The organism is Pedococcus sp. P2_D9 (genome assembly GCF_056404275.1).
This window is the reverse complement of record NZ_JBFUEI010000006.1, coordinates 1-115,343: the sequence shown is the minus strand read 5'-3', so window position 1 is coordinate 115,343 and position 115,343 is coordinate 1. Positions and strand designations below refer to the sequence as shown.

Here is a 115,343-nt window from a genome sequence, read left to right as displayed (position 1 = left end):
CACGCTCGCCCCGGACGACGCCCCACCCGGTGCACCGACCCCCTCGCTGTCACCAGCCACAGCGAGTTCAGGGAGCTGACATGCCGGCCCCGCTGGTCGCAGCCGCCGCGCAGATGGCCCGCAAGGTCGTCTTGCGTCGCCTCATCCGCCTAGGGCTCATTGTCCTGCCCGTGGCCATGGTCGGCGCCCTCGCGACGGGCCTGATCGTCCTGCTGCTGTTCACCACCGGAGATAGCGACTCAGGCACGGCCCAGGTCGCCGGGAACTGCTCCACCGCCACCACAGCCTTCGCTGCGACCTCAGGCGCCAACGCCCAGGACCTGAGCGGGGAGCAGCTCGCCAACGCCCAGACCATCGTCGCGGTTGGCCGCCAGCTCAACGTGCCCGCCTACGGCTGGGTCATCGCCGTCGCAACCGCCCTGCAGGAGTCCAGCCTCACCAACCTCGACCACGGTCACCTCGACAGCCTCGGCCTCTTCCAGCAACGCGCCGGCTGGGGCTCAGACGCCGACCGGCTCAACCCCGAGACCGCCGCCAGGATGTTCTATGAAGGCGGCAAGGGCGGCCAGAAGGGGCTGGTCCAGATCCACGGTTTCGAGGCCATGCCACTCACGAGCGCGGCCCAGGCAGTGCAGGCCAGTGCGTTCCCCGACGCCTACGCCCGATGGGAACCCCTCGCGCAACAGATCGTCGCCAACCCGACCGTGCTGTCCGCCACCTGCTACACCACTGCCGACTACACCGGCGACGGCACCCAAGGCTCCAACGCAGTCGCCTCAGCCCTGCAGTTCCTCGGCACTCCCTACAGCTGGGGCGGTGGAGGCATCGGCGGGCCAGGGAACGGATTCGGACCGGGCAGCGCAACGGTCGGTTTCGACTGCTCCTCCCTGGTCCAATACGCCTACCACCAGGCCACCGGAAGGACACTCCCCCGGGTCACCGACGCCCAGGCCGCTGCCCTGCCCCACGTTCCTCCCGGATCGCAGCTTCGGGCAGGCGACCTGCTGTTCTTCCACTCCCCCGGCGACCCGCCCGGCAGCTACCACCACGTCGGCATCTACGACGGGCAAGGCGGGATGGTCCACGCACCGCGCACCGGCAAGACGGTCGAGGTCGTCCACGACGTACTCAAGAATCGCTACTACTCGTCCCAACTCGCCCTAGTCGCCCGCCCTGACGGCGCAACGGACGACGTTGATTCAGGATCCCAGCAATGACCGGCGCAGAGTTCGACGATCTCGCTGAGGCCGAAATGACCGATCGTGACGACTCTGTGGGGCGCCTCAACGACCACTTCCCAGCACTTCTGATTCGCCGCGCCCTCGGCCTCAACGAGCCCCTCACAGGGCGACGGGCTCGGTTCCTGATGACCAGCTATACCCATGACGGCAACTGGCTTGCCCACGGCTGGAAAGACAGTCTGCGGATCGTCTCGGAAGTGGTCCCCAAGGTCAGAGGCGTAGACGAGCCCGCCGTCTGGGTCCAAGAGGAGCGGGACTACTACGGCGACTGCGAGAGCACCAATCGCTTCGCCGTCGGGCGTTCACGCGTTTGGGTCGAGCAATATGTCTCCTCCACCACTCCGGCCGAAGACCCGGGTTCGGTCGTCTGGTTGGACAACCTCAACAGAGACCCCAATACGCCAGAGCTCCGAACCCTTCACTCAGTGCAAGGACACCCCGACCCCGTGGGCGCCCGCGTCGTCGTTGCAGGGGACAGCGTCGAAACCGATCTACGAGCGGTCAGCCCCGTCCGCATGACCAACGACGGCGACCTCGCCATCACCGTCATGGCCGAGCGCGACTGGTACCGATGGGCACGCGACTACCCGGCCGAACCTCACCCAAGCCTGCGTTGGGAACTTGCCTCCAAGGTCTGGGTCGAGTAGCCCGTGAGTACGTCCCTCCAGCAGAACGAGATGGGCAAAGCCTCCCCGATCGGTGCCCTTCTTCGTCCCCGCACCCTCTGACCGTCCCGAGAACGCACAGACAGACTCGTGGTTCGACGGCGTCAGAGCGGGCTTCAGTCCCCCGGTTGATGCCGCTTGCCGGGTGGACGGGGTGTGCACTCACGCATCGACGACCGTGCCGGCCCGCAACGGATTCAGGGCTGGGTGACGGATCAATGCCTCGATACCGTGGACGAAGGCGATGGCAGCGACGCCGATGATGGGCGCGCGGATGCCGGAGAGCCCGATCGGCTCACCGTCTCCGTAGTCCAAGGTGACATGCTCTGCGGCAAGATCGACCTGGAGCCCAACGACGCCGTTCCACCAAAGGGAGGTCCAACGTCCGTCGGGCAGCCGACAGAGAAGTCTCTGGTCGCTGACCACGACGCGAGCCGGGCGGGGCGCGCCCCAGCGTCCCGAGAACTGGCTTCGCACCCACGCATCTGTTGACCGATAGACGGTCTCATTTGGCCTCAGAACGATTCCAGCCGCGAGCTCGTCGAAGGCACGTAAGGGCGAGCCGCGGCCCAGCTCGATCGCCAGAGATCGCGCGTCGTCGTAGGCCGCGGTTCGTTCTCGGGCCAGCTGCGCCGAGGCAGCGGCCCTGCTCCGTGGGCTCACATCTGCACCCCTTCCTCCGTAACGCCCTGCTCAACAGAGTGCCCCAGGGTGCCGACATTCGCCCGTTCAGCGCGCGTCATGGCGAGCGCCCTCCCGACGGCGGCTTGAGCCAGGCACCTCTGCGTCTCCTGCTCAACGGATGGGGCTTCGGTCGTTCCGAGGACGGAGCGGTCGGTGATCCCCCAGCGCTCCCGATAGGCAGCCACGGTGGTCAGCCTCAGCATCCACTCTTCGCGACGCACGGGGTCAGCGGGGCGCCGGCCTAGCTGCGCCGCCCAGGGCTGGCCGTTCTCGACAGCAGCTTCCGCGGCGGCTCGGGCTCGCTCCTCGATGAGACGAGCTCGGTCATCGAGACCGTCCTGCAGATCCGACTGGGCCGTGAAGACCGGCTTCGGAAAGAGACCAGCAATCCGCTCCAAGTTCACCTGGCGCGAGCGATCAGCGCTCTTGATCCAGCGGTCCACCCGCCCATGGAGCACGGCTGTCGGGTCATCGGCTGTGGCTAGTGACCTGCCCTTCACAAGGGCCGGCAGTCCGTGTTCGACATCCAGGCCCAGTGAATCCGCCTCGCGCAGTGCGGCAAGCAGCGGGCCGTACGCCTGGGACTCCGTGACTTCTCCGACCATTTCACGATCTCCGAGGCTGTCTCGGAGGAGGTCGTCGTACCGCTCGCGCTGCGCGAGACCGACGATCGTGTCGTACTCGGCCCACAGGCGGTTGATGGAGTACTGCTCGGCCCACTCCGCTGCCATGGCCTCGGTGGCCGACAGGTCGGCTCCACGCGTCTGGAGGACCGTTCGGAGCACGTCACCGGCGTCGCGTTCCATCGGAATGCCGTGCTGGGTATCCATGTCGGGGTCGTACATCGTGTCGACGTAGAGCCTGTTGGACTCGCGTCCCCGGGTGGCAGACACGTACAGGACCTCTCGCTGTGTCGTCACCGATATGAACGCATGAGCGGTGTCGACGGTCCTGCCCTGCGCTCGGTGAGCCGTGGTCGCGTACCCCAACTCGAGGTGCTCCCGCGCGTAATCGGCGGGCAGGACGACCTGCCGGCCACCCGGCATACCCATCCCGGTGGTGCGCGCAACGGTCACCGCACCGTCGGTGGCGACGGCCACCACGACCCACTGGTCGCCGTTCTTGACCCACCCCCGGCCACACGAGAGGCGCCTGTTGTTCTCCCTAGTGACCACGAGGTCTCCAACAGCGATGTGTGCGCTGCTGCTCGTCGGTATGCCGTTTCGCGCGACCCGACCTGCGGCTATGAGAACTGCTCGCGCCCGTTCGTTCAGTGCCGCGACGGTCTCCTTGTCCGAGGCGATCATCAGTGAGCGGTGACCAGCCGCGACGTCCTCGCGCCAGGCGGCATACATCAGATCGAGCATCGACTCGCGGTCGCCGCCCTCGACACGGTCCCGGGACTGATAGTCGTCCACGGCCTCCAACCGTCCGATCCTCAGGTTCACTGAGGCCGTCTTCTCCCAGTGGTTGACGAACCTGCGAACGTCGGTGAGTTCGGGCACGACGTCACGGTCGCGGGCGAGCAGGTGGAATGCTCCGCCTGCCTCGACAGGACTGAGCTGCGCCCAGTCTCCGACGAGAACGACTTTCCCCCCGGCGTTCTGCGCCGACTCCGTGAGCGTGTCCAGACCGAAGGTGCCTGCGAGGGATGCCTCGTCTACGATCACGAGCTGGCCTGGATGTAGCCGCCACTGCTCCACCTCGGCCGTGAGTTCGTCGATACGCCTGCGCAGGACCGCGGTGCGCATCGACGGTCCCTGACGGTGTGCCTCGGCCCGGAGACGGTCGATCTCGGCAAGCCGTTCCGCCTCGCGCGCGTGCTCGGTGAGCCACTTGCTTGTGTTCTCCGTGGGGATCCCACACTCCTGGGACAGGACCTTCGCGGCCGCCGCGGAGGGGGCAAGACCGATCACGGAGCCAGCGCCGAATGCCTTCTCCCACACGGTCCGCAGTCCGGACATGCTGGTGGACTTGCCGGTGCCCGCAGGTCCCACGAGGAGGTCGAGGGGGCGGCCAGACGTCGCGATCTGTTCGACCGCGCGAGCCTGGTCTGCGGATAGCGGATGCGCCCGGCCAGGCAAGTTAGCATCGGCCACATCGGCGACTTCTCGTATGCCGGTGCGTGGTCCATCGGCGCGCCGGCTCGCCTCCAGAAGTCTCGCCTCCGCCTCCAGCAGAGCCTGCGTCGTGTAGACCCCGTGCCCGCGAGCGCGAAAGCGTGAAGTCCCATCCGATCTGGTGAAGGGTGTTGGCGTGTGCGCCAGATCCGGGGCGCTGAGAGACAGCGACTCGTTCAATGCGAGGCCCACGGTGCGCTCGACTACGGCCATCCGGTCGTTGGGGCTGGCGAATCGAACGCCGTGTAGCTGCCGCAGAACTTCGGCGAAGACGTTGGCCTGGGAGAAGGTCGCCCGCTTGGTCGCGACTGTGTCGACGGCGATGGAGGCAACCTCGGCGAGCATCTCGTTGGTGAGGTCGTCGCCGCGCAGGAGTGGCAGGTCGTTCCTCTCCCCCAAGCTGCTGACCCACGGGACTGGCTCGTCCTCGAGGACGCTCTGGGCCCTTGTGCGCCAAGCCCTGACGAGTTCGGCCAAGGGTTTGACGTGCTTGTCCGGCCGGGTCTCCAAGGTGGCGCGTTGGCGGAGCCGCAGCATCTCCCGACTGCTGGGTCCGCGCCCGTGGGCCTCCACGAAGGCAGGGATGAGCTTGTCGGTGGCGGTTTCGATGGCCGACGAACGCCTAGAGAACTCCCTTTGCAGGGCTTCAGGCACGCCAGCCACCTCGTACTTGGGGACCGACGAATGGGCTCGGCGGGTGGGGTCCCATCCCCAGCCCACGGCCTCGGTCAGCAGATCGGAGAGGACGCCGTTGTACAACTCGGAGAGCCCAACGGCGGAGCGGAACAGTGCTCGGGAGTCGAGCGTCCGCCAGGTCCCGTCCCCGCCCTGCACCCGGTTCATCACGACGACGTGCGTGTGCAGCTGCGGGTCGCCGGCCCGGGAGTCCCAATGGTCGAAGGCCGCGCCGACGATCCCGCGGATGTCCTCCTGGACGACGCCGTTCTTCCCCGACCGGGAGCTGAAGACGCTCCGCTCGGCATAGGCCACGACGTAGGCAAGGGCCTTCTGATGCGCGTCGTAGATGACGCCCTGTGTCCCGGCGTCCGCGAGAGCCCACGCGACGCTCACGCTCTTGGGTGCGCTGAAGGTGAGGTCGAATCCTGCGACTGCGCGGAACATTCTTGTCTCCGCGATGCGCTCGTCGCGCTTGATGCTGAGGACCGCCTCCTCGCGCAACTTGCCGCTGAGCCCCCTGACCTCGCGGGCGATCCTGGCGGCCACGCGATCGCTGTACGAGGCGGCCGGTCGTCGCGGCGGACGGCCGAGCTGCTCGCCGGTCAGGGGATCCTGCAACATGCCGAGCATCCGGAAGAGGTGCTCTTCCGTCACCTGGCTGCCTGGCCTGACCCCGTTGCCACCGTCTAGGCCCGCGAGTCCGTCGCCGATGAACCGCCCGGGCGGAGTGCCGGACTCCGCGTAGTACCGAGTCAGAGCGGACGCCTGCTGGGCGGCGCCGTCGCTCTGCGCCACCGAGCTCATCAGGTACTTGTAGCCACTGCCGAGCGTCATCCGGCGGATCGACATCGTCATGTGAGCGGTCCATTCCGTCGTCTCAATGCGCACTGTTTGCGGGGGTTCAGCCGTACCGACTACCGCCGTCGCGATACACGGCGGGACGTGAACGGGCCTCGGATGCCAGAGGTGTGCTGATGGAAAGGCGGTGATGCGGCGGGAGGAAGCGGAGGGTCGCGTGGCGGACGGCTCGCTGAGTCGTCCAGTGACGGGCGGCCTGGAAACGGGGATGGCTCAGGCCCGACGGTTTGGGGGCGGGCGTGTACCGGAGGAGGGGTAGGCGACGCATCAGGTGAGACCAGTAGAAACCAAGGAGCAATGTCATGACCCGTGCCGGCCGGAGTCCGCTGGACGAACGAGCTCGCCACCGACTTCGTGAGGCGCAGCAGAAGGAGAGCCAGGCCGTAGCCGCGGTCCATGCCRCCGACGCAGCCAAGTTGGCTGTGCACGCGAAGCTGGATGCGCTCGTTCGCCAGCATCAGGCCCGAATCGAAATGGCTGAGGAGCGGCTTCGTCTTGCCAAGGCCGAGCTGGTGTCCGTATCAGGCGTCGAACGGGCAGCCGCCCTCCTGGACGAGCCGGCGAAGGCGCTTCGGGCAGCCGTCCGTGCCGCCAACGTGACGCACGCACCCGAGCCGGCCACGCGGCACACGGAATCGCCGTCCTAGCGCGAAGTTGTCCACAACCAAGCGGCTTCCGGTGGTTCTTTGTCCTCTTTTGGCTATATTTCAAGGGCGTGTCCTCAGAGACTTCGAAGGGTCGCAGCATGGCAAGCGGGGCGGTGGGAGAACGGATCGCGGCGTACCGGCGTCGTCGCGGCCTCAGTCAGGCCGCGTTGGCGGGCCTGGTCGGGCGGTCAGAGTCCTGGCTGTCGCAGGTCGAACGCGGTGTGCGTTCGGTCGACCGTTTGTCGGTTCTCCTGGACCTGGCGCGTGTGCTGCACGTTGATATGGAGTCGCTCTCGGGCCGTCCGTGGCAGGTCCAGCCGAACGGCGGGGCCTTCGGCGCCGGCCTGGCCGAACTGCGCACCTGCATGACGCGCTACGACCACATGCTCGGCGACTCGACGCCCGCGGTCCTGACTCTTGCTCAGCTGCAGGCTCAGGTGGTGGGGGTCCATCGCAGCTACCAGGCCGCGCACTACGAGCAGGTGGTCAGTGAGTTGCCCGCACTGCTCGGGCAAGCCGAGCGGCTGCGTCTAGAACTGGCGCAGACTCCGGAGGAACGCGAAGGCCACCTGATCTACGTGTCGGCGTATGCGGCGGCGGCAAAGTTGGTCACCAAGCTGGGAGCTGGTGATCTCGCGCTCCTCGCCGCCGACCGCGCCGCAACTGCTGCTTACACCGCTCAGTCCGACGTGGCATCGGGGATGGCGGCCTACCAGGTGGCGTGCGCCGTGCTGCGAGCGGAGCAGCCGCAGGACGCCGAACACCTGGCCGTCGGCATGGCTGAGCGGCTGGAACGCACAGCGCGATCCGACTCCCCCGTCATCGTCTCCTTGTGCGGCGCACTTTGGCTGATCGCCGCGGTCATCGCCGCGCGGCAGACCGAACAGTGGACCGCATGGGAACGGCTCGAGCGCGCGCAGCGAATGGCCGACATGTTGGGTGAAGACGGCAATCACGCCTGGACAGCGTTCGGCCCGACCAACGTTGCGATTCACCGGGTTTCGGTCGCGGCCGAGTTGGGCGATCCGGGCGAGGCGCTGCGCGCAGCCGCAACCGTCGACACAGAGCGGCTTCCATCCGGCCTGGCGAGCCGGCGCGCCCAGGTGCAGCTGGACCTGGCTTGGGCACAGGCTCAACGCAAGCGCGATGCCGAAGCGACCCTGCATCTGCTGGATGCCGAGCGGGTGGCGCCAGAGGTCATCCGGCACAACGTCATCGCCCAGGAGCTGGTCCGGGAGATGCTCGCGCGAGGAAAGAAGGCGCAGACACGATCGCTGACTGACCTCGCCACGCGGGCCGGTCTGCTCCACTAGGGATGTGTCTACCTGCCTGCTCGTCGTCACCGGCGCCCCCTTGGCGAGCCGCTGCTCCGATATTGCCGAGGCCCTGAGCGAGGCCGGCTGGCAGATCGAGGTGGTCACCACCCCGTCCGCCGGCGCTTGGGTCGACGAAGCGACCGTCTCGCACCTCAACTCGGCCCTTGGTCATGGCGAGACGAGTTCGGCCGAGCCCGACGTGGTCGTCGTCGCGCCGGCGACGTTCAACACGGTGGCCAAACTGGCGGCCGGTATTGCTGATACGTACGCGCACAGCCGATTGTGCGAGGCACTCGGACAGCGGATCCCGATGGTGCTTGTGCCCATGATCAACAACAAGCTCTGGGGCCACCCAGCTCTCTCCGGGCATCTGGACAGGTTGTGCGAGGCGGGCGTCGCTTTGGTGGACTGCCAGTCCGGCGGACCTGAACCAAGGGCCGTCAGCTCTGGCACGGGCGACGAAGTTGTCGAGCGCTTTGATCCATCTTGGATCGTGGCTCGTCTTCTCAGCCTGACCAGCGGCACGTAGAGGCGCGGCCCGGCCGCGAGGCGTGCGCCGCGCTGTGAGTGGACGTTGGAGGAGTACTGCACTGCGGGCATTGGCGGCGGTGTGACGCACCTTTCCAGCGGAGAAGGACGTCGAGCCCGAGCCCTGCGGTTCGGGCGAGATCGTCCCTCGCTGCTCAATGCGTGACAGGCCAGCTGTCCGGCTGGTGTTCGCGAACGGTCAGTGGGCCGTGACCAGAGTTGAGGAGCTGAGGTCGGCGGGGGAGGGCAGCTGCCTGAATCCCTTGGCGATCAACCAGATCGGAAGGAACACCAACTCGAACAGCCCGCCGGGGACGACGAGGAGCATTCCGACTCCCGCGCCCATGTCGAGGACGCCGAACAGGTCGAGAGGGACTCCGATCGTCAGCGAGGCGTAGCCCACCAGACCGAGCAGGGCGATGGGTCGCGGGACCAGTCGCCCGACGAAGAGCAGGTTGCAGAGGACGATGCCGCCGATGCCGGTCGGCACGTAGACCCACAGGAGGTGGTTCGGGACGACCTGCGATGCAGCCAGAAGGTAGACGCCGCAGGCTGCTGAGACGAGGCACTCGACAACCCTGAGGATTGGGTACCAGACGGCGAGGGTTGGGTTCACCTGCTTCAGCACTGGGTACATCAGCAGGCCGATCCCGACAACGGCGAAGCCTGAAACACCCATCAGGGCGACGCCGGCCGTCATTGGCGCGCGATCGGGATCGCCGTCGACGAACGCCTGGATCAAAGACGTGCCGAACATCGCGGTGACCATCTGAACGACGAACAGGATCCCGACGGCTCTCGCGACTCCTTGCCTGGACTGCGGAGCAGTCGTGTTGGAAGTCGGGGTTCTCGTGGTGCTCATGGCGTGACCTTCCGATTGCGTCAGGAGCGGGTCCGAGAACTCGTTTCTAACGGTGTTAGATTGGAGTTGGGACGCTACTCTAACGGCGTTAGATTGTCGAGGGCCGGGTGTGCCGGCAGGTTTATGGAATGGTCACCAGGAGAGGCAGGACCCGTGGGACGCAGGCCGACCGACGTCGCCAACAAGGCGCCGCTCAACCTGGGACGGGCGCTGCAGGTCGCGCTGGCCGTCGCCGACGACGACGGCTTGGAAGCGGTCACGATGCGCCGGCTGGCCGGCGAGCTGGGCGTCGAGGCGGCCTCTCTGTACCACTACGTCAAGAGCAAGAACCAGATCTTGGACGGGTTGGTAGAGCTCGTTGCCGCCGAGATCGAGCGCCCCATGCCGTCCACGGACTGGCGGGCTGCGATCAGCGAGCGGGCCCACCACACCCGAGCAGGCCTACGCCGCCACCCCTGGGCGGTGAGCTTGATGGCGTCAAGGACCAGCCCAGGGCCAGCCACTCTCGGGCTCCTGGAGACGGGGATCCGGTGCTTCCGCGAGGGTGGTTATTCGGTCCTCCAGGCGGCCCACGCAATCTCGGTGGTCGACAGCTACGTACACGGCTTCGTGCTCCAAGAGGTCAACCTGCCCTTCCGGGACGAGTCGGAACTGGCTGCCATGACTGGAGCCATCATGGAGACGTTTCCTGCCTCCGAGTTCCCGTACCTGTTCGAGCTGACCGTCGAGCACGTCCTCAAGCCGGGCTACGACTACGGCAAGGAGTTCGACTCCGGCCTCAAGGTCGTACTTGACGGTGTCGCAGCGTTGCTCGTCCAGCCGTAGGCGGCCCCGCCTCGGTCATTTCTCGACCGCTTGCGGAGCGAGGACCATCGGGCTCGTGGTGGATGCGGCTGCCTCTGGCACTGTCCAGAGCAACCTGAGAGCGTCAGTGCCGCTCGCGTGTCGCCCGTATGGTCAGCGTCATGCAGCGATACGTGGCGTTCCTCCGGGGTATTGCGCCCAGCGGCAAGAACATGACGAACGACAAGCTGTGCGGGGCCTTCCTGGCGCTCGGGTTGAAGGATGTCCGGTCGGTCCTGGCAAGCGGCAACATCACTTTTCGCGCGGGCTCGACGGACGTGCCGACACTCGAACAACGAGTCGAGGATGCGCTCAGGGACCTCCTCGGCGTCAGGAGCTGCACGATCATCCGCGCCCACGCAGAGATGCGCTCACTGGTGCAGAGCGACCCCTTCCCGGGCTTGACCCACGAAAGCCGCACCTACCTCACGGCCACGTTTCTCAAAGCCGCTGCCGCCCTTCCCACCGCCCTGCCTTCGGACCCAGATCGGCCCACAAGCGTCGCCAGATATGACCCCGCAGCCCGAGCCGTTCTAGCAGTCACCGACAACAGCGATCCCAGAGAAGGGTCAGGCCTCATGAGGTGGCTGGAGAAGACCTACAGCAAGGACATCACCACACGGAGCTGGCTCACGGTCCAGCGAGTCCTCACCAAACTCGAGGACTGACTCACCGACCCATCGGCGGCGGCGTGACGCGCCTCTTGGGCCGGACCTGGCCGGGCCAGCTGGGGACGCCTCGGACCCGGACTGCCTGGCAGTCCGGGTCCCAGGACGGCGGTGCGTACTCTGGCACCTCGCTCGGGTTCGGTCATCGCGTCCTGTGCGGTTCAGGCGTGCGCAGGTGCCCTGACTTCGTTGACCACTTCGAACACCGACTCCTGCGGAGGTTCGGTGAACCCACCGGGGATTCCTTGCTGCATGCGTGGCATCAGGGTCGAGTCGCGGAAGGTCTCCCAGCTTTCCTTAGTGTCGTGCACGGCCACGATGGTCCACCCGTCTGCGGACGGGCCGGCCGCGTGGTACACCTGCCCAGCCGGCAGGCTTCCGTCGGCCGGGTGCACCGCCGCGATCGATGCCTCGTACTGATCCTTCGTGCCGCCCTTGAACTGGTGAACGACGCCATAACTCATGCGGCTGCCCTCGCTTCCTCGGGTCCGCCCCGGCCCAGACAGGGGCGGCCCGGGACAGTCTCGGCGGGGCCTCTTCGACGCTACGCGCCAGCCGAGGGCCTGTCGATGGACAAACCGGCCCCGGCGTTTCCACTTCCTACCGTTGCCCGAGTCGGGGACCTAGCCCGCCGGTCGCCGGCTATCTCGAGAGCCGTCCTCAAGGCGGCGGAGTGACGCACCGCAGGCTGACGCAGATCTGACGGTGAGGTGGCGGCATTGCATGGGCCAGACTGTTGCTCCGGCAACTCGACCAAACCAACCTTGACATGTCCCAGCAGACGCCCCGAGAACAGCGGGCGCGGGGATGCCGGGTGGGCGCGAGGAATGTTGACTAGAGTCTTCGCGGGGAACTGGAACGGCCAAGCCGAGCGGAAGCAGGGGCGATCTGATGGGCGAGACCCACGGCAACGACCAAGACATCGAATCCGAGGACGACCAATCCTCCACCGAAAGCCTTGATCCAGTCGCTGATGGCGAATGCCCTGACCCCGCCGGTAACGGCGACGTCGCGATCGAAGACCAAGCTTCAGGGCTGCCGTGGAAGAGGATTGCCGTTGCGGCCGGGGGCGTGGCTCTTACCGTCGCCGGCACGGTCGTCGCCACCCTCGCCGCAACTCATAAGACTGCCCGCCACGAGAATGCAGCTGCTTACGCGCACGGACTGGTCGCCGCCGTGGAGGCGATCCGGAACGGCTACGACCCGTTCGAGGACTAGGGCGGGTCGTCCGGCTTGCAGGTCCAGATCATGACAGCGCACCGGCTGGCTACGGTGTGATCGATCTTGGCTGGCTTGCGCTCCCGGGCCTGAACCGTCAAAGGGGAACCATGTTGCGGCGTCGCCCTTTAGGCGCCGCACTAACAGCCCGCTCGAAGGCCCTGAACCTGTCGTGACTCTCCCGTGTCGTTCGAGCTCTCGTCGATGCCGGGGTGGACCATTGAGTTATGTCGAGTCAACGGGTCCGATGCCTGTTCTGCTATCTCAAGACACAGGATGCCATTGAGGCGAGCTATGAACATCTCCTGTCGCGTCCCGTCGCGGACGCGTTCGGCATCGACCGCGATGCACCGGTGGCGAGGATGAACTCTGACCTGTCCGACTTGCGGTGGTCACAGTTGAACGGCATCAAACGCAAGTGCGTCTGCACCAGCTGCAACAACGGATGGATGAATCAACTTGAGCACGACATGGGTTTGGTCGCCGAGTGGATTCACGGCCCGGCCGACGAGGCGTTGGGGGCCAAGCGTGACCTCGTGCTGCGCAGGTGGGCGCTGAAGTCGCACTTCCTGTTGCACTTCATCGACGGGAACGCTGGCAACTTCATGGAGGACCCAACAGGTGCCGTCGTACCTCCATTCACTGCGGCTCGGAGGATGTACGAGGGTGATCATGAGTTCGTAAGGACCGAGTGTGGTGTTGGTGTGAGCTTGTCGAACGGCAGTGTTGATTTCGCGTGGTCCTTCGGGCACCCCACTATCCAGAACCCGCCATCGGCCGGTATCCCGAACTTCACACCGGTCTCGATCTTGACCCTCGGACGACTCCGATTGTGGGTTGTCACTCCGCAACTTCATTCACCTGAATCGGTTGCCGCCCCCTCTGGTGTAGTTGCGAGTACGTCAGCGCTGCGGCCCTCGCAGCTCGCGGTCACTGAGGGTCTGCCCAGTCCAGACGCGATGACAGTGCGCTACCCGGCCGCGTAGCCCGAGCCTTTGGGAGACCGCCCAGTCTGCGGTGAAAGGCGAGGTCAGTCTGGGCGAGCAGACGCGGCGGTAAGACTGTGAGGATCGCCAAGGCAGCCTGATGGTGCTGGGCTGTGGTTGGTGACCGCGAGTGTGACCCCCGGAATGACTGGCCTTTGTGCCTTGCTGCGACCTGTCCGCTCGTGGTCACCGGCCCGGCCCGGTTGGAGGAGCTGGCCTGATCAGGAGCTTGACCACCTGGCGTTAGCGGCGCCGGATGTGTCTCATCACAGTCCTGCCGAGCCTCCATCCCGGACCGGAACCACGTCCCGTCCGGCGAAGGAGAGAACGCATGAACAGTCTGACCGATCTGCGCGAGGTGGTCGATGTCGTGATCGGCGTCGACACCCATGTCAATACCCACTCCGCGGCCGTGGTCGATGCTGCGACTGGTGGTGTCCTGGACGAGATCACTGTCGAGGCGACAGCCCAGGGCTATGCCGAGTTGGTGGAGTTCGCCAACAACCACCCGATGCTGCGGGCCTGGGCCATTGAAGGGACCGGTGGTCACGGCGCCGGCTTGAGTCGTCACCTGCTGGAGTCATCGGAGATCGTCATCGAGTTGGATCGTCCGAAGCGGGCTGCGCGTCGCAACGGCGCGAAGTCCGATCCGCTCGATGCGATCCGCGCTGCGCGTGAGGCGATGGCTCGACCGCGGTTGGGAACACCTCGCGCCGGGGGCGAACGCCAAGCACTGTCAGTGCTTTTGGCTGCTCGCCGCTCCGCGATCAATGCCTCCACCGAGGCCCAGCAGCAGGTCTTCGGCTTGGTCATCGCAGCACCCGAACCCACCCGCGTCAGGTTCCGTGGCCAGAAGCTTGCCGCGATGCTCATCACCGCCGTGAACCTGCGGGTGCACGCTTCATGGGACACCGAGACGACCAGCACCGTGGTGGCGCTGCGGACCTTGGCTCGTCGCGCGCACGCGATGCTGAAAGAGGCACGGGAGCTGCAGAAGGCGATCGTGGCCATCATCCGCGCCTGGCGGCCCGACCTGCTCGAGGAGTTCGGCGTCGGACCGATCGTGGCCGCGACGGTGTTGTGCGCCTGGCCCCACCCCGGCCGTATCCACTCCGAGGCGGCGTTCGCGATGCTCGCCGGCGTGGCACCGATCCCGGCGAACAGTGGCCAAGTCACGACCCTTATCGGCTCAACCGTTACGGCGACCGCCAGCTCAACAACGCACTGCACACCGTGGTCCAGAGCCGGATCCAGTACCAGCCAGCCACCCGCGATTACGTCGCCCGCCGTACTGCCGAAGGAAAGACCGGCCGCGAGATCAAACGCTGCCTGGCTCGCTACGTCGCCCGCGGCCTCTATCGCCTCCTTGAAAACCAGGCCACAGCTGCTTGACGAAGCATAGGAGCGTCGCGCCGGCTGGACAGCGGCACGCGCCGGTTTGACCGTGCTCAGTCCGCCGGTCCGGGCAGAGCCAAACCTGCGCTTCTGCGAGTGGTTCAATCACGCCATGGCGGATCTTGGTCTGTCCTAGAGTGCTTGCGTGGCAATCTTCCAGGAACTGTCGGGCCAAGGACGCGTGGTCGGTGGACATCTCTCAAGTGGCACGGTCGTTGCAGGCGGAGCTAGCCCGTTCTCTAAGAACAACGACCTCTCCATTCAGCACGCCTCCAACCCATTCAAGCGTCACAGGATCAACGCCGAGACAGTCACCGAGTGGGAGGAGCTAGCCAAAAAGGAGGGCGTGGCCGGGGCTGTGGGTCGCGCAGCGGCCACTGCGGCGATCCCGGGAAGGGTCGGCAAGGCCGTCGGGGCCGGTCTCGGGGCGGCGGTGAACTCTGGGCACACGGTGCGTGTCACTTGGGCGGCCGACGGCAGGCAGTCGATCATCGAGCTGCCCGAGAAGCAATTCATGGTCTTCTCCGTCCTGCTGAAGGACCGCCAGATAGCCACTGACTTGGCGGAGAACGTAGAGGGGGGAGTTCCGTCCGCCCGGCCAGCTGCGAGCGAGAGAATCGCGGACTTGGCCCTCTCGGTCATCTCAAGAGGTAGGCAGGATGCGCCAGCAGCCAAGGCGCTGCCTACTCAGGACGTCACCGAGCAAATCGCGAAACTGGCAGCCCTTCACGCGCAAGGGATCCTCACCGATGCGGAGTTCTCGGACAAGAAGGCAGAGCTCCTCCAGCGCCTCTAGCACGGGGCTCGCCCCTCTTCGGGTTGGCGGCCACCGTTAGAAGTGAGGCGCTCCACGAGGTTGCCCCGACGTAGACCGTCGCTTACGCCGTGTTGTGGGCGAGGCCGTCAGCGTGATGCGTACTGACTCCCGAGGGGCCAAACGCGCTGCGGTAGCGGCGGAAGGACGCAGGTCAACCCTCGCGGAACAGACGTTGTAACCGTGACGCATTCGCTCGTAGGGCAGCAAGTTGTCACGATTTGGCACTTCACCTGACACGCGACTCCGCCTCCTCCTACGGTGTCGCTTCCGGCCAAATCACTAGGAGGAACACACCCGTGGGCATCATCCGCAAGAGCCTGTCTGTCAGCACGCTTGGACTCGTCGACTTCCGCTCCGACAAGGAGCGGACCGCCGCCTACACGAAGGCGACAAAGAAGGAAGCGAAGAAGCAGACCAAGTTGATGAAGCAGGCCCTGAAGGAGAAGTAGGGCCTTCACCGGCACCTGAGCGGGCAAAACTAGGAAAATGCACCTGCCTGCAGAAGTCAGAACCCCGAGCGGACCGATCCGCCGGGGTTCTGGCTTGCGTACTCGGGCACTTGTAATCGGACACCCGACTCGCGGTATGACGCACCGCACGGATCGCGGCATGAGTGTGCGGCGGGATCGGGACACGCTTGAGAACCGGCTCCGCCCGGACGGATGTTTCGCTCAAACCCGTTCGACGCGGTCGGCCTGTGGTCCTCGATCGCTCTGTCGCACCTGGTACCGGACCCGATCGCCCTGGTACAGCACCTCGGCGCCTCTGAGGACCGACACGTGCACGAACAGGTCCGCGCCACCCGCGTCGGGCGTGATGAACCCGAACCCCCGCTCCGCGTCGTAGCGCGCGACCACTCCCTCGCCGCCGCGCGCCGGGATGTCGGATGCCTCCCGGTGTCCCGACCGGGCGCGGGTCGTCGACGTCGCGGGTGCGCCCCGCGGTGTCGAGTTGTGCGCGAGGCGCACGTCGCGGGCCTGGGGACCCTTCTCGCTCACGACGATGTCGTACGTCACCCGGTCCCCCTCGCCCAGCCCGAGAAGCCCGTCGGCCAGCTCACGGACGTGGACGAAGACATCGGGGCCGCTCGACTCGGGGGTGATGAACCCGAAGCCCTTGTCGCCGTCGTACCAGGACACGGTGCCGTCCGCCCCGTCGGATGCCACGGCCTGCTGGGCGGCCTGGCCTCCCAAGGGGAGCAGATGGTCAGCCTGCGGTCCCTTCTCCCCGTCGACGACGAGGAACGCCACCCGCTGCCCCTCCGAGACCACGCCGCCGCCCACGATGGCCGAACTGTGCACGAAGATCTCGGCACCACCGCCGTCGGGCGTGATGAAGCCGTACCCCTTGGCAGGCTCGTACCAGGACACGGTGCCGAGCACGCCCAGCGGTGTATCGGCGGCCCGGTCGGCGATGACCCGGACGCGGCGTGCCTGAGGGCCGCGGTCCCCCTCGCCGATCTCGAACTCGACCACCTGCCCCTCCCGGAGCAGCTTCATCGCGTCGTCGCTGACGATCTCGGACGCATGGACGTACAGGTCATCTACCTCCTGCCCGAGGGCGATGAAGCCGAACCCCCGATCGGCATCGAACCAGCGGACGGTTCCCTCGGTCACGTCTGACTCCTTGTCGAAGCTACGGTCGGTGTTCCCCCAGTGTCCCCGACGGGACTGCGACCAGCGCTCGGCGCCAGACGGTGCTCGTACCGTCGTGGCAAGTGCCCGACGGCGACATCCACGGCACCCGGCGCCGCGCCGACCGCGGCAGATGAGGAAACTCACTGGCTGGCACTTGCCAAGGATCGTCACTGCAGGATCTTCAGATGCCAGCCCGCGGCCTCAAAGGCTCGCTCCAGGCTGCCAAAGACGTCGTCCTGTCGCCATGGCGCTTCGTCAGGGAAACTGGAACTGAAGGCCATGACCGAAGTGCCGCGTCCGGGCGACCATTCGGCGTCGATGACCAAGGTTCCAAGGTGATCCGCGTATTCGATACGGTCGCGCCGCAGTCTGATCGAATAACCGGCTGAAGAATCGACGCGGTCAATCAGTCAATACTTCTTGAACTGCTCGGCAGGCACCTGCGCATCCTTGCGGGATCGGGCAAACGACGCCACTCCCCAGAAACGTGGCACGGACCCCGCTCGTGCAACGTCCGCTCATCGGTGCGCGAGTGCATATCCCGTCGCTCGCTCGCGGCTACTAGAGACTTCCCTGCAGGATCGGTGTCTGGCCAGACTCGGTCCAGGTGTCCGGCGGGAGGCTCTCCTCGCGGCTGCCCACCTGTGGTTTGAGGTGTGGCTCTCTTTCGGTCTGCAGTCCGTCGGGCACCGTGACGAGGCGCGGCTCGAAAGGGGACTGCCCAGCTCGTAGTAGCACTGCCCACCTCGCCGTCCCTATCGGTGCGAGGAAGCGGGAGAAGGCAATGACGAAGGTGATCATCGGGGTCGATCCCCACAAGCTGTCGGCGACGATCGAGGTCGTCGACCGGCACGAGAAGCTGCTCGGCTCGGGCCGGTTCAGCACCGACCAGGCCGGCTACAGCGCGATGCGGACGTACGTCAAGACCTGGCCGGAGCGGGTCTGGGCGATCGAGGGAAGCAACGGCACCGGCCGCCCGCTGGCCCAGCGACTCCTCGAGGCCGGCGAGCATGTCGTGGACGTGCCTGCCAAGCTCTCCGCCCGAGCCAGGTTGTTCGACACCTGCCACAACCGCAAGACCGACGCCCGCGACGCCCACTCCATCGCGATCGTCGCGGTCCGCACCAAGACCCTTCGCGTGCTGCGCCGCGACGGTGAGCTCGAGGCGCTGCCGATGCTGTGTGACCGCCGCGAAGAGCTCACCCGACTGCGGGTGCAAACCGTGAACAGGCTCCAGCGACTGCTCGCCGAGCTCGTTCCGGGCCAGGCGAAGAAGGACCTGACCGCGTTGCAGGCCAAGGCAATCCTCGCATCGGTGCGCCCTCGCGACATCGCCGGGAAGACCCGCCGACGGATCGCAGCCGAGGAACTCGCGGACCTGGTCGCCGTCGAGTCGAAGATGAAGAAGGCCACCGCCGAGCTCAAGGTCCTGGTCAAGGCCCGCGGCTCCGGCCTAATGGACCTGCCCGGTGTCGGACCCGTCGTGGCCGCCCGGACCCTGGCCGACGTCGGAGACATCGCCCGGTTCGCCGACCGCAACCGGTTCGCCTCCTGGACCGGCACCGCACCCCTGGACGCCTCCTCCGGCGAGCAGAACCGGCACCGCCTCTCCCGGGCCGGGAACCGGCGGATGAACCACATGATCCACATCGCCGCGATCAGCCAGATCCGCCTCGACACCGACGGCCGGGCCTACTACCGGCGCAAGCGAACTGACGGCAAGAGCAAACCCGAAGCGTTGCGCTGCCTCAAGCGCAGGATCTCCGACGCCCTGTATCGACAGCTCGTCGCCGACGCCGAACAAGCCCAGATCGCACACGCGCCGGAACCGGTCGGCACGGGTCCGGGAGGGCACTGCGGGGCGTCTCAAGAATCCAGCGCGGTCGACCTGCCCCCGCATATCGACACTTCGGATCAGCCACTTCCCGGACCCGCGAAAACGACGCTACAACCGCCCCGGCCCACACGGAAGCCCTCCCGCCGCAAAGACCGCATCAGGCACCGCTTGACAACAAAGGGGAGCCGAAAAGACACGGCTTCCGCCGTGTGTTCGCAGACTCGTCAGCGATGACTCCGGCTTCCACTGAACCCTTGATTCCTCCTTCATGCTGCTCCAGTTGACTCTGCAGTTGGCTGCCAACTGGGGCGGCCGATCCTGCCGAAGTCCTGGTGGCGATGCGCTCCACCAAACTGTGTCCGTGTGACGTTGTTCCGCCTGAACGACCCCATCGCATCTCCCGAACCTTCACCTTTGCCCGGCGAATGGACGGCACGGCCACGAACACGGGGTCCTCAGGGAGCCCAGCGGAAGAGCCCCCCCAAGAGGGCCATCGGCAGATACCGTTGGGCCATGCCTAGCGGGGCCGAGTTGCGGGCGGTGACGTGCAGAGGGTGCGGAATCGAATTCCGAAGCCATAGACGGAATGTTGTTTACTGCTGCGATATCTGCGGTCTGATGAGCGCTGCCCTGCGGAGCAGCGAACCATATTGCTTCTCGTGCAGTTCCAGGATTCAGGCCTTTCACTCGGACTCCCGGACAGCGCTCACCCCAGAGCAGTACTGGGAGGTGCACAGTCAGTTCGAGCCGACGCATCGAGTTTGCCTGCGCGCAGCGCTGGATCGCGAGGTAGGAGAGGCACGGCAGGGCTGTCGATGCAAGGCCTGCCGACGGGACCGTGGGGAGCTCCTCGACCTGAACCACGCACCATCACGAACCAGTCGCAACGCCAAGAAGCGTTCTGCGTCCTCGACGTACCTTCGCAACCGGATCCTCATCCTCGAGAGGGACGCCTGGGTCTGCCAGATCTGCCGACTGCCCCTAGATAGGGACGCGTCTGTCGTGGATGACCTCTATCCCCAGGTGGACCACATCCTGCCCGTCTCGCTCGGCGGCAACGACGAGCTGAGCAACCTGAGGGCAGCACATCGATGGTGTAATTGGGTGCTCGGAGACAGCATGGCGGACCGGAGCGTTAGGGCGGCCGCACACGCGCGTTTCGCCACGCGCTTTCCCGCTCATGTCATAGAGAATCTGGATCACCGCTAGCTTGCTGATGGTCCCGTGGGTGTACCACCTCGCCGACTCTGCCAACATCGGTCAGCGGAACAACAACTTGCTCTCGCTGCCGCGCTTCTAGCTGGAGACCCGCGGGCGGCGGAAAGACCCGCTCCGCCTGTCTCCCCGTGCGCCGACGGCTGAGTGTTTACATCCAGAGACTGATCGACTGAGAGGGCATGTCTGAGGACTCTGACGAACGGATCGAGTCCGCATTTGTCTATAGGTCCGCGTGCCCTGCTTCGGTCCTTCGGTGGCTACATCGGCGCGAGAGTCACGCGAAGGATGGTCTCACTCATCCGTTCGGGCGACCCAACGCGATGCCTATGCGCCATGCGTCCAGTTGATGTCATCGTCTTGGAGTCATCGCACGGATGACCTGGCATGGCTCCTGGGGTGCGTTCAGGCCGGCGGACTCGCGCTAAACGGGAGGCAATGTGTCGCTTCAAGACGACTCGAAGGTAGCCGAGCAATTGATGTCGCCGCATCTGCCGCGGCTGCGCTTTGACATCCAGGCTCGGCGCGTCAGGGGGGATCGAACACCCACCGGTATCGAGGTGCCGAGGTCATTTCCGCGAGCATGCCTTCAACTCACGTACTGGGAACTTCCCGTTGTCTTCGGGGACGTTAGCCAGCCAGAACTTACTTTCCGCCCCAGTCAGACCTTCGCGACGGATGGCCGGGCCTCGAGGTCTGCTTGGTCAGCGACCCCCGCGAACTCCTCCCGGGCGCTGCGGCTCGTCGATGTCGTGGTCAATTCCGAGCGAAACACCTATCACGTTGATTCGGGGTGCTCAGATTTGGACGAGGATTCGGAACCGATAGGCCGTCGCTGGCTCGCCCGCTGCGATGACGCGCACCGGAGCTCACTCGCGCCGTGCAGCACATGTGCCGCCAGTCTGGCCCACACCGTGGAACGAGTGCTGGGTCCGGTGGATCAGAACCAGCGTCGACGGCTGCCGGGCATGCGGCGTAGCCCGTCGGTATTGACCAACGAGCCTGTGGCCGTCGAGGGCGACTTCGATGAGGTTCACACTGACAAGGACCCGGTCCGCTTCGGAGCACCGACCAGACCTGACGACCCACGTTTCACGGTCCACAACTCAGTTGACTGGGGAACCGCCTCATACTCGGTGAACTCGGAAGAGTTCCTCTCTGAGACGACCGACGACGACCATGATTGGCGCGACGCCGCCTCTAGGCACTTGGACTGACACCGAAACCTGCTGTGGTGGGACGCGCCTGAGCAGACAGGCGGCGGAATGCCGCACCCTGCTCGGTTCACGGTTACCGGGCTGCGTCGTATGCCTTGAGAACATCCGCACTGATCCGGCCGCGGTCGCTCACCTGATGCCCATTGTTCTTGGCCCATTCACGCACGCCCGCAAGGTCAGTGCGTGACTTTGCTCGAGACGAAGAGCGAACGGCCTTGCCACGACGGCTCCCCCGACCCTGCTCGGTCGCCTTGGCGATGTAGGGCTTGAGCGCCTTCTCAAGGGCGGCGCGGTTCTTCGCGCCGAGGTCGATGACCCAGCTCCTGCCGTTGAGGCTGAATGACACCTCTTTCGCGTTGGTCGAACCGTCGAGGTCATCAGTGATTGTTACGGTCGTCTGCTTCGCCATGGAGAGAATGATCGCGCCTATGGGTTGGGAATGCTAATCATCCATCGCATTTCCCCGCTGCCGCGTCCGCGTTGTCGTAAGTGATTCGGGACGCCACCCACACGTCCGCCCCGCAATGGGAGTGTTCGTCGCGTAGCTGTCGCCGCCGGCATCCGATCGTCGAGGACTCTCCCGGTCATGGCCGCGCCGAGCCGTAAGGCGGCGGACACACCGGCCGGACGCCGGCTTGAGCGTGCAGTCCGACTGGATCGAACGCATCAATGTTGGGGGTGCGCGCTCCCGCGTGGAGGTCATCAGTCAACCACCCGACGGCGGAGCCGGGGTCCGGCCCTCACAGCAGGAGCCTCTCGCGGCGTGAGGTACTTGCGATTTTCACAATCGTGAGCGACGATGACCACGTGGCGATAACGGATGTCGAGATCGGGGCTCGACTGAAGGCGCTCCTTGAGGTCAACGCTATGGATCAGCGAGGGCTTGCGGAGAGAATTGGTCTGAGCCCATCGGCTATGAGCCGAGTCATCAGTGGCGAGCGGACCCTGAAGGCCCGTGAGGTTGCTTTGATCGCGGAGCAGTTGAACGTACCCGTCGCCTCAATCGTTGAGGGCGCGCTGCCGCCATCTCCGGTGGCGGTCGCTGCCCGGCAGAGTCACACGGACACCCAATCGGTGGGCGAGGCACTGGCGAGAGCAGCGTTCTTTGTCGAGTTGGCCGAGCTCGCTGAGTCCACGCAATCGCCCGAATTCGACTGGCTCGAACTGCCTACAACTGGTATGGCGTGGCAGCAGGGCCACTATGTCGCGGAACAAGTTCTGGACCATCTGCACCTGGATGATTCGCCCCTTCCAGCCGCGATGCATGATCTCGCAGGACTGATCGAGTCAGCCGTTGGCGTGCAAGTGGCGCTCGAACCGTTGGGAAACGGCATGGACGGTATGAGCGTGTCCTGCGCCCGCTTAAAACTCGCGATGGTGAGCACCACGACGGCCCCTGCTAGGCAGCGCTGGACCCTGGCGCACGAGCTAGCGCACTTGGTTCTGGGCGACACCCAGGACTTGCTCGTCGATCGCAACGTTTGGGGGCACCGGTCCCCCCAGGAGTCCCGAGCAAATGCGTTCGCTGCTGCCTTTCTTATGCCCTCAGAACTGGTGAAGCGGGAGTGGGGCTCCGCGGTACGACCCTCCCAAGATCTCGTGAGCCGGCTCTTGGACACCTTTCATATCAGTTTGGATGCTCTTGCATTTCGCGTGCATAACCTCGGCTTGGTCAACGCGGCGGGCCGCGACTCCATCCGAAGTATGTACCCGATAGTGAGCCTGCTTCGGAATCAAGGGAATCGACAGTCAGAGGGTTCGTGGCTGCCGGGACAACTCACAACGGATGTGATCGACGCATATGCAGGCGGTCGGATCGGTGTCCGATGGTTGGCCAATCTCGTGCGCCTCGATCCGGACGAGTTGCTGCGACGGCTTTCGGCGAACGACGAAGAAGCCCAGGCTCTTGAGGCAGCGGAGGACGAGGTCTTGGTCTGATGGGTACCGCCCCCGCCGTTGTGTTCGACACCGCCACCCTGCGCAATTTTGCGGCCATTGGACGGTTGGACATTCTTGAGGTGCGGTACGGCTCGCGCGCGACTTGGGGCGAGTCGGTATACGCGGAGGTCGAGGTTGCTGAAGGCTATGAGCCTGGCTTGTTAGGACTTCGAGGCCAAGCATGGATCGGCCCCCCGCTTGAGCTGTTCTCAGCCGCATGCCTTCGAGACGTCGATCGCATCCAGCGCGCCCTGAGTGGCCCCGGAGAGGTCCCGACGAAGAACCTCGGCGAAGCCGAGAGCATCCACCTCATCGCTCATGAGCTCGACGGAAACGGCGTGCTCGCTGTGGACGATAACGCCGCCCGCGACCTGGCCGAGCACCGCAACATCAAGACGCTACGAACCCACGAGATACTCCAAGAGTGCTTCGCCATGGATGACCTGCGCTGCCCGGAGCCCTTTGAAATCGCAGCGGCGATGTTCGATGCAGGACGGCACAACGTCCACGTGCCAGCCGACCACACAGGTATCTGCTGAACGGAATGGACGCAAGGCAACTCACGACCATCCTGCAAAGTCATACGGACGGGTTCACGCCCACCGGCAGGCGCGTCATCATCAACGACTCTCAGGCCTGATCCGGATCTCACACGTGCTCCACCGTCGGCCGTGTTGAGAGGCGCGGCCAAGTCGCATTGAATCTGCAAGCTCCCCGACTCACGCTGAATGACGTGCTTGAACGGACTCGGCCACGACCCGTGATGCTCCACGTCAACCGAGGCGTGTTGAGGGAACAGCAGCGCTCAGCCTTGGACTCAGGGCACAGCCGAGCGTGATGATCGGACGGTGCCATCGTCCGGTGGAACCGTGACTTCCGAAGGCTCGCTGCACGGCCCCGAAGGAACTGTGACGACGGTAACCCCGCTCTTGTCGGCCGACCGAGCGATGACTGATATGCCGGAGGGGCTCCTCGCCGCCTCTGCGCATTCCGCACCGATCCGGGTGTCCCAAACGTCGTCGGTTGATGTCAGGTGCAGCACAGCAGAAACTGGCTTGGGCGGGGTGGCGTCTGGGGCCGTTCCATCAGACTTGGGGTTGGCGGCCCATGAGAAAGCCACAAGGGCGAGGGCCGCGACGAGGGAGAGGAGCATTACGACATTGCGGGCTTGAGTCGCTCGACGTTGGGTCAGCAAGTGGCTCCTGAGATACGCGGCGCCCTGGGCTCCCGTCCTGAAGCTGTCCATCTGCGTCTTACGCAGCGTCCGCAGTTCCCTAGCCTGTTTGATCTTGTTCTCTATGGCCGCGCGTTCCTTCTCGGTCGCCGTCACGGAGCTGACTGCGAGTTCGTCTATGTCCTTCCCGAGCTTGTAGTAGCTTCCGCGCGACTCATCGAGGGCTTGGAGTAGTGCAGGTAACCCCCCTGACCCACGGTGGTAGCTGGAGTCTCTTTCAACATTGGCCAACACTTGCTTGTCCAACTTCTTCCTACTTTTCTCCAACGAACTGAGGACGGTCAGGTTGTTGCTCCTGCCTGGCATCTGCGCCCAGGTCAATAGCCCAATCGCTAGGAGCGCACAGACGAGAGCGACGCCAATGCTGACTACGCCCGTGGAGAGCCGGACTCTGTTCTCCTCCCAAGTGAGTTCACCGATCGAGCTCAGCTGACTGCCAGCGACGGCTGTTGTGGCGACTGCGGCAAGGGCGGTCGTCATCCACAGGAGCGGCTTTACGAGCGAGGCGTTTCGCTCAAGAAAGGGATCGACTAGGGGGACCGTGGGGGCTGCCGGTGACGGCTTCTCCGGCGGGGCCGTCTCTGTCTGTGCTCTCCAAGCACCGAAGAAAGCGGCGAGAGCGCGGCGTAGGCGGATCACCAAAGCCGCCGCTAGTGCTCAGTAACGCGAATGCTGACCGACTGAACGTGAGGGGCGACGATGACCTCCAGCTCGTCAGGTCGGAGTCCGCCCTCCTCCAGGATCACATAGACCTTGGCGGCGGCGGGCGCCTTGCGGAGCATGTCCCGCACCGAGGAGGCCGTGACGTCAGACTTGACGTGGAGGGTAAAGATTGGTGGCCAGTCGTCGTCTGGATTGATCCGCTCGAGGGACGTTTCCGTCATCTGAGCCTCCCTGTCTCACGATCTGCCAATCGAACAAGACGCACGGGATCGCGTTCCCTTGGCACAGTACAACTCGCACGGCACGACGCAAGACCTACGCCCATAGGCATGTGCGGACATTCTCGAGCCGATAGGCGGCGGAAAGACTGGACCCCTACGACGAGCGCAAATTGGCCGCGCGAGGTGGCTGGCCCCGGGCCGCTACTGCTCCGCCCGAGGACGCAAATGGCCTACGGGCATCTCCGTCAGGACGGGGAGGTGTTGACCATCGACGATGGCCTCCTCGAAGAGGACGACTCGGGGAGAGGCCGGTGGTGTCACCCCATCCGGAAAAGTGATCGAGAGGGTCGAGAGGGCAATCGCAGTTGCTCCCTCAGGCCGAACGGTGCTTACGGCAGTGAAGTGCATCAATTCTTCCTCCGGCTCGCGGTATAGCGTGGCGCGACCCACGAGCGCCGTTCGCTGTTCCGAAGTCTGACCCGGCCACTCGTTCCGGGGCACCTGCCCAGGCTCGACGAGGATGTCGATCTCGAGCTGCTGACCTTCGACCGGAGGAGGGATCAGGACGGTGTCAATCTCGGGGCCACTGAAACCGTCCGGCAAAACGAGGCCCCGATGCGGAATGACCACTGTTGCCAAGCGCAGCATCCCTGTCTCCTCGATGGGATCTGGGATTTCCCACTGCGCGATGACGCGACCGGCACCGGTCGCGCTGGAGTCCTCAACCTTGTAGTGGCAGCGGCCGTCCTTATGGAACGAGATATGCGCCCGATTGCCGCCCGCCTCACGATTGAACACATAAAGCTCGGCACCACGCGTGAAACGGATGTACCAGGTGCTCGACACCTGCTCGCGCGTGTGGTCGTCGCCAGCGGCAAACTTCAAGGTGCCCTGAGTCAAACCGGTGACGAGGCGTTCTGGCATGCCCTCATGATGTCGGCAGATTGCGCCGGCAGGCGGCGGTTAGCCGCACCGCACTCCGGGCGGCGGAACGAACGTCATGCCCCGGTATATCCAGATGTGCTTGGTTGTGGTCCGGTTGTCCGGGAGGACATGCCCCGGTTGCGCGTGGAGCTGCCGCTTGATGCGTGCTCGGGGGGGTCTGCGGTTTGGTGTGAGGGCGTCATGTAGGAAAGGGTCTGGGGCGCTCTTGCTGGGTCCGGTCCGAGCGGGCCGGGTGCGCGCGGAGCTCGGCCTGAGCCCAGCCGGTTGGAGAGGGTCCGCACGCGGCGAGGACTCGGCCGTCCGCTCCGCTTGGCGCCGCCAGGCGGCTCAGTTGGTCTGCTCAGACGCGCGGGGGAACTGCTCTGCCAGGTATTCCTGAATCGTGCGGCGGTGCTCCGGGTCCAGGGAGCCTGTTGTGGAGACGAAGGCGGTGAGGCTGCTCTGACGCAGGATGTGGAGTCCGCGCACCTCGATGTTTGCGACCCCTAGCGGGAGAAGTCCGTCGACGAAGCAGATGGCGCCTGTGACTGGCACGTTGTCGAGTCCAGCGTTGTTGAGGACGGTGCGGACGGCATTGACCCGTCTGGCAGTTGCGTTTGCTGCGGTGGTCATGACCCGGCCGCTGACGATCAGGTCTGGTGCGGTGTCGGTTCTGTCGTCCTTAGTGCGAAGCTCGATGGGGGCATTCTTGTGGTGTTTGACGTCGATGACGTACACGCCCGATGCGCTGACGGCCAGGTAGTCGACCCGACCACGTTGGCCCGGCACACGGCGGTGGTGGAGGGTGAGGACGCCGTGAACCGCTGCGGCGCGCAGGACTTCGCCGACGGCGGCGACAGGTGCGCTCGTTCTCCTGAGTTGGCTCTGGTGGGCACGGAAGGCGCGCACGGTCAGGATGCGGGTGAAGAGACCGGCGCGGCCGCGGCTTCCAGTGGGCTGGCTTCGCTCCGTGGCCTCGCGTAGGGAACGTCGCGTTGGCAGCGGCGTCTGTTCTACCGACGCGGTGTCCGTCGAGCTGCTCCAGTTACGCACGGGTGAGGTCTGGGCTGGAGTACTCGGCTTCGCGGCTTCGGGGTTTGCAGGCGTGCGCCCGACCGGAGACCCGCCACCTTTCGCGGCATGCGGCGATGGAGGGGTGACCGAGAGTTGTTTCAACGCGGCCAACGTAGCGGCGACAGTCGACACGTTCGTCGTCCATGGGGTCGCGCGCGGGTCGGGGTCGGAGGGAACGGTTTCGACGACGGATCTATGGGACTCCTCGACTCGGTGTTTGCCGCGGGTCTGCCTGAGCGGGAGGCCGGACGGGCTGACCACGAGCCCTGAGTCGGTCATCGCGTCGAGTTGTGTTCTAGCAGCCATGTCCGGCCGCCCAGGCTCCGGTGTCATCCGCGCCCGCCCCCTCCACGTCGTTTCGTGCCATATTTGGCCGAATCTGGGTGAGTACGTGTCGTTACGGTGCGAGAGTCGGGTGTTTCGTGGACTGGATAGGTAAGGATTTCGGCGGATTGTGTCAGGAGTTTTCCCGAAGGCTCACGTAACCTCCGGGACGGGCCATATCATGCCGCCGGGTCATCCTCGCGAAGTCCCACCGGGGGTTTCGGACTGCGCTGAGCGGACAGCCACGCCGCCCTCTGGGTGGTACGCCCCACACAGCACACCGTGGGACCCGGTCTCATCGACCTTCATCATGTCGTCGGCGCTGCCTGACCGCCCCCCCAATCCAGGCAGCAAGCACAGGGCAGATCGGTGAGATCGCAAAGAAGGTGTGACTACGCGTTTTGATGGGTCTCAGCGGCCGAGCGCCCGCATAGCGTGGCAAGGTCCAGCCACCTTGCTGGCACTGCCGCCACTTCTTCACCTTCTCCTGAAGGGAGCGCGCGGGAACCGCAGGGGGTGCAGGGGAGATCGCCTCACAGTCGGTCGGGCAAGGTCCCGCTGTGAGGCGATCGCGTACCCGGGGGGATGGTCAGCAGGTCAGCGCGTACCAAAGGGACCGGCAAGCCGTCTACAGCAGGCGACGGAGACCCGTCCGCCCGAACAGCCGATAGTCGATCCTCCAGGGCCTGTTTAGTGTTTGAACTCCCCCAGCAAGAACAACTGAATACGAATTTCACTCCCGGAACACCGAGCAAAGCTCAGCCTGCACATCCTCACACGGCCAGTTCGGACCCAGGAGACGAACGCTGACAGCAGGCCCTGCCAATGCCCCCCCTTTGGCAGAGCCTGCTGTCCACGTGCCGGAGGCTTCACCGGCCGATCTGCCCGCCCGGTACGCCGAGGTCGGGGTGCAACTGGTCTACGTGGAAATGCTGCCGGGCGCCAAGGTCGAGGGCTGCGCCATGTTCGTCGACGGCTACCCCGTCATCGGACTTTGCGGTCGAGGGAAGCGCTTGGACAAGGTCCTCTTCACTCTGCTCCACGAAATTGCCCACCTTCATCTCGGGAACCTCGAAGAAGGGATCTTCACATCTCAGCGGCGTCCATCACTCTCAATGGCCTCACGAGTCAACGTAAGGCCTAAATAGACCTCATGCTGCGCCCGCGTGGCTGTGACAGGTTTGTTTGGCCCCACGGTGACGGCTAGTTCTGGCCCCACTGGCGGCTCGCCGGGGTGGTTGTGATGGTTTGAACTGGCCCCACCCAGCCTTGACGCAAGCCATGCGGTGTCTAAGTGTCAGCACGCGTTAGCCTCCGTCCGGCTAGCCCCCGGAACGGTCAGCATGCCACGGTTTCGACGGATTTGCCCTGAGTTCGCAGGGCAGGAGCGCTCTGAAGGGCCGGGTGAGGCGCAGCGACATTGCCTGCACCGCGGGCCGCCGGCGACGCTTTGAGCGGAGCGGTCACCCCACCATGACGGACACAATCACGACGGCGAGCACCAGTAGCGCGAACAACGCCAGGGCGACGTCTCGCACCTTCGAGGCAGCCGGCGAGGCCTTCCAGCGGTGCCAGTGACGGCGCCTTGATGCTCTGCTCATCAGTTCCGATCCTCACACACCACGCTCCATGGCGCTCCCGGGGCCCCCAGTCCTGGGACAAACGAAAAGCGCCTCACCCTCCTCGACAGGATGGTGGCGTCACGCGGTCAATGTCCCTGGCGCAGGGATTTACGGCGAGGCTGGAGGCAAGGGGTGACCGGCCCGTGCCGCGTTCGCCACTACGAGGGCGCCGCGGCGTCGCCCACGGATGGAGGTGTCACGACCGAGAGCTGAGGATGCAGACCCAGAGCCAGGTCGACCTCTGGCTCTGTCAGGGCTCGGTCCACGCCACCTGCCGCGAGCACCAGGTCGGAGAGAAGGTCAATCTCCTGCGCGAGGGCGTCGTCGTTGAGCTCTCCTGCGGGAGGGGTGGAGGTCATGGGCGCACCACTTTCGCGGACGGAACAGTTACCGGGAAAACGAGCCCTGCGTGCCCTCGTTCCGCCTGTCGGCGACAAATCAGCCGAACGGATGATGCTGCTGCTGACTCGCTCATTGCGGCACCCCCGGCTGACGAATTCCAGCGGGAATGGCCATTGCACCCTCTCCCGGACATCGCAGAGTCTCGCGTGGAAGCGCCAGAGCTGAGTTCGGGCCCGTGAACAGGTGCGCTCGTCAAGTGCGTGGGGCCCGTTGAAGTCGTTCTCGCGGCGAATCGACTACAGCCAGGTGTGGATACGGACGGTGGTGCCGGCCTTACCGGAGCGGACCTGAACCAGGTCGCACAGCTGGTTGGCCATCCACAGTCCGCGGCCGTGCTCGTCCGCGGGCAGCGGCTGACGGCGTCCGACCAGCGGGTCGGCGATGCGACCACCTCCGCGCACCTCGCAGACCAACGAGCGGTCCTGTTCCCAGATGCGTAGCTCATTAGCTCCGCGACCGTGCCTGACACTGTTCATGGCCACCTCGTGGACGCCCAGGACAAGGTCGGCGGTCCGCGCGACGGTCAGGCCCGCAGAGACTGCGTGCGCTCTGACGTCGGCGCGGACCGCGGCGTAGTCGTCGCCATCGAAGGCGCGGTGGGAGACCACGACCTGGACCTGCGGCAGGTCGGTCTTGAACATCTTCCCCAGATGGTGGGCTCCGCCATAGGTGGTGCTGCCGCGGTGCGTCTCGACGTCTACGACCACGGGGTGGGAGCGGTGCGCCTCCGCGACCACGTCCTGCGGCAGCGTCGCGGTGTCGTACGGGCACATCAGCCACAGCGGGGTGTCCGCCTCGACGGCCATGTTGAGCAGCGCCTCGTGCATCTGGCACTCGGCGAGCTCGGCGAGGCGGCGGCCATGCCAGATCGGCTCGCCTATGCCGCGCACCGGTTGCCCACGGTGGTCGTCAGTGAATCGTCGCCACGCCGGGATGATTCGTGCCGGGTTCGCACCGAGCTGAGTCATGTCGACGAACTCGACCCCGGCTCCTTCAGCGTCCAGCGCGTCGCGCAGCACCGCGATGCGGGCCGGTGTGACCGCGACCATCACGGCCTGTTCGGCCGCCAGACCCTCCCTGATGAACGGGACGGTCCCGGCCACGAACTGCGCGTCGCCGTCCCAGAAGAACGCTTCGTGCCGGTACCCATCATGGGTGCCCCGAAGGTTCCCCGGTCGAGATTCGACAGCCGCATCCCGCACCCCGGTGCCCTCGGTGGCTCCTCGCTTTGACGTAGCCGCTCCCTCCGGAGGGGCCGCCGCCCCACACGGTCAACCTTGCGAAACGTCCTGAGGCGAGGCTACGCCTGAATCGCCTTCTGACCCGGTTGGCTGCGCGACAGTGCAGGTCACGGCCCAGAGCCACCTGGGCGTACGGGCCCGTCCGAACTCAGTCCTTGTGTCGGTAATACCCCGTTTGCGTCGGTTCACGGCTACTGTGCGAAGCATCGTGAAGCAGGCCCGGGGTTCGGTGGACGACGTGGCCGGGGGTTCTGGTGCGAGGGGACAGCTAATGAGCGGATTGACCGAGGCTATCCAGGCAAGGAAGCTGGCCCGTCGCCAACTGAGCGTGGCGGACGTGGCGGCCCACCTGGAGCATCGCCTGTACGCCCTGCCGCCCACCCCGGATGCGATCAGGCGCGGCTGCGCCAATGCCGTCCGCGACGGTTTCGCAGCGGTCATCTGCCGTCCCGAACGCGTAGCCGAGGCAGCCAGAAACCTCGACGGTACCGGTGTCCCGGTGGTCACCGCGGTCGGCTGGAACCTTCCGGACTCGGCGGCCCTCGACACGCCAACCATGCTCGAAGAGGCCAATGCGCTCGCCGCACAAGGAGCCAGCGAGGTCGCGCTCGTGGCCACCCAGGCACGGATGGAGGGCGGCGGAGTCGCGTTCACCCGCCAGACCGCCGCACTGGTGGCGGCCATGACGCAGCGCGACGTCCGGGTGCGGGTCATCCTCGATACCGAACAGCTCGCGCCGGAACACATCACGCTGGCATGCCGGCAGGCGAGCGAGGTCGGGGTGTCGATGGTGCAAGGCGGATCCTGGCGCGGACAGCGAACCGGCTTCTCCCAGGTCGAAATGATGCGCGATGCCCTCGGCCCGGACGTCCTGCTGAAGTGGACGCAGCCCGTCCGGTCCCTGGAGACCATGCTTGTGTGCATCGCCGAGGGTGTCGGGCGCTTCAACGGTGATGTCGACCGGATCATGGCATCGGCGCAGTACAGCGCCCGACTGGGCCCGCTGACCGTGCCGTTGCCCGGAACGGACTACTGAGCGGGACGACTGCCGTACCGGCGCAGTCTCGCCAATGCAAGACCGCGCCCGACGGCAACAACCTACGCGCCGGTCGAGCGCCACCTGGATGGTCGCTCTGTGGTTCGGAATCAGCACGGCGCGAATCGGATCGAGGGAGTCACCGCTAACCGACTAGGTCTGTGACCTACTCAGCCGCGTCTTTGTGGGCGGTAGGCAGCAGCTCGGGGACGCGCCAAAGGTGGGCCAAGGGACGCGCTCACTCATGCGCAGGTCCGGCCTCTGCGCCCCCATCCCCCTGGGCGAGCCGATCCCGCGGCCCGCTTGGGCCAAGTCGCCGCCAGGAAGCCACCCGCACTTTTGTGCGGGTAGTACTCCATTGCGTAGCAAGGCGTCTCCCCCGCCGCAGGCTGTCCAAACAGCCAGCAGGGAGGAGGAGCGATGCCGAAGGATCCCAAGCAATTCATTGCGACCTTGGCCGAAATCCTTGAGACGGACGCCAACAGACTGAGCGCGATGAGCCTTCAGGACCTCGACGCGCTCTGCCACCGCCGACGGGGACGCCCCGTCGAGCGCGTTGTCCGGCAGGCAGAGTCAGCGATCCAGCGTGGACAGAAGGTCGGACACCGGAACGTCGAGGACTCGGGAGACGGTCGCCAAGTCCTGGACCGTCCATCGCGTCCGCCCCCGGAGCCGCATTGAGAGGGAGGGCTGCGTGATCCCAAGAGCCTTCGCCAACGCTTCCTGCTTGACATCACGACGGGCCATCCACGCTCTGACCTCTCGGGACACCAGCAGTGTCAGCTCTTCGACCTCATCTCTGGCCACCCGCCAAGGATAGGGGGTCAAGGGCAGACAGAGGCTCTATCCCAGAGCCCAGCGCTTCGCCTCAGTTATCCACAATGTCATATCCAAACTCTAGCCTTGCGTAATAGTTTCACTCACTATCTCAGTGTTTTAATCTCTAGATGGAGGGGTTATGAGATCCACGAATGCAACCGACAACGCCGCCACAGCTCTCCAGCGAGCACTCGAGGCCACACCACCATTGCGGTGGCCCAGTTCCGAACGCGACAGCCTCTGGCTGGTCGTCCAGGATTCAATCTGCACACGCGGTCGTGCAGTCGCCTGCCCCATGGGATCACTGACCCCGCAGGAGGTTGGGGGCGAGGACGCCCGTCAGGACGAACTCCTGGCTGCCATGTCCTGGCTCGGTGAGCACGAACGCGAAGCACGCGAGTTGGACAAGGTCGAGCTCTTCCGCATGCTTCGCGGTGTCGCTGTTCGCGGCAAGCACGGGTCAGCAAGAAGGGCACAAGAGGATGCCCTGCACGGGATGACTGGCGTCGTCGCCGGCGAGCCCGTCAACTTCGTTGATAGCGAGGTCGCGTGATGATGACTTTCGAAGCCTGGTGCCGGCACCAGGACATCTGGGATCCCTTGGACCCGAGCCATATTCAGGCCGCGTTTGAAGTGCTCGTGTCACGCATCGACGCGGCCAAAGCCGCCGGAGCGGCGGATCCCATGTTGACGGTTTCGACGAGCAAGGCCGGCCCCAACTCGCGGGCCGTAACCCACACGATGCTCGAGGCGCTGGGCTACTCCCCCGCCCAGCGGCGGATCGTGCACAGGCTCATGGCCGGATCGACGTCGGGGTGGCGGGGCCTTCTCCTGCTATTCGCGACGGACTCTGCCTTGACTTCAGGGGAACGGCGCTACGTGTTGCGGCAGGCACGGCAGTTGGCCGCGCTGCGTCAGACCGTGGCGGCTGGTGAATGAGGGACGGCGGCAGGCGACCACCGGCCGATCGTGTATCCGATCTCGGCTAGTCCGACCATGACCTTCTCCCCACTCTTGGTGGCCGTTGCAACCGTCACGTCACTGATGGGCGCCACCGGCGGCATCGCCCTCGTCAGCGTCAGCAGCGAGATCCCGCCGCAGCGCGGCACCCTGGCCGGGTCACTCTGCTCAACCACAGGGACCATCACGGGACTCTCAGCCGCCTCCGCAGCCAACGCGCGAGTGGTGGCCGCAACAGCCGCTGCCCGAGGCGGTCATGACGCCGCCGTCATAGCCGTCATGTCGGGGCTCGCGGAGTCGGGCCTGCGGGTACTGGCCAACCCCCACGTTCCGGAGGGTGCGGCATACGCACATGACGGAGTGGGATCAGACCATGACTCCCTCGGGATCTTCCAGCAACGTCGATCATGGGGTCGGGCGAGCCAGCGGATGGACCCGACCGCGTCAACCAACCTCTTCCTCGATCGTCTCCTCGCACAGCGCAATTGGCAGCGCCGCCTCCCGTGGGAGGTCGCGCAGGCGGTCCAGGTGTCAGCCTTCGCCGACGGCTCGAACTATCGCTCTCAGCTCCCCCTCGCACGGCGCATAGCCGACCAGGTCGAGATCGACGCGCGGCGCGAGAACTGTGGCGGCTCCGTTACTGGCTCCCCCGCCGCGGGCAGCCTCGGACGACATGGCCTCCCGAAGGACTACGCGATTCCCGCTGAGACATCGGCCGCCGCCGCTGCGGCTGTCGCCTTCGCCCTCACGGAGCTTGGAAAGCCGTACGTGTACGGCGCGAACGGGCCTGCGGCATACGACTGCTCAAGTCTCATGGTCGCCGCGTGGGCTTCCGGTGGTCGACGCCTGACGCGCACGACATACACGCAGATGCACGAGGGTACCCCGGTCACAGAGGGCCGGCTCGCCCCTGGGGACCTTGTCCTCATCCCCGGCTCCGACGGAACCATCAGCGCGCCGGGCCACGTGGGTATGTACATCGGCCACGGATTGGTGGTTCAGGCGCCGAAGACCGGCGATGTCGTGAAGGTCGTGACGTACGCGTCCCTGACGCGTGGCGGCGTCTCCGCGCTGCGGCACATTGCCTGATCGGGACGAGCCGTCTCCCGCAACTCATGGTGTACCCGCCCAGCGGTTACCACTTCGGCAGAGAACTACCACTTCGGTCACGACAGCGAAGGACAACCATGTTCCCTTACATCGACATCAAGCCGAACCGCTCAGGGCTGCCGGGCATTGCCGCCCTCGAGAACATCGTGGGCGCGCTCCTGACCTTCGGGCTCGTGGCTTCCGTCGCAGGGATCGCGATCTCCGCGATCGCCTGGGCCATCGGAGCCCACTCGGGCAACCCCCACGTCGCAGGCAAGGGCAAATCAGGCGTTCTCGTCGCGCTCGCCGCTTCCTTCCTCGTCGGCGGTGCCACCTTCCTCGTGAACTTCTTCAACGCACAGGGCAGCCAGCTGTCATGACTCCTCGGCTCCCGATCCACCGCTACCGCTTCGTCGCGATAGTTGGACTGTTCGCCACCGCAGCCCTGCTTGCGTGCGCGGGTCTATTCATTGCGGACGGCTCGACGCCACGGCCACCGTCGGACGTGGGGGTTCAGCCAGCGCCGCGCACTGCTATGCAGAACCGTGCGACTCCCTCGGCTGCGCCCCGTGCGGAGTCCGACCTGGACATCGCGCTGGCGCGGATTGCCTCAGTAGTCCCTCTCACCGGCGCCACATCGTCCGACTATCCTCCTGTCTCCGACACTGCCAAGCGGCAGCCGGACCTGTACGCCGCTGAGTTCGTGCAGCGGCTGTTGACCCAGGACTACCGACGGCCCCGGGTCGAGTTTCTTCGTTGGATCCAGTCCGAGACGGCCACCACGAGCGAGCCCCTTGTCGTCGGACTTGTGCCTCCGGCGCTCCGGTCGCGGCTCGGGGTTGCATCGGTTCAGGACGACGTCAACGGCCCGGCACCCATTCCATCCTCGGACAGCTGGGGGTCGCTAGCCCAGAGGGGCGCGAGCTCGACCGCCTCGATCGTCAAGGTGTCGGAGCCCTACGAGTGGAGCATGGCGGTGGCCAACGGCGAGATCACCGATCCCGGCATCACGGCCCGTCAGGTCGACGCGGACGTCACCGTGAACAACGGAGCCGGACAGACCGCGACGTACAGCGTGAGCGTCCTGCTCAACCTCGAGGGTCCCCCGAGCCGCGCCGGGTACGGCCTCGTCGCGTTGGTCAACTACACGTCCACTCGGGTGGGCTGAAATGAGCTGCACCGGCCCGAACGCCCTCAACCCCGCCTGTCGGGTCAGGGACCTCGCAGAGCAAGCGAGCAACGACGCCTTCGCCAACATTGCCGCCTGGTTCAGCAAGGCAGCGAATGAGGCGACGAACTGGCTCTGGAAGGAGATCGACACCGCGACAACGGTCAACCTCGACTCCGCGCACCTCAGGACCGACCTCATGGCCACGTCGGCGATCGCCGTTGTCCTCAGCCTCGGACTCTTCCTCATCCAGATCATCACATCGGTGCTCCGCCGCGAGCCCGGTGGGCTCGGCCGCGCGCTGCATGGCCTCTTCATCTCACTGGTGGCTTCGGCCTTCGCCCTCACGGCGACCCGCGTTCTTCTGGCCGCAGTTGACTCCCTCAGCGACGGCGTCGTTCGTTACGCCATGGACACCAACGCTTCTGGCCTCGGGGCTCGGCTCGCGATTGCCAACCTGGCCAGCATCAACAACCCGGCCCTCGTCCTCCTGTTCTCTCTCGTCGTGCTTGCTGCGGTCGTCGTTGTCTGGGGCGCGATGATGGTCCGAAAGATGATGATCATCATCGCGGCCGTGCTCACACCCTTGGCCTTCTCTGGGGCGACCGCCGACATCACTCGCGGCTGGGTGCGCAAGTGGGTCGAGTTCATGGCGGCCATGATCGCCTCCAAGCTGCTGCTCGTCGTCATTCTGATGATCGGGGTGTCTGTCACCGAGGGAGCCGGCCTTGCCTCGCACTCCGGCGCGGGGCAGGAACTGACGCAGGTAGCGACCGGTGCCCTGATCCTCCTCATGGGTGGCTTCGCTCCCTGGGTGGCGATCAAGATGTTCCACTTCGCCGGCGACAGCCTGCACTCCGCTCACGCGGTCGCCGCACAGGCACCCAGTGGCGCCCGCGTAGCCCTTGCCGCCCCTCAAAAGGTCAACAAGTTGCACACCCAGGCGCACCATACGGCCGGCAAGTTCCAGCGATCTCCCACCGCCTCCAATGGATCGCAGGGAGGTGGCGCCCTGACCGAGAAGGGGCGGCCTCCTGGGTCACAGAGCGCGAACGCCAGGCAGAACGCCCAGCTCGTCAAGGGGGCGACGACTGCGACGGGTRCAGCCAACCCTGTGGTCTTGACCGCAGCGGTAGCGACCGGCGCAGCGATGGGGGCGAAGAGCGCCACCAACAAGGCAGTCGACAGCGTCCAGAAGGCCTCCCCGAGCGAGCCAACCCAGTGGCCGGACCGGCCCAAGCCTCAGTGACCGCCGAGTTCAGGAGAAATCGTGACTGACATTGCTTCCTCACCAACGAGATCCGTGCGCTTTGGGCGCCTCCCCTCCCGAGGGCTCTTCCTCGGCTTCTCAGGCATCCGAGTCTTCTGCATCGCCGGCAGCGCGCTCGTATTCGTCCCTTCGCTGCTGATCGGCGGGTTCCTCGGAGTTCTGTCCACCGCCACCGTTTGGGCGACCGTGCTCGGGGCGGCCTTCGTTCCGTGGGCAGGTCGGCCTGCCGCCGAGACGGCGCCCACCGCAGCGCACTACCTGGCCCGTCGCGTCGAGCGACAGACGACGTATGCCGCGCGGCCGGGAGCGCCCCGCCCGGCCGGAACGCTTGCCCTCCCAGGCGATGCAGCTGCCCTGCGCTGGTTGGAGGACCCGGGTACCGGGGCAGTGATGGTGCATGACCCGCACGAGCGCACCCTGACTGCGGTCGCTCAGGTGACCCATCCGGCATACGTCCTCCTCTCCCCGGACGAGCAAGCTCATCGGGTCCACGGCTGGGGCCGCGCCCTCGGCGGGTTGGCGTCCTCCGGATCATGCGCGCGGATCCAGATTCTCGAGACAACTCGGCCGGACAGCGGCAAGGGCATGTGCGACTGGTGGGAAAGCCACCGAAGCCATGGCGGCTCCCGTTGGGCTGCCGCTCAGTACGACGAACTGATGGCGAGAAAGGCGCCGGCCGCGTCAACGCACCGCACCCTCGTCGCATTCTCGTTGGACATGAAGCGAGCCGGCAAAGCAGTGAGGGATGCTGGCCGGGGCGTCAGAGGGGCCGCTGCCGTGCTCGCCCAGGACATGAACGCATTCGACTCGAGCCTTCGGGCAGCGGAGCTGCGGCTTGCCGGGTGGCTGGGTCCCTCGGAACTGGCGGGAGTGCTTCGCAGCGCGTACGACCCCTCAGGTTGGGACGCCGTCGCGGGCACGGAAGTCGGAAGGAATCCGTCGACGGCGGGGCCAATTGCGGTCGAGGAGCACTGGGACCACCTTCGCCACGACACCGGGTTCTCGACCGTGCTCTGGATCAGCGAGTGGCCGCGCATCGACGTGCCTCCGCATTTCCTTCACGCCCTGGTCTTTGCTCCCGGAGTTCGCAAGACGATCTCGATCACGGCGACCCCGCTGTCGACCGCTGCTGCCCTGCGCGACATCCGCAAGGCAAAGGTCGAGTACGCCACCGACTCGGCCCAGAAGGCGCGTATCGGCTTCATCGAGGACCTTGCCGATGCACAAGAGCTCGCCGATGTGAACGAACGCGAAAGGGCCCTGATCAGCGGCCACGCCGACATGAAATTCACCGGACTGATCGCAGTCACCGCACCAACCAAGGACGAACTCGATGTCGCCGTCAGCCAGGTGCAGCGAGCCGCAACCCAAGCACTGTGCGAGACCCGACTCCTCGTTGGACAACAGGCTCGAGCGTTCGCGACGGCTGCCCTACCCCTCGCACGAAAGGTCCACTGAAATGTCCAGCCGACACCGCGTCCACGCAGCGACCTTTTTCACCCCGCCCCGCCATTCGAGGCGCGAGAGGCGTATCCAGTCTCGCAAAGCACGCGAGATGGAAAAGCAGGCAAGGCGACGCGGTCGTGCGCGCTCCCAAGGATCGCGACGTGGAAAGGACAGGACGAGCGCCGAGATCCTCGGCCAGAACGGTGAGACTTTGTCCGAGTCATTGCGATCGCACAAGCACCTCAAGCTGCCCGCGCACCGGGCTACGTCTGAGGTCCTCGCGGGCGCCTATCCCTTCCTCGCCGAAGGCGGCCTCGGCAGTGAGGGCACGTTCGTGGGACAGGACGCCTGGTCTGGCGGTGGCTTCTGCTTCGACCCTTGGGTGCTCTACCAGGAGGGGACACTCACCAACCCCAACTGCCTCCTGGCCGGGGTCGTCGGTCGCGGCAAGTCCATGCTGGCCAAGTCCCTGGCAACGCGTTCGATCGCCACCGGCCGCAAGGTCTACGTGCCGGGCGACCCCAAGGGCGAATGGACAGTGGTCGCGCAGGCCGTGGGCGGTGTTGCCATTCAGCTCGGCAACGGCACCGGCAACCGCCTCAACCCTCTGGACGAAGGGCCTCGCCCCTCGGGCGTGGGAGACGCGGGATGGCGCGCTCTCGTGGCCACTCGTCGTCGGGCTCTTCTCGGCGCGCTTGTCGAGTCCGCTCTTAACAGACCGATGGTGGCCGTCGAGCACACCGCTTTGGACCACGCACTGAGAACGGTCGTCGATGGCACCAACGCCCCCACCCTGCCCGCGGTGGTGGAGGCGCTCTTTGACCCAACGCAGGGAGAGGCGGGCGCGACAGTTGAGCAGCTCCTCACCGACGGTCGCGACATCGGGCATGCCCTGCGTCGGCTTGTCTCCGGCGACCTGGCTGGGCTGTTCGACGGTGAGTCGACCGTCCGCTTCGACCCGAGCCTGCCGATGGTGACTCTTGACCTCTCGCGAATCTCCGGCTCCGACCAGCTCATTGCCATGGTGATGGCCTGCGCGTCCGCATGGATGGAAGCCGCCCTGTCTGACCCTCTCGGTGGCCAGCGCTGGGTCATCTACGACGAAGCCTGGCGCCTGATCAGGCAGCCCGCGCTGCTGAGCCGGATGCAGTCGCAGTGGAAGCTGTCACGAGGCCTCGGTATCGCCAACCTCATGATCATCCACCGACTGTCCGATCTCGAGGCGGTCGGCAGCGAGGACTCCGAGTCGCGAGCCCTGGCCCGCGGCCTGCTCGCCGACTGCTCGACAAAGATCATCTACCAGCAGGAGACCTCGGAGGCGCCGCGGACAGCATCGGTCCTTGGCCTCTCGGTGACAGAGCGCAACGAACTGCCCGAACTTCAACGAGGGGAAGGACTTTGGCGAGTGGGCCAGAGGGCCTTCATAATTCGTCACCTGGTCTCGGACGGCGAATTGGAACTCTTCGATACAAGTTCTCGGATGGGGCAACCCATGCCTRCTCCGGGACGTCGGTGACCACCCATGTCCACTACCTCTTCACGTCGTGCGACCCTCGGAAACTCCGACAGGCTCCTCGCCCTAGCGACCCTCAGCGTGGGTGCGCTTGTCGTGGTCCTGTGGCTTGGCGCTGCCCTCAGTGCCATAGTCCGGCGCCGTCAGCCACCTCCGCTCAGTCTCGAAGCGGTCATCCGGGTGGTGGGCTCGGCAGCCGGCCATCCGTCGGCCGCCTGGGGTGACGTCGTCGGCCCTACGGGGCTGTATTGGGCGTGCGTGGGGCTAGTCCTCGCCGTCCTTGCCGTCATGCTCGCGGCGATCTGGCGGCTCTTACACACCAACGCCGACGGCAAAGAGGATCCAAGGCACGCCGAGGGCCTGGCGTCTCGAGCTGAGACGGACACGGTCGCCGGGCGTCGCGCTCTCAAGGCCCGCGCGGGACAGTTGCGGCCCGGCCTGACTGCGCCCCGCATCGAAGACCTGGGGCATGCCCTAGGGGAAGCGCGTGGGGTGACATGCTTTGCCACTGTTGAGGATTCGATCGTGGTCCTCGGCCCTCCGCGATCGGGTAAGGGACTGCACCTGGTCATCAACGCGATCCTCGATGCGCCCGGAGGGGTCATCACCACCTCGACCCGTCCAGACAACCTCACGGCTTGCCTCGAGGCCAGGGCAAAGGTGGGACCCGTGGCCGTTTTCGATCCCCAGGGACTTGCGCCCGGGATCGACTCGGCGACGCGGTGGTCCCCGGTACGTGGCTGTGAGGATCCGCACGTGGCCATGGTGAGAGCGAAGGCGCTGACATCCGGTGCGGCCTCTGGCACCACGGACGCGAACTTCTGGCAGGCGTCGGCGGAGCAGGCCGTGCGGTGTCTCCTTCATGCGGCGGCGTTGGCTCGGCTGGGGGCGGCAGATCTCTGCCGCTGGTCCCTCTCTGCGCTTCAGGCCCACGAGGCGGTCATGATCCTGGCGTCGGATCCCCGTGCGGCCACCTCTTGGCACCAGGCACTGGAGTCGATCGTGACCGCGGACCAGCGACAGCGAGACTCCGTATGGGCCATGGTGTCGATCGCGTTCTCGTCACTCGCGGACCCTCGGGTGCTCAACGCGCTCACCCCAGGCCCGGGCGAGCACTTCGACCCGGAAGTCTTCCTGCGTAGGCGTGGCACCGTCTTCCTGGTCGGCACATCGACGGGTGCGTCCGCGACGGCTGGGATCGTGGGGGCCTTCGTCGAGGATGTGGCCGAGGTCGCAAGAAGAATGGCAGCACGCTCCCCAGGAGCGCGGATCGACCCGCCTCTGTCCATGATCCTGGACGAGGCGGCAAACTACCCCTTGCCGTCGCTGACCTCGCTGATGTCCGAAGGTGGAGGCACCGGCGTCTCCACCACTGTCGTCCTGCAGTCCCTCGCCCAGGCCCGCGCGGTCTGGGGAGAGCACGAGGCCTCGGCGATCTGGGACGCCGCCATTCTGAAGGTCATCCTCGGTGGCGGCTCCAACGCGAGAGATCTTGATGACCTCTCCCGTCTGATCGGCCAACGGGACGAACGGCAGTTCAGCGAGTCCACGGGAACAGATGGGCGCAGGTCGCGGAGCTCGTCGACGCGAAAGGTGCCAATCCTCGACTCCTCTCAACTCAGGATGCTGCCATTCGGCACGGCTGTCCTCATCTACCGATCAGCGAGGCCGATCGTGTTGAGCATGCGGCCTTGGAACCAGCGAGCCGATGCCACGGACCTCCAGGCCGCGCGCCGGCGACTCGAGACGTTGATCCAGCGTGCCAGCAGATCCGACTGAGCAGGGCCCAGGCCCAGTTCATTGGCCATCGCTGCTCCCCGATGTCGCGCCGTCTGCTTGGGCGGAGCTTCGCGCGTGGGTGGAGGCTTTGGCGGGCCGCTACGACTTCGACACCAGGACGATCCCCCCGTGCTGGTACCGCCACAACTCGATTGTCGAAACCCTGTCCGCACTGCACGACTTCGAGCGGATCTCCTTTGACCCCAACGCGTCACCAACCGGATCGCTGGACTTTGTACGTGCCGTTAGAGAGGCCGAGCACCGACTCGTCGAGTTGAGCGCCAAGACACAGTGCTCGATCCACGAGCACCGGACGCCGCCCACCCAGGCGTTGGTCGTGAATGACGAGGCCTGGTCGGCGTTCGTCGACGCTGACACCAGAAGGCGCTGGACGATCCTGTCCGGCGAACTGGATCCCGGCGACGGTGACGGCGCTGACTCTGTACCGGTGGACCCGTAGCCGGATCACAGCGCGGGACGGGCCCGCGCGGCCGCGAAAGGCAACTCGGTGATGAGTCTGCATCCCAGCCACCCCAACACAGTTCCGCCTTCGTGGGCGGCCGCCACCCTCAACGCTCGGGCGGCAGTGGAGATCCTTCTTCACCTCGCTGTGCGTGCACACCAGAACGTCGATCGCGCTGACGACGTCGACTACTGGTACCGCCTCGGCCAGAGGAACGCCTACCTGCAGTCCGCTGCCCAATTGACCTGCCTGAACCACGGCACTGCCGTCTTGGAGGTGTCCGACCGCCTCGGGCGCGCCCTCGAGGAGGGGTGCGTCGAGGTCCCGAAGCTCGCTCAGTTGGCATCGACAGACGTACCCCACCGCTTGAGCCAGATGGCTCCTGAGCTCGACTGGCTCGGCGCCCACGCCTTCAAGGCCTTGTATGCCGCGACCCCGGGGACCGATCACGACTACGGCATGCGGTGGGGGCCAGGAAGCGACCAGCGCATCTCGCACCGCAGGATCGAGGAGGCGCCAACGGGCGCCCTCTACGCCTACGACGCAACATGGGACGAGTACGCGCTCATCGGGCTCGACGTCCCCACGGCCGCTGTCGAGTCTGCCTTCCGCAGGGCCCTGGACTCGGACATCCACATGTCCGCCGCCGAGTTCGCCCGGCTGGTCACCCTGCAGATTGGTCCGTCGGCGGACGCGCCCGGCGCTGGCCCGGAGCTGTGAGCACCACGGCCAGGTGGGACCTCGACGCGATGCGTCGCTCCCACCCAATCGAGCAGGTCGTTGCGGACAGCGGAGTTGAACTCCGTCGACAGGGTGCGGGCTTCATTGGATGTTGTCCCTTCCACGAGGACAGCCGACCCTCCCTGTCCGTCGGCGGGGTCTCCGACCGATTCCACTGCTTCGGCTGCGGAGCCCATGGCGACGTAATCGACTTCGTCCAACAGCTGCACGGCATCTCCTTCGTGCAGGCGGTCGAACGACTGGAAGGACGGTCACCAGCATCGCCGACCGCTGCGACTGCTCACCGGGCAGCGTCCGGATCAACGCGACCTGCCTTCGTAACGGGGACAGCCCGAGCTCACGCAGTGAATCGGATGGCGTGGGAGTACTTCACCGCTCCTGCCCGCGAGGCCCGAGCCACGCATTACCTGGGCACGCGCGGCATCGAGGTACGCGCGCTCGCCCGTCGAGCTGGCGAGCCAGTTGCTGGCCACACGGGGAACCGCTGGACGGGACTCACGACATACCTCGTCGCCCGGGGAGTCTCGATCGCCGAGCTCGAGGAACTCGACCTCGCCCGCCCCACCAGATCCGGCGGCCACATCGACACCTACCGCGACCGACTGGTTGTGCCGGTGCGGTCGCAGGGGACGCGCATCGATGGGTTCATCGGGCGCGACACGACGGGCCGAGCCGAGATTCCCAAGTACCTCAACCCTCGCCGTACGCCGATCTTTGACAAGGGCGCGGCGCTTTACACGCCGTTGAGCCGCCCCCTGTCCGCTGACGCGACGGTCGTCATCGTGGAGGGACCACTGGATGCGCTGGCAGTCGCCGCGGCGGCGGCCGCCCGACATACCCACTTGTTTGCTCCCTGCACGGCCAGCGGGGTGACCGTGTCCGCGTCGCAAGCAGAGTCCGTGATCGCGTTGCACCCATCTCCCCCTGTCATCGCCCTTGACGGGGACCGTGCAGGGCGCGAGGGAACGGATCGCTGGCTCAGGGCCCTGTGCCTCGACGCCGGGAGACCTGCGCTGACGGTGAAGCTGCCCGAGGGGATCGACCCTGCGGACTGGCTCTCAGAACACGGCACCGCCGGGCTCGTCGCATTCGATCCACGAACCGACCGCCGCAGCGATCCTGATGAGGTGTGTCCGCGGGTCCCCGCTCGAGACCTGGTGAGGCTGTTCCTCGAAGGCGACCCGCGTGCCCCTCGGGAAGCGATCAAGATCCTTGCTGCGATTGGTAAGGATCTCACTGGTCACGACTTGCATGACTTCGTGACTCAGGCATCGCACGAGATGACCGTCCGGGGCTGGAATCACGAAGCCACGTTTGGACCGGTCCTCGAGGGCTTCATCAGTAGCGCTCGTCTGCGCGGCCCAACGACGCGGCTCACGGCCGTCCCGGACATGAGGCCGCCGCAGTTGTCCCCAGATCTCTGAGTTGACGGCGCGATGGAGACCTCGCGGGTCGATGGTCGAAGTCCCAGTCACATTCTCGGCACACCTGACGAAGAAGGAGTTCGCATGCCCAGTCGCATCGAATCAGACCACGTTGACGCGCAACCCGTATCGGTTGTCATCGCGCGTGCCTGTGTCCACATAGACGTGGCGGCCGGCCAGTTGGAACGGCGAGCCGGCGGCCACGTGTTCTCGCCCTGGCTCCCGTTGGCTGGCCAGCTGCACCTCATCAGGGGATGCCTCGACCCTTCGATTCGCGCCGCCGCGGAACCAGACGACCTAGACGTAGCTGAGCACCTCGACACGGCCCTCGCCCTCCTCGACACGGTCGACCTGGCTCAGGTTCCCGATGTCCTTGAGTGGATCGGCGACCTGAAAGCCTTTCGCGCCGGGATCGCATCGAAGGACGCGGCGCGATGACCGTCACGACGCTCCCTGATCTCATCGCCCGTGCCGAGTCCCTGGCCCGGGGCCTCCGTTTCTCCGACCAACCCACGACCACCGAGCAATGGACCACATTCGAGGCCACCACTCATCGGCTGATGCGTGAACTGGCCAATCCCTTACTGGTTGGCCGCCGACTCAGCGACAGAACCGCCTGGCGCCCACGCGAGATAGCGCGCAACCTCCCGAGAGCGCCACAGTTCGCCGCGCCCGAGACCAGGTACACGGTGAGGGAGGCGGCCACACAGCTCGGAGTCGGGGTCGACACCGTGCTAGGGCGTCTGCACCGATCGGAGCTCCCTGGGGTCCTCGACACGGGCGCATACGTGATCAGGGCCGCGGACCTCTTCGACGCGGCGAAAGTCGTGCCCGCCAATGCGACAAGTACCCACCCGCTGGATCGCCTGAGCACCATGTTGGGAGCCACCGCGGACCTGATCACCCTGCACCGGCAACGCCAGAGTTTCGGCGTGCAAGACGATCCTCTGGGCACGGACGCGCAGCTCAGCCCTGTCATGGCCAGGCTCCTGACCGTCACGGTGGTGGCAGCTCGTGACTCTGTGTCGCGCCTTCCGATTGCGACCGCGGACCAGGCCCTCGAGCTGGCCAAGTACGCCGAGCGCTCCTTGGACCAGCTGAGCCAGCGAGTCGAGAGCGACAGTCTCAGCCGCGTCGCGAGTTTCATCGCCGGGCCGACGCGCCCCGGCCTCAACGACGAGCTACAGTCTGCCCTTCGCTCGTGGGCTGAATGCGCGCGCGCCGAGGTCCGGCGCGGCATCCCCAGCGCAGACTCGCTTCGAGCCATCGCCAATCAGAGCCTGCACATCTACGCCGTGTCCGCGAGGATGCTTGGCTCCAATCAGGCGGGGACGGTCGAGCATCACAATGCCCAGGACTGCCTCCGGGAGGCTGCCGTTAGCCAGCGTGGGCTCCAAGAGCAGTGGGGCAACGTGACAACAGCCGTGAAGCCCGGACGGGAGTTCGCTTCAGCCACCCGGAATGTCCACGGCGTCTTGGAGGTGCTCGACGAGAGGTTGGTCGACGCAGGGTCCGAGTGCGACCTCACAGCCGGTAAGCGGATTGCCGGCTGCAACGAGCTGGCCAATACATTGGGCGAGATTGCCGACATCACGCACGAAGCACGACATCTCCCTGATTCGCTCACGAGATCGGAGCTTCTCTACGCCCCCGCCAGGATCCTGCCCAGCGCGGCGCACCGACTTCAGGCAAGACAGCTGGGCCGGTTCGTTCCCGTGGTCGCGCAGGAGGTCGAAGGTCTGAGGTCGGCTGCCCACGAGGCCGCAGAGGCGGCGGCCACGGCTGTCCGCACCGTCACTCCCGAGTTGCAGATGCAGCCTCGATGGACGAGCGCTCCCGCGGTGACGACCTCCCTCGGTCTTGCCCCTGAGCTGTAGGGCGCGGCGTCGACGGTCGTGCCCATTCCATCCAGATGGTGTATCGACTCCGCGGTAGACGGAGTGACAGGGAAGCGACAAGGGCGTCTACAAGACGAACCTCGTGACACTCACATGGAGAACAGCATGATGGACCTGGAGCAGCTACCAGCACTCATCTCGGTACCCAAGGCTGCCAACATCCTCGGCCTCAGCAGAGCCAGCGCATACCGCTTCGCTGCAGCAGGTGACCTACCGACCCGTCACCTGGGTGGAAGAGTCTTCGTGGTCACTCACAAGCTTCGGGATTTCATCGACGGTGTGGAACCTTCAGGCACGGGCGGGTGAGGTGATGGACAAGTTGCTGACGGTCGAACAGGCCGCGGACATCTTGGGAACCGGCGTGCGGTTCCCACGCCGACTGATCGCCGAGCGTCGAATCCGATTTGTTCGCGTGGGAAGGCACGTCCGCATCCCAGAACGGGAACTCGAGGCGTTCGTGGACGCGGGCACAGTCAACGCCGTCACCTCGGGCGTCGGCGTTCACTGATGCCTCGTCGCCGATTCGGCCTGATCCGGCGACTGCCCTCCGGAAGGTTCCAAGCGTCGTACATCGAGCCTGACGGCAGGCGTCATACAGCACCAGAGACCTACAGGACCGAGGCCGATGCCGCGCGCTACCTCGACCGCATTGAGCGCGAGATCAAGCGCGGGCACTGGATGGCGGACGAAGGGCTGGGTCGGCGAACCCTTCGCGAATGCTGCGAGGCCTACCTGGAGGAGAACCCGCGAGTTGGTCTGCGGTGGGCGGAGACGTGCCGCCGCAACATGCGCCTCCACATGGCCGAGCTCCTGGACATGCCCATCATCACCATCACCCCTCCAGCCGTACGGGCCTGGCATGCAAAAGCGTTGCGCGGGAATGGAGGGAGAACGTCCATCAGCCAGTCCTACCGGCTCATGAGGTCGGTCCTGAACGTTGCGGTTCAGGACGGCGCGATCCTGCGGAACCCCTGTCAGATCGCTGGTGCCGGAGCCCAGCGAAGCCCCGAGAGGAAGATCGCCACGCCGGCCCAGATCGCTCAGCTCGTCGAGGAGACCACACCACGTTTCCGGGCCGCCGTGGTGCTCGCGGCCTGGTGCGGCCTGCGACGTGGCGAGATCTGCGCACTGCGCACCGAAGACGTCGACCTACACGCGGGCGTCGTCCGCGTGCGACGGAACTACGTCGAGCTGCTCGAGCAGCCAACACGATTCGAGAAGGACCCCAAGAGCGACGCCGGCAAGCGGACAGTCACCATCCCCCCGCACGTCGTGCCCATACTGGAGCATCACGCCACGGAGTTCGCCGGAACCGAGTTCTTCTTCGTAGATCGTTACGGGACAAGGGTGCGAGGCAACGCTGTGTATCAGGCATATGTTCGCGCACGAACGAAGGTCGGGGTCGACATCTCATTCCACGACCTCCGGCATACAGGACAGAGTCTCGCGGCCGCTACTGGCGCCAGCCTCGTAGACCTGAAGAAGCGTCTTGGCCACTCATCCACTGCCGCAGCCCAGCGATACATGCACGCGGTGGAGGGCAGGGACGCGCAGATCGCCAAGGCACTCTCCGATATGGCCCTGGACGGAGACGCGACGAAGCTCCCCAAGAGCTTCTGAAGTGCACGATGGTGCACGAGATGTTGCACGCCAATCCAAAGCCCATCGCTGACCTGCGCGTCTGCTTGCGTCTGAAGATCGGAAGGTCGACCGTGTAAAGCTCTGCAGCTGCGCAGGCGGCGAGGCCGTCTCGCCCGGCGGAACTGCACTTGTAGGACTTCGGTCAATACGCCGGGATTGCCACAGGGTCATGGCGGTGCGCGAGGGTCCTGTTGGCAGGGTGCTGACCTGCAGAAACGTCGCGTTGGCATTGTTGGTGGGGTTGATCACCCTGGGTAGAACGTGGCGTGTTGCGGGCTATTTGCGGTCCGCAAGCATTACCGATGGCCCATCATCACGCCTGCCTCTGATCATGTCGATCACAGGACCACCGTAGGCTGAGCCGTTGTCCAACCCGGCGAAGGCATCGCCTCGCGCCCCTCCATTGCCGTGGGAATCAAGCGACTCCAGGACATTGATCGACCACCATTCAGCAAACGACCGACAGCACTCCCAAGGCGGCGCGATCGGGTCGACGCCCGTCGGCGATTCGCCGCACCAGCAGCCGCGACGTCACCCCATACACCGAAGACATGCTGTCTGGCGTGATGCCCTTCGTGCCAGGGATCCCGTGGCCACCCATGTCAGTAGGTCACGCGGGATTCCGTCGCAGACCCCTTCATGCCGGTGCCACCCAGCGACGGATCTGGTTCCCGTCAGCATCGAGCACAGGCGGGGCGAGATGCGTGCGGCGGGTGATCTCGTTGCCGCCGGTACCGAAGAACCGCAGCGGCGGCCCGGCCAGCGTGATCGGCCCGAGGGTCTCGTGATCAACCTCGACGAGCAGTCCCTGGCTCCTGACCTGCTCCCACTCGTAGACCTCGTCGATGGACCGCACCCGGCCGGCCGGGATCCCGACATCGTCGAGTCGCTGCAGAAGGTCGGCAGCCTTCCACGAGGAGAACGCCTCCTCGAGAGTCTGAACGAGAGCCCCGTGGTTCGCAACGCGCTGCGGGTTGGTCTCGAAGCGCAGGTCATGCGCATCCAGGTCGAAGGCTGAGCGAAAGGTCCGCCATAGCCCCTCGCTGCCGACGGCGATCTGCACGAATCCGTCCATGCAGTGGAACAGCCCGTAGGGCGCAATCGAAGGATGGTGGTTGCCCTGGGCCCGGCCGACCTCACCGGCGATGGTCCACCGGGTGGACTGGAACGCATGCACACCGACCGTTGCCGCGAGCAGGGAGGTCCGGACGACCTGGCCCTCGCCGGTCGCCTCCCGTTGGAGCAACGCGGACACCACGCCGTACGCGCCGTACATCCCGGCGAGTAGGTCGCTGATCGGGGTGCCAACTTTCTGCGGATCCTCCGGCCCCGAGCCGGTGATGGACATCAGACCGGCTTCGCCCTGCGCGATCTGGTCGTAGCCGGCGCGCCCGCCTTCCGGTCCGTCGTGGCCGAATCCGGTGATCGACAGGATCACCAGTCGGGGGTTAAGCCTGTGCAGGGTCTCGAAGCCCAGGTTCAGCCGGTCGAGGACCCCGGTGCGGAAATTCTCGACCAGTACGTCGGCTCGGCGTACCAGCTCAAGCAGCACCTCTCGGTCGTCGACCGCCTTGAGGTCCAGAGTCACCGACTCCTTGTTGCGGTTCACGGAGAGGAAGTACGTCGACTCCGCCGCTGCCGGACCCGCACTCGGGTCGACGAACGGCGGACCCCATACCCGGGTGTCATCCCCGCGCAATGGTGCCTCGATCTTGATGACCCTGGCGCCGAGGTCTCCGAGCATCATCGTCGCGTGCGGCCCGGCGAGTGCGCGCGAGAGATCGACAACAAGAGTGCCCGCCAGCGGGCCGGCGTGGCTGGCCATCAGCCGTCTCCCACAGCCGGTCCGGTCGCTGGCTCCGTTACTGCGAGCCCCGGTGCCCTCCTCCCGGTCTGCGTTGCCTGCTCGATCGCATACGCCAGCTGCAGCACACCGAAGTCGTCGCCGGGGCGGCCGACGATCTGCAGGCCGACCGGGAGGCCATCCTCGGTGAAGGCGAACGGCACTGACGCCGCAGGCAGCCCCGTAGCCGAGATGAAGTAGCTGCTCCGCATCCAGTCGAGGTAGGTCTCGGACCGAACGCCCGCCACTTCGGCGGGGTACGGAGACTCCACATCGAAGGGCGGCACCTGCGACACGAGCGTCACGAGGAAATCGTGCTCCGTCAGGAACTCGCGCATGTACTGGTAGAGCGCGGTCCGCTTTCGCTGGGCCCTAACCAGGTCCGCGGCCGTCAGGTCGAAGCCGGCCCGGACGTTCCACGCCGCGCTGCTTCCGAAGGCGTCTGGCTGTGATCGGTACAGGTCACCGAGCGTGAGTGCGTAGTACCAGGCCCGCCAGGTCCGGAACACGTCCTCCGCGTCGGCCAGCTCAGGATCACGCTCCACCACCCGCGCACCCAGCGCAGCCAGCACTTCCCCTGCGGGTGCCATCGCGCGACGGACCCGCTCATCAACGGGCAGCTGACCGAGGTCGAAGCTGAAGGCCACGACCGACGTCGAGAAATCACGGTCGAGCGGCTTCTCGAACTGCTGAGGAGGTACGGCGTGCGACAGGGGCGACCGCTGGTCGGGCCCGGCCAGGACCTGCATCTGCAGCGCGACGTCACCAACCGTTCGCGCCATCGGCCCAGCCACGGCGAGGGTGAACATCGGGTCGGCGGAGGGCCAGATGGGCACCCGTCCGACCGAGGGGCGCAGCCCGACCACGTTGCAGAAGCTGGCCGGGTTGCGCAGAGAGCCTCCCATGTCCGTCCCGTCGGCGATCGGCACCATGCCCGATGCGAGGGCAGCCGCCGCGCCGCCGCTGCTGCCGCCTGCGGTCTTCGTTGGGTCGAAGGGGTTGCGGGTGGCTCCGAAGATCCGGTTGAACGTCTGGGACCCGGTTCCCCACTCAGGAGTGTTCGTCTTCCCTAAGGTCACCGCACCAGCACCGACCATCCGCTCGACGACGATGGAGTCCACAGTGGGCACGAAGTCGGCCCGCACCGGAGAACCGTAAGTCGTACGGATGCCCTTGGTCTCGGTCAGGTCCTTGTGGGCCACGGGCAACCCGTGGAGCGGCCCGAGCTGCCGGCCGGACGCTATGGCTGTATCGGCTCTCGCCGCAAGCCGCATAGCGTGCTCCTCGGACAGGGTCACGATTGCGTTGACCGTCGGGTTGACCCGGTCGATTTGCTCGAGGTGCTCCGTCAGGAGCTCTCGGGCGGACAGCTCGCGGCGGACCATCAGCGCCACCAGCTCGGTGGCCGGCCGGAAGCAGAGCTCCTGGTCGGACATCAGGGTCCTTCCCAGCGGTATCCGGACGGCTCGGGGCCGAGGTCGACAATCGCCGCGACGGGTCCGTCGCCAGCCGGTCCCTGCCCCTCCTGGTTTCGACTCACATGGTATGGATTCCGGGTCGCCCCAAAGACGGTGTTACTGGTGTGCGAGCCTGCGGCACACTCTGGAACCACCGCCCTTCCAACGACGATGCCGCCGGCACGACGCGCACGTTGGACCACGAGTTCGTCGAACTCAGGCACTCTGTCGAGCGGGAGCCAAGAGCCGTGCGAGGTTCTCACGACAGCAGTGTCGTGGGTGTCCTTCACCACCAAGGGCAGACCGTGCAGCAGACCGAGGCCGTCACCGCGGGCCCAACGGTCGTCGGCGCCGCACGCCTCTGCCATCGCCCGCTTGCCTCTTGACGGGTCAATTGCGTTGACGAATGGATCGGTTTGCTGGACGCATGCCAGATGCCCGGCAACGAGTTCGCGGCCGGACAGCCCCCCATTACCCAGGAGGCTTCGTTGTTCGGTGGCGGACAGCCACCACAGTTCATCGTCCATCTGCTGCCGCTCTCTTCGGGTCCCGACGCTGGCTCCACGTGGAGCCAGCGTCGGGAATGGACTCAGACCCTCATCCTCAGGAGTTGGGCGCCTGGTAGCCGGTCGGGTCGCCCGATCCGAGGTCGACGATCGCGGCCACCGGGCCGCCGCCGTCGGGGCCCTGGTGGGCGGCGGACACCGACACGAACACGGCGGGGTCGCCGGTGACCGACGCGGCGACCCCGCCGACGGTCGCCTTGATCTGGCGGTGCCAGTGCACGTCCGAGTCGTCGAGCATCGCGTTGCGTCGCCCGCGGACTGCGCCGTCCTGGCTGACCTCGCACTTGAGGAACACGTTGACCAGCCGGCCCTGGATGTCGCCGGTGTGGGGCCGGTCGGGCAGGTCGAGGCCGGCGTCCTTGATCGCCGACCAGATGCCGTCGGCGTGGAGGGCGTCGCGCATGACCGAGTGGCCGATGCGGTAGCGGCCACCGATGCCCTTGGTGTTGCCGACCACCACCACCTGGGCCTGGTCGAGCTCGACACCCGAGGAGCAGGACGCCACGGCGGAGAACAGCGAACGGTTGTTCATCACGTCCTCGTTGGTGGGCATCTCGATCTCCCCGAGCGCCACGGCGACGCCGAGCCCGGTCGTGCCGTTGGACAGGTCCATCGACTCGTGGGTGTGGTGCGTCCAGACCGACTGACCGCGCGACTCCGCGTCGCGGATGGTGTGGATCGTCAGCAGCGGCGTCTTGGTCTGCACGTAGTGCACGTCCGCGGGGTCGGTGATCCCGGCCCGCTCCATCGCGACCTTCACGGCGTCGGCGACCTTGCTGATCATCCCCGTGTAGCCGATCTCCTCGGGCAGGATCGCCTCGCTCATCGCGAACCCGACCGTCAGCCGTGGCTCGTCGGACTGCTCCGCCTGCTCGGCCGGCACGGTCGCGAAGATGGTCGCGTGCGGGCTGATGATCCCGTCGGTGCCACCGGACCACACGATCGGGACCTGCTTCACCTGGTCGGCCGGGGCGCCCTTGGCGACCAGCACCTCCCGGAACGCACGGTCGGCGATGATGCGCGTGTAGTCGTTGACGCCGCCGTTGCCCTCGGTCTTGCCGATGATGGCGATGACCCGACTGGCGTCCATCACCCCGTCGTCGATGAGCTTGGCCAGCTGACTCGCGTCGGACACGTTGTGGATCGGGACCTTGCGGACCTCAATGGGCTCGGGCATGTGTGTTCCTTTCATTCGTGCGGACTGCCGGGGCTGAAGCCCCGAGCGCTTGATCAGGACGGCGGCGTGGGCAACGAGCGCGGCGACGAGGTCCGGGCAACCCTTTGGGCGTCCCGCTGCGCGAACGGCGTGGCGCAACAGTCGCCCCAAGCTGTTCCATCCCCGACGGCGGCGATCACAACCTTCATGAAGGACCTTGGCTGACGACGTGCTCCAGCGCCGCGGCGGTGGGAACGCCGCCAAGGCGCCTGTACTTGTCTAGTCGAGCCTGCAGCCGAGTGGCCGGGTTCTCAAGGGTGAGCTCCGCGAGTTCATGCTGGATGACCTGCGACATCCGCCGGCAGAAGTCCTGGGGCTCGTCCGCGGCGTCAGGATGCTCCGCGACGATCCGGTCAACGATGCCAGCGTCGAGCAGGTCGAGCGAGCGCACTCGCTGGCTAGCAGCGAGCTCGGGGGCATGGCTTGTGTCGCGGTAGAGGATCGCCGAGGCGCCCTCGGGCGGAAGCGGCGAGAGCCACGAGTGCTGCGCAGCGATGACACGATCGGCGGGCATCATCGCCAGCGCACCACCGCCGGTGCCCTGACCGAGTAGGACGCACACGGTGGGCGCGTCGAGGGTGACCAGCTCGGCCAGGCAACGGGCAATCTCACCAGCGAGGCCGCCCTCCTCCGCCTCCTTGGACAGGGCAGCGCCAGCTGTGTCAATCACCGACACCAGCGGCAACTTGAGCTCGTGGGCGAGTTTCATACCGCGGCGGGCAACACGGAGTCCTTTGGGCGACAGCGGCTCGTCGAGGGTCTGCCGGTCGCGATCCTGGCCGAGGACGATGCACGGCTCGCCGCCGAATCTCGCCAGCGCCATGAGCAAACCCGGGTCGTACTCACCTTGACCCGTCCCGTGCAGTGGAAGGACGTCAGTGGCGCCGAGCCGCAGCAGGGCACGGACACCGGGCCGATCCTCGCGGCGTGACCGCGTGATCGACTCCCAGGCCGAGATGTCCGCGAGCGGCTCCTTCGGAACCTCGGGCACATCGGCCGGTTCCTTGGGCCGCCCGGACAGCACGGCCAGCGCGCGGTCGGCGACCTCAGCCAGTGCCTCGGCCGGCAGGATTGCGTCGATCAGCCCGTGCTCGAAGAGGTTCTCTGCGGTCTGGACACCCTCCGGGAAAGGGTGGCCGTACAGGGCCTCATAGACCCGAGCGCCCAGAAACCCGACCATCGCGCCGGGTTCCGCCACCGTGACATGCCCCAGTGACCCCCAGGACGCGAACACCCCGCCCGTCGTGGGATGCCGCAGGTACACCAGGTACGGCATACCTGCTTCCTTGAACGCCGCGCAAGCGGCGCTGATCTTCACCATGGCCACGAACGCCGGAGTGCCCTCCTGCATTCGCGTTCCACCCGAAGCCGGGGCCGCGAACAGCGGCAGTCTCTCGACCCTGGCACGGTCGAACGCAGCCACGACGCGCTCAGCGGCGGTGGCGCCGATCGATCCGGCGAGGAACCGGAACTCTCCGGCGACCACTGCGACCCGCTGCCCTCGGATTCGTCCCTCGCCGGTCACGATCGCCTCATCGGCACCCGATCGTTCCCGAGCGACGGCGAGCTCCGCGGCATACGCACTCCCCGCTGGGGCAACGTCCAGTGGAGGATCGTCCCAGCACACCCAGCTACCTTCGTCCAACGCCGTATCGAGCAGTTGGATTGCGCCGAGTCGACGTTTTCGTTCGTCAGTCATCTCCTGGGCTCCTCTGAAATCGCGCCAGACAGCCATGGGTCCCTCCTGTGGCTCCAGCGCACGCAAACGCGCAAAAGGCGCCAGCCCACTGGGTCACCATCCCGGCCGCTCATGCTGCTGACTTTCCCCAGCGGATCCAGTCCTCGAGTTGGTCGAGGCGCCCATCGCGGCCATCGACACCAACGGTGAACCAGGTTGCTCCCGCGGCAAGGAGTCGTGGGCCGATCTCCTCGGGGGACGCCTTTGCGACATCGCGGTTTGGGTGGTTCCGACCGACGGACACCCCCAACTGAACCTCTTCGGGCGAACGATCCGCCCGGTCTACCATTTCAGCGAGAATCCGGCCCTTCTGCTCCAGCTCCTCGGGACTACTGAAGGAATGCCAGATGTCGGCGTGTGCGGCTGCGAGCGGGAGTATGCCGCGCACGTTGCCACCGCCGACAAGGATCGGGGGCCGGCGTAGAGGGCCCGGGTTCAGCTTGTCGAGCCTCTTCCGAACGCGCAGTAGCGCTTCTTCCAGCCCCGACGTGCGCGTTGCCGCGGTGCCGAAGGGGTATCCGTAGTCCGAGAAATCTCGCTCGAACCACCCGGCCCCCAGTCCCAAGATCGTTCGACCACCGCTGATGTGGTCGACCGTCCTGGCGATGTCTGCGAGTAGGTCCGGGTTGCGGTATGCCGCACAGGTCACGAGGGAGCCGAGTTCCACCCTGCTCGTGCATTCAGCCCAGGCGGCCAGCAGGCTCCAGCATTCGAAGTGTCCACCGTCCGGATCAGGATCGGATGGCAGGGGCGGCGAGAAGTGGTCCCAGACGAAGACAGCATCGGCGCCGAGCTCCTCTGCCTCTACGGCAAGCCGGCGAAGGCTTCCATAGGACGCATGTTGGGGCATGACCTGGAGGGCCACTTTGACCTGGGTCATTCGACAGTCTTGCCCTCGAGGGAATTGGCCGTCTCCCTGAATGCCTCGAAGGCAGGCTTGGCCACGATCTGGCCATCGGCCTGCACTCGGCGTAGCCCCGTCCACAACCACGGGTCGGGGTGGCTTGGCTCGAGGGGTTCGGTGTCCAGACTGGTCCAGCTGTGGTAGTACGCACCAAAGAGATTCAGCTCCTCCCGGTGCTCTGCGGCCGCGAGCAGCGCCTCTCTCACGTTGGCCGCCTGACCCCTCTCGTCGGACATGTTGGGCAGCGGAGCGATGCGCGACTGGCCAAGGGCCGATGAGAAACTGAACTGGCTGAGGGCGATCGGCAAGTCGCCGTCGCCATGCGCAGCCATGACCTCCCGATTGAGCCGCACGGCGCGAATGAGTCCGTCGGCGTCCTTCGGGAACGGGTGGATGGCTGCAACGTCGAAGGAGCCCCGAAGGCCTGCCTTGTATAGGTTGTCCAGGAAGTCGCCGCTCTCCGCGGATATGGGCCCGAGACCAGCCCCCATCACCACTGCATCCGGATCCGCTCTCTTGACTGCGGAGTATGAGGAGTGGGCCATCGCGATGAAGTGGTCGACGTCGAAGGGTTGGGGGAAGAAGGCGGGCCGGTCGGGCTCCTGCAGCGGCTGCCAGATGCGAATGGGGTTGACCGGCAAGTCGGGCCGCTCCATCCAGAAGGTGCCGCCGGGGCCGTATCGCTCCACCAGGTCGCCCATGAAGTTGCCCATGTCCGTGGGATCCTGCGGGACCCCACCCTGCACGGTGAGCGGGAACCGCGGCGTCTCTCCTGGACGCATGCCGCCGGTTGCCCAGCCTGGGGCACCAAAGACGTTTCCCACGATGTTGAAGCCGAGTCGCGCAGCCGCGGACATCAACACATCGGTCTTGATGAAGTCGGACACGAGGTGCATGTGGCCGGGGTAGCGCGGAGCGAACCAGAACTGAATCTGCTGCCACAGGAAGGTGACACGGAGTGTCTCCACACCCGCGTCTTTCATAATCGCAAGCTCGCGCTCCATCACCGCCTGGTTGTTGACCGTGTAGCGGTCGGTGTGTGCACCAAGAAACCCAAAAGGCACGGCACGCTCAGACATCACGCTTCCTCTTCTCCATCGTGGGCTCTGGAACCCGTTGATCCGAGCCGGCAGTCGGCCGCCAAGGTAAGGACGCTTTCGACCAGCGACTGACAGCGCGTCAGGGCGTCTATCTGCGCCTCCGTCCACTCGCGGGGCGAGTCCATCAAGTGCACAGAGATCGTTCCTACGAAGTGCCCCCCTACGACCACGGGGGAGAGCATCTGAGCGAAGACCCGGTGCACCTGGATCAAGTCCGGTGGCGGGGGCACGGGGGCGACGCGTGTGTCGTTCTGCACCAAGACGCTCCGCGATTCCTCCAGGTAGGTGTACGTGGGGAATGCTCGGGGGTCCACCTGCACTCCTGAGCCCATGGATGGGACATCCGCGTCCGACCGATGCTCGGCAAGCAAGTACGCAGAGCCGTCCACCCCGATGACTCTCAGGGTGGTTCTCGACGCCTGCGTCGCCTCAAGAAGGTTCCCCATCAAGCCATCGAAAAGGACCATGTCAGATCCGAACTGAGGCAACACTTGTGGTCTCTGGTTGTCTCGTCGCAAAGGCCTCGTGGTTCGCCAACCACCAGGTGGCGACATCGTGCTTTCGCGCAAACCAGACGTCACCCTTCCCCAAGCAGTGCTCGATGAACTCTCGCACCACGGAGGCACGTGAGGGCTGCCCGACCAGGCGTGGGTGAAGTCCGACCGTCATCATCTTCGGCTGGGTCTCCCCCTCCCGCCACAGCTCGTCGAATGCCCGAATGCAGTAGTCGCCGAAGGAGCTCGGAGAGGAAAAGCCACCGCCGGGGTGGAACTTGGAATCGTTAGTGGTGAACGAGTATGGGAGGACGAGGTGCTGCTTCTCCTTGACGTTGACGAAGTACGGGAGGTCGTCAGCGAAGGAGTCGCTGTCATACAGGAAGCCGCCCTCCTCCACCAGCAGTTCGCGCGTACTCAGTGACGGCGGACACTTGCTGTACCAGCCAACAGGCCGACTGCCGCAGGTCTCGGCGATTGACTCCACCGCCCAGTCAATGTGGTCGCGCTCTATATCGCGCGACAGCTGGCTGACCATCTCCCAACGCCACCCATGAGCGCACACGTCGTGGCCCGCCTCTTGGATGTACGCTCCCACCTCCCGATTCGCCTCGAACGCCTGTGCGCAGCCGTGGAAGGTGACAGGGAGTCCGTACTCGTCGAACATCCTTTGAAGCCGCCAGATCCCGGCTCGACTGCCGTATTCGAAGATCGACTCGTTTCCGAGGTCCCGAAAGGCAGGTTGCGGGTACGCGAACTCCTGGGGCGGCTCGTTGGTGCCATCGCCGGCGAAGTACGAGCGTTCAGCCCCTGACTCGTAGTTCACGACGAAAACCACAGCCACGCGTGCGTCATTGGGCCACCTGACCGTGGGTGCGACGCGTCCGTAACCGACGAAGTCCCGTGTCGGGTCGGGCGAAAACTGTGGTCTCACGGCATGGCCTCTCCGCCGGTTCTATCGAAAACGGGAACGTTCCCAATCAGAGAAAACACCAACGCGACCCGTATGTCAATACGCCTCTGCCGTGCGAGCAGGTCGCGAGGGGGTCGGGCGCGGATGTGGACCGCCTCGTGCGGGAGTCGTCCCCCGCTTACGTCTGCTGACGACCAGGTGGGGCGGTCGACGCCCTCACGAGAAGTCTTGCCGCGCTTCGCAATGCCACCGCGTCAGAACGAGTGCCACTGAGAATCTGTTTGAGGAGCGCGTCCATCGCGACATTGCCAAGCCCCGCTGGGTCGACATCGACCACAGTGATCGGGGGGTGCCAATACGGGAACCAGACCGTGTCTTCGAAGCCAATGACGCTGAGCTGCTCGGGAATGGCGATTCCGCGCTCGGAGAGCGCTGGGAGCAGTCCAAAGAGGGCCTCGTGGTTGGCGACGAGAAGTGCCGACGCTCGCGTCCGCATTGCCAGGAGCCTGCCCGCAGCCTCGGCACCGAACTCGGGTTCGAACGGGCCCTTCAGGATGATCGACGACTGCAGTTCTATGGATCGTTCGGCCAGTGCCGACTTGTATCCATCGAGTCTCTCGCGCCCTGAAGCGACAGTAGTGACTCCGCCAACAAACGCCACGGATGTGTGCCCTAGGTCCAGGAGGTATCTTGTGGCCTCATACGCCCCATGGAAGTTGTCGGGAACCACGGCGGGTGCATCTGTGCCGCGTGGCCTTCGAATCAGATTCACGATGGGGAGCCCAGCGGCGTGGTAGGCGTTGACGTTCGAGACGTTCTCCGACGTACTCATGAGAATCAGGCCATCCACGCGGTTGTCGACAAGAGCATCAACAACCAACTTCTCCTTGGCGGGATCTCCACCGGTCACGCCCAGAAGGACTTGATACCCCTCCTCCTGCGCGCGCGCCTGAACGACTTCGGTGATCGTGTGGATGCTTGCGTTGACGAGGTTGGTGACAACGAGGCCGATGAGCTTGGACTGGCCACCTCGGAGGCCACTGGCCATCCGATTGATGCGATAGTTCAGGCTTTCTGCGGCCCTCAGGACGCGGTGTCTAGTCGCCTCACTGACGCCGGGATCGCCCGCCAACGCACGCGCGGCGGTCGACTTAGACACCCCAGCCGCCCGGGCAACATCGATGACTGTCGCTGCCACGCTTCGATCGTCCCTCCCTGTTACAACCTTGACAGGAGATCTGCCACATCCGACTATAGCCTTTACTGGGATCGTTCCCACGCTTTCTTAGCGACGGCACTGCGGTACGAGATTGAGGACGGTTTGCTGTGGTCGATGTCATACGCCCCAACGAGGACGGTCAGGTCGCCGATCTACACGGACGCGAGGCGTTCTGGATGGGCGGTCGCCTGATGGTCGTACGCCTATCCAGCGCTGAGACGGACGAGCGCCTAGCCGTCTTTGAGTCGACCTTTGTCGAGGGCCACGGACCGCCTGTCGTTGCCTGGAAGCGCGAGGAGAACATCTACTACGTCAGCCACGGTCAGTTCACCTTTCAAGTGGGATCGGACGAGCGCGTCCTGGTGCCGGGCGACACGCTGTACGTCCCGCGAAACACGCCACACACCTATCGGGTGGACCAAGGGCCTGCACGGTTCATTCAGACGGTGCTCCCTGGCTGGGGCTGGGAGAGCTATGTGCGAGCCATCGCGGTGCCCACCAGCGTTCCGACACTTCCCCCCGATGATTTGGGACTGGTCCCCATGGATGTTATCCGGCGAATCTCAGCAGCCTGCGGCCTCGACCAGGTCGGGCCGCGCATGCCCGGCGCCACCCGACACGGCGACGAGCTGCAATCCACTCACTGAGTGGCCTGTTGCCGCGTCGATCAGCGGTCCCTCGTCAGCTGTCCTCGACGGCCACCACGAGCCGGGGCCAACACACCGGCATCAGGAGCAGCCACACTGCTAGGCCTACGACTCCAGAAAGCAGGAAGCCAAAGCTCGTGCCGAATGCTTGACTCACTGTCCCGCTCACGAGCGCGCCGATGGGAAGAACTGATATCGCCACAGAGACCAGGCCCATCGCCGCTGAGTGTCGTTCAGCGGGCGTATGGCGGAGCACGAGTGCCGCTTGGGTCGCAGCAAAGGCGCTTCCCCCCAGACCTCCCACGGCCAACGCTGAGAATGCAAGCCAGTAGGTGGTCACCTGCGACACCGTGATACTTCCGAGGAGCGCGAGAGGGACCCCGCCCAAGAAGAGGGCGGCCAAGCGAGGGCCTCGCAGCATCGAGATCACGGAGTTGCCGATGAGCATTCCCAGTCCAGCGGCGGAGGCCAAGATGCCGACCTGCCATGGCTCGTTAGTGAACTGCCTGCTCAACAGGGGGACCAAACCCTGCAAAGGCAGGTAGAAGAGGTTGAAGATGACGGTCACCGCGAGGATCGCGGCCAACGCCGAGAACCGGTGCTGCGAGTTAGACGGGTGCGAGACCTCGGTGTGATGCGAGCCTTGGCCTACTGGAACCCATGGCGCTATCCGACTGACCCGCATCGTCAGGTGTGCGGACGAGGCGTAGCCCAGACCGAGGGCCAAGAACGCAAGACGAGGACCGCCCCAGGTCATGATGAAGCCCATGCAGAACGGTCCCAAGAGCACCGCCGCGGAAAAGAGCAGCGCATCTAGTCCCAGAGCCCTCGCCGCCACGTGCGAACCCGCTCTTGAATACAGCTCAGGGCGATAGAGGGTCATCTTCGCAAGCTGGCCGATCCCCGCAGCCGCTCCCGCAACATAGACGAACTCAACGGGAGCCCCAAGTCCAAGCGCGACACCGAGCAGGGCTAGGACCACCCCGAGAATGGAAGTCAGACGGACCAACACCCTGATTCGCGCACCAGGCAGGACAACGAACCGGCGCGCTGCCAATCCTCCGGCAATCAAGGGCACGGCAGACGCGAGGGCGATCAGTTGCACCTCAAGGGCGCCGGCACCGCTCGCGGCGAGGGTCTCGGCTCCGGCGAAGAGCGAGCCCCAGATCGCGAAGTTTCCTCCGAAGGCGCCCAGGATGAACAGGGTCAGGCCGGGACGCCCACGGACTCTTGGGCGTGGCTCAGCGAGTGTGCGGTCCATGACACGGGCCTTTGGTGAAGGTCAAGGCTGCGACGTGACCTCTGCCGACCCGATCGGGGAGCGACGGCGAGCGACCGCCGGATCAGGGATTGGAGCGGCAGCGAGCAATGCCTTCGTGTACGGCGCAGATGGCGATTCGAATATCTCGGCCCTTGAGCCCTCCTCGACCACGACACCGTGCTCCAGGATGGTCACTCGCTCGCACAGGTGCCGGACAACAGCGAGGTCGTGCGCGACGAAGAGGATTGTCAGGCCGAGCTCCTTCTGCATGTCTTGCATCAGGTTGACGACCTGTGCCTGGACGGAGACGTCCAGGGCGGACACCGGCTCGTCGCACACGAGCAACCTCGGTTGGACCGCGATGGCCCGAGCGATCGCCAACCGCTGCCTCTGCCCGCCTGAGAACGAGTGAGGGTGACGGTTGAGGTGATCCCCAGAGAGGCCCACCAGCTCCAGTGCACGAGTCACCTTGTCGCGGCGTGCCATTCGTGACTTGTCCAGGCCGTGGATGACAAGGCCCTCCCCCACGATCTCCTCGACCGACATGCGTGGGTTCAGGCTCGAGTACGGGTCCTGGAAGATCAGCTGCACCTCTCGCTGGAACCGCCTGCGATCACTTCTCCCAGCATTAAGGACGTCGATCCCGTCGTAGGTGATCGAGCCGCTGTCAGGGGTCTCAAGCCCCATGAGGCATCGGATCAGGGTCGTCTTCCCAGAGCCGGACTCGCCCACGAGCCCGACCACTCGCCGCTCGTCGACCGCCAACGAAACGTTGTCGAGTGCCTTCACCGGCTCGCGTCCACGACGCTTGAACTCCTTGCTGAGCCCGGTGATCTCCAGGAGGCTAGGCGATGACATCGTTCGACTCCTTGGGGATTTCGGCGAGGTGACAGGCGACCTGGACCTGGGCTCGAGTCGAAATTTGGAGGATCGGAATCGAGTTCACACAGATCCCCTCACGCATTGGACACCGAGGGTGGAAGGCACACCCCGACGGTCGGGCAGCCGGACTCACAGGGGATCCGGGCACGGTCTCGAGGCGTTCCACATCACGGTCGATGCGAGGTACTGCCTTGAGCAGGCCGGCTGTGTAGGGATGCAAGGGCAGGGCGTAGAGGGCTTTGACGGGTTGCTCTTCCACCTTTCGTCCGGCGTACATGACCGCAACGCGGTCAGCAAATCCGGCGACGAGTCCTAGGTCGTGGGTGATCAGGATCACCGAGAGCCCACGGTCCCGCGCGACCGTGTCGATCAGGGTGAGGACCTTCTCCTGGACCCGCACGTCCAGGGCGGTGGTCGGCTCGTCAGCGATGAGCAGCGTGGGGTCGGCGATAAGGGCCATGGCCAACGCGACCCGCTGTCGCATGCCGCCGGAGAACTCGTGCGGATAGGCCTGAAGCCGCTCGTGGGCTTTGGGGACGCCGAGCTCGTCCAAGATCTGTGCAGAGCGACGCATGGCCTCCCGCTTCGCGACGCCACGGATGCGGAGCGGTTCGGAAACCTGGTTTCCGATCGTCATGACGGGGTTCAGCGAACGCAAGGGATCCTGGAAGACGGTGGCGATCCTTGCGCCGCGATAGGCCCGCATCTGCTTCTCCGAGAGGTCGAGTAGCTCGACACCCTCGAAACGGATGGAGCCTGTGAGACGCATATGGGGGTTCAACCTCAGCAGGGCCTGCGCCGTCACCGTCTTACCCGAGCCCGACTCACCTACGATCGCGACCCGCTCACCTGGGTAGATCGTGAGGTCGAACTGCTCAACCAGCGTCAGCGGATCATCCGAGGGGAGGACGACCGAGAGGTCACTGACCTCGAGCGTGGGCTGCCGCTTCATACTCTCGGAAGGGCTGACGGAACGGATCTCCTGACTCACGGTCATTTCCTTCCGCCCCTCAGGGCTGGATCCATTCTTGCCTGGAGGATGTCTCCGAAGAGTCCCATGGCCACCACACACAGCGTGATGGCGATACCTGGAGCCAGGGATGCCCACCACGCCGTCACGATGTAGCCGCGCCCGTCGGAAGCCATCGCGCCCCATTCTGCGCTGGGCGGCTGAGCGCCAACCCCGATGAACGACATCCCCGCGAGCAGCAACGTCACCCCACCGATGTCAAAGGCGGTGTGCACAACCACGACGTCGAGAGAGTTGGGCAGCACATGCTTCACCATGAGCCGGAACTTGGAGGCGCCCATGGTGCGGGCAGCCTCGACGTAGGACTCAGTCATGGTCTGGCGAATGACCCCTCTGGCCAAGCGAGCAAAGCCGGGCCACATCGCAAGCACGAGCGCGATAATCGCTGACCGCAAGCTCGGGCCGAGGGCCACGGATATGCCCAATCCAAAAACCAACAGGGGCAACGACAAGGCAATGTCGCAAACTCGCATCAGGATGTCGTCCGCCCACTTCCCGCTGACCGCGGCGATTGCCGCGATCGCCACGCCCACAAACGACGCCAAAAGGGCGATCGCCGTGGCCGACAACAGAGTTCCACGCGCACCGACTAGGAGTCTGCTGAGTATGTCGCGGCCTGAAGCGTCAGTTCCTAGCCAGTAGCCCGCGCGAGGTGAAAGGAACCTCGCGTCGAGATCCGTGCGGTATGGGTCGTGCGGGGCCAGCATCGGGCCGAAGACGCAGGCGATCAGGATGACGGTCATGATCGCGTAGACGAAGTAGTCGAGCCATGGGGCGCGACTTCTCCGCCGACGGACTACGGCTCCCAGACGGGTACCCGCCGTTGCTGTGAGGCTCACTCAAGCCACCTTCGCTCGTACTCGGGGATCGATTGCCAGCTGGAGCAGGTCCACCAGGAAGTTGACTACGACCACGAACAGGCCGATGAGGAAGACGGAGCCCAGTACTGCGAATGAGTCCTTCTGGACGACTGCGCTGGTGAGGTAAGAACCGACACCTGGTCTGGCAAAGATCTGCTCCACCAAGACGGTTGCACCGAACATCCAGCCGACCTGCAACCCGAGCATCGTGACGGTCGGTATGGCGGCGTTTCGGAGGCCGTGTCTCAGGACTACACGTGTTCTCGAGCCACCCTTCGCCCGGGCCACCAGGATGTGTTCTCGTTCGAGCTCACCTATCAGCGACGCGCGAAGGGTCCGGATGAGGGTCGCTGCGAACGGACCCACCACCACTGCTGCGGGGAGCAACAGATGGAGCGCCGCGTCGCCGAATGCTGCGAAATTTCCCCAGATCAGGGTGTCGATGAGGAGGAAACCCGTTCGGCGAGGTACCTCGTAGTCCACCGAGATCTGGCCGGTGACAGGAAGGATCTGGTATTTCGCCCCCAGCAACCACTGCAGGACAAAGCCCAGCCAGAAGATCGGCATTCCACCGATCACGACGGCGCAAACCCTCGCAAGCTTGTCACCCCAACGGTCCCGGAAGGATGCGGCGAGAACCCCGACCGGGACGGAGACAAGGACGTTGATCATCATGGCCACGGCGATCAGCTCGATGGTCGCCGGCAGTTGAAGCGCAAGATCGGAGGAGACAGGGCTGAACGTCGTGATGGACGAACCTAGGTCGCCATGGACAAGGCGTCCCAAGAAGGCGAAGTACTGCTCGAGAGTCGACTGATCCAGTCCGAGCCGCTGCCTCACTTGCTCCACCACCGCGGGGCTGGCGTCCAGCCCCGCGGCGACGTGAGCTTCGTCTCCTGGGATCGCCTTGATCATCAGGAAGACGATGGTGGCTAGACCCCAGATGCTCAGCGCCATCAGGGAGAGTCGTCTCACCAGATATCTAGCCATGGGTCACTGACTCTCCTACTTGGCGACGCGCAGGGCCAGGGGGTCGAACAGCTGTCGAACGGGGTCGTAGCCCGTCCCCGCGATGTCCTTGCGCACCACGAACGGCCTCTCGGCATTGGCAACCCAGATCGACGCATAGTCATCGTGGACGAGCTTCTGCACCTGCTTGTACTGCTCGCACCGGTTGTTCTCGTCGGGGTTGGTGATCGCTGCGGTGAGCAACTTGTCGACTTCCGGGTTGGAATACTGGGATCGGTTCGTGCCCTTGCCGACGAACTTGCTGTGGTAGCCCGTGTTGAGCAGCACCCCAACGTCTGGGTAGCGTGCCGAGTCGTAGGCCAAGGAAAGCGCCGGAGTGGTTTTGGTGCTCTTCAGGAGGGCCGTGTAGTTCGGGAAGGTGGTGGCCTGAAGTTTGACGTCCACCCCGATGTCCCGCCAGTTCGACTGGAACAGGGTGGCAATCTGCGTGAACTCGACCTGGTTGGGCTGGTAGAGCATCGTGAGCGACAGTTTCTTACCGTCGCCGTAGCCCGCGTCCTTGAGCAGCCCCTTGGCCTTCTGGGCATCCTGGGATGCCGGTGGGAGGTCGGCGACGCACTTCATGACTGAGGGGACAGGTCCGCTGGCGACCTTGCCCTTGCCTTCCAGGTTCTTGTCAATGTGAGCCTGCGAGTTGACTGCGAGGGCCAGTGCCTGACGAACCCGGACGTCCTTGGTCGGGCCCTCCTGCGTGTTGAAGTTGAGAACCGATTCGATGCCGGCGGGCTGGTTGCGGATGTCGAACTTGGGGTCGTTCTTGAAGGTGGCGACGTCCGGTGCCTCCATGTGCCCGACCAGGTCGAGCGTCCCTGCCCGCAGGGCGTCTCGCATGCTCGCGCTCTGGGTGATGTTCTGGAGAGTGAACTGCTGAGGGCGCTCCTTAACCAGGTCCCAGTAGTCGGGCCACTGCTTCAGCTTGATGTTCTGGCCCTGCGTGTAGCCCTCCAGGGTGTACGCGCCGCTGCCCGCTTCATTACTGGCGAGCCATGCTTGCCCGCCATCACTGCCCTCATGCTGCTTGACGAGGGCTGAGTTCACGACGTAGACCTTGCTCAAGGCACCGAGCAGAAGAGTGCTGGGCGTCGACAGGGTGATGGTGACGTGCGTGTCATCATCCGCCGTGGCAGAGCCGTAGTCGCCGATAAGACCCCCAACCCCGGTTCCACCCTTCTTGAGCCGGTCCAGGGTGTACACGACGTCCTTGGCCGTGAGCGCAGTGCCATCATGGAACTTGATGTCGGACCGAAGCGTGAGCTTGATGGTCTTCAGATCTGCGCTCTGTTCCCATTCGGTAGCCACGCGCGGCGCAAGAGTCGCCTTCGAGTCGTAGGTGAGTACCGGGTCGTAGAGCAAGTTGCCCGGAATGTCATTCTGCAGTGTGTTCGCGAGGGTCGGGTCGAGCGTGTTCAGCAGCGTTGCGGCTGCAATCCTTGTTGGTCGCGTACTCGTCGTCGAGCTCCCCCCTCCTGCGCACCCCGTCAGCCCAACGGCCACTGCGAGGGGGATGGCAACGGCGGATGCTCGGCCTAGCTGACTGTTCTTCAACATCATGGAACCCTTCCAGGTCCGTGGAGGTTGCGAGCGGCGATGGGAGCCCGCCCACAGTGCACCGTGGGATGGTCGCGGGTTGTGCAGACGGGTGCCCTTGCTGAGAGCCAGGTCTTCGGCCTTCATGTGCGCCTCCGTCTGCGACGAACGTTGCGGCAATGCTCTTGTGGAGCAGCCGCTGCTTGGATGATCCTTGGGAACGATCCCAACCTTCGTGTCCTCATCATGAAGGCGTGCCAGAAGCCTGTCAATGGCTTCACAGGCGGAGATTTGAGTTGAACATCGGTCCACCAAGCACCGGGTCGACCGATGTTCATACGCCCATGGGCGCTTCCAACCGGGGGAACGTTCCCGGTGCCGACGACGAGCGCCAGATCCAGGATCGAGAGGTGCGGCGAGGGGAAGGACACAGCGGTTCGCCCCAGCCGGCTGGAACCACTCGAGCCGCTGGATTGGCGAGCCGGACGCACCCCGGTTGTGGGCCCCCGCCGGAAGCCACCCTGCTTCGCTGCTGAACCTGTGCAGGCTTAAGCAGCAGCGAGTGGTCAGCCTCTCCGTCGCCAGGGCTGCACCCCGGCGGTGTCACCATGGCGACGAAGATGGTCGCCGCGGTATCCCTACCATCAGCGGGGCAGCCTTCCGGAGTTACAGACCGCCTTCGACGTGACCCGCGCTCATCCCCGACGAGGTCACAGCGGTTCAGTCGGCCGGCATGCATCCAAGATCGACCGAGAATGAGACGGGCAATCTGGTGCATGGAATCCACAAGTGCGCATGTGTCACACCGGGCGCAAGCCTAACAGTCAAATAGCAAGACACCCTGTCCATCCTGCGACGTTAGCGCAGGTCAGACAGGGTGTCAGAGAGTGGGACTTAGGTGATTCGAACCCCTGGTCTTCTCATTGCGAAGGCTGCCAAAGGTCCGCCTACCACGTCGCCCTGCAGATCGAGCAGCAACCGGTCCCTCAGCACTCAATCACGTTGACCGCCAAGCCTCCCCGGGCGGTCTCCTTGTACTTGTCCTTCATGTCGGCACCGGTTTCGCGCATCGTCTTGACGACCTTGTCCAAGGACACGATGTGACCTCCGTCGCCTCGCAGTGCCGTCCGCGCTGCCGTGACGGCCTTCACCGACGCGACCGCGTTGCGTTCGATGCACGGGATCTGCACCAGGCCCCCCACAGGGTCACAGGTGAGGCCGAGGTTGTGCTCCATCCCGATCTCGGCGGCGTTCTCGACCTGTGCCGGTGTGCCACCAAGAACTGCGGCAAAGGCTCCGGCGGCCATGGAACAGGCGGAGCCGACCTCTCCTTGGCACCCGACCTCCGCTCCCGAGATCGAGGCGTTCTCCTTGAAGATGACGCCGATGGCTGCCGCCGTCAGAAGGAAGGTGACGACTCCGTCGTCGTCGGCACCTGGCACGAAGCGGGTGTAGTAGTGCAGGACGGCCGGGATGATGCCCGCAGCGCCGTTGGTGGGTGCGGTGACGACGCGCCCTCCGCCGGCGTTCTCCTCGTTGACGGCCAAGGCGTACAGCGTGAGCCAGTCCATGCCCCGGAGGGGGTCGTCAGCTGCATCCTCGGCGGCCAGCTGTGCGGCTAGTCCGGGGGCGCGTCGCGGGACCTTGAGACCACCCGGCAGCGTGCCGTCCGTAGCGGTGATGCCATTACGGACGCACTCCTGCATGACATCCCAGAGTCGCAAGAGGTCCGCGCGGACCTGCTCCTCTGAGCGCCATGCCCGCTCGTTGGCCATCATGATCTGGGCGATGGACAACCCTGTGTCCGCGCACCTAGTGAGAAGTTCATCGCCGGTACTGAAGGGATGGTCCACGACGGTGGACTCCGCGACAACCGCCAGTCCGGTGGCCCCTTCAGAGACGACGAAGCCGCCACCGACCGAGTAGTAGGTGCGGTCGCTAACCACCGTCCCAACTCCGTCGTAGGCGGTTAGCGTCATGCCATTGGGGTGAAACGGCAGGGCCTTTCGGCGATGCAGGACGAGGTCGTCGTCCTCGTCGAAGTCAACCGCGTGGATGCCGAGCAGGGTCACACGGCGCGCCGTACGGATCTCTTCGAGGAGACCATCCACCTTCCGCGGGTCGCACGTCTCCGGACGGTGACCTGACAACCCCAGGAGGACAGCCTTGGCAGACCCATGACCATGTCCCGTGGCGCCCAGCGACCCGAAAAGCTGAGTTTGGACCCGAGCCACCTCTGCAAGCCGGCCACTCGCCTGCAGCGCGTCGGCGAACAGGGCTGCGGCACGCATGGGCCCGACGGTGTGCGAGCTGGATGGACCGATTCCTACTGAGAACAGGTCGAAGGCGCTCAGTGCCATTCGACCTCACCGCGCTTCGGTGTGCACAGCCCCCAAGACAAGCCTAGGCGGTGCTCTGTGCGGCGCCGTTTCATGACCGGGAAGACAGGGCCGGGTATAGGGGAAGCGCGGCCGCGAGCGCGTTAACTCGGTCGCGCAGCTGCCGCACCTGGTCCTCTGCCAGTTCGGACTGCAGCCCGGCAACGATGATGTCGGCCACCTCGACAAATTCCGCCGGTCCGAACCCGCGTGTCGCCAGGGCGGCAGTGCCGATCCGGAGCCCGGATGTCACCATCGGTGGACGAGGGTCGTTGGGGACAGCGTTGCGGTTGACCGTGATCCCCACCGAGTGCAGCCGGTCCTCTGCCTGCTGGCCGTCGAGGGCGGACTCGACCAGATCGATGAGGACGAGATGGACGTCGGTGCCACCGGTCAGCAACTTGATTCCCGCAGACCGCGCATCCTCTTCTCTAAGACGGTCGGCGAGGATGCGGGCTCCATCCACGGTCCGCTCCTGTCGCTCCCGGAACTCGGGCCCCGCGGCGATGAGGAACGAGACGGCTTTCGCAGCGATTACATGCTCGAGCGGTCCACCTTGGAGCCCTGGGAAGACGGCGCTGTTGATCTTCTTGGCGATCGCGGGGTCGTCGGTGAGGATGACTCCGCCGCGGGGACCGCCCAGCGTTTTGTGGGTGGTCGACGTGGTCACGTGGGCGTGCGGCACAGGGTTGGGATGCAGCCCCGCGGCAACCAGTCCAGCGAAGTGCGCCATGTCGACGAAGAGCAAGGCACCGACCTCGTCCGCAATTTCCCGGAACCGGGCGAAGTCCAAATGACGCGGGTAGGCAGACCAGCCGGCGATGATGAGCTTCGGCCTGTGTTCCGCCGCGAGCTTCGCGACTTCTTCCATATCGACGAGGCCATCCGTTCCGACGTGGTACGGCACGACCGCGAAGGTCTTTCCGCTGTAGTTCAGGCGCATCCCATGGGTCAGGTGCCCGCCGTGAGCAAGGTCGAGTCCCAGGATCGTGTCGCCATGCTCGAGGAGGGCGAAGAACACCGCCATGTTGGCCTGCGCCCCGGAGTGTGGCTGGACGTTGGCGAACTGGGCGCCAAAGAGCGCCTTGAGTCTCTCGATGGCCAGTCGCTCGACCACGTCGACGTGTTCACAGCCTCCGTAGTAGCGCCGCCCTGGGTAACCCTCCGCGTACTTGTTCGTTGCCGTGGAGCCCTGGGCCTGCATGACCGCCACGGGTGCGAAATTCTCGGAGGCGATCATTTCCAGGGTGGTCTCCTGCCGGTCGCGCTCGGCGTCCAGGGCCGCGGCGACCTCGGGGTCGACCTGAGCCAGGTCCTGGTTGAGAAGGTTGGAAGCCATGATGTCCTCAGCCCTGCGCGATGAGCTCGTCGTATGCGGACGAGTCGAGCAGGTCCGGGGTTCCGCTGACGCGCACCTTGAGAATCCAGCCCTGATCGAAGGGGTCGTTGTTGAGCAGCCCCGGATCGTCGCCGACAGCGGCATTGACCTCGAGCACCTCGCCATCCACCGGCGCGTACAACTCACTGACGGACTTCGTCGACTCGATCTCGCCGCATGAGTCGCCGGCGGTCAGCATGGCCCCGACCACCGGTAGGTCGACGTAGACGATGTCGCCCAGGGCCTCGGCGGCGAACTCGGTGATACCGACGGTGGCGACATGTCCGTCGATGCGGAGCCACTCATGCTGGTCGGTGTACTTCAGGTCGGTCGGATTGGCCATGTCGATGTCCTTTACTCGGGTTGGGCTCAGCGGGGGCGGCTGTAGAAGGGCAAGGGCACGACCGTCGCCTCGACAGTCGACCCGCGGACGTCGACGTGCACCGGCGTCCCCGGCTCGGCGAAGGCCGTGTCGACGTACGCCATCGCGATGGGGTGGCCCAGGGTCGGCGAGGGCGCCCCACTAGTGACCCAGCCGATCGGTTCGTTCTTCTCGGGGTCCACGACGACCGAGCTCGCCCGCGGGGTGCGCCGACCTGCGGATGGAGGCCCACACGAACCTGCGTGACCGGGAACCCCGCCTTGGCCTCCAACGCCTGACGCCCCACGAAGTCGCCGGCCTTGTCGAAACGAACCACGCGTCCAAGGCCCGCCTCGAACGGGCTGAGCTCCCCCGTGAGCTCGTTGCCGTAGAGGGGCATAGCGGCCTCGAGCCGCAGCGAGTCACGGCACGCCAGTCCGGCCGGACGCACGCCGACATCGTGGCCACGATCGGCGAGCTCGGTCCAGATGCCCCCCGCGTCCCCAGGATGGCAGAAGATCTCGAAGCCGTCCTCGCCCGTGTAACCCGTCCGTGCCAGGCGTGCCGGTCGACCAGCGACCTGCCCCTTGGCGATGGCGTAGTAGCGCAACGCCTCCAGGTCGACGTCGGTGACCGGTTGGAGCACGGCGGCCGAGACGGGTCCCTGAATCGCGATCAGGGCCCAGTCGTCACGCGAGTCATGGACTTCCGCGTCGAAACCGATCGCCCGGCCCTTCAGGGCGTCGAGCACGACCTCGGAGTTGGCCGCATTGGCGACGACCATGTACCGCGAATCCTCCAGCCGGTAGACGATCAGATCGTCCAGGATCCCGCCGTCGGGACGGCAGATCATCGTGTACCGGGCCTTGGTCACAGCGAGTGCGCCGATGTCCCCCACTAGGGCGTAGTCCAGGAACGCGGCGGCCTCGGGTCCGGTGACCTCGATCTCACCCATGTGGGACAGGTCGAACAGGCCCGCCGCCTGGCGCACGGCGTGGTGCTCGGCCAGCTCACTGTCATACCGCAGCGGCATGCGCCAGCCTGCGAAGTCGATGAAGTGCGCGCCGGCCTCGGCGTGCAGATGCTTCAGGGCCGTGGGCTTCGACATGGTGTCCTCCATGGGGGTACGGGGCTCGAGCACGGTCACGACGAGAACACCTCCGGCGGTGGGCAGGAGCAAACCAAGTTGCGATCGCCATGGCTCCCGTCGATCCGTCGCACCGGGGGCCAGTACTTGTCCTCGGACGTTCCAGAGGGGAAGACAGCGGCTTCTCGGCTGTACGACCTGTCCCACTCCCCCACGACCGACGCTGCAGTGTGCGGAGCAGCGCGCAACGGACTGTCCTCCACAGCGAGCTCCCCGTTCGCGATCGCCTCGATCTCGGCCCGGATCGAAATCATCGCGTCGATGAAGCGGTCCACCTCGCCGAGGTCCTCGGACTCGGTCGGCTCGACCATCAACGTGCCCGCGACGGGGAACGACATGGTTGGTGCGTGGAAGCCGTAGTCCACCAGTCGCTTTGCGACGTCGTCGACGGTGACGCCGGTGGCGCGCGTGAGGGCTCGCAGGTCGAGGATGCACTCGTGGGCAACCAGGCCGTGGTTGCCGGTGAACAGCGTCGGGTAGTGCGGCACCAGCCGACGCGCAATGTAGTTCGCTGCCAGGACAGCCACCTTGGTCGCCTGCGTGAGCCCCTCGGCCCCCATCAGCCGAACGTAGGCCCAGCTGATAGGCAGGATGCCCGCGGAGCCGAAGGGCGCAGCGCTGACCGGGCCGATGCCCCTGCGTCTGGTGGGGTCGGGGTGCATCGGGTGGCTCGGCAGGAAGGGCACCAGGTGGGCCGCGACTGCCACGGGACCCACACCTGGGCCGCCGCCGCCGTGAGGGATGCAGAACGTCTTGTGCAGGTTGAGATGCGAGACGTCACCACCGAACTGGCCCGGAGCTGCCAGCCCGAGCAGGGCGTTGAGGTTTGCTCCGTCCACGTACACCTGACCGCCGTGTTGATGCACGACGTCGCACAGCTCGGTGATGCCGTCCTCGTACACGCCGTGGGTCGAGGGGTAGGTGACCATCACCGCTGCGAGACGGTCACCGTGCTCTTGGCACTTGGCGCGGACGTCCTCGAGGTCGATCGTGCCGTCCTCGTTCCCGCCTACGACGACCACCCGCATGCCTGCCATGACCGCGGAGGCGGCGTTCGTGCCGTGGGCCGACGATGGGATTAGGCATACGTCGCGCTGGGTCTCACCGTTGGCGCGATGGTAGGCGCGAATGGCCAGGAGTCCGGCCAGCTCGCCTTGGCTTCCCGCATTCGGCTGGATCGAGACCTTTGCGTAACCGGTGAGCTCTGCGAGCCAGTTCTCGAGTTGCTCGACGAGGCTGGCATATCCCGCCGCCGCGTCTGCTGGAACGAACGGGTGGAGGTCGGCGATTCCGGGAAAGGAGATCGGTTCCATCTCGGTTGTGGCGTTGAGCTTCATGGTGCACGACCCGAGAGGGATCATGCCGCGGTCCAGTGCGTAGTCCTTGTCAGACAGCGACCGCAAGTAACGCAGCATCTTCGTCTCGGAGTGGTGGCTGCGGAACACCGGATGGGTCAGGATCTCTCCTGCACGTCGCAGCGAGGCAGGAAGACGGTCTCCGCCTTCGATCGTGGGTGACCACGCCGCGTCGAACGCGGCGAGGATCGCTGTGATGTGCTCCGTAGTGGCGCTCTCCCCGACCGAGACCGCAACGTGGTCGTCGTCGACATGGCGAAGGTGGATGTCGGCCTTCGCCGCAGCCGTCACAACCTCGGCGCCACGGCCGGGTACTTCAAGAAGAACGGTGTCGAAGAAAGTCTGGTGCACCACGCTTACGCCGGCAGCCGACAGGCTGTCGGCTAGAAACGCCGCGTGCGTGTGGATGCGGTTGGCGATCCGGCGTAAGCCTTCCGGGCCGTGGTAGACCGCGTACATCGAGGCGACAACCGCGAGAAGCACCTGGGCGGTGCAGATGTTGGAAGTCGCCTTCTCCCGACGGATGTGTTGTTCACGGGTCTGCAGGGCCAGTCGGTACGCGGGTCGACCTGTGGCGTCGACGCTGACCCCGACGAGCCGCCCTGGCAGGCTCCGCTCCAGCCCATCGCGGACGCTGATGAAACCTGCGTGCGGACCGCCGTAGCCCAGCGGCACACCGAAACGCTGGGACGAACCAACGACGATGTCGGCGCCCCACTCCCCCGGCGGCGCGAGCACGGTCAGGGCCAGGAGATCGGCAGCTACAGACACCAAGGTGCCGCAGGTGCGCGCCTCGTGCACGAGGCTGCGGTGGTCGGCCACGACGCCGGAGGCGCCCGGGTACTGCACGACCAGCCCAAACGCGTCGTCGCGGGGCAGACCCGTGCTGAGGTCGGCGACGACCACCTCGATCCCGATGGCCTCGCACCGCGTTCGTAGGACCGCCACGCTCTGCGGCAGCACGTCAGCGTCCACCAGCACGACGTCAGACTTTCCCTTGGCGGCGCGACGCATGACGGTGACTGCCTCAGCGACCGCCGTCGCCTCGTCGAGGAGGGACGCGTTGGCCGTCGGCAGGCCGGCCAGGTCCGCAACCATCGTCTGGAAGTTCAGCAGTGCCTCGAGCCGACCTTGCGAGATCTCCGGCTGGTAGGGCGTGTACGCCGTGTACCAGGCCGGGCTCTCCAGCACGCGTCGACGGATTACCCCGGGGGTCACCGTCGCGTAGTACCCCAGCCCGATCATCGACTCTCCGGGGGTGTTGGCCGCGGCAAGCGCGCGCAGCTCAGCCAGCACCTGGGCTTCAGTCGCCGCAGGAGGCAGTGAAAGATCGTTGAGACTACGCACGCCCTGCGGGATGGCTGCGTCGACCAGCGACTCAAGGGAATCGAAGCCGAGTTCAGCCAGCATGACATCCAGCTCGCCGGACGTGAATCCGATATGGCGGGCGACGAAGTCGCTCAGGTGTTGGGTCATCGAGAGGCTCCCGGGTTTGACCGTGCGATGGCACGGCGGGTCTGGTGGCCTCCCCGCTCTGTCATTGGACCTGAGAGCTTCGCCGCGCGCGCGACTTGCACCGTGGGTGCGGGTCTCGGGACCCGCTTTCCAGAGTTCGCCTCACCAGAACGGTCTGTGGGCCTGAGAGATTCGTGGGAAGACTTGCTCCTTCGGCGCCGGGCACATAGGCCCTGGCTCTCCCGCCCTGGTTCAAACGGCGAAATATGAAGTTGTCTCTTCGGGATCCTTTCCGTATTCGATCGGCACGTCAAGGGCCGGTCCAAGAACTGACCAACGACTGTTGCGGCGAAAGGCTGAGCTGTAGAAAGGTCGTCGTCGCGCCGACGCAATGCAATGACGACATACGAGCCAATGTCCTTAGTTGCACTGCAAGGACGGCCTTGCGAGTGACCCATCACTTCATTCCAGATACCAGGACTCCCCGAACGTAGTATCTCTGAAGCCACAAGAAGATGATCAGCAAGGGAATTGTGGAGATGGACGCGGCCGCGAACAGCTCTCCGAACATGGGGAAGTTCGCCACGGTTCGGAACTTGCTGATAGCTACCTGGACTACCTGCTTCGATGGATCTTGCATGATGACAAGGGGCCAGATGAAACTGTTCCACGCCCACATGAACTCGATCAGCGCCAGGGTCACCAGTGCCGACCCCACGTTGGGCAAGGAGATATGCCAGAACGTCTGGAACCGGGATGCCCCGTCGACTAGGGCCGCCTCGTCGAGCTCGCGAGGAATCTCCAGAAACGCCTGCCGCATGAGAAACACCCCGAATGGGCTGAACACGAACGGCAGATAGAGAGCCGTGTAGCTGGATACCAGACCGAGGTCACGCATCACTGCGTAGAGCGGGACTACGATGACGTCGAAAGGCACGAAGGCCGTGACCATCGTCAGCCCGAAGAGTAGGTTTCGCCCCCGGAATGTTAACCGGGCAAACGCATATCCGGCCAGGCAGGAGAAGATGCACGCCCCGACGACCTGCCCGACCGCCACCAGCAACGAGTTGAGCAGATTTCGGTGGAAATCCCAGTTCACGAATATGGAGGCGTAGTTCTCCAGCGTAGGAGCTGGAGGCAGGAACGTCTTCCAACTGAGGGGTGAGGTATAGCGAAAGACGTCCTCGGTGGGCTTAAAGGAGGTCAGGAACATCCAAACGAACGGGAGGAGGAACACGAACGCAGTCCCGATGAGGATCGCATACGACGTCACGTCTCCCGCCAGTCGCCTCGCCGCAGGAGTCCACTGCCTGTGCCGTGCCTGCAACCGCTCAGGACCCGCGGAGGGCGACGATTCGGTCAGGTGCAGGTCAGTGCTCATAGTCCGTCCTTAGAGCTCGCATCTGAACAAGAGATGTGGCGCTGAGCATGATGATGATGATCATCGCGGTGGCGGATGCCTCACCCATTCGCTGGTAGCTGAACGCCTGCTCGAACATGTAGTACGCGAGGTTGGTGGACGCATTCTCCGGCCCTCCTTGCGTCGTGAGGATTACTGGCGTGATGATCCGATAGCCATCGATCGTTGCCATGAAGGTCGCAAGGAGGAGCATTCGTTTGAGCATAGGAAGCGTGATGTGGATCAGCCTCCTCAATGGCCCGGCACCATCGATGGACGCAGCCTCTTGGTACTCCTTCGGGATGGACTGGAGTCCTGCCAGAAGGATCAACATCGTGAAGCCCAGGTCCTTCCAAACGACGATGACCAAGATTGAGGGCAATGCCTGCGTGGTGCTGGTCAGGAATGGTTGCGTGGGTATGCCGACCGCACTGATTAGCGAGTTGAACAGGCCGTTGTCAGGGGTGTACAGGATGTTCCAGACCAGGGTGATCACGGCATCGGACGACACCAGCGCGGCGAACACAGCACCTCGGACGATGGTCCTGCCAGCCAAGTGGCGGTTGAGGAGCAGGGCCAATCCGAGGCCGAGCGGTATCTGAAGCGCGAGCTTGCCACCGATGTACAGGATGGTGTTGCCGAGTGCGCGAAGAAACCTGTCTGAGGCGAACAGGTTTGCGTAGTTGTCCAGCCCGACGAAGGTCGAGGCATCGGGGTTGAGCGGACTGAACTGAAGGGTACTGTTCTTCACCGCCACCACAAGCGGTGCCCAGTGAAAGATCGCCAGGCCCACCAACATGGGCACGACAAAGAGGCACACCATGGGCACCACGCTCGTCTGGCCGAATACCGGCCGGCGTTTCCGCCATCTACCCATTGTTCATTCCGCTCTCTCGGCCTCCTCGCTCCGAGGTGGACGTGTGCAAACTTCCTCGTCGTGGTCACCAAGGCGCCGGCCATCGGCTGGCTCGGACCACCGGTTCCCGATCTGCTCGAGACCCCGCCTACGGCTAAGCGGGTACCCGTCCGGGGCGCGCTGCGGAATCGTTGCCGCCGATCCGCTCCCACTTCTCTACGTAGGGATGGCCGTCTGGGAAGCTGAAGTACACGTCTCCGCTCGACGCGACCCAGATCGAATGCGGTGGCGCGGCGCTGTGAGCCCGAGCAAGCACGCGTCCCGTTGTGTCGTACATGTGCACTCTGCAGATGGTGTCTGCGACGTAGAGAATCTGTTGCTCCACGTCCATCGACAAGGCTGCTGGGCGGTGCAGAATGTCCTGCCACTCCTCGATGAACCGGCCTTCGGGGTCAAAGATGGAGATCCGGCCCGTGTCGCGGTCGCCTACGTACACCCGCTCCTGGGCGTCGACACAAATCGAGTGAGGGGTTGCGAACTGACCCGGGTTCTTGCCTGGCTCCCCCCACGACCGCAGATGGGTGCCGCCCGGGGAGAATACGTGGACCTTCGTGTTTCCATCCCCATCGCCCACGTAGACATTCCCCGTATTTGGCGACACGGTCACGTCCGACGGGTGATTGAACGGTTCGTCGAGTGCGGGCCGCCCCGTGCCCAAGGTGAACACGACGTCCCCCATCGGGTTGCACTTGAAGATTTGGTGCCGCTCGGTGTCGACGAGGAAAATCGAGTCGTCGGGCGTGACGAAGATGCCATGCAGCCCGGCGAAGAGCCCTTGCCCGAAGCCCCCGATATAGGTGCCGTCCGGGGCATAGACCGTAACCGGAGGCAACGAATCCGTTCGGAGGTCGCGCTGGATCACATAGATCCTCCCCTGAGAGTCGACAGCGACCCTTCGCACCTGTCCATAACGATGTCCCTCGGGGATACTGATCACCTGCCGGTTCGAACGGAACATCGTGTCGCCTGGGCCCTTGACGAAGAGTGCCTCTTGAGGCCGCGTATCCGCCATACCAATCTCTCCTTAGAATCTGAACGAAGGTCGCGCCGAGTCAGCTCTTATACCGCTTGATAAGTCCATCGATCTCTCGGCCGGCCCCGTGCAGACGCTCATCGACTTTGGCTCCGAGTGCGATGTCCTTCACGGCGGTGTTCATCTCCCCGAAGTACTCGAGGTAGCCAGGGGTCACCGGCGCGGCGTGGCCCTTCTCGATGAGGGTGCGACCTAGCTTGTCTACTAACAGGGTGTAGTTGAGCTTGTCGAACAGCGAGAGCCGTGCCGGCATAGAGCCCCACGCCTTGTGCCAGGCGACACGGTTCGTGTCGTTGTGCAGGAACGCCATGAAGGCGGTGGCCTCGGCGGGGTGCTTGCCGCCGGCCGAGATGATTGGCGAGTCCCCACTCACGTGGTTGAAGGTGATGGTGCCCCGAGGGACCGGCGTGACTCCCCAGTCGAAGCCGAGGTACCAGTCCTTTTGCGCCTTGTCGGCATACCTCCTGGAGAAGGAGAAGGGCCCGAACTTCATCGCGGCCTTGGCGTCCTCGAATTGTCTCGGCAACGCGACAGAAGGAGTGACCTTCTGCTGGAACAGGCGCTGATAGAGGCCCATGCCCTCGATGGCCTGCTTGGTATCCACGTAGCCCGATGCCTGTGATCCGTCGGCACCAACCCCGATGAAAGTCTTGTACTCGCTGGAGTCGCGTGCTGCGCTCGGGTCGCCCATCGAGCGCAAGTAGATGCCCTCGTAGAAGTAGTTGGAGCCGGGTCCGCCGTTGCCGTAGTCAGAGGCCGCCAGCGCGTAGGTCTCCACCGAGCCGCCACGATTCAAAGCGGCCGAAAGGTCCATGCAAGCCTTCTCGAACTGAGCCCAAGTCCAGCCCTGGTCTAGGTCGGCCGTCTCCGGCGGGGCCTCCACGCCAGCCTTCTTGAACAGGTCTCGGTTGAAGTACAGCATGATCTGGCTGGACTCCCACGGCCAGGCGTACAGCTTGCCGTCCACGACCAGCTGCGCCTTCGCAGCCGGAGTCAGATCGTTGATGAACTCGGGAGTCATGTAGTCACTCAGGTTCAGCGGGATCTTGTTGTACACGTAAGCCTGAACGAAGTCGCCCTTACCCATCATGATGTCGGGGGCGTCGCCGGCTGCCACGTAGGTCTGGAGCTTCTGATTGAGGTCCCCGTAGGCGACGGTCTCTTCCTTGATGGTGATGTTGGGGTATGCCGCGGTCCATTCTGCGTAGATCCGCCTGTAGTAGTCCTCCGCGGCGGGCGTTGCGATCTGGCGCAGATACCTCAGCTCGACCGGCTTGTCAGTGGGAACCGGCCCCTTATAGGCGCCGAGGTCCAGTTTGTAGTTGCCGGGCCCTGGGCCCGTGACGTTGCCCGGCTTCGAGCCGCTGGCGCAGCCAGTCAGCGCCAGGGCGCCGACACCGCCATAGAGGAGAAGGCTGCGTCGGCTCAGCTGCGAACGCAGAAGATCGTGGTCAGTCATGCGTGGCCCTCCATCGGGTGCTCTGTCGTTTGGATCCGGGCCTGTCACGGCCCCACGTCACTTACTGAGTCAACGGCCGCCAGCAGGTACTGGCGTTCTCGCTAGCGGTCTGCCTCACGCCTCGGCGGCTTGATCCACCAGCGCTATCGGCTCTGGGCCACCCGGGCGGGTTTCCCCTGCCCCGGCAGCGCACTGTTCTTTGCGCGGCTCCGCACTGCCAAGAGGTGTGTTGGAGGAGTAGTCGCGACCTGGTCTGTCCATGGGTAGGACATGTGTGCAATCGTTCTTGCGATCGATCTTGCGCTGACGCTATAGCACCCCAGCTAAGGCGTCAACGGCTCAGGCGACTCCGCTTCGAGCAATCTTCGCCGCCCGGCCGGTGCAGGGTTCGGCAGCGATGGCCTCCAGCAGTTGCTTCTTGTGGGTCAACGGTTTTGGCCCCTCGCGGCCGAGCTCGTCGAATCCGATCCGGTCCGCGCCACTGGTGATGCCGCAGGCGGTGTGCCCGGATACCGGAGCCATCTCGCGATTCGAGGTGGATCACAAATGCTCTACACGGTCGACCTCACGATGAAGCGACCGTGTCCAGAGCGCCCCACAAACTCGCCCGACCGCGCTACAAGCTGCCCACGCGAATACACGGCCTCGATGCTGCCCTTGAGCTTCCAGCCTTCGTAGAGCGTGTAGTCGATGTTCTGCTCCTGGGTCGATGCGGAGATCGTCGTGGCTCCGTGCGGATCCAGTACGACGATGTCCGCGTCGGCTCCGGGGGCGATGATTCCCTTCTTGGGAAAGAGACCGAACTGTTTTGCCGGCGCCGTGGAGGTCACCTCGACGAATCTCTCGAGCGAGATCCGGCCCTCCGTCACGCCCCTGTCATACACCACCGACATCCTGTGTTCGACGCCTGGGCCGCCATTGGGGATCTTTCGGAAATCATCGCCGCCGAGCCGTTTCTTTTCGGTCAGGCAGAACGGGCAATGGTCCGAACTGACGACACTCAGGCCTCCGGCCGCGAGCCCCCGCCAGAGGGCATCCTGATGATCTTGTGTCCGAATCGGTGGCGTGAGCACGGCGCCCGCGGGAGCAAACCCCGGCTCGTCGTAGATGCTTCGGCTCAGAGTCAGATAGTGCGTGCACGTCTCCCCGGCAACCAATCGGCCGTCTGAGCGCGCCTCACTCACCGCAGCGACGGCTCCGGATGTCGAGAGGTGAACGAAGTAGATCGGCGCGTCGGTCAACTGCCCGATCATGATCGCGCGCTGAACGGCCTCGACCTCAGTCGATGGCGGGCGAGCGATCTCGTGCGTGCCGGGCCCCGTCATGCCGTTCGCGACGAGTTCTTCGGCGATGCGGTCGATAACGTCGCCGTTCTCAGCGTGGATGCAGACCTGGCCACCGACGCGACGTGCCGCCTTGAGGACGTCATACATCTCCCCATCGCTGAGCATCAGGGAGCCTCGGTAGGCCATGAAGACCTTGAAGCTCGTCACCCCGGATCGTGCGATCTCGGCGAACTCGTCCGTGGCGCCGCGATAGAGGTCGGTGATACACATGTGAAAGCCGTAGTCGATGGCGGCCTTCCCGTCGGCCTTTGCATAGTGTTCACCCAACGCGTCCAAGAGCTTGACACCGGCGGGTTGCATGGCGAAGTCGACGAGCGTCGTAGTACCGCCGACGGCAGCGGCCCTGGTTGCCGAGGTGAAGTCGTCCGAGGTCTTGGTGCCCATCATGGGCGAGTCGATGTGCGTATGGACGTCCACACCCCCAGGCAGCAACAACTTCCCCGTGCAGTCCACCTCTGTGCCATCTGGACTCGGTTCCAACGACTGACCGACACTGTCGATGCAGCCGTCGATGATTCGAACATCTGCTTGGACGGCTCCGTTCGCGTTGACGACCGTCCCGCCACGAAGAAGTATGGTGGCCAATCTTCTCACTCTCCCTAATCTTGTCGCAGAGGTTCACGAGCCTCGTCCGTAGGGCCGTCGGAGTCAGTCGGGGCGGTCGGCCTCGTGCTTCTGCAATGGTTTCTTTGGCGGCGCCCCGAAGCGCTGTCGCTCCTAGGCGAGACGACTATCGAGGCGAATGAGGGAGTCGACAAGGACATCGACCCCCATTGCGATGTCGGCGGGCTCGGTGAGCTCGTCGGGCGAATGGCTAATGCCGTCGTTCTGTGAGGGAATGAAGATCATTCCGGCCGGCGCGAGCGCCGCCATGTGCACTGCGTCGTGCGTGGCCCCACTGGGGATGGGCATCCATGGGATCCCACGGCGGTCCAGCCCCGCGGCGATGGCCTCTTGCACCAGGAGGTCGGCAGGCACGACCCGGTTGTCGGTCGACCAATCGACCTCGACCTCGACGCCACCTGCCTGCGCCGCGTGGAGGATCTCCTCCGAGATCCGGCCCCGTGCACCGACGAGCCATGAGGCATCCACGCTGCGAATCTCGCTTTGCATGATGATTCTCGCCGGAACGACATTCGGCGAGGGATTGGGGTTGTCCACCCTAGTCGTCGTCGCCACGCCCTGAACCGGCGCCTCGCACCCTACCCGTTCCACGGCCAGCACCGACCGTGCGGCCGCGACCATCGCGTCGCGCCGATCCTGCATTCGGCGGGTTCCCGCGTGGTCCGCCCTCCCTGCGAAGCGTGCGACCAGTCGTTCGATACCGGTTATCGCGGTGACCACACCGATCGGCAGGCCCCGCTCCGCCAAGGTAGGACCCTGCTCAACATGGAGCTCGATGAATGCCGCGACGCTCCCGGGCTTCCATAGGGGATCGACGAGTTGACCCGGAACGATTCCGTTGGCGTTCAATCGCTCCGCGAGCAGGCCGCCGTCCGGCGCCGAGCTGTTAAGGATGTCGGGCGAAAGCCCTTCCGCCGCGGCACGACTGCCCAGGCAGCCGAAACCGTAGTCGTTCGTCTCCTCGCCGAAGAAGTCGACCACCACGAGATCGTGGTCCAGACGGACACCCGACTCGTGAATGCACCGCACCGCCTCGATGGCGCCCAGGACGCCGCAGATCCCGTCATATCGGCCGCCACCGACCACCGAATCCGTGTGGGATCCGGTGACCAACGCTGCCGACCGTCCGCCCTGTCCGGGCAGGCGACCGAGGATGTTGCCTGCACCGTCCACGGAAACCTCGAGACCCGCAGCCTTCATGCGCGACCGCACCCAGTGGCGGGACTCGCCGTACGGCTCTCCAAGCGCCCGGCGCGTCCATCCTGGCTCCGTCGGATCCCGGTACTCGGCGATGGCATTGAGGTCGGCGACGATCCGCTCGACCTGGGCCTTCCCGAAGGGCAGCTCGGTCACCTGACCGGGCCCGTCGATCGTTGTATTGGGCGCTCGAGTCTGCGATCGCCGACTCTGTCGTGCGTGCCTGGCCAGTCGCACGGCAGACAACCCAAGGGCGCGCATGGACGGGCGGTGACCACGTGATGGTAGTCGACGGAGTATTTGATCAATGCACGCCTCTCTCCAACGGTGTCCCAGCGTCGATGGGACAAGAAGTGCCCTCGCCGAAGAACGTTTGTGCAAACGTTCTTGCCCACCATACTGACCACGTTCTGCGCAGGTCAAGGGGAGCGACGCAGCCGGGGAAATCCCGGGGGCAGTCTCGGGGTGCGCGTGGGGGAAGTCTGAGTAATGTCAGAGTCCGCAAGGGGACACGCCGGGTCATTGGTGCTACGGGTCGGTCCACAGACGTAGGAACGATTGTACAATCGTTCCTACGCCATGTTCCGCTTACGTGGCTACAGGAACACTGGGCGCCCCGTTGGGGCTAGAGGGGATTCGATGACTGAAGGCAGTGCCGCCCGCCGACGCAGGGGCGTGACCCTGAAGGAGATCGCGGAGAAGACAGGCGTGCACGTGTCCACCGTGTCGCGAGTCCTGCGCCAGGACGCCCCACCCGATGGATGGTCCGAGGCGGCACTTCGAGTGCGCACGGCTGCCGCGGACATGGGATACCAGCCCAACCCCTGGGCGGCCAGCCTGCGCACCCGCCGCACCGGAGTATTGGGCGCGGTCATGCCCCGGCTGACCGACGGTGTCATCGCGAACATGTACCAGGGCGTACAGCAGGCAGCGGAGCGGGCCGGATACTCGGTGTTGTTGTCCAGTCCTGAGGATGACTCGGCTGCGATGGTGAAGGCGCTGCAGCTTGTGATCGGGCGCTTCGTCGATGGCGTTGTGGTGAGCGGTCTGCGGTCGCCGGCCGGCCCCATTCTCAACTCCCTGGGTACGGACGGAACGCCCATCCTCCTGCTTAGTCGTCACGCAGACTCTGATCTTCCCTCGGTCACCGTGGCTGACTTCGACGGTGGCGAGCTAGCCGCCCAACACCTGGTCGCGCTTGGCCACCGCCACTTGGGCGTCATCGCCGGACCAGACGACGCCTCTAACGCCACGGAACGCGTCGCTGGCTTCATCCACGGGCTGCGGGAAGCCGGAATCAAGATCCCTCGGCGCATGGTTGTCCCCTCCGGCTTCGACGTCCAAGGAGGCGTGGAGGCTGCAGAGCGCCTCCTCGCCAGCAGTCCACGCCCGACGGGGCTGTTCGCGGTGAACGACGCGGCCGCGATCGGCGCGATGGGTGTGGCCCGCGACCGGCAGCTGTCGGTCCCCGGTGACCTCTCCATCATTGGATTCAACGATCTTGATGTGTCGGCACAACTTCCCGTGGCGTTGAGCACCATCCGCACGCAGGCGCGTCAGGTGGGTGAGGAGGCCGTGCAGGCTCTTCTCCAGCTTATGGCGGGTCAGACCGTCGAGTCCCGACGGGTCCCGGTCGAGCTCGTCGCCAGGGCCTCGACCGGCCCGGCCCCGCAGTGACCCGCGACGCTGGGCTAGGGAGGTAGAGCGGAATGGGGCAAGGCTGGTGCCGTCGGCTGCCGCATCCACTCCTGAAGGGGTGGTGATCGCGACTCACGGGGTGGCGAGGCCAGCCCGCGTCGCTGCGACCGTGGCACGTCCGTCTTCATACAGCACCTGGCCATGGCTGACGACGAAGGACGGGCGGACCTGTCGGCGGATGATCTCGAACCTGCTCTCGGCGTCGACGATGAGGAAGGACGCTGGTTGACCGGCCTTCACGCCATACGCATTGCCCGGGATCCCAAGCACCCGGGCGGCGCGGTCGGTGATCATGCGGAAGCATTCTTCAACCTCCGCCGGCGCCGTCATCTGGCTGGCGAGGGCCCCAACCAGCGCAACCTGAGTGGGGTCTCCCGCCCCTAGGGCGAACCAAGGCCCCTGCATGTCGTCGTGACCGAGAGCCACATTCACACCGGCACCGATCAGCTCCTTGACCTGGGTCAGGCCTCGCCGTTTGGGATACCCATCCAGCCGTCCCTGGAGAGCCAGGTTAACCAGCGGGTTGCACACCATGTTGATCTGCGACCTGCGAAGCAAGTTCAGCATCTTGCCCGAGTAGTCCGCGTTGTAGGACCCCATCGCGACGGTGTGGCTGGCGGTGACGCGCCCTCCCATCTGATGGCGCCGGGCAAGAAAGACCAGCGTCTCGAGGAAGCGAGACTGCTCGTCGTCAACCTCATCGCAGTGGATATCGACCATGAGCCCAGCGTCCAATGCCGCATCGAAGGCGATGTTCAGCGACCGCAGCCCCTCTTCTCGGGTCTCCTCGGCGTGCGGGATCGCACCCACGGCATCCACTCCGAGCGTCACAGCCTCGCGCAGCAACTCCTGACCACCGTCGAATGAGCACAGGCCCTCCTGTGGAAAGGCTACGAGCTGCACTCCCACCGCCGGCTTCAACGACTCCTTGACCCTGAGAAGTGCCCTTAGAGCGACGAGAGAGGCGTCGGTGATATCGACATGCGTCCTGGCGAATAGGACCCCGTTCGCTGCCAGCGTCGAGAGCACCGCTCTCGCCCTGCCCTCGACGTCCTCGGCCGTCAAGGCCGCCTTTCGATCCGACCAACACGAGATCCCTTCCCACAGCGACCCAGACTCGTTCCAGCGTGGCTGGCCCGCGGTCCGTGCGGCGTCGAGGTGGAGGTGCGGCTCGACGTACGGTGGGATGACGAGTGCCCCCTTCGCGTCGATGACATGTCCTTGGTCCAGCGGCGTGGTGCCCGCCGGTGATAACGACGTGAACCTTCCCCGCGAAATGGCGATGTCCGTCAGTCCGTCACGGCCGAGCAAGCGGCAGTTGCGGACGGTGAGATCTGATTCAGCAGGCATTCGACTCTTCCTCGTCTACGTGTTCGTCCATTGCGTATCGCTCGCGCAAGCCGGGGATGCGCGTGCCCGATGTCCTCCAACCGACTCGGTTCCACAAGGGTTAACCCCGGTCGCTTGAGTGCTAACGACCAACGGCGCTGGCGTCCCTCGCGGCCTCCTCGGCGTCGATCAGTTCCCACTTCTCGACATTCGGCAACTCGCCCACGAGGAAGAGGTTCCCCTCTGCATCCCCGCAGAGGCTGTGCAGAGGCAGCGCCCCGTGCGCTCGTCCCAGAACGGCCCCGAAGGCGTCGTACTGGTGCACCCTGACCACGAGATCCGCCACCCACAGCACGCCCGAGCCGTCGAACCACAGGTCAGTGGGGCGATGGAGGACGTCGGTCCACTCCCGGATGTGTTCTCCTTCGGGGGAGAACACCACGATTCTCGATGCGTCGCGGTCGCCCACGTACACCAGCCCGTCAGGACCAACTGCTATCGAGTGCGGGGACGTCAACTCGCCGACCGCCTTCCCTGGGCTTCCCCACGAGTGCAGATGACGACCAGCAGCGCTGAAGGCGTGCACCCGGGTGTTGCTGTCACCGTCGGATACGAAGATGGTTCCGTCGGGCCCGACAGCGACTCCGGTCGGATTGTTGAAGGCTTCCTCGAAGGCGGGAACACCAGAGCCGATGGTCAGCAAGTGGTCGCCGTTTACGGAGAACTTGAAGACGCGATGCGAGTCCTGGTCAACGACGAAGACCTCGTCGTTGCTGATATGGAGGTTGTGAATGCCTTGGAAGACCCCACTGCCCCAACCGTGGGAATACGTCCCGTCGGGACGGAAGACGGCGACCGGGGGCAGTGTGCCGTACAGCAGTGGACGATGTCCTACGAACACCCAACCCCTTGAATCCACTGCTACTGATCGCATCTGCCCGAATGACTCCCCCTCGGATAGTTGAGCAAACTTCCTGTTCGACCTGTAGTAGGCGTCTTTGGGACCCTTCACCAGCACACTCACGTTTCTTCTGCTCCTTTGATGTCAACAAGTCCGACACTGAGTTTCGTTGCCCGTGCCGAGTCCCGAGCTCGTGCGACGTGCGGGTCAGGATTGGGTATCGCCGCCAGGAGAGCCTTGGTGTAAGGCGCCGTCGGGCTCATGAACACCTCATCCCGGGTCGCGGTCTCGACTATCCGCCCATTCTGAAGAACAGCGATTGAGGGACACAGGTACTTGACGACCGCGAGATCATGCGAGATGAAGAGGATGGACAGGCCCAGCTTGGTCTGCATGTCCGCCAACAGATTGAGCACCTGGGCCTGAACCGAGACGTCGAGCGCCGAAACGGGTTCGTCACAGACCAACAGGCTGGGCTCGACAGCTAGAGCGCGCGCGATCGCGATCCGCTGCAGCTGCCCCCCGGAGAAGGATCCCGGGTACCGCGACATGGCGTCGGTCGGCATTCCGACCATGTCGAGCAGCGCTGCGGTACGGTCCCGACGTTGTGCGTTGGTGCCGCCCAGCCCGTGCACGACCATTCCCTCGACGATCAGCTGCTCGACCGTCATTCGTGGGTTAAGGCTTCCTGCCGGGTCCTGAAACACCATCTGCACCTGCCGTCGGTATGCCTTCAGGTCCCGCCCCCGAGCCCCAAGGATCTCTGAGCCCCGGAATCGGATGCTCCCGACATCAGGAGACTCGAGCCGCATGATGCAACGCAGGATGGTCGACTTCCCCGACCCCGACTCACCAACCAGTCCCAGAGTGCCGCCATCCGGCACATCCAGGTCGACGTCGTCGACGGCGCGAACCTGGGGTCGACCAAGACTGCTGAAGGTTTTCGACAAACCACGAACCTCTAGGATCATGAGACTCCCACCTTCACTCCAGCCGCATCTTCGTCCGTGGCACCCTCGTCGAGGCGGTGGCACGCGGCATACGCATCGCGTCCCCGCAGGGGGCGGAGCTCCGGTCGCGACTCCCGGCACAGGTCCACCGCGACCGGGCACCGTGGATGGAAGGCGCACCCAGTGGGCCGGTTTCCTGGCGCAGGGGTGGTTCCCGCGAGGGCCAGCAGCGAACCGGGTTCAGTGTCCATGCGAGGCACGGCAGCACTGAGTGCCTGGGCGTAGGGATGGGCCGGGGAGCCGATGACATCGAACACGTTCCCAACCTCCACGAGACGTCCGGAGTACATCACGGCGGCGTTGTCCGCGAAACCAGCGACCACACCGACGTCGTGGCTGATAAGGATCACTGCGAGGGAGCGTTCCTTGGCCACGTCACCCAACAACTGAAGAACCTGCTCCTGCACCCTGACATCGAGCGCTGTCGTGGGCTCGTCGGCGACCAACAACACCGGCTCGCTGACGAGAGCCATGGCCAACGCCACTCTCTGGCACATACCACCTGAGAACTCGTGGGGATACGCGCGCATACGCTTCTGGACGTCCGGTATCCCAAGGCTGCTCAGCATGGCCGCTGCACGCTTGTATGCCTCGCGTCTGCCAACACCCTGAACGATGAGCGGCTCGGCGACGTGTTGCCCCACCGACCGCATCGGATGAAGCGCAGAGAGAGGATCCTGGAACACCATTGAGATCAGCCGACCTCGAACTCTGCAGAAGTCTGACTCGCTAAGCCCGACCAACTGCATATCGCGCAAGAGCACCGACCCGCTGACCTGCAACGCGGTGTCCAGACCTAGGAGCGCACGCGCGGTCACCGACTTTCCTGACCCGGATTCGCCGACGATCGCAAGACGCTCGTCAGGCCCCAGGGTGAAGCTCACGTCATCCACGAGCGTAGGTCCTGCTGGAACCGTGACGGAGAGCCCGTCGACCCTGAGCAGAGGAGATTCACTCGTCATCTGGCCACACCCTTACGCTGAACCGCCGAGATGGACTGCCTCAAAACCGGGTCGGTCCGCAGGAGGAACACATCGCCGAGCAGCCCGAAGGACGCCGTTGTGATCGCAAGCGCGAGACCAGGAAACAGCGCGATCCACCAGGCGGTCGATACGTACCCTTGAGCGGCCGCCAAGGTCGCGCCCCACTCGGCTGACGGCGGTTGTGCGCCGGCACCGATGAACGAGAGGCCCCCGATGACGATGACGGTGTTGCCGATGTCGCCCGCCCACTTCACGCAAAGGGCCGGAATGGCGTTGGGCAACACGTGGCGGATCATCAACCGGACGTTGGACACCCCCAGAACTCGCGCTCCCGCGACATAGGGCAGCTGCATCGCCTCTCGTAGGAGCCCGCGCAGCAAGCGGGCGCTCATGGTCCACTCGACAAAGATGAGGGCCACCAGCACAGTCGACAACCCGACGCCCAACGCTGCCGTCACGGCGAGGGCGAACAGGATGCTGGGAAAGGATAGAACGGCGTCTGTCACGCGCATGAGTACCTCGTCGAGCCATCTGGGGCCAACGGTCGCCAAGACTGCTACGAGGCAGCCAAGCAACCCCGCCCCGGCAACGACGGTCACGGCCACGCCGAGGCTGACACGCGAGCCCACAACGATTCGCCAAAGAACGTCCCGGCCCTGGTCGTCTGTACCGAGCCAATGCTCGCCACTGGGGGGGCTCAGAGCCTGTGAGATGTTGGATGCATACACATCCGGCGCCAATGACGGTCCCACCAGAGCCACTAGGCAGATCGTCACGACGCTGACTATTACAATGCGGTCCAGGAGCGGGGTCGATCTACCTATGATGCCCCAGGAAACCTTCCGGGAACGCCGGAACGAAAGCCCGTCCATCAACGATGTCGTAGATGGCTTCACCGTCCCACCTCCGATGCGCGGATACGCGGATCCCTGATTAGTTGTATGACGTCAACGAGGAAATTCGTCGCCACAACGACAACGCCCACGGTCAGGACGCCGCCCTCGACACTTAAGGTGTCCTTCTGGGCGAGGGCATTGACCATGAAAGACCCAATTCCCGTGTAGCCGAACACGGACTCCACAAGCACCGCCGTACCGAATACCATTCCGAAGTTCACGCCAACCAAAATGATGACGGGCGTCAGCGCGGGCGGTAAGACATGCTTGCGGATCAGCCGGGCCTGCCTCACTCCAGTGGCGCGGGCGACGACGATGTGCTGACGCGTCATAATCCGCAATATCTCGGACCGTGTCACGCGGTAGAGAAGGCTTGTCTGGTTGACGGACAAGACAATCGCAGGCAAGAGCCTGTGCGTGAACGCGTCCCACGCGGCTGCCCCATCCCCCGCGAGGATGGCATCGAGAGTGACCGCGCCCGTGACGCGCGGAACCGTGAAGCCTACCGACAGCTCACCGGAGATCGGAAAGATCCCGAGGAGCGTTCCGAGCAGAAACTGCAGCATCAGGGCGAGCCAGAAGGGCGGAAGGCCCGCAAGCGTGATGACTACCACGCGCCTTGTCGCGTCTCCCGCTCCGGTGCTGCGCATCGCCGAGAGGGCAGCCAGGGGAACGGCCACGACGACGCTGATGAGCACGGACAGCGCGACCACCTCAGCGGTACCAGGCACCACGTCGCGGATCGCCGCAGCGACAGGACCGTGCGTCGAGCTGGAGATCCCTAGGTCACCATGCACAATCCTGTTCAAGAAGCTCAGATACTGACTGAGTATGTTCCGATCGAGCCCAAGTTTGGCACGGGCCGCCTCTACCTGTTCCGGTGTCGCGAACTCTCCGGCCGCGACGCGGGCCTCGTCGCCTGGCGTGGCCTTCAGGAGGAAGAACACCACCGTCGCCAGGAGGAGGAGAGTGGAGGCGGCCCCCACCAGCCTACGACCGAGGTACAACGTGGGGCCGAGCAGCCGAGCCGTCATGACGCTCCCAAAGACATCGGGGTCCTAGTTGGCCACTGTGAGGTAGCGATAAGCTACGCCGCCCATGGGGTTTGCCCGGTCCATACCGGCGATGTCGGTTCGGTATCCGAAGACATAGGGCACGGTGTAGATGGGCATCGTGACCGCATCTTGGTTCACGATCTCTTGCACGTCCTCGTAGATCGCGCAGCGTTCCTTCGCGTCAGGCGTCCTCATGGCCTTTTCGATGAGCGCGTCGACCTCACTGTTGGCGTAGGCTCCGCGGTTCGTTCCAGAGGACTTCGACCAGAAGTCTGACTTCAGCATGACGCCGATGTCCGGGTACGGTGCGCTCTGTCCAAAGAACACAATGTCCGGAATTGTCTTCTTGTCGCTCAGGAGGGTCAGGTAGTCGGCGAATGCGATCGGCTGGAGTTTGAGGCTCACGCCAATGCTCTTGAGGTTCGACTGCAGCAGCGTGGCCGCCTTGGCGTGTTGAGTAAAGACCGGCTGGTACCTCATGGTCAGGGTGGCTCCCTCCAATCCGGCTCGGCTGATGAGGCTGCGCGCCTTGTCGAGATCTTGCTGCGCGCTGGGCAGACTGGGGCGACAGAGCATATTGGTTGGCATGGGACCGTTGGCGACGGTGCCGCGACCCAGATAGATGGAGTCGAGCGCACCCTTGTAGTCGAACACGGACCGGAATGCTTCACGCAGCGGAAGCTTCGCGCCGGGGCCCTGGGAGGTGTTGAAGGCGACGGCGATCTGCACTGCGTAGGGACTGTCGGACACCTTCAGCTTGCTGTTCCGCTCGAGTGCGGCGGCACTATCGTTTGCGACGGCACCCACGTCGACCGACCCGGCATTGAGTTCAGCTGCGACCGTCGACTGATTGTCGATTCTGCGGAAGGTGAGGACCGCAGGACGTTTGGCGTCGAAATCCCAGAACTTGTCAAAACGGGCGAGTTCGAAGGTGCCCGCTGCGGCCGACTTGAGTGTGTACGGCCCTGATCCGGCAGCATGTGTCTGCAGCCACGCCTGCCCCTGATCCGCCCCCGCATTCTGCGCCATGAGTTTCGAGTCCAAGATGTAAATCCGGCTCAGCGCGCCCAGGAAGAGTGCGTCAGGTTGCTTGAGCTTAATGGTCAAGTGCGTGTCGTCTTCGGCCGTGGCCGAGTCGAAACTCGACATCAAGCCGGCAATTCCTTGACCGATCGCCTTGACGCGCTCCAGCGAGTAGACCACATCCGCCGACGTCAGTTTGTTCCCCGAATGGAACGTGACATCGCTGCGAAGAGTGATCTTTATGGCCGTCACATCGGGCGTGTACTCATAACTCGTTGCCAGTTCTGGAACCATCGCGCCTTTGTTATAGCCAATGAGTGCGTCGTACATCGCCGCCGCGATCTGGTCGGTCTGCTGGGTGCTCGATCGCACCGGATCCAACGACGTGACTTCGTTCTGGTAGGCGACGACCAAGGTCTGCTGGCGGCCGCCCGCTGGACTGGAGCCGCTGGCACCACCTCCGCTACAAGCCGCCATGCCACCAAGGGCGACACACGTTGCGACGCCGACAGCAAAATGCTTTGTCACTGTGCGCGCCCGGTTACGAGCGATGTACTGGGTCATTCTCTACCGCCTTGAGGATTGAGTTAAGGGACGGTTACACACGATATGAACGTAAAAGCGAGATCAAGCAATGCAGAGAAGTAGAAACGACCATCCGTGAGATTTGCTTTGCCATACCTCGGCACCGGATCTGGCAAGCACGACTCAACCTCCGCCCACGCACATGGCGAGCCTGGACTTAGCAATCTTTCCCAGTTCYTCGCGAGCCACAAAGAACTCCACTTCGGGTGTGTTGCTCATGCGCTCCCCGAGGTCGGCAAGAATGGCCGATGCGTCGAGCCCAACAGCAGACACGAGGTACATGAACCCGAACCGCTTCTCGTAGGATTCATTTGCCTCGTGGAGTCGTTTGCTCGTGTCATCGCTGGGCCGTCCTACTGCAGCCTGCTCTCTTTCCAGCAGAACTCCTTCGCTGCCCCCAATGTGGGCCGTTTCGCCGATCCGCGGGTGACGCGCCATCGCCTCCAACATGTCACTCATGGACAGATCGGAGATCGCGGCGTCCGACTGCGCCAGCACGGCATCCAGGTTCGCGTATGGCCTGCCGGCAAACACGCGGTGCACCCACGCGTCCGCGCTCACGCAGTCACGAAGAAGGCCAACGACATCCTCGTCGTCCGCCCCGTTCAGCCAGGTCACGTCCCGCGCCTTCTCGGGCCTCTCATGCACGGCCATGCTCCACGCATCCTTTCGCCGATCCGATTCGTGTCACGACCGCACATCCGCACGTCACCTGTGATGAGGCGCTGCAATCGTTCGCGCGATCGATCTCGTGCTAGAGTATTGAAGTATCGCTTGCGGGTCAACAGTCCCGGCGACGGAGTTCCCCATTCGAAACGACCCGTCACCAGGGGTGGCGAGTTGCGTCTGGCGGCGAGGCATCCGGTGTGGCCGCCACGACCCGGACCTGACCTAAGTAGGTGACGGCATGCAGGTGCGGGTGGAGTTCACGACCGAGCCGTTCCATGGCGGGGACGACCTGTTGCCGGCGCACGTCACCGCTGCGGCCGACGTCCTACAGGATGCCGGATTGTCACCGGATCTTGGTCCGTTCGGCACGTCCGTGGCCGGCGTCGCGAGCGACGTGATCCCGGTTGTGTCGAGGGCGTTGCAGGCCGCCCTCGACATCGGCGCAACGAGGGTCACGATGCAGGTCGAGCGGGACGACGCGGATGGCTGAGCGGCCGCCCCGGCCTACGCGAATCGCGGGCCCCGTCGCGGTCCAGGTAGTGTCCTGGCAGGATGCTCTGCGCCCGCTGCTGCGACGGGTCGGGGGCGAGGTCGTCGTCGGCGAGCCTGCCACTGACGATGTGCCCATCGAGTGGCTCGGTGAGGTCCTCTTCCATGTTCGCGTGCCGCAGTCCGCCACGACGGCGGCGAGGGACGACACCGCCGCACCGCCGGCGGCGGACACGCCCGTCGCGGGGGCTCCGACCGACTTCTCCGATGCGCTTGCACGGCTGATCGCCTCGGTTGAGGACGAGTTCGGTGGCGCGCTCGACACCCTGTCCCGAGCGGAGAAGCACCACGCCGTGCGGCTGCTCGAGGAGCGGGGCGCGTTCGAGATGCGGCGCAGTGCCGAGACGGTGGCAGAAGCGTTGGGGCTCACCCGGTTCACCGTGTACAACTACCTGAACCGGATGCGCGACCAGTCGGCCGAGCCGGCCGGATAGGCGTGGGTGGCGGTCTCGAACCGTGGCTCGACTGTTGAAATCACCAAGCTGACGCGCTCCTCGCGCGGGTAGACACCGCCCGTGCTTTGCCCTCCGCTTGCTTGACGTTGGTCGAGACCTGGAGCTGGCGCAGGTAGCCTTCGTGGCCGACGGCACCTAGCCCCCTCCCGGACGGGTGCTGCACCATTTGCCCTGCCGCCCGGTTCGTACATGGTCTGTCGATGACGGTTGACGGCCAAGGGGCCCCAGATCCCGAGGTACCAGAAGTCCGACGTCCTCCGGTGGGTTCGCCAGCTGGTGCCATGCCATCCGAAAGCAGGATCAGGGCGCTTCTATGCGGTTTTCAAGGTCGGGCGGACCCATTTCGCCGACAAGACCTTCGACACCAGTCGTGAAGCCCAAGGCTGGCTTGTCCGAGAGAAAGCCGCGATCGCAGGTGGTGTCCATCCGCGCGCGGGCCGGGCATCCGTGCGATCTCTTCTCCCGAGCTGACTCGAGGAGCGCAACGATTCCGTCTCTGGTGATCTGCAGCAGAGACGGCGCCTGACCCTCGATCTGGGTTCAGTGCGCACTGCGCCGTGACGTGCCCACCCCCCGGGTTGATTGTCACCCAGGCGGTGTCAAGGCACCGCCCGACCCCCGCGTGGCGGAGCGTGAGGAACGGTTCAGGGTCCGGGAGGTCGGTACCGCCGGTGTCCATCCAACGAAGGCTGGATCGGCGGGCGCGAATGATGAGCTCCTTGGCGTGGCCAAAGTCTACGGGAGATACGGCAAGGGGGCACAGTGGCGGGAGGAGCCTGATTGCGGTCTCGGCAGGCTTCCACCTCCGGTGAGGACTAAAAGTGTGGGCTGGGTGTCCTGGGTGACCCTCTGGGCAGTTGCAGTGTTCATGCTGTCGACGACGGCTGAAGACTGATCACTTATCGACGGGTGAAATCTGACCACCTGCGGTGACCCTGTGGAGGGTGATCAACGTGGAGGACTGGGCGGAGATCCGGCGGCTGCGTCGGGCTGAGGACATGCCGATCGCTGTGATCGCGCGCCGTTTGGGAGTGGCTCGGAACACGGTGAAGAAGGCGCTGGCCAGTGATCGGCCGCCGCGGTACGTGCGAATGCCGAAGGGTCAGCGGTTGATGCGTTTGAGCCGGCGATCCGTGAGTTGTTGGCGACGCCGACGATGCCGGCGACGGTGATCGCCCAACGGGTCGGCTGGGAGCGGTCGTTGACGGTGCTCAAGGACCGGGTTCGGGTGCTGCGCCCGCTGTTCCTGCCCCCGGACCCGGCCTCACGGACGGAGTACCTGCCTGGGGATCGGATGCAATGCGACCTGTGGTTCCCGCCGGTGGATGTGCCGTTGGGTTTCGGGCAGGTCGGTCGCCCACCGGTGCTGGTGATGGTGGCGGGGTACTCGCGGATGATCTTCGCGACGATGATCTGCTCGAGGCAGGGACCGGACCTGATCGCCGGGCACTGGCTGCTGCTGCATCAAGCTGGCAAGGTCCCGCGGGAGCTGGTGTGGGACAACGAGTCCGCGGTCGGGTCGTGGCGGGCCGGGAAGCCGAAGCTGACCGACGACTTCGAGTCGTTCCGCGGCACGCTCGGGGTCGGGGTGCACCAGTGCCGCCCCCGTGACCCTGAGGCTAAGGGCTTGGTCGAGCGGGCCAACGGCTACCTGGAGACCTCGTTCCTGCCCGGTCGGACCTTCACCTGCCCGGCGGACTTCAACATCCAGCTGGCCGACTGGTTGGAGTTGGCGAACACCCGGGTCGTTCGCCGGATCGGTTGCGCGCCCACCGCGCGGTGGGCCCAGGACAAGGCGGCCATGTTGTCGTTGCCACCGGTCGCGCCGTCGATCGGGTGGCGGACCCTGGTGCGGCTGCCGAGGGACCACTACGTGCGGGTCGACGGCAACGACTACTCGGTGGACCCGGGGGTGGTCGGGCGCAGGGTGGCGGTCGTCGCGGACCTGGACACGGTCGTCGTGACCTGTGCCGGGAACGTTGTCGCCTCCCATCAGCGGTGCTGGGCCAGGCATCAGTCGATCACCGACCCGGCCCACCACCAGGCAGCCCTGGAGCTCGCGTACCGCGCCGCCCACAGGCCCCGCCCGGGCGCACCCGAGCCCGATGAGGTCCAGCAGCGTGACCTGAGCGCCTACGACGCCGCGTTCGGCCTGAGCGAGGAGGTTGCCTGATGACCACCAGGACCACCACCAAGACCGTCGCCACCTCGGGGCGGGACCTGACCTCCGAGCTGGCGTTCCTGACCCGCGCCCTGAAGGCGCCCACGCTGCGTGAGGCCGTGCCCCGGTTGGCCGAGCGGGCCCGAGCCGAGTCCTGGACGCACGAGGAGTTCCTCGCCGCCTGCCTCGGGCGGGAGGTCTCCGCCCGGGAGTCCCACGGCGGCGAAGGCCGGATCCGCGCCGCTCGGTTCCCGGCCCGAAAGTCGTTGGAAGAGTTCGACTTCGACCACGCCCGCGGCCTCAAGCGCGACCTCATCGCCCACCTGGGCACCCTCGACTTCGTCACCGCCCGCGACAACGTGGTCTTCCTCGGACCGCCCGGCACCGGCAAGACCCACCTGGCCACCGGGATCGCGATCCGCGCCTGCCAAGGAGGGCACCGGGTCCTGTTCGCCACCGCCTCCCAATGGGTCGACCGGCTCGCTACCGCCCACCACGACGGCCGCCTCCAGGACGAACTGGTCCGCCTGGGCCGCTACCCGCTGCTGGTCGTCGACGAGGTCGGCTACATCCCCTTCGAACCCGAAGCCGCGAACCTGTTCTTCCAGCTMGTGTCCTCTCGGTACGAACGAGCCTCCCTGATCGTCACCAGCAACAAGACCTTCGGCCGCTGGGGAGAGGTCTTCGGCGACGACGTCGTCGCAGCAGCAATGATCGACCGGCTCGTCCACCACGCCGAGGTCGTAAACCTCAAAGGCGACTCCTACCGACTCAAAGACCGCGACCTCGGCCGCGTCCCCACCACCAGTGCCACCGAGGACTGACATGACCAACCAACGCCAGATGGTCAGATTTCACCCGTCGACAAGTGATCAATTTTCAGCCGCCGTTGACATCTGTGAAGCTGGGATTCACGGCAACAGCCTCTGTGGACCTGGCCGGGCTCTCGAATGGCCGCGATTCGATCTTGCTTTCCGGCCGTGCGTACACCACGTGCGGGCCACGGAAGACCCGAATGTTGCACGAGGCGGTGCACGGAGACGCAGGGTGGGCCAATGACGTGCGCGTTCGCCTCTGCCTGAAGATCAGAAGTGGTGGCCCGGCCCTCCCGTTACCTTCAAACAGGCCCTCCCACATCGAGCGCGCCCAGTCCAGGTCGTCCAACCGCATCGTCGGGGTCAATAGAGGGCGTCCATGATCTCCCCGACCGCGCCGTCCCACGACTCCAATGAGGCGAATTTCAACGGCGTGATGATTTGGAAGTTCAGCCACCAGGTTGGGATGCATCACCCCGCCCAGGACGCGAGCACTACATCTGCAGCTTGGCCAGCGCCTGCTCTTTCGTCCACCCACCGAGTCGGTCCTCCACCCTCGGCCCGGAGGCCACAGCCAGAATCATCATAATCTCATTCGGCAGCGGAGCGTCGGCCACGGTAACGGTCATCCCGTCGTAGTGCGAGCGCACAAACACATCATCCTTGAAACACAGCGGGATATCCACGGAGGTTCCTGCCGAGCATCGCTTACTCACGGAGGGGGGTGGGGCGACTGCATCGCCGATTGCTGGCCTTATCGCGCCGCCGAAGACGGACGTCTTGCACGCGACCCCATGTTCTTGTTCGCCCGCAACCCCTACGACCGCCGCCTTGCCGTAACTCTCCACCGGAACCCCGAGAGTCTCGGCAGCCCGGGACCCCAAGAGGGCTCCAATCTTTGCGCTGGGCTCAATGAGCTTCGTCAGATCCTGCGAAAAGGGTTGGCCCGCGTACGGATTTTCGAACACAGCCGCGATCGCCACCTTACGCAAAGGCTCACCATTGTTGGGTCTGGCCTCGAAGTAGATTTCCTCAACCACCGTAACAAGCTTGCGAATTGYCAGGCTATGGCTGTTAGTCATGGTTTAACCTCGTTCTCGGTGTCGCTCTTTTGACGAACCGCCAGCAGGGAATCCCATGGCCCTCGCGACCGGACCGACGTGCCGACAGGTTTCTATACCCTCATCTGTCATGAGCTAGCTCCATTCGCAATGGTATTGAGCCCCAGCCACGGAGCGCGTTGTTGGGGTGCCAAGTTACGGGCCCCGCAAGCTCGATACGCTCGACCCGCTCCACGAGCACGGCGAGAAGCTGCGCGGCCTCCAAGCGCGCGGCATGCTGTCCGGCGCACTGGTGGATGCCCATACCGAAGGCGACATGCCCTGAGGGGTCCCGTGAGAGGTCGAACTTGTCCGGGTTTCTCCACCTGCGAGGGTCACGGTTGGCGGCGCCGTAACAGATGAGCACCCGGGCTCCGGTGGGGATGGTGACGCCAGAGATGATCACGTCGGCCGCACTTTTGCGGAAGAGCATCTGGACGGGCGATTCCAGGCGGATTGCCTCGTCGAACGCCACCCGCGCGAGGTTCGGGTTGTCCCGAAGTGCGTTCCATTGATCCGGGTTGGTCGCGAGCGCGTAGAGCAGCGCTGCCAACCCGTACACAGTGGTGTCCACGCCCGCCTTCGGCAGAGAACGAACGAGGCGCGGAGCATTCTCGGGTAGCAGGTCACCTCGGTCTGTCGCCGCCCAGATGTCAGCTCCGAAGCCTTTCGGCTTGAGAGAGTCACGTTCACACACACTGCCGGCCCACTCCTCGAGCTCATCGCGCCGAGCGTCGCCCGCGATGACCAGATCGTTCGTAGGCCCAACGCGATTGAAGTGGTCGTCGGCGTAGGGCACCAGGTTCTCGCGACCCACATCGGTGATCCCAGCGGCGTCGGGGAAAAAGTCCACCGGGAGCACTGACGCAATATCCTTAAACCCGTCCACTTCCACCGTGTCACCGGCCCGGTGTCCGTCGAGCAGCTCCCCTATGAGACCGTCAGCCTTCCGCCTGCACTCATCGGCCATAGATCGCAGGACGCGCGCAGACATAATCGAGGTCAATACCTCGCGGAGAGCGTCATGCTCGGGCGGGTCGGTGCGCAGAATCGTCTGGGGGACGCCCTCTGGAGCCGGGTGGAAGCTTGTTCCGGTGCCCGACACCATTTGCTGCCAGTTCGAGAGAACCTCGTGGACTTCGTCGTACCGGCCGACCGCGTGGACGTTGTACTTGGGCAGGAACGCAATCGGGCCGACCTCACGCAGCCGTGCGTGGAAGGGATAGGGGTTCTCCAAGTTCTCGGCTGAGAACGGGTCCTCGTCCAGAACCGGAGCGCGCTTCCCACTCACTGTGTCGTCCAAGTTGAGTGTCATCTCTATACCCTTCTATAGATCCAGCACGATCCGGTCGCTGATCGATCGTGAGACGCAGACGAACATTCGATCGTTCTTGGCCCGCTCGTCGTCGGTCAGCAATGAGTCCCGATGATCCGGCACCCCGCACAACACCGACACCTCGCAGGTGCCGCAGATGCCCTGTCTGCAGGAGGACAAGACTGGCTTGTCCACTCGGTTCAAGACGTCGAGCACGGACTCGTTGGGCTTGACGGTGACGGACATCTCCGACCGGGCGAGCTCGACGGTGAACGGCTCTGAACGAACCGGGGCTGGTTGGGTGGCCGCAACGAACCGCTCGAACCGCACGAACCCGGGCTGCCAGGCGGCAGTTGCAGACTTCACTGCTGACAGCAGTGGTTCAGGCCCGCAGCAATAGACCTGTGCACCTTCGACCGACTCTGCCAGGTAGGTCAGGTCGAGAAGCCCCGAGGTGTCCTGCGGGCAGACCGTGACGCGGTCGCCATACTGTTCCAACTCTTTCAGGAACGCCATGGAATCACGTGACCGTCCGCCATAGAGGAGGTGCCAGTCGACCCCCAGCCTGTCGGCGCTTGAGATCATCGCCATGATGGGCGTGATTCCGATACCGCCCGCGATGAACTCGTATCGCTTGGCCTGGGCCAGCGCGAAGTTGTTTCGTGGTGTGCCGACGCTGAGCACATCGCCGATGGCAAGATTATCGTGGATGAATGCAGACCCACCGCGAGACTGGCGCTCTCGCAGAACCGCAATCTCGTAGGCGCCTGAGTCCCAGCGGTCACCGCACAGGGAGTATTGACGTGCCACGGGCTCTGACTGGTCGAGCGGGAGAATCAGGTCGATGTGTGCCCCCGGCGTCCAGTACGGCAGCCGCTTACCGGAGGGCTCTTCGAGGCGCAGCCGGATGACATCGTCGGCAATCACATCTTTTTGTGTGATTCGCACAGAATTGTTTCCGGACAATCCTGTCTGTGCACTCATTCCTGCTCCATCTCAGCCGATCCGTTCAGGCTCTGGGCGGACGAACAACTGCGTTATGCGGCCAGGCCCTCCGCGCATGACGACAGCAACACTAAGTCACCTGTACTACGATGTTATGATGTGAGCGTAACACAGGATACTGGACGGAGGAAGGCTCGGCGACTCAGGCGAAGAAGCGTTGCAGCCGCTCGACCCCCTCCGCGAGGGCTTCGTCGGCCAAGGCGAACGACAAGCGCAGGTAGCCGCTGGGACCGAAGGCCTCGCCCGGTACCACCGCCACCTCTCCAGCCGTCAGGATCAGCTCAGCCAGTTCCACGGTGTTCGTCGGCCTGGTCCCCGCCCAGTCACGACCGAGCAGCCGGCTGACGTCGGGATAGACGTAGAACGCACCCTGTGGCACCGGGACCCGGACGCCCTCTATGCAGTCGAGACCCTTGACCAGGGTCTTCCTGCGCTGATCGAAGGACGCCCGGAACGCCTCGAGGCAGTCCTGCGGGCCCGTCAGCGCGGCGAGGGCAGCCTGCTGGCAGACGTTCGCGACGTTGCTCGTCAGGTGCGACTGGAGGTTGGCCACGGCCCGCGCTACGTCGCTGGGGGCGACCATCCACCCGACGCGCCAGCCCGTCATGGCGTAGCTCTTGGCCACTCCGTCCAGCACAAGGGTCTGCTCTGCCAGCTCAGGAACGACCTTGAGGATGCCCGCGCATTCGGCGTCGTCATAGACCAGGTCCTTGTAGATCTCGTCAGTGACCACCCAGATCCGGCGAGAGAGCGCCCATTCCCCGATGGACCGTGTCTCCTCAGGAGTGTAGACGGCACCCGTCGGGTTCGAGGGTGACACGAACACCAGTGCCTTCGTCCGTGGCGTGCAGGCCTTCTCGAGCTGGTCGACCGTCACTTTGTATCCTTGATCCGCGCCCGAGAACACCGGAACGGGCAGCCCGTCGGCGAGTCGGATCACCTCCGGGTAGGTCGTCCAGTGCGGGCTGGGGAGCAGCACTTCGTCCCCCGGGTCGATGATCGCCTGGAACGCCTGGTAGACCGCCTGTTTGCCCCCGTTGGTCACGACAACGTGGGACGCGGGGACCTCGTGGCCGGTTCGAGAGGATGTCTGGGCGGCAATGACTTCACGCAGCTCCGGCAGGCCAGCAGCGGGTGAGTAGCGGAAGTTGCCAGGGTCCTCGAGCGCACGAGCCGCAGCTTCGACCACATGCGCCGGCGTGTCGAAATCTGGTTCACCGGCGGCGAACCCGATGACCGGGCGTCCCGCTGCCCGCAGGGCCTTGGCCCTGGCGTCGGTCTTGAGAGTGACCGACTCGCCCAGCGCCAACAGCCGGCGCGAGACCGAGGAGGGCGCGTGGCGACTGGTTCCGGACAAGGCGTGGGTCACGAGCGACTCCATTTCCACGGGGCCTTCCGGCGTGGATGCTCCCCGCTGGCCCGGCTGCCTGCCCATTGCGACATGGCTGTCATGGCAACATGGCTTGCCAGATGTCCTCAGGCCCCATCAGGGCCTCACCGCCACCGTCGATGAAGATGAGCTGGCCGGAGATCTTCGAGTTGCTGGGGTCGGCGAGGAAGCCGATGACCGCTGCGATCTCCCGGGCCGTAGCCATTCCACCCAGAGGCATGGGCCTCTGGACCGCCAGCCGCTCCTGCTCGGCCGGGTCTCGCTGGGCAATCATCTCTGTGGACACGGCACCAGGCCCGACCGCGTTGAGCGCTATTCCTGCCCCCGCCCACTCGGGACGGGTTGCGTTGCGGCGAATCCATCTGGCTATCGCGCGCTTGCTGCTCCCGTACAACAGGTGGCCGCGGTCCGGGTCTCGACGGATGAGTGCGAGGGCCCTGCCTTCATCTCCGGCCAGACACGCCTCGACGAGGTCCTCCCACACGGGCTTGAGCACCGACCGCGACGCGACGACCACGGCGCGCGGCGCTTCGGGTCGCAACATCGGTCGCAGCCGTTCGAGTGTCTCCACGGCGCCGAAATAGTTGACCTGGATCGTCAGCTCGTCTTCGGTGAGCACCCCGGCGTTGGCCACGACGACGTCGATGCCGTCGGGGCACAGGTCACGCACTCCCGCCTCGAGTGCCGCGCGCCCGTCCGAAGTGGCCAGGTCGACATCGAGCTCGGCTCCAGTCAGGTCCGCACCGACCACGCGAACACCCTGCGACGTCAGCAACTCAACCGTAGCCCGGCCGATTCCTCGACTCGAACCGGTGACCACTGCCGTACGTCGGCGCGCATCCTGCTGACTCACGTGAAGCTCCCTGATCCGAGACGACGACGGCCCACACGGGTTGCCATCACTTGTACTTCTTGAAGACGTCCTTGCGGAAGCTGAACAAGATCTCCGGGTTCACTCGCACGTCGATCACGGTCGGCACGCGCTCCGCGAACGCCTCCTTGATGGCCAGCTCGAGACCCTGGGCGCTGTCGGCCGCGATGCCCTTGATGCCGAAAGCCTCCGCGATCGCCGCGAAGTCGTGCTGCGGAAGGTCCGTCCCGATGTAGCGCTTGTCGTAGAAATCATGCTGGTACGCCTTCTCGGCACCCCAGGCAGAGTTGTTCATGACGATCATCGTCACGGGGATGTCGTGCTCGAGGGCCGTGCTGATCTCAGCAATCGTGTACAGCGCACCACCGTCGCCGAGCAGGGCCACCGACGGCCGGTCGGGGCAGGCCAGCTGGGCGCCGATGGCAGCGGGGAACGCGAACCCCAGGGAGGCGAAGTCCAACGGCGTGAACAGCGACGGAGTCAGCCGGTGATCCAGCGCCTCGGACGCCTTGAGGCACCAGGTGCCGGCATCGAGAGTGATGATCGCCTCCCGGGGAAGGGTCTGACGCAGGGTGTGGAAGAAGGTTTGATCGTCCATCGGAGTGCAGTCCCGGGACTCGGGGACACTCGCGCGCTCGTCTCGAAGGTCCGCCGCTCGCACCTTGACGGACTGGTACCACGTTTCGTCACTGGGTGACGGAGTGGTCTCTGTGGCGTGACTGACCAGTTCTCCCATAAAGGCCCCGGCGTCGGCCATGACGGCGAGCTCCACCGGCCAGTACCGGTTCAACGAGGACGAGTCCACGTCGACCTGGACCAGTCGCGCGTCCTCGCGGAACGTGGTGGGCTCGAAGAAGGTGGAGTTGAACCCGAAGCGAGTGCCCACACCAATGACCAGGTCAGCCTCGGCAACCACCGCGGCCGCAAGGGCGCCGCCACGGGGGCCCATCTGACCCAACATTAGTGGGTGGTCGTTGTTCACCGCGTCCCGATGCCCCGCGGAGGTCACGATCGGGATGTGGCACAGGTCGCTCAGCTGCTCGACCAACCAGCCGGAGCGACTGCTCTTGACACCACCGCCCGCCACGAGGACAGGGCGGTGGGAGGAGTCGATGAGGCGTAGGACGTGGGCGACGGCGTCAGCGTGGCTGGGGTTGGAGGTCTGGAGCTCGGCGCCGAGCTCGACGGCCGGCGCCTCCCCCATGAGCACGTCTCGGGGCAGGTTTACGTGGACCGGTCCCATCGGGTGGCTCATGGCGAGCCGCGCGGCATACTCGATCGTCTTCACGACTCGCTCGGGTCGCAGGACGGTGAAGACAGCCTTGGCCACAGGGCGGATCAGCGCTTCCTGGTCCACCTCCTGGAACGCGTCGTTGTGCCACTGGTCGGTGGAGACGGACCCACCGATCGACAGCAACGGGGTATGCGCTGCCTTCGCCGCGGCCAGGCCCGACACCAGGTTGGTGACACCCGGCCCGCTCTGTCCGGCTAGCACGACACCCACGCTGCCGCTGGCACGGGCGAACCCATCGGCCATGCCCGTTGCCGCGCGTTCGTCGCGCGCACCGATGTAGCGCACTCGTGGATTCGAGTGGAGGCCGTTGTAGATCTCCATCGTCGATGACCCCACCACTCCGAAGACGCAGGTCACGCCCAACTCGGCCAGAAGGTCACTAACTCGTTCGCCCGCAGAAGCCACTTTCGGAGCACCCCTTTCGGTGTCGGTACAGGTGCTGCGCCGACGTCATTCATCTCGTCATACGAAATCCTTGTCATACAGTACGACGATAATGCGAGATTGTCACCTCCAATTATGGAAAAGACCCAAGGAGGCGCACTGAGATCCCGGCATCCACCGGTTGAAGTCGCCCGGAAGGATGCGAAAAGCGCCTGTCCCGGCGTCCCGGGACAGGCGCTTTTTTCGCACGCTGTGAGAATGCTCGAGTGTCAGGCGGTGAACTGCCTCACCGCTGCGACAGCGGCTTGGCGCGCGTTCTGCATGTGGGTGGCGTAGGCATCCTGGGCTTCCTGCACGGCACCGGACGTCATCAACTCGTGAACCGTTCGCAGTTCCTCGATCCCGTCACGAATCCGCTCGGTGGACAGCGACGCGAGACGAACCCGAGCGACGCGCCAGTAGATCCTCTGAGCGAGCACCGAGATGGCGTCGTTGTGGGCCCCCTCGAACAGCACGTCGTAGAAGGCCTGCTTCGCCGCAAGAACGCGCCGGGCCTCACCGCTGGCGTGAGCGAGTTCGAGGGTGCCGAAGGCGTCCGCGAGCCGCGCCCACTCGTCCTGGGACGCGCGCCCGATGAACAGCATGACGGCGAACGACTCGAGCACCTCACGGATCTCGTACAGGTCACGGATGTCGTGTTCGTCGACCTTGGCCACCGTCGGGCCCTTGCCAGGGACGATCTCGATGAGGCCTTCGCTCTCGAGCTGTCGCAGGGCCTCCCGCACGGTGGTGCGACTCGTACCCAGGAGTTCGCACAGGTCAGCCTCGGTAACCCGCTGCCCTGGCTCGAACTGGCTGGCCAGCAGGTTGCGCAGGTTGATGGTTGCCTGCTCGCGCACCGGCGCCGCGCTCCGAGCAACCCGGAATCCCTCCGCGAGGTCTGTCATGATCCACTACCTTTCGCCATAGAAGTCATCATACTGTACGACAAGGCTCGCCGGAGGTCCTTCAGCTAAGCATGAGGGGGCTGCGGCAGCGGCTCGAAGACGTGGCGCGCCGAGGTGCGGTGCCACTCGTTGTGGGAGAGTCGCTCGCGCCAGGCGGTTGAGCGAGCACGTTCGCGGGCCGGACTCTGCAGCGCCTCTCGACTGCGCAGGGAGTGGATGGCCACGTGCGTCCAGGCGTTCGGCGCCTCGAGGCCGGGAGCCCCGCCGCCGCGGTCGTTCTCGAGACAACGGTAGATCTGACAGCCGGCCCACAACGGCTCCTGGAGCATGATCGGCAGGTGCTCCGTGGCATACCAGGCCTCGAACTCGTTCCAGTAGTCCTCGGGGACCGCGAACGTCACGACATAGGACAGCACGGTGTCGAGCGGATGCCAGGTGTTGCCCTGCGAGATGATCTCCTCGCCCACGAATCGGTCGAAGTCGACGGTGTTCCCGATGACCCTGCGCGTCTCGTCGGACGGGTTCGTTCGCAGCTGCTTGAACTCCGCCGAGTCGAACACGGCGATGTCGGAGACGTCGTAGCGCACGGAGAACTGGGCGGTCTCACCCGAAGCGACGTTCGCGTATCGCCTCGCTCCCTCGATGCCGGGCAGGCTCACTCGCGAGGGAATGTGTTCCTTGTCGTACCACTCGTGGAACGACTGCTCGGATCCCTCAACCGGCGTTGACCACGCAAAGATGACTCCGCTTGTCATGACTGGACCTGACCTTCCGAGCTCACGCTCTCGATGAATTCGGTAACGACCGCAACCACGGACTCGGGGCGGTCGATGTTGGGGCAGTGCGCCCCGGGAACTGTGGCCGCGCGACCGTGCGGTGCCATGTCGGCCAGCTCTGCGGTCCACCCCGGAACGAGGAGACGGTCGTGCTGTCCCTCCACGAACAGGACGGGTGCCTGGCAGGTCGCCAGACGAGCCGCGAGCGGAGGTGGACCGGCCGCATCCCGCTGTGGCGCCCTCACCCTCGCCGCCGACAGAGCCTCCCAGTGCCCGGGCAGCAACCCGTTGACGTGCCGTTCCTTGATGTGGTCGTCCCACCCACTGACATCCTCCACCAACAGGCTGGTGATCCGCCGGGCGTCCTCGAACGACTGGTCATAGCGCTGCAGGTCGTCGAAGGCATCGCCATTTCGGCCGTAGCCCAAGGACCCCCCGATCGAGACGGCCGAKCTCCACGGACGTCTGAACCTCGACCCAGCCGCGGTGACAGCCGCGCTGCCCCCGAACGAGGAGCCGACCAGGTGGGCGCGCTCCGCCCGGACGCCCAGGGAGGCAAAGAATGCCGCGACGACCTCGCCGTGGGCGGCCTGCGGAGGCCGGTCGAAGAAGGTCACCTTGCTGGACGAGCCGTACCCGACCAGGTCGGGGGCGATCACCCGATAGCGCTCCGCCAGCGCCGGCATCACGTGCTCCCAAGCCAGCTTGGCGGAGCTGCCGAACGCACCGTCGTGCAGCAGCACCACCACGTCGTCCGAATGCCGGGGCCCCATGTCGTAGTAGGCGACCTCGATGGCGCCCAATGACGCGGTCAACATGTCCTGGTTCATGACACCCTTCACCATTCGACGACGAAATTGGTCCAACCCGCGTCGCCGCCGCTCATGGCGACGGGAGCGGCCACGACGCGTACCGTGCGCTCCTCGATTCGGGGAAACACGAGGTTCTCCCCGATCAACACATCGGCGCCCAGCAGACCTCGGTGGAGCTGGAAGGCGAAAGACGCATCGCGATCCTGAGCGGGCAGCTCAGGGGTCAGCAGGTCCATCCCGATCAAGCCGAGCTCGAGCTCGGCCGCCCAGACCGCGACCTCCTCGTCCAGGCTCGGATGCTCGAGGTAGCTCGGGTCGCCGAACTTGTCGCCCCACCCGGTGTGGATCAGGAGCATGCCACCCTTGGACGGCTCCGGTCCGCCGGACAGGATGTCAGCGACGGTGATCGTCGTGCCGTAGGCACAGGTCGGGGACGAGATCACGGCTCGTCCGATGAAACGCTCCAGCGGGTACTGGTCGATCGTGCGGCCATCGGCAAACGTGTGACTTGGTGCGTCGATATGCGTTCCCATGTGTGAGGGCGCCGAAACCCGCTGGACCCGGATCGCGTCCCCGCGGTCGATGTCCAGCACGTGCTCGGCTTCCACCGTCGGGAGGACCGGCACGCCCTGCATGCCGGGGACCCAGTAGTGCGACAGCGACTGGACGGTCATGGCGTCACCTCGAGATCGCGAGGCAGGGCCGGAGGCGCAACCTGCGGCGACGCCACACGCGGCCGCAGTACGTGGAACTTGTCCGCGGGAAAGGCGCGGGTCCGGGTCCAGTAGTCGACCACGCGCAGGGGCCAGTTCTGTGACACCCGGCCCGAGGCACTCTTGTACCAGGTCGACTCACCGGAGGCTCCCCATGCCGTGAGGGCGCTGGCCTCGTCGATCTCGGTTACGAAGTCCTCCAGGGACTCCACGCTGCAGTCGACCGCGCCTCCACCGTTCTGGTCGAGGTACTCAAGCGCCGACATCACGAAGTTGGCGGCGCTCTCGGCGAAGAAGAAGAGGCTGCTGCTCACGACCACGTTCGTATTCGGGCCATACAGGCAGAACAGGTTGGGGAACGCGGGGACGGTGATCCCCATGAACGCCTTGGGGTCGCCGGCCCACACGTCACGCAGCTTGYGGCCGTCGGTGCCGGTGACGTCGACCGGTTTGAGGATCTCCGACGCCTTGAACCCCGTCGCGTAGACGATCACGTCGAAGTCGATGTGCTCGACGTCCGTCTGGACCCCCCGCGCGTCGACGGACTGAATGGCATCGGAGACGAGGCGGACGTTCGGCTGGTGCAGTGCCTTCGCCCATCGCCCGTTGTCGCGCAGGAGGCGCTTGGAATAGGGAGCGTAGGAGGGAATGACCTTCTCCAGCAGATCCGGTCGCTCCGTGTACTGCCGCTCCAGCCCACGCACGAGGTGTTGGCGCAGCTCGTCGTTCTCCGCCGAGACCGAGCCCTGCTTCTTCCACGCCGGATCCACGGTGTAGTAGGGGCGACGAGCGTCGGCCGTGGTCCAGAACTGGTAGGCGCGGTACCAGTTGGAGTAGGTGGGCACGTTCGCAAAAAGCCAGCGCAGGCCGGGCTTGACCTCGTCGGCGTACGCGGGAGTCCACTCCATCCATGGGGCGCTGCGCTGGAAGACCGTCAGGCTGCCCACCCGACCCGCGATCTCGGGGATCACCTGGTAGGCACTCGCACCGGTACCGATGACGGCGACCCGCTGCCCGGTGAGGTCGACGTCGTGGTCCCATCGAGCGGTGTGGAAGGAAGGACCCTCGAAGGAGTCGATCCCCGGAAGGTCGGGAAACTTCGGCTGGTTGAGCTGCCCCACGGCCGAGACCACCGCGGAGAACTCGGCGGTGTATCGCCCGTCGGGACCGACCAGGTCCACTCGCCAGGTGCAGGTGTCCTCGTCGAAGGTCGCGGCGACCACGTCGGTTCCGAAGCGGACGTGTGCGTCTATGCCGTGTTCGGTGGCAACGTCGCGGAGGTAGCCGTACACAGCCTTCTGCAGCGAGAAGTCGTGCGTCCAGTCGTCCCGCGCGGCAAAGGTGTAACTGTAGATGTGGTTGGTGGTGTCGACGCGACAGCCCGGATAGCTGTTCTCGTACCAGACTCCGCCGAAGTCCGGGTTGCGCTCGAAGATGGTGTACGCGATGCCCGCCTGGTCGAGACGTCGCGCCATCGCGATACCAGACATGCCCGCGCCGATGATTGCCACGGAGAGCCCTGGCCCGGCCGGCGAGGCGTGCCAGCGAGGCGCTCCTTGGTCATGGGGGATGTCCAGCTGGTAGCGGAGCATCTCCTCGGTGCCAGCATCGATGGGCGTGCCGACGAGGTACTCGATCAGGTCGCGGTCGAGGGTCCGGGCGTCGGGGTCGAGGCCCAGGTCCGCGATCCGTCGCAAGCCGCTGGCTGCCAGCGCGAGGGCCTCGGCGTCACCATCCGAATCGGCAACCGTCCGCCCCAGGAACCTGTGGGAGTGCGGCCTGTGTGCACCGTCGATGTACCGGCGGTCTCCAGTGAGATGTGTCAATGCCGCAAGCAGCGGCACCAGCGCACCTTGGCCGACGAGCTCGGCCAGCTGGGTTTCGGTCAGTACATCGCCTTCGAGAACCTTCACATCAACTCTCTCGTCCTGTGGTCGCCATTCCTGGCGATACCTCGTTCGGGGCTCCGCGATCGTTACTGATCGTATCGTAGTACAGTCTTACTGTCTATCGATCTCCCAGTCTGGCTCGCAGCCAGCCGCGGGCCACCGCGCAGGCCGCCAGGTAGCAGAGGGCGCACGCGACCCAGGCGGGCACATAGGAGCCCTTCAGGTCGACGAGACTCCCGAACAGGACCGGGCCTGCCGAAAAGCCCGCGAACTGCCCCATCGCCAGAACTCCAGAGGAGATGCCGACCGCCGCTCGATCGACGGAGCGCACGAGAACCACGGTCGTGACGACGATGGCCGCGACAGCAGCGAACCCATGCGTCATCACCCCTGCCCAGAACAGCGTCGGTTGGTTTCCCCGGCCCGCTCCCCAGAGGAGCAGGCTGCCCAGGGCAGAGGCCAGGGCCAAGGTGACCAGGAGGTACTCGGGAGTGGCGATGACATCCGACAGCCATCCCAAGGCGAGGCGTGCCATCAGTCCCACCGCTCCCGCCAGTGTCATGGACAGCGCCGCGGTCGTCGGGTTGAAACCGAGTTGCTCGTGCGCAAAGAGAGGCAGGTAGGCGTTGGTTGCCTGGATGGGCATGCCCATGAGCAGGGAGTAGGCCCCAAGCCACCACACGGGCACGGGCATCGCCGCCGCCGCGGATCGAAGTCGAGAGGTCTGCGCGCGCGCCGAGCGCGGCACGGCTCGAACGGTCAGTACGACGTTCAGCCCGGGTAGGAGGAGGAGGACCAGGATCGCGGCCCGCCAGCCCACGACCGATGCCGCCAGCGGGAGCATGAGCCCGAGGAACATCTGGGTCAGGGGAATACCTGCCTGTTTGAGTCCCACGATGACCCCACTGCCTCGCCGGCTCAGCTGCGCTGAAAGCAACTGATTCGTCGTGGGGTTGCCGAGGGCGATCGCAATCCCCGACAACCCAGCCGCAAGCCAGAGGCCCACGACGCTGGAGGCCCAAGCCGCCGTGAGGATCCCCACGGCGGCAGAGGCGCTCAGCACGAGGAGAGCCGAGCGACCGCCGAGTCGATCCACGAAGTAGCCGCTGATCACCGAGGCACACATCGCCACCGCAAACGCGATTCCTGCTATCGCGCCGAACTGTCCTCGCGAAAGCCCGAGGCTCGACACCAAGGTGGGGCTCAGGACCGCCAGCCCGAAGACCACGAGCGGGCCGATCGCCATGGAGTTCACGAGGAGGGCCATGAGGCCCACCGGCGCTCGCGGGTCCTTCGTCACGGGGAACCATGCCCGACGACGTCCGTCTTCCACAGTCAGTCACTCACGCGAAGGCCTCGGCGCCGTGATCGTCACCGTCCTCCTGGTTCGCGGCGAGTAGGCGCTGGGGTTCACCATGACCTCGCCATCGATGATGACCATCGCCACGGCAGGAATGTCACCTCGCGCCAGGGCGGAAACCGCATCAGACGCAACCGAGCCGAGCGGGGCATCCACGACGCAAAGGTCCGCTGGCTGCCCCACGGCGATGCGGCCGCCGGGGATCTGAAAGGCATCGGCAACACAGCCGGACCCCCAAGCCCACACCTGAGCAGGCGGAAGCGAGCCGAGGGAACTCAGCTCCGCCACTGTCTTCAACATGCCGAGGGGCATGACTCCCACGCCGGTCGGCGTGTCCGTGCCGAGGATCACCCTTGACTCAGCTCCGACATCCCGGACGGCCTCGAGGATGACCAATGCTGAGCGCAGACTGCCGGCCTGGACGATCTGTAGAAGCATCCGGCCGTCGCGCACCAGACGGCGAACGCCCTCGTCGTCCAAGGAGGTCGGGCCTCCGTTGACGTGTCCGGCGATCGTGGGGTCGAGCTCCAACAGCGTGTCAGCGCTCACCGGAACACCATCGATCGCCGTCGGTCCGCCCGAATGTGCTGTGACCACGAACCCGTGCCGGCGAGCGTTACGGATGTCCGTCGCTGCTTGCTCGATGTTCGGATACACGGCGAACCCGTACTTGGCCAGGTTGACGCCGAGTGCGGACATCTCGGACATGTCGCGCTCGGTCAGACCGGGTGCAAGGAGCAGCACACCGGCGTTCACCTTCATGCCGCCGGGACGATGGTGCCGCCAGGAGGCACTGGTCAAGCGCGCCAGCGCTTTGACGCTCTCGGGGTCGGTCGGCCGGTCTGGCAGATGGATCTCACCTGCTGACACCACCTGCGTCACACCACCGTGGACGTACTTCTCCAGGAATCCGACAGCTTGCTGGCGGGGCGTGTAGTCACCGAACAGCACGTGGCTGTGGGAATCCATCAGCCCGGGCGCCACTGTCATCCCCTGGACATCGATCACCCGGCCGCGCGGGCCATCGGACGGACCCAGCCCGACGATGGTTGAGCCCACGATGCGGACTTCGACGGGGTGCGTTTCGGGCTCATCGAGATCCCCCGTGAGCAGACGCCCCACGTTCACGATCGTGGTTACCTGTCCGGCCAAACCTGTCACTGTGCTGTCCTTTGAGCCGGCCCGCGCAGTGCTGCTGGACCATGAATGAAGAGGGGCTGCGCTTCAGCTCGGCTGCACCGAGGAGCTCAGCTTGGCCAGTTCGTCGGCGAATGTCTCCTGCGCACGGCCGGCTCGAGGTGAACGCCCACGAACCGCTTCCCAGACACGCTTGTGGAGAGTCGTGAACTGGTCGGAGACCTGAAAATCGAGCGGCCGTGGCCGTGGCGCCGGGATCTCGATCACTTCCGCCACCACCGAGGGTCGAGACGAGAGCACGATCACCCTGTCGGCCAGGAAGACCGCCTCACGCGTGTCATGCGTGATGAACACGGTGGTTGACGCCGCCTCGACCGAGATTCGCTGCAGCTCGACCTGCAGCTCTTCACGAGTCTGCGCATCCAGCGCGCCGAACGGCTCGTCCATCAACAGCAGGTCGGGCCGAATGGCGAGGGCGCGCGCCAGATTCACCCGTTGCTGCATGCCCCCGGACAACGCGTCCGGATAGTAGTCGGCGTGGTCTTGTAGCCCGACCAGCTCCAACATCTGCATCGCCCGGTCGCGGCGGTCCTGCTTTTTCGGATTCTGTTCGCGACGCACCTTGAGCTCCAGCGAGTACTCGACGTTCTTCAGAGCCGTTCGCCAGGGCATGAGGTGTGCTGCCTGGAAAACCATCGCGGTGCTCTGCTGGCTGGCGCTTCGTTCGATCAAGCCCGAGGTGTTGGGGATCAGTCCGGCAATCATCCTGAGCAGCGTGGTCTTGCCGCAGCCCGATGGTCCGACGACGGCGACGAACTCACCTTGCGCCACATCGAGGGAGACACTGGATATCGCCGTCACCCCGGTGTTCGTCCGAGGGTCCTGAAAGACCTTGGAGACTTCCTGGAGTCTCAGCGCCGTGGCGGTCATTTCTTCCCCGTGATGAAGGAGTTGTCCACGAGGCTGTCCACGTCGACCTGTTTCTTCTGATAGCCCGCGGAGATCAGGGCCGCCTGGACATTCTTCACGCCTTCGACGTCCACCAGACCAGTCGCAGAGGGGGATCGGTCTCCCTTGGCGACGTACACGTCGTACGCTTCTTGGACGACATCGGTGTCGAGCTTCATCTTCTTGGCCAGGATGTCAACCGCCGCGTCGCGGTTCGCCGGGTCCTGAATCCACTGACACCCCTTGGCGTAGGCGGTGGCCCAGCCAGTGGCTGCCTTGGAGTTCTCCTTGAGCCAGCTGGCACTCGCAACGTAGACGCCACCGGCATACCGCGTCGGTCCGGAGTCGATGCTCGCCAGGATGTTGAGCTTGGGGTCGTCCTTGTGCGCTTTGCTGTCCAGCGGAGCGAACACGAACGCCGCATCCACGGCTCCGGACCGAAGTGCAGCCATCCGAGCACTGCCGCCGCCGCCGCCGAACACGGGCTCATACCCCTTGGGTCCGAGGGCCTTGTTCAAGGCGTCGATCGCCACCGCGGTGGTCGCCTGACCCTCGGGAGGAAGGGCAATCTTCAGACCCTTCAAGGAGGCCAGGCCCCCGTTCGCCTCCCCGGGCCCGACGAACGAGGCCGGCATGTCGGACTGTTGCCCGATCATGATCGGCTTGTCCTTGACTTCGCCGGACGCGACGACCTGAACGACGTTGGTGACCTGGGCGATGTCCACCTCGCCTGACTGCAGTGCGCGCAGTGCATCCGCGTCGCCCGAGACCGTCAGGCCCGCTCCCACCGTGACTCCAGCCTCCTTGTAGAAGCCCTTCTCGGTGGCAACGAAGTCGCACCAGCTCAGGAAGTTGGGCGGGTAGATGGCGAGCCGGACCTCAGTGGTGGCAGCCCCGGCGGTCGGTGAGCTCCCGCAGGCCGCCATGGGCAGCAGGAGGGCCAGCGACGCGACCATGAGCGCCGGCTTCCGGAACGAGTTTCGCGACATAGTCATGATGCATTTCCTTGAGGTGTGAGGACGAGTCTGGAGGTGGGTCGAGTGTTCGATCTGCGCGCCCATGGGCTCGCCATTCGCTGGATCGTCTTGACGATGGCTGTGAAGATCAGGCCAAGCACCGCGAGCGTCACCGTGGCCACGAACACCGTCGGTGTGTCGAACGTCTGGGCGCCGCGCAGGAGTAGATAGCCCAGACCAGATCGGGCACCAAAGAGGTCCCCGACCACGACGCCGACCAGTCCTCGTCCGATGGCCAGCTCGATCCCTGTCGCAATCGAAGGGATGCACGCAGGAAGGACGATCTTCCAGAAGTCCTCCCACCCGGAGGACCCGAAGGACTTGCCGACCTCTGAGTGGTGGGCTTCAAGCCTCTCCACCCCGGCTTTGGCGTTGATGACGATCGGGAAGAAAGCGACCAAGGCGACGATCGCCGCCTTCGCCGACAGCCCGAATCCCAGCCAGATGATGAAGAGCGGTGCCAGGGCGAGGTTGGGCACGGCGTACAGACCCGTGATCCACGGCTGGAGGAAGTCCCGGGTTGCCCGGTTCATGCCCATGATCAGGCCGATGGGCACGCCCAGGACGATCATCGACACCAAGCCGAGGGTGAACGACTTCAAGCTGGTCACAACGTGGGGCCACAGGCTCCCGTCAGCCACCATGTGGCCAAGCAGCTGCATGATCTCGCTGGGCGGCGAGATGACGAGCGGGTCGAGGTTGAACGCCCACACGGCGCCCTCCCACAGACACAGTCCGGTCAGGATCGATAAGGCACCCCGCGTCTTGGACCCCGCCAGGGCCTGGACTATTGAACTCACGACATGGACCCTCTTCCGGCCGATCAGGAACGATACCGTCATACGACACTATCACCTGCCCGTATGTCAAGAGATTTTTCCAACTTGGTCCTGGCCCCGCGCATCGGGACTCAACGATGACCACTAGCGCTCACCGTCTTTGCACCGGCACGCGAGACGGTCTGCCTGGACAGCCCGACCAGTCCGGCTTCAGCGCTGGGCGAGCACGAGGAAATCAGCGGCCGTTCCCAGGGTGCGGCGGGAGCCGGTCCAGACCGCCCTGATGGGGCGATGAAGGTCGATTCCCACCACCGGAACGACGGCCAGGTGACCGGCGGCGACGGTATCCCTGACGGCAAGCTTGCTGAGGACGGCGGGAGCGGTCCCGGCCATGGCGGCGACGCGTACTGCGGCGGTGTTGC

Annotated in this window: 108 protein-coding genes, 5 pseudogenes and 2 riboswitches; of the genes and pseudogenes, 44 read left to right on the top strand and 69 right to left on the bottom strand. The window is 65.2% G+C overall.

The features are described 5' to 3' along the window. Window positions 1–80 precede the first annotated feature (80 nt). Both AC1DXJ_RS11850 and AC1DXJ_RS11845 read left to right on the top strand, forming a co-directional pair. Window positions 81–1,217: a C40 family peptidase gene (locus tag AC1DXJ_RS11850; protein WP_477637049.1), complete on the top strand. Its 1,137-nt coding sequence runs from the start codon at window positions 81–83 to the stop codon at window positions 1,215–1,217. Beyond that, entirely contained in the window at window positions 1,214–1,888 is a 675-nt protein-coding gene (locus tag AC1DXJ_RS11845) for a hypothetical protein (RefSeq protein ID WP_477637048.1), read from the top strand. The genes AC1DXJ_RS11850 and AC1DXJ_RS11845 overlap by 4 nt, the downstream gene beginning before the upstream one ends. Before the next feature lie 180 nt (window positions 1,889–2,068). Here AC1DXJ_RS11845 and AC1DXJ_RS11840 read toward each other — a convergent pair whose 3' ends face one another. Both AC1DXJ_RS11840 and mobF read right to left on the bottom strand, forming a co-directional pair. Continuing rightward, a complete protein-coding gene (locus tag AC1DXJ_RS11840; RefSeq protein WP_477637047.1) occupies window positions 2,069–2,332 on the bottom strand; it encodes a hypothetical protein in 264 nt (87 codons plus the stop codon). Between the two features lie 233 nt (window positions 2,333–2,565). Further along, window positions 2,566–6,243, bottom strand: coding sequence for a MobF family relaxase (gene mobF / locus AC1DXJ_RS11835; RefSeq protein ID WP_477637046.1), 3,678 nt, complete (start codon window positions 6,241–6,243; stop codon window positions 2,566–2,568). 305 nt (window positions 6,244–6,548) lie between these two features. On the opposite strand from mobF, the gene AC1DXJ_RS11830 reads away from it, so the two are divergent. From AC1DXJ_RS11830 to AC1DXJ_RS11820, 3 genes are all read left to right on the top strand, one after another. Beyond that, a complete protein-coding gene (locus AC1DXJ_RS11830; protein ID WP_477637045.1) occupies window positions 6,549–6,893 on the top strand; it encodes a hypothetical protein in 345 nt (114 codons plus the stop codon). Window positions 6,894–6,991: 98 nt separating this feature from the next. Then, window positions 6,992–8,206 (top strand): helix-turn-helix domain-containing protein, encoded by a 1,215-nt coding sequence (locus AC1DXJ_RS11825; protein ID WP_477637044.1) that lies wholly within the window; start codon window positions 6,992–6,994, stop codon window positions 8,204–8,206. A 4-nt stretch (window positions 8,207–8,210) separates the two neighbouring features. Further along, entirely contained in the window at window positions 8,211–8,738 is a 528-nt protein-coding gene (locus tag AC1DXJ_RS11820; protein WP_477615748.1) for a flavoprotein, read from the top strand. Window positions 8,739–8,936: 198 nt separating this feature from the next. Here AC1DXJ_RS11820 and AC1DXJ_RS11815 read toward each other — a convergent pair whose 3' ends face one another. Beyond that, a complete protein-coding gene (locus tag AC1DXJ_RS11815; protein WP_477637043.1) occupies window positions 8,937–9,599 on the bottom strand; it encodes a DUF4386 domain-containing protein in 663 nt (220 codons plus the stop codon). 153 nt (window positions 9,600–9,752) lie between these two features. Here AC1DXJ_RS11815 and AC1DXJ_RS11810 point away from each other — a divergent pair, with 153 nt between their 5' ends. Together AC1DXJ_RS11810 and AC1DXJ_RS11805 are read left to right on the top strand one after the other, a co-directional pair. Next, window positions 9,753–10,424, top strand: coding sequence for a TetR/AcrR family transcriptional regulator (locus AC1DXJ_RS11810; protein WP_477637042.1), 672 nt, complete (start codon window positions 9,753–9,755; stop codon window positions 10,422–10,424). 140 nt (window positions 10,425–10,564) lie between these two features. Beyond that, the gene (locus AC1DXJ_RS11805; protein WP_477637041.1) at window positions 10,565–11,110 is read left to right on the top strand and encodes a DUF1697 domain-containing protein; all 546 of its coding nucleotides are present in this window, start codon (window positions 10,565–10,567) and stop codon (window positions 11,108–11,110) included. A gap of 161 nt (window positions 11,111–11,271) precedes the next feature. Here the strand turns inward: AC1DXJ_RS11805 and AC1DXJ_RS11800 are convergent, their stop codons facing one another. After that, entirely contained in the window at window positions 11,272–11,574 is a 303-nt protein-coding gene (locus AC1DXJ_RS11800) for a hypothetical protein (protein ID WP_477637040.1), read from the bottom strand. 427 nt (window positions 11,575–12,001) lie between these two features. Here AC1DXJ_RS11800 and AC1DXJ_RS11795 point away from each other — a divergent pair, with 427 nt between their 5' ends. The 5 genes from AC1DXJ_RS11795 (at window position 12,002) to AC1DXJ_RS11775 (ending at window position 15,975) form a co-directional block, all read left to right on the top strand. Next, a complete protein-coding gene (locus AC1DXJ_RS11795; RefSeq protein WP_477637039.1) occupies window positions 12,002–12,328 on the top strand; it encodes a hypothetical protein in 327 nt (108 codons plus the stop codon). Between the two features lie 227 nt (window positions 12,329–12,555). Further along, window positions 12,556–13,314, top strand: a complete 759-nt coding sequence (locus tag AC1DXJ_RS11790; protein WP_477637038.1) for a hypothetical protein — start codon at window positions 12,556–12,558, stop codon at window positions 13,312–13,314. Window positions 13,315–13,645: 331 nt separating this feature from the next. Continuing rightward, window positions 13,646–14,716 (top strand): IS110 family transposase, encoded by a 1,071-nt coding sequence (locus tag AC1DXJ_RS11785; RefSeq protein ID WP_477637037.1) that lies wholly within the window; start codon window positions 13,646–13,648, stop codon window positions 14,714–14,716. A gap of 138 nt (window positions 14,717–14,854) precedes the next feature. Then, window positions 14,855–15,505: an SHOCT domain-containing protein gene (locus AC1DXJ_RS11780; RefSeq protein WP_477637036.1), complete on the top strand. Its 651-nt coding sequence runs from the start codon at window positions 14,855–14,857 to the stop codon at window positions 15,503–15,505. 317 nt (window positions 15,506–15,822) lie between these two features. Beyond that, window positions 15,823–15,975, top strand: coding sequence for a hypothetical protein (locus tag AC1DXJ_RS11775; protein WP_477637035.1), 153 nt, complete (start codon window positions 15,823–15,825; stop codon window positions 15,973–15,975). Window positions 15,976–16,197: 222 nt separating this feature from the next. On the opposite strand, the gene AC1DXJ_RS11770 is transcribed toward AC1DXJ_RS11775, so the two are convergent. Continuing rightward, complete coding sequence (locus AC1DXJ_RS11770; protein ID WP_477637034.1) at window positions 16,198–17,142, bottom strand: cold-shock protein; 945 nt, start codon at window positions 17,140–17,142, stop codon at window positions 16,198–16,200. A 188-nt stretch (window positions 17,143–17,330) separates the two neighbouring features. After that, the gene (locus tag AC1DXJ_RS11765; RefSeq protein ID WP_477637033.1) at window positions 17,331–17,489 is read right to left on the bottom strand and encodes a hypothetical protein; all 159 of its coding nucleotides are present in this window, start codon (window positions 17,487–17,489) and stop codon (window positions 17,331–17,333) included. A gap of 458 nt (window positions 17,490–17,947) precedes the next feature. Between AC1DXJ_RS11765 and AC1DXJ_RS11760 the strand changes: the two genes are divergently transcribed. The 3 genes from AC1DXJ_RS11760 to AC1DXJ_RS11750 all read left to right on the top strand — a co-directional run bounded on the left by AC1DXJ_RS11760 (window position 17,948) and on the right by AC1DXJ_RS11750 (window position 21,432). Continuing rightward, window positions 17,948–19,234, top strand: a complete 1,287-nt coding sequence (locus tag AC1DXJ_RS11760; protein WP_477637032.1) for an IS110 family RNA-guided transposase — start codon at window positions 17,948–17,950, stop codon at window positions 19,232–19,234. A gap of 279 nt (window positions 19,235–19,513) precedes the next feature. Then, window positions 19,514–20,209: an HNH endonuclease gene (locus tag AC1DXJ_RS11755; protein ID WP_477637031.1), complete on the top strand. Its 696-nt coding sequence runs from the start codon at window positions 19,514–19,516 to the stop codon at window positions 20,207–20,209. A gap of 995 nt (window positions 20,210–21,204) precedes the next feature. Beyond that, window positions 21,205–21,432 (top strand): hypothetical protein, encoded by a 228-nt coding sequence (locus AC1DXJ_RS11750; RefSeq protein WP_477637030.1) that lies wholly within the window; start codon window positions 21,205–21,207, stop codon window positions 21,430–21,432. A gap of 73 nt (window positions 21,433–21,505) precedes the next feature. Here AC1DXJ_RS11750 and AC1DXJ_RS11745 read toward each other — a convergent pair whose 3' ends face one another. Next, on the bottom strand, window positions 21,506–21,841 hold the full coding sequence (locus AC1DXJ_RS11745; protein WP_477637029.1) for a histone-like nucleoid-structuring protein Lsr2: 336 nt from the start codon (window positions 21,839–21,841) through the stop codon (window positions 21,506–21,508). Window positions 21,842–22,221: 380 nt separating this feature from the next. Here AC1DXJ_RS11745 and AC1DXJ_RS11740 point away from each other — a divergent pair, with 380 nt between their 5' ends. Together AC1DXJ_RS11740 and AC1DXJ_RS11735 are read left to right on the top strand one after the other, a co-directional pair. Beyond that, a complete protein-coding gene (locus AC1DXJ_RS11740) occupies window positions 22,222–23,370 on the top strand; it encodes a helix-turn-helix domain-containing protein (protein ID WP_477637028.1) in 1,149 nt (382 codons plus the stop codon). Then, the gene (locus tag AC1DXJ_RS11735) at window positions 23,370–23,909 is read left to right on the top strand and encodes a hypothetical protein (RefSeq protein ID WP_477637027.1); all 540 of its coding nucleotides are present in this window, start codon (window positions 23,370–23,372) and stop codon (window positions 23,907–23,909) included. Before AC1DXJ_RS11740 ends, AC1DXJ_RS11735 begins: the two co-directional genes overlap by 1 nt. Window positions 23,910–24,187: 278 nt before the next feature. Here the strand turns inward: AC1DXJ_RS11735 and AC1DXJ_RS11730 are convergent, their stop codons facing one another. The 8 genes from AC1DXJ_RS11730 to AC1DXJ_RS11695 all read right to left on the bottom strand — a co-directional run bounded on the left by AC1DXJ_RS11730 (window position 24,188) and on the right by AC1DXJ_RS11695 (window position 31,036). After that, complete coding sequence (locus AC1DXJ_RS11730) at window positions 24,188–25,084, bottom strand: hypothetical protein (RefSeq protein WP_477637026.1); 897 nt, start codon at window positions 25,082–25,084, stop codon at window positions 24,188–24,190. Window positions 25,085–25,254: 170 nt separating this feature from the next. After that, a complete protein-coding gene (locus AC1DXJ_RS11725; protein ID WP_477637025.1) occupies window positions 25,255–25,488 on the bottom strand; it encodes a hypothetical protein in 234 nt (77 codons plus the stop codon). A 201-nt stretch (window positions 25,489–25,689) separates the two neighbouring features. Continuing rightward, a complete protein-coding gene (locus AC1DXJ_RS11720; RefSeq protein ID WP_477637024.1) occupies window positions 25,690–26,412 on the bottom strand; it encodes a hypothetical protein in 723 nt (240 codons plus the stop codon). Between the two features lie 348 nt (window positions 26,413–26,760). Further along, window positions 26,761–27,465 (bottom strand): nuclease-related domain-containing protein, encoded by a 705-nt coding sequence (locus AC1DXJ_RS11715; protein ID WP_477637023.1) that lies wholly within the window; start codon window positions 27,463–27,465, stop codon window positions 26,761–26,763. A gap of 1,214 nt (window positions 27,466–28,679) precedes the next feature. After that, the gene (locus tag AC1DXJ_RS11710) at window positions 28,680–28,871 is read right to left on the bottom strand and encodes a hypothetical protein (RefSeq protein ID WP_477637022.1); all 192 of its coding nucleotides are present in this window, start codon (window positions 28,869–28,871) and stop codon (window positions 28,680–28,682) included. A 402-nt stretch (window positions 28,872–29,273) separates the two neighbouring features. Further along, window positions 29,274–29,411 (bottom strand): hypothetical protein, encoded by a 138-nt coding sequence (locus AC1DXJ_RS11705; protein ID WP_477637021.1) that lies wholly within the window; start codon window positions 29,409–29,411, stop codon window positions 29,274–29,276. A 179-nt stretch (window positions 29,412–29,590) separates the two neighbouring features. Beyond that, entirely contained in the window at window positions 29,591–29,791 is a 201-nt protein-coding gene (locus AC1DXJ_RS11700; protein ID WP_477637020.1) for a hypothetical protein, read from the bottom strand. A gap of 279 nt (window positions 29,792–30,070) precedes the next feature. Next, window positions 30,071–31,036 carry an anti-sigma factor RsbA family regulatory protein gene (locus AC1DXJ_RS11695; protein ID WP_477637019.1) on the bottom strand — a complete coding sequence of 322 codons (966 nt, stop codon included), beginning with the start codon at window positions 31,034–31,036 and terminating at the stop codon, window positions 30,071–30,073. Window positions 31,037–31,346: 310 nt separating this feature from the next. Here AC1DXJ_RS11695 and AC1DXJ_RS11690 point away from each other — a divergent pair, with 310 nt between their 5' ends. Beyond that, window positions 31,347–32,111 (top strand): hypothetical protein, encoded by a 765-nt coding sequence (locus AC1DXJ_RS11690; protein ID WP_477637018.1) that lies wholly within the window; start codon window positions 31,347–31,349, stop codon window positions 32,109–32,111. 573 nt (window positions 32,112–32,684) lie between these two features. On the opposite strand, the gene AC1DXJ_RS11685 is transcribed toward AC1DXJ_RS11690, so the two are convergent. Continuing rightward, window positions 32,685–32,918, bottom strand: a complete 234-nt coding sequence (locus tag AC1DXJ_RS11685) for a helix-turn-helix domain-containing protein (RefSeq protein ID WP_477637017.1) — start codon at window positions 32,916–32,918, stop codon at window positions 32,685–32,687. 307 nt (window positions 32,919–33,225) lie between these two features. On the opposite strand from AC1DXJ_RS11685, the gene AC1DXJ_RS11680 reads away from it, so the two are divergent. From AC1DXJ_RS11680 to AC1DXJ_RS11590, 19 genes and pseudogenes are all read left to right on the top strand, one after another. Then, window positions 33,226–33,483 carry a hypothetical protein gene (locus AC1DXJ_RS11680; protein WP_477615720.1) on the top strand — a complete coding sequence of 86 codons (258 nt, stop codon included), beginning with the start codon at window positions 33,226–33,228 and terminating at the stop codon, window positions 33,481–33,483. Next, window positions 33,480–33,869, top strand: a complete 390-nt coding sequence (locus AC1DXJ_RS11675) for a hypothetical protein (protein ID WP_477637016.1) — start codon at window positions 33,480–33,482, stop codon at window positions 33,867–33,869. Before AC1DXJ_RS11680 ends, AC1DXJ_RS11675 begins: the two co-directional genes overlap by 4 nt. Window positions 33,870–33,926: 57 nt before the next feature. After that, window positions 33,927–34,979: a C40 family peptidase gene (locus AC1DXJ_RS11670; RefSeq protein WP_477637015.1), complete on the top strand. Its 1,053-nt coding sequence runs from the start codon at window positions 33,927–33,929 to the stop codon at window positions 34,977–34,979. Between the two features lie 98 nt (window positions 34,980–35,077). Next, on the top strand, window positions 35,078–35,359 hold the full coding sequence (locus AC1DXJ_RS11665) for a DUF6112 family protein (RefSeq protein WP_477637014.1): 282 nt from the start codon (window positions 35,078–35,080) through the stop codon (window positions 35,357–35,359). Between the two features lie 155 nt (window positions 35,360–35,514). Then, the gene (locus AC1DXJ_RS11660) at window positions 35,515–36,147 is read left to right on the top strand and encodes a hypothetical protein (RefSeq protein WP_477637013.1); all 633 of its coding nucleotides are present in this window, start codon (window positions 35,515–35,517) and stop codon (window positions 36,145–36,147) included. 1 nt (window position 36,148) lies between these two features. Beyond that, entirely contained in the window at window positions 36,149–37,396 is a 1,248-nt protein-coding gene (locus tag AC1DXJ_RS11655) for a hypothetical protein (protein ID WP_477637012.1), read from the top strand. Between the two features lie 21 nt (window positions 37,397–37,417). Continuing rightward, window positions 37,418–38,875: an SCO6880 family protein gene (locus AC1DXJ_RS11650; protein ID WP_477637011.1), complete on the top strand. Its 1,458-nt coding sequence runs from the start codon at window positions 37,418–37,420 to the stop codon at window positions 38,873–38,875. A 199-nt stretch (window positions 38,876–39,074) separates the two neighbouring features. Further along, window positions 39,075–40,379: an ATP-binding protein gene (locus AC1DXJ_RS11645; RefSeq protein ID WP_477637010.1), complete on the top strand. Its 1,305-nt coding sequence runs from the start codon at window positions 39,075–39,077 to the stop codon at window positions 40,377–40,379. A 78-nt stretch (window positions 40,380–40,457) separates the two neighbouring features. Continuing rightward, window positions 40,458–42,155 carry a type IV secretory system conjugative DNA transfer family protein gene (locus AC1DXJ_RS11640; protein ID WP_477637009.1) on the top strand — a complete coding sequence of 566 codons (1,698 nt, stop codon included), beginning with the start codon at window positions 40,458–40,460 and terminating at the stop codon, window positions 42,153–42,155. Window positions 42,156–42,234: 79 nt separating this feature from the next. Beyond that, the gene (locus tag AC1DXJ_RS11635) at window positions 42,235–42,615 is read left to right on the top strand and encodes a hypothetical protein (RefSeq protein WP_477637008.1); all 381 of its coding nucleotides are present in this window, start codon (window positions 42,235–42,237) and stop codon (window positions 42,613–42,615) included. 51 nt (window positions 42,616–42,666) lie between these two features. Then, window positions 42,667–43,338 (top strand): hypothetical protein, encoded by a 672-nt coding sequence (locus AC1DXJ_RS11630; protein ID WP_477637007.1) that lies wholly within the window; start codon window positions 42,667–42,669, stop codon window positions 43,336–43,338. Window positions 43,339–43,367: 29 nt separating this feature from the next. Beyond that, window positions 43,368–43,592 (top strand): annotated as a pseudogene (locus tag AC1DXJ_RS11625) (CHC2 zinc finger domain-containing protein); the annotation flags it as partial. Window positions 43,593–43,712: 120 nt separating this feature from the next. Beyond that, entirely contained in the window at window positions 43,713–44,783 is a 1,071-nt protein-coding gene (locus AC1DXJ_RS11620) for a toprim domain-containing protein (RefSeq protein WP_477637097.1), read from the top strand. A gap of 84 nt (window positions 44,784–44,867) precedes the next feature. After that, the gene (locus tag AC1DXJ_RS11615; protein ID WP_477637006.1) at window positions 44,868–45,221 is read left to right on the top strand and encodes a hypothetical protein; all 354 of its coding nucleotides are present in this window, start codon (window positions 44,868–44,870) and stop codon (window positions 45,219–45,221) included. 122 nt (window positions 45,222–45,343) lie between these two features. Next, window positions 45,344–46,660 (top strand): MerR family transcriptional regulator, encoded by a 1,317-nt coding sequence (locus tag AC1DXJ_RS11610; protein ID WP_477637005.1) that lies wholly within the window; start codon window positions 45,344–45,346, stop codon window positions 46,658–46,660. Window positions 46,661–46,774: 114 nt separating this feature from the next. Next, a complete protein-coding gene (locus tag AC1DXJ_RS11605) occupies window positions 46,775–46,987 on the top strand; it encodes a helix-turn-helix transcriptional regulator (protein ID WP_477637004.1) in 213 nt (70 codons plus the stop codon). Further along, window positions 46,887–47,189 carry a helix-turn-helix domain-containing protein gene (locus AC1DXJ_RS11600; RefSeq protein WP_477637003.1) on the top strand — a complete coding sequence of 101 codons (303 nt, stop codon included), beginning with the start codon at window positions 46,887–46,889 and terminating at the stop codon, window positions 47,187–47,189. Before AC1DXJ_RS11605 ends, AC1DXJ_RS11600 begins: the two co-directional genes overlap by 101 nt. After that, window positions 47,189–47,338 (top strand): annotated as a pseudogene (locus tag AC1DXJ_RS11595) (tyrosine-type recombinase/integrase); the annotation flags it as partial. The gene AC1DXJ_RS11600 and the pseudogene AC1DXJ_RS11595, both read left to right, overlap by 1 nt. Window positions 47,339–47,479: 141 nt before the next feature. Next, window positions 47,480–48,301: a site-specific integrase gene (locus AC1DXJ_RS11590; protein ID WP_477637096.1), complete on the top strand. Its 822-nt coding sequence runs from the start codon at window positions 47,480–47,482 to the stop codon at window positions 48,299–48,301. Window positions 48,302–48,959: 658 nt separating this feature from the next. Here AC1DXJ_RS11590 and AC1DXJ_RS11585 read toward each other — a convergent pair. From AC1DXJ_RS11585 to AC1DXJ_RS11540, 10 genes are all read right to left on the bottom strand, one after another. After that, on the bottom strand, window positions 48,960–50,147 hold the full coding sequence (locus AC1DXJ_RS11585) for a CaiB/BaiF CoA transferase family protein (protein WP_477637002.1): 1,188 nt from the start codon (window positions 50,145–50,147) through the stop codon (window positions 48,960–48,962). Next, on the bottom strand, window positions 50,147–51,601 hold the full coding sequence (locus AC1DXJ_RS11580) for an amidase (protein WP_477637001.1): 1,455 nt from the start codon (window positions 51,599–51,601) through the stop codon (window positions 50,147–50,149). The genes AC1DXJ_RS11585 and AC1DXJ_RS11580 overlap by 1 nt, the downstream gene beginning before the upstream one ends. Next, entirely contained in the window at window positions 51,601–52,149 is a 549-nt protein-coding gene (locus AC1DXJ_RS11575; protein WP_477637000.1) for an amidase family protein, read from the bottom strand. Before AC1DXJ_RS11575 ends, AC1DXJ_RS11580 begins: the two co-directional genes overlap by 1 nt. A 76-nt stretch (window positions 52,150–52,225) precedes the next feature. Continuing rightward, a complete protein-coding gene (bar, locus tag AC1DXJ_RS11570) occupies window positions 52,226–53,365 on the bottom strand; it encodes a barbiturase (protein ID WP_477636999.1) in 1,140 nt (379 codons plus the stop codon). A gap of 184 nt (window positions 53,366–53,549) precedes the next feature. Further along, window positions 53,550–55,103 carry a carboxyl transferase domain-containing protein gene (locus AC1DXJ_RS11565; protein WP_477636998.1) on the bottom strand — a complete coding sequence of 518 codons (1,554 nt, stop codon included), beginning with the start codon at window positions 55,101–55,103 and terminating at the stop codon, window positions 53,550–53,552. 109 nt (window positions 55,104–55,212) lie between these two features. Next, window positions 55,213–56,022, bottom strand: a complete 810-nt coding sequence (locus AC1DXJ_RS11560) for an LLM class F420-dependent oxidoreductase (RefSeq protein WP_477636997.1) — start codon at window positions 56,020–56,022, stop codon at window positions 55,213–55,215. Next, window positions 56,019–57,125 carry a hypothetical protein gene (locus tag AC1DXJ_RS11555; protein WP_477636996.1) on the bottom strand — a complete coding sequence of 369 codons (1,107 nt, stop codon included), beginning with the start codon at window positions 57,123–57,125 and terminating at the stop codon, window positions 56,019–56,021. Before AC1DXJ_RS11555 ends, AC1DXJ_RS11560 begins: the two co-directional genes overlap by 4 nt. Further along, window positions 57,125–57,613 (bottom strand): GAF domain-containing protein, encoded by a 489-nt coding sequence (locus AC1DXJ_RS11550; RefSeq protein ID WP_477636995.1) that lies wholly within the window; start codon window positions 57,611–57,613, stop codon window positions 57,125–57,127. The genes AC1DXJ_RS11555 and AC1DXJ_RS11550 overlap by 1 nt, the downstream gene beginning before the upstream one ends. Before the next feature lies 1 nt (window position 57,614). Beyond that, window positions 57,615–58,466, bottom strand: coding sequence for a polysaccharide deacetylase family protein (locus AC1DXJ_RS11545; RefSeq protein ID WP_477636994.1), 852 nt, complete (start codon window positions 58,464–58,466; stop codon window positions 57,615–57,617). A 265-nt stretch (window positions 58,467–58,731) separates the two neighbouring features. Continuing rightward, window positions 58,732–59,751, bottom strand: a complete 1,020-nt coding sequence (locus tag AC1DXJ_RS11540; protein ID WP_477636993.1) for a LacI family DNA-binding transcriptional regulator — start codon at window positions 59,749–59,751, stop codon at window positions 58,732–58,734. 128 nt (window positions 59,752–59,879) lie between these two features. Between AC1DXJ_RS11540 and AC1DXJ_RS11535 the strand changes: the two genes are divergently transcribed. Next, window positions 59,880–60,419, top strand: a complete 540-nt coding sequence (locus tag AC1DXJ_RS11535) for a cupin domain-containing protein (RefSeq protein WP_477636992.1) — start codon at window positions 59,880–59,882, stop codon at window positions 60,417–60,419. A gap of 34 nt (window positions 60,420–60,453) precedes the next feature. On the opposite strand, the gene AC1DXJ_RS11530 is transcribed toward AC1DXJ_RS11535, so the two are convergent. The 18 genes and pseudogenes from AC1DXJ_RS11530 to AC1DXJ_RS11445 form a co-directional block, all read right to left on the bottom strand. Next, the gene (locus AC1DXJ_RS11530) at window positions 60,454–61,680 is read right to left on the bottom strand and encodes an MFS transporter (protein WP_477636991.1); all 1,227 of its coding nucleotides are present in this window, start codon (window positions 61,678–61,680) and stop codon (window positions 60,454–60,456) included. A 21-nt stretch (window positions 61,681–61,701) separates the two neighbouring features. Next, entirely contained in the window at window positions 61,702–62,538 is an 837-nt protein-coding gene (locus AC1DXJ_RS11525) for an ATP-binding cassette domain-containing protein (protein ID WP_477636990.1), read from the bottom strand. Beyond that, the gene (locus AC1DXJ_RS11520; RefSeq protein ID WP_477636989.1) at window positions 62,525–63,553 is read right to left on the bottom strand and encodes an ABC transporter ATP-binding protein; all 1,029 of its coding nucleotides are present in this window, start codon (window positions 63,551–63,553) and stop codon (window positions 62,525–62,527) included. The genes AC1DXJ_RS11525 and AC1DXJ_RS11520 overlap by 14 nt, the downstream gene beginning before the upstream one ends. A gap of 2 nt (window positions 63,554–63,555) precedes the next feature. Beyond that, window positions 63,556–64,335, bottom strand: coding sequence for an ABC transporter permease (locus AC1DXJ_RS11515; protein ID WP_477636988.1), 780 nt, complete (start codon window positions 64,333–64,335; stop codon window positions 63,556–63,558). A gap of 96 nt (window positions 64,336–64,431) precedes the next feature. Beyond that, complete coding sequence (locus AC1DXJ_RS11510) at window positions 64,432–65,442, bottom strand: ABC transporter permease (protein WP_477636987.1); 1,011 nt, start codon at window positions 65,440–65,442, stop codon at window positions 64,432–64,434. 15 nt (window positions 65,443–65,457) lie between these two features. Next, a complete protein-coding gene (locus AC1DXJ_RS11505) occupies window positions 65,458–67,155 on the bottom strand; it encodes an ABC transporter substrate-binding protein (protein WP_477636986.1) in 1,698 nt (565 codons plus the stop codon). Between the two features lie 839 nt (window positions 67,156–67,994). Then, window positions 67,995–69,368, bottom strand: coding sequence for an L-serine ammonia-lyase (locus tag AC1DXJ_RS11500; RefSeq protein WP_477636985.1), 1,374 nt, complete (start codon window positions 69,366–69,368; stop codon window positions 67,995–67,997). 70 nt (window positions 69,369–69,438) lie between these two features. Continuing rightward, entirely contained in the window at window positions 69,439–70,725 is a 1,287-nt protein-coding gene (gene glyA / locus AC1DXJ_RS11495) for a serine hydroxymethyltransferase (RefSeq protein WP_477636984.1), read from the bottom strand. Window positions 70,726–70,732: 7 nt separating this feature from the next. After that, entirely contained in the window at window positions 70,733–71,107 is a 375-nt protein-coding gene (gene gcvH, locus AC1DXJ_RS11490) for a glycine cleavage system protein GcvH (protein ID WP_477636983.1), read from the bottom strand. A 26-nt stretch (window positions 71,108–71,133) separates the two neighbouring features. Beyond that, window positions 71,134–72,233 (bottom strand): annotated as a pseudogene (gene gcvT, locus AC1DXJ_RS11485) (glycine cleavage system aminomethyltransferase GcvT). A gap of 35 nt (window positions 72,234–72,268) precedes the next feature. Continuing rightward, the gene (gcvP, locus tag AC1DXJ_RS11480) at window positions 72,269–75,103 is read right to left on the bottom strand and encodes an aminomethyl-transferring glycine dehydrogenase (protein ID WP_477636982.1); all 2,835 of its coding nucleotides are present in this window, start codon (window positions 75,101–75,103) and stop codon (window positions 72,269–72,271) included. Between the two features lie 48 nt (window positions 75,104–75,151). After that, window positions 75,152–75,242, bottom strand: a riboswitch (glycine riboswitch). 1 nt (window position 75,243) lies between these two features. Next, a riboswitch (glycine riboswitch) is annotated at window positions 75,244–75,337 on the bottom strand. Window positions 75,338–75,539: 202 nt separating this feature from the next. Next, window positions 75,540–76,463: a carbohydrate ABC transporter permease gene (locus tag AC1DXJ_RS11475; RefSeq protein ID WP_477636981.1), complete on the bottom strand. Its 924-nt coding sequence runs from the start codon at window positions 76,461–76,463 to the stop codon at window positions 75,540–75,542. Beyond that, window positions 76,453–77,304, bottom strand: coding sequence for a carbohydrate ABC transporter permease (locus AC1DXJ_RS11470; protein WP_477636980.1), 852 nt, complete (start codon window positions 77,302–77,304; stop codon window positions 76,453–76,455). Before AC1DXJ_RS11470 ends, AC1DXJ_RS11475 begins: the two co-directional genes overlap by 11 nt. A 187-nt stretch (window positions 77,305–77,491) precedes the next feature. Further along, window positions 77,492–78,259, bottom strand: coding sequence for an NHL repeat-containing protein (locus AC1DXJ_RS11465; protein ID WP_477636979.1), 768 nt, complete (start codon window positions 78,257–78,259; stop codon window positions 77,492–77,494). Window positions 78,260–78,449: 190 nt separating this feature from the next. Continuing rightward, window positions 78,450–79,889: an ABC transporter substrate-binding protein gene (locus AC1DXJ_RS11460; protein ID WP_477636978.1), complete on the bottom strand. Its 1,440-nt coding sequence runs from the start codon at window positions 79,887–79,889 to the stop codon at window positions 78,450–78,452. A 339-nt stretch (window positions 79,890–80,228) separates the two neighbouring features. Further along, window positions 80,229–80,411, bottom strand: a complete 183-nt coding sequence (locus AC1DXJ_RS11455) for a hypothetical protein (protein ID WP_477636977.1) — start codon at window positions 80,409–80,411, stop codon at window positions 80,229–80,231. Between the two features lie 29 nt (window positions 80,412–80,440). Beyond that, window positions 80,441–81,829, bottom strand: coding sequence for a dihydropyrimidinase (gene hydA / locus AC1DXJ_RS11450; RefSeq protein ID WP_477636976.1), 1,389 nt, complete (start codon window positions 81,827–81,829; stop codon window positions 80,441–80,443). Between the two features lie 123 nt (window positions 81,830–81,952). Then, complete coding sequence (locus AC1DXJ_RS11445) at window positions 81,953–83,212, bottom strand: M20 family metallo-hydrolase (protein ID WP_477636975.1); 1,260 nt, start codon at window positions 83,210–83,212, stop codon at window positions 81,953–81,955. Between the two features lie 423 nt (window positions 83,213–83,635). Here AC1DXJ_RS11445 and AC1DXJ_RS11440 point away from each other — a divergent pair, with 423 nt between their 5' ends. Then, on the top strand, window positions 83,636–84,733 hold the full coding sequence (locus AC1DXJ_RS11440; protein WP_477636974.1) for a LacI family DNA-binding transcriptional regulator: 1,098 nt from the start codon (window positions 83,636–83,638) through the stop codon (window positions 84,731–84,733). Window positions 84,734–84,826: 93 nt separating this feature from the next. On the opposite strand, the gene codA is transcribed toward AC1DXJ_RS11440, so the two are convergent. From codA to AC1DXJ_RS11400, 8 genes are all read right to left on the bottom strand, one after another. Next, complete coding sequence (codA, locus tag AC1DXJ_RS11435; protein ID WP_477636973.1) at window positions 84,827–86,104, bottom strand: cytosine deaminase; 1,278 nt, start codon at window positions 86,102–86,104, stop codon at window positions 84,827–84,829. Window positions 86,105–86,225: 121 nt separating this feature from the next. Further along, window positions 86,226–87,107, bottom strand: a complete 882-nt coding sequence (locus AC1DXJ_RS11430; RefSeq protein WP_477636972.1) for an NHL repeat-containing protein — start codon at window positions 87,105–87,107, stop codon at window positions 86,226–86,228. Continuing rightward, entirely contained in the window at window positions 87,104–87,955 is an 852-nt protein-coding gene (locus AC1DXJ_RS11425) for an ATP-binding cassette domain-containing protein (protein ID WP_477636971.1), read from the bottom strand. Before AC1DXJ_RS11425 ends, AC1DXJ_RS11430 begins: the two co-directional genes overlap by 4 nt. Then, window positions 87,952–88,956 carry an ABC transporter ATP-binding protein gene (locus tag AC1DXJ_RS11420; RefSeq protein ID WP_477636970.1) on the bottom strand — a complete coding sequence of 335 codons (1,005 nt, stop codon included), beginning with the start codon at window positions 88,954–88,956 and terminating at the stop codon, window positions 87,952–87,954. Before AC1DXJ_RS11420 ends, AC1DXJ_RS11425 begins: the two co-directional genes overlap by 4 nt. Beyond that, on the bottom strand, window positions 88,953–89,849 hold the full coding sequence (locus tag AC1DXJ_RS11415) for an ABC transporter permease (protein WP_477636969.1): 897 nt from the start codon (window positions 89,847–89,849) through the stop codon (window positions 88,953–88,955). The genes AC1DXJ_RS11420 and AC1DXJ_RS11415 overlap by 4 nt, the downstream gene beginning before the upstream one ends. Window positions 89,850–89,869: 20 nt before the next feature. Then, window positions 89,870–90,907: an ABC transporter permease gene (locus AC1DXJ_RS11410; protein ID WP_477636968.1), complete on the bottom strand. Its 1,038-nt coding sequence runs from the start codon at window positions 90,905–90,907 to the stop codon at window positions 89,870–89,872. 24 nt (window positions 90,908–90,931) lie between these two features. Then, window positions 90,932–92,515 carry an ABC transporter substrate-binding protein gene (locus tag AC1DXJ_RS11405; protein WP_477636967.1) on the bottom strand — a complete coding sequence of 528 codons (1,584 nt, stop codon included), beginning with the start codon at window positions 92,513–92,515 and terminating at the stop codon, window positions 90,932–90,934. A 144-nt stretch (window positions 92,516–92,659) separates the two neighbouring features. Then, on the bottom strand, window positions 92,660–93,190 hold the full coding sequence (locus tag AC1DXJ_RS11400; RefSeq protein WP_477636966.1) for a 2-oxo-4-hydroxy-4-carboxy-5-ureidoimidazoline decarboxylase: 531 nt from the start codon (window positions 93,188–93,190) through the stop codon (window positions 92,660–92,662). 253 nt (window positions 93,191–93,443) lie between these two features. Here AC1DXJ_RS11400 and AC1DXJ_RS11395 point away from each other — a divergent pair, with 253 nt between their 5' ends. The 5 genes and pseudogenes from AC1DXJ_RS11395 (at window position 93,444) to istB (ending at window position 97,194) form a co-directional block, all read left to right on the top strand. Continuing rightward, window positions 93,444–93,695 (top strand): thiamine-binding protein, encoded by a 252-nt coding sequence (locus AC1DXJ_RS11395; RefSeq protein WP_477636965.1) that lies wholly within the window; start codon window positions 93,444–93,446, stop codon window positions 93,693–93,695. 49 nt (window positions 93,696–93,744) lie between these two features. Further along, complete coding sequence (locus tag AC1DXJ_RS11390) at window positions 93,745–94,188, top strand: helix-turn-helix domain-containing protein (RefSeq protein WP_477636964.1); 444 nt, start codon at window positions 93,745–93,747, stop codon at window positions 94,186–94,188. Window positions 94,189–94,485: 297 nt separating this feature from the next. Beyond that, window positions 94,486–94,680, top strand: coding sequence for a hypothetical protein (locus AC1DXJ_RS11385; protein WP_477637095.1), 195 nt, complete (start codon window positions 94,486–94,488; stop codon window positions 94,678–94,680). Between the two features lie 473 nt (window positions 94,681–95,153). After that, window positions 95,154–96,382 (top strand): annotated as a pseudogene (gene istA, locus AC1DXJ_RS11380) (IS21 family transposase). Continuing rightward, entirely contained in the window at window positions 96,382–97,194 is an 813-nt protein-coding gene (gene istB, locus AC1DXJ_RS11375; RefSeq protein ID WP_477636963.1) for an IS21-like element helper ATPase IstB, read from the top strand. Before istA ends, istB begins: the two are co-directional and overlap by 1 nt. Before the next feature lie 485 nt (window positions 97,195–97,679). Here istB and AC1DXJ_RS11370 read toward each other — a convergent pair whose 3' ends face one another. From AC1DXJ_RS11370 to AC1DXJ_RS11290, 17 genes and pseudogenes are all read right to left on the bottom strand, one after another. Beyond that, window positions 97,680–98,267 (bottom strand): amino acid synthesis family protein, encoded by a 588-nt coding sequence (locus AC1DXJ_RS11370; RefSeq protein WP_477636962.1) that lies wholly within the window; start codon window positions 98,265–98,267, stop codon window positions 97,680–97,682. Between the two features lie 100 nt (window positions 98,268–98,367). Further along, on the bottom strand, window positions 98,368–99,600 hold the full coding sequence (locus AC1DXJ_RS11365) for a cytochrome P450 (protein WP_477636961.1): 1,233 nt from the start codon (window positions 99,598–99,600) through the stop codon (window positions 98,368–98,370). Between the two features lie 12 nt (window positions 99,601–99,612). Continuing rightward, window positions 99,613–100,584 carry a PDR/VanB family oxidoreductase gene (locus AC1DXJ_RS11360; protein ID WP_477636960.1) on the bottom strand — a complete coding sequence of 324 codons (972 nt, stop codon included), beginning with the start codon at window positions 100,582–100,584 and terminating at the stop codon, window positions 99,613–99,615. A 163-nt stretch (window positions 100,585–100,747) separates the two neighbouring features. Next, window positions 100,748–101,986, bottom strand: coding sequence for a pyridoxal phosphate-dependent aminotransferase (locus tag AC1DXJ_RS11355; protein WP_477636959.1), 1,239 nt, complete (start codon window positions 101,984–101,986; stop codon window positions 100,748–100,750). Between the two features lie 67 nt (window positions 101,987–102,053). Next, window positions 102,054–102,815 carry an SDR family oxidoreductase gene (locus AC1DXJ_RS11350; protein WP_477637094.1) on the bottom strand — a complete coding sequence of 254 codons (762 nt, stop codon included), beginning with the start codon at window positions 102,813–102,815 and terminating at the stop codon, window positions 102,054–102,056. Window positions 102,816–102,894: 79 nt separating this feature from the next. Continuing rightward, on the bottom strand, window positions 102,895–104,565 hold the full coding sequence (locus tag AC1DXJ_RS11345; protein ID WP_477636958.1) for a thiamine pyrophosphate-binding protein: 1,671 nt from the start codon (window positions 104,563–104,565) through the stop codon (window positions 102,895–102,897). 248 nt (window positions 104,566–104,813) lie between these two features. After that, window positions 104,814–105,491 (bottom strand): GntR family transcriptional regulator, encoded by a 678-nt coding sequence (locus AC1DXJ_RS11340; protein WP_477636957.1) that lies wholly within the window; start codon window positions 105,489–105,491, stop codon window positions 104,814–104,816. 65 nt (window positions 105,492–105,556) lie between these two features. Then, a complete protein-coding gene (locus tag AC1DXJ_RS11335) occupies window positions 105,557–106,246 on the bottom strand; it encodes a hypothetical protein (RefSeq protein ID WP_477636956.1) in 690 nt (229 codons plus the stop codon). Beyond that, complete coding sequence (locus AC1DXJ_RS11330; protein ID WP_477636955.1) at window positions 106,243–107,097, bottom strand: alpha/beta fold hydrolase; 855 nt, start codon at window positions 107,095–107,097, stop codon at window positions 106,243–106,245. The genes AC1DXJ_RS11335 and AC1DXJ_RS11330 overlap by 4 nt, the downstream gene beginning before the upstream one ends. Before the next feature lie 8 nt (window positions 107,098–107,105). Continuing rightward, window positions 107,106–107,753 carry a cyclase family protein gene (locus tag AC1DXJ_RS11325; RefSeq protein WP_477636954.1) on the bottom strand — a complete coding sequence of 216 codons (648 nt, stop codon included), beginning with the start codon at window positions 107,751–107,753 and terminating at the stop codon, window positions 107,106–107,108. Next, window positions 107,750–109,705: a flavin-containing monooxygenase gene (locus tag AC1DXJ_RS11320; RefSeq protein ID WP_477636953.1), complete on the bottom strand. Its 1,956-nt coding sequence runs from the start codon at window positions 109,703–109,705 to the stop codon at window positions 107,750–107,752. The genes AC1DXJ_RS11325 and AC1DXJ_RS11320 overlap by 4 nt, the downstream gene beginning before the upstream one ends. A 94-nt stretch (window positions 109,706–109,799) precedes the next feature. Further along, window positions 109,800–110,981: an MFS transporter gene (locus tag AC1DXJ_RS11315; protein WP_477636952.1), complete on the bottom strand. Its 1,182-nt coding sequence runs from the start codon at window positions 110,979–110,981 to the stop codon at window positions 109,800–109,802. Window positions 110,982–111,020: 39 nt separating this feature from the next. Beyond that, complete coding sequence (locus tag AC1DXJ_RS11310) at window positions 111,021–112,202, bottom strand: amidohydrolase family protein (RefSeq protein WP_477636951.1); 1,182 nt, start codon at window positions 112,200–112,202, stop codon at window positions 111,021–111,023. A 63-nt stretch (window positions 112,203–112,265) separates the two neighbouring features. Then, the gene (locus AC1DXJ_RS11305; RefSeq protein WP_477636950.1) at window positions 112,266–113,108 is read right to left on the bottom strand and encodes an ABC transporter ATP-binding protein; all 843 of its coding nucleotides are present in this window, start codon (window positions 113,106–113,108) and stop codon (window positions 112,266–112,268) included. Continuing rightward, the gene (locus AC1DXJ_RS11300; RefSeq protein WP_477636949.1) at window positions 113,105–114,121 is read right to left on the bottom strand and encodes an ABC transporter substrate-binding protein; all 1,017 of its coding nucleotides are present in this window, start codon (window positions 114,119–114,121) and stop codon (window positions 113,105–113,107) included. Before AC1DXJ_RS11300 ends, AC1DXJ_RS11305 begins: the two co-directional genes overlap by 4 nt. Then, complete coding sequence (locus AC1DXJ_RS11295) at window positions 114,118–114,942, bottom strand: ABC transporter permease (RefSeq protein ID WP_477636948.1); 825 nt, start codon at window positions 114,940–114,942, stop codon at window positions 114,118–114,120. Before AC1DXJ_RS11295 ends, AC1DXJ_RS11300 begins: the two co-directional genes overlap by 4 nt. Window positions 114,943–115,131: 189 nt before the next feature. After that, window positions 115,132–115,343, bottom strand: a pseudogene (locus AC1DXJ_RS11290) (LysR family transcriptional regulator); the annotation flags it as partial.

Coding starts and splice junctions, on each gene's coding strand:
- AC1DXJ_RS11805 (WP_477637041.1), top strand. CDS start 10,565: ATGCAGCGATACGTGGCGTTCCTCCGGGGTATTGCGCCCAGCGGCAAG.
- AC1DXJ_RS11785 (WP_477637037.1), top strand. CDS start 13,646: ATGAACAGTCTGACCGATCTGCGCGAGGTGGTCGATGTCGTGATCGGC.
- AC1DXJ_RS11325 (WP_477636954.1), bottom strand. CDS start 107,753: ATGACCGTCCAGTCGCTGTCGCACTACTGGGTCCCCGGCATGCAGGGC.
- AC1DXJ_RS11660 (WP_477637013.1), top strand. CDS start 35,515: ATGCAGAACCGTGCGACTCCCTCGGCTGCGCCCCGTGCGGAGTCCGAC.
- glyA (WP_477636984.1), bottom strand. CDS start 70,725: ATGGCTTCCAACCTTCTCAACCAGGACCTGGCTCAGGTCGACCCCGAG.
- AC1DXJ_RS11760 (WP_477637032.1), top strand. CDS start 17,948: ATGACGAAGGTGATCATCGGGGTCGATCCCCACAAGCTGTCGGCGACG.
- AC1DXJ_RS11630 (WP_477637007.1), top strand. CDS start 42,667: ATGAGTCTGCATCCCAGCCACCCCAACACAGTTCCGCCTTCGTGGGCG.
- AC1DXJ_RS11420 (WP_477636970.1), bottom strand. CDS start 88,956: ATGACGAGTGAATCTCCTCTGCTCAGGGTCGACGGGCTCTCCGTCACG.
- AC1DXJ_RS11560 (WP_477636997.1), bottom strand. CDS start 56,022: ATGACCCAGGTCAAAGTGGCCCTCCAGGTCATGCCCCAACATGCGTCC.
- AC1DXJ_RS11515 (WP_477636988.1), bottom strand. CDS start 64,335: ATGACCGTCATCCTGATCGCCTGCGTCTTCGGCCCGATGCTGGCCCCG.
- mobF (WP_477637046.1), bottom strand. CDS start 6,243: ATGACGATGTCGATCCGCCGGATGACGCTCGGCAGTGGCTACAAGTAC.
- AC1DXJ_RS11505 (WP_477636986.1), bottom strand. CDS start 67,155: ATGAAGGCCGAAGACCTGGCTCTCAGCAAGGGCACCCGTCTGCACAAC.
- AC1DXJ_RS11610 (WP_477637005.1), top strand. CDS start 45,344: ATGCGTGAACTGGCCAATCCCTTACTGGTTGGCCGCCGACTCAGCGAC.
- AC1DXJ_RS11565 (WP_477636998.1), bottom strand. CDS start 55,103: ATGACTGACGAACGAAAACGTCGACTCGGCGCAATCCAACTGCTCGAT.
- AC1DXJ_RS11720 (WP_477637024.1), bottom strand. CDS start 26,412: ATGCCAGAACGCCTCGTCACCGGTTTGACTCAGGGCACCTTGAAGTTT.
- AC1DXJ_RS11670 (WP_477637015.1), top strand. CDS start 33,927: ATGACCTTCTCCCCACTCTTGGTGGCCGTTGCAACCGTCACGTCACTG.
- AC1DXJ_RS11605 (WP_477637004.1), top strand. CDS start 46,775: ATGGAGAACAGCATGATGGACCTGGAGCAGCTACCAGCACTCATCTCG.
- AC1DXJ_RS11460 (WP_477636978.1), bottom strand. CDS start 79,889: ATGACTGACCACGATCTTCTGCGTTCGCAGCTGAGCCGACGCAGCCTT.
- bar (WP_477636999.1), bottom strand. CDS start 53,365: ATGCCCGAGCCCATTGAGGTCCGCAAGGTCCCGATCCACAACGTGTCC.
- codA (WP_477636973.1), bottom strand. CDS start 86,104: ATGCCTGCTGAATCAGATCTCACCGTCCGCAACTGCCGCTTGCTCGGC.
- AC1DXJ_RS11360 (WP_477636960.1), bottom strand. CDS start 100,584: ATGAGTGCACAGACAGGATTGTCCGGAAACAATTCTGTGCGAATCACA.
- AC1DXJ_RS11580 (WP_477637001.1), bottom strand. CDS start 51,601: ATGTCCGACCAGGAGCTCTGCTTCCGGCCGGCCACCGAGCTGGTGGCG.
- AC1DXJ_RS11735 (WP_477637027.1), top strand. CDS start 23,370: ATGGGTACCGCCCCCGCCGTTGTGTTCGACACCGCCACCCTGCGCAAT.
- gcvH (WP_477636983.1), bottom strand. CDS start 71,107: ATGGCCAATCCGACCGACCTGAAGTACACCGACCAGCATGAGTGGCTC.
- AC1DXJ_RS11825 (WP_477637044.1), top strand. CDS start 6,992: ATGGCAAGCGGGGCGGTGGGAGAACGGATCGCGGCGTACCGGCGTCGT.
- AC1DXJ_RS11725 (WP_477637025.1), bottom strand. CDS start 25,488: ATGACGGAAACGTCCCTCGAGCGGATCAATCCAGACGACGACTGGCCA.
- AC1DXJ_RS11475 (WP_477636981.1), bottom strand. CDS start 76,463: ATGAGCACTGACCTGCACCTGACCGAATCGTCGCCCTCCGCGGGTCCT.
- AC1DXJ_RS11815 (WP_477637043.1), bottom strand. CDS start 9,599: ATGAGCACCACGAGAACCCCGACTTCCAACACGACTGCTCCGCAGTCC.
- AC1DXJ_RS11395 (WP_477636965.1), top strand. CDS start 93,444: ATGCAGGTGCGGGTGGAGTTCACGACCGAGCCGTTCCATGGCGGGGAC.
- AC1DXJ_RS11790 (WP_477637038.1), top strand. CDS start 12,556: ATGTCGAGTCAACGGGTCCGATGCCTGTTCTGCTATCTCAAGACACAG.
- AC1DXJ_RS11590 (WP_477637096.1), top strand. CDS start 47,480: ATGGCCGAGCTCCTGGACATGCCCATCATCACCATCACCCCTCCAGCC.
- AC1DXJ_RS11575 (WP_477637000.1), bottom strand. CDS start 52,149: ATGGACGATGAACTGTGGTGGCTGTCCGCCACCGAACAACGAAGCCTC.
- AC1DXJ_RS11800 (WP_477637040.1), bottom strand. CDS start 11,574: ATGAGTTATGGCGTCGTTCACCAGTTCAAGGGCGGCACGAAGGATCAG.
- AC1DXJ_RS11730 (WP_477637026.1), bottom strand. CDS start 25,084: ATGACGACCGCCCTTGCCGCAGTCGCCACAACAGCCGTCGCTGGCAGT.
- AC1DXJ_RS11425 (WP_477636971.1), bottom strand. CDS start 87,955: ATGATCCTAGAGGTTCGTGGTTTGTCGAAAACCTTCAGCAGTCTTGGT.
- AC1DXJ_RS11335 (WP_477636956.1), bottom strand. CDS start 106,246: ATGACAAGCGGAGTCATCTTTGCGTGGTCAACGCCGGTTGAGGGATCC.
- AC1DXJ_RS11665 (WP_477637014.1), top strand. CDS start 35,078: ATGTTCCCTTACATCGACATCAAGCCGAACCGCTCAGGGCTGCCGGGC.
- AC1DXJ_RS11615 (WP_477637006.1), top strand. CDS start 44,868: ATGCCCAGTCGCATCGAATCAGACCACGTTGACGCGCAACCCGTATCG.
- AC1DXJ_RS11470 (WP_477636980.1), bottom strand. CDS start 77,304: ATGGTGTGCCTCTTTGTCGTGCCCATGTTGGTGGGCCTGGCGATCTTT.
- AC1DXJ_RS11845 (WP_477637048.1), top strand. CDS start 1,214: ATGACCGGCGCAGAGTTCGACGATCTCGCTGAGGCCGAAATGACCGAT.
- AC1DXJ_RS11690 (WP_477637018.1), top strand. CDS start 31,347: ATGAGCGGATTGACCGAGGCTATCCAGGCAAGGAAGCTGGCCCGTCGC.
- AC1DXJ_RS11355 (WP_477636959.1), bottom strand. CDS start 101,986: ATGGAGTCGCTCGTGACCCACGCCTTGTCCGGAACCAGTCGCCACGCG.
- AC1DXJ_RS11755 (WP_477637031.1), top strand. CDS start 19,514: ATGCCTAGCGGGGCCGAGTTGCGGGCGGTGACGTGCAGAGGGTGCGGA.
- AC1DXJ_RS11410 (WP_477636968.1), bottom strand. CDS start 90,907: ATGACGGCTCGGCTGCTCGGCCCCACGTTGTACCTCGGTCGTAGGCTG.
- AC1DXJ_RS11510 (WP_477636987.1), bottom strand. CDS start 65,442: ATGGCTAGATATCTGGTGAGACGACTCTCCCTGATGGCGCTGAGCATC.
- AC1DXJ_RS11365 (WP_477636961.1), bottom strand. CDS start 99,600: ATGACACTCAACTTGGACGACACAGTGAGTGGGAAGCGCGCTCCGGTT.
- AC1DXJ_RS11455 (WP_477636977.1), bottom strand. CDS start 80,411: ATGGCTCCGGTATCCGGGCACACCGCCTGCGGCATCACCAGTGGCGCG.
- AC1DXJ_RS11555 (WP_477636996.1), bottom strand. CDS start 57,125: ATGTCTGAGCGTGCCGTGCCTTTTGGGTTTCTTGGTGCACACACCGAC.
- AC1DXJ_RS11795 (WP_477637039.1), top strand. CDS start 12,002: ATGGGCGAGACCCACGGCAACGACCAAGACATCGAATCCGAGGACGAC.
- AC1DXJ_RS11710 (WP_477637022.1), bottom strand. CDS start 28,871: ATGAAGGTGGGCAATTTCGTGGAGCAGAGTGAAGAGGACCTTGTCCAA.
- AC1DXJ_RS11340 (WP_477636957.1), bottom strand. CDS start 105,491: ATGACAGACCTCGCGGAGGGATTCCGGGTTGCTCGGAGCGCGGCGCCG.
- AC1DXJ_RS11700 (WP_477637020.1), bottom strand. CDS start 29,791: ATGACCTCCACCCCTCCCGCAGGAGAGCTCAACGACGACGCCCTCGCG.
- gcvP (WP_477636982.1), bottom strand. CDS start 75,103: ATGACCCAACACCTGAGCGACTTCGTCGCCCGCCATATCGGATTCACG.
- AC1DXJ_RS11850 (WP_477637049.1), top strand. CDS start 81: ATGCCGGCCCCGCTGGTCGCAGCCGCCGCGCAGATGGCCCGCAAGGTC.
- AC1DXJ_RS11705 (WP_477637021.1), bottom strand. CDS start 29,411: ATGAGCAGAGCATCAAGGCGCCGTCACTGGCACCGCTGGAAGGCCTCG.
- AC1DXJ_RS11530 (WP_477636991.1), bottom strand. CDS start 61,680: ATGGACCGCACACTCGCTGAGCCACGCCCAAGAGTCCGTGGGCGTCCC.
- AC1DXJ_RS11680 (WP_477615720.1), top strand. CDS start 33,226: ATGGGATCACTGACCCCGCAGGAGGTTGGGGGCGAGGACGCCCGTCAG.
- AC1DXJ_RS11585 (WP_477637002.1), bottom strand. CDS start 50,147: ATGGCCAGCCACGCCGGCCCGCTGGCGGGCACTCTTGTTGTCGATCTC.
- AC1DXJ_RS11745 (WP_477637029.1), bottom strand. CDS start 21,841: ATGGCGAAGCAGACGACCGTAACAATCACTGATGACCTCGACGGTTCG.
- AC1DXJ_RS11525 (WP_477636990.1), bottom strand. CDS start 62,538: ATGTCATCGCCTAGCCTCCTGGAGATCACCGGGCTCAGCAAGGAGTTC.
- AC1DXJ_RS11305 (WP_477636950.1), bottom strand. CDS start 113,108: ATGACCGCCACGGCGCTGAGACTCCAGGAAGTCTCCAAGGTCTTTCAG.
- AC1DXJ_RS11405 (WP_477636967.1), bottom strand. CDS start 92,515: ATGACCCAGTACATCGCTCGTAACCGGGCGCGCACAGTGACAAAGCAT.
- AC1DXJ_RS11415 (WP_477636969.1), bottom strand. CDS start 89,849: ATGGACGGGCTTTCGTTCCGGCGTTCCCGGAAGGTTTCCTGGGGCATC.
- AC1DXJ_RS11500 (WP_477636985.1), bottom strand. CDS start 69,368: ATGGCACTGAGCGCCTTCGACCTGTTCTCAGTAGGAATCGGTCCATCC.
- AC1DXJ_RS11300 (WP_477636949.1), bottom strand. CDS start 114,121: ATGACTATGTCGCGAAACTCGTTCCGGAAGCCGGCGCTCATGGTCGCG.
- AC1DXJ_RS11550 (WP_477636995.1), bottom strand. CDS start 57,613: ATGGTCCTTTTCGATGGCTTGATGGGGAACCTTCTTGAGGCGACGCAG.
- AC1DXJ_RS11620 (WP_477637097.1), top strand. CDS start 43,713: ATGGCGTGGGAGTACTTCACCGCTCCTGCCCGCGAGGCCCGAGCCACG.
- AC1DXJ_RS11440 (WP_477636974.1), top strand. CDS start 83,636: ATGTTCCGCTTACGTGGCTACAGGAACACTGGGCGCCCCGTTGGGGCT.